Source organism: Rothia sp. HMSC062F03 (assembly GCF_001836905.1).
GTDB lineage: Bacteria > Actinomycetota > Actinomycetes > Actinomycetales > Micrococcaceae > Rothia > Rothia mucilaginosa_A.
In genome coordinates, this window is the sequence record NZ_KV830882.1 from 115,984 (window position 1) to 213,487 (window position 97,504).

The 97,504-nt window shown below is 61.5% G+C and carries 71 protein-coding genes, 1 tRNA gene and 1 pseudogene; 32 read left to right on the forward strand and 41 right to left on the reverse strand.

The window, feature by feature from the left end:
• Positions 1-214 precede the first annotated feature (214 nt).
• The 9 genes from gatB to HMPREF2674_RS04855 form a co-directional block, all read right to left on the reverse strand.
• Positions 215-1,720: an Asp-tRNA(Asn)/Glu-tRNA(Gln) amidotransferase subunit GatB gene (gene gatB, locus HMPREF2674_RS04815; RefSeq protein WP_070824964.1), complete on the reverse strand. Its 1,506-nt coding sequence runs from the start codon at positions 1,718-1,720 to the stop codon at positions 215-217.
• Positions 1,720-3,324: an Asp-tRNA(Asn)/Glu-tRNA(Gln) amidotransferase subunit GatA gene (gene gatA, locus HMPREF2674_RS04820; protein ID WP_070824965.1), complete on the reverse strand. Its 1,605-nt coding sequence runs from the start codon at positions 3,322-3,324 to the stop codon at positions 1,720-1,722. The genes gatB and gatA overlap by 1 nt, the downstream gene beginning before the upstream one ends.
• Before the next feature lie 15 nt (positions 3,325-3,339).
• The gene (gene gatC, locus HMPREF2674_RS04825) at positions 3,340-3,636 is read right to left on the reverse strand and encodes an Asp-tRNA(Asn)/Glu-tRNA(Gln) amidotransferase subunit GatC (RefSeq protein ID WP_049332870.1); all 297 of its coding nucleotides are present in this window, start codon (positions 3,634-3,636) and stop codon (positions 3,340-3,342) included.
• 242 nt (positions 3,637-3,878) lie between these two features.
• Positions 3,879-4,586: a transglycosylase family protein gene (locus tag HMPREF2674_RS04830; RefSeq protein WP_070824966.1), complete on the reverse strand. Its 708-nt coding sequence runs from the start codon at positions 4,584-4,586 to the stop codon at positions 3,879-3,881.
• Between the two features lie 725 nt (positions 4,587-5,311).
• On the reverse strand, positions 5,312-7,564 hold the full coding sequence (ligA, locus tag HMPREF2674_RS04835) for an NAD-dependent DNA ligase LigA (protein WP_070824967.1): 2,253 nt from the start codon (positions 7,562-7,564) through the stop codon (positions 5,312-5,314).
• 154 nt (positions 7,565-7,718) lie between these two features.
• On the reverse strand, positions 7,719-8,612 hold the full coding sequence (locus tag HMPREF2674_RS04840; protein ID WP_005507010.1) for a PP2C family protein-serine/threonine phosphatase: 894 nt from the start codon (positions 8,610-8,612) through the stop codon (positions 7,719-7,721).
• Complete coding sequence (locus HMPREF2674_RS04845) at positions 8,609-9,787, reverse strand: adenylate/guanylate cyclase domain-containing protein (RefSeq protein ID WP_070483068.1); 1,179 nt, start codon at positions 9,785-9,787, stop codon at positions 8,609-8,611. Before HMPREF2674_RS04845 ends, HMPREF2674_RS04840 begins: the two co-directional genes overlap by 4 nt.
• Before the next feature lie 307 nt (positions 9,788-10,094).
• Entirely contained in the window at positions 10,095-10,583 is a 489-nt protein-coding gene (locus tag HMPREF2674_RS04850) for a PH domain-containing protein (protein WP_070680554.1), read from the reverse strand.
• Positions 10,584-10,647: 64 nt separating this feature from the next.
• Complete coding sequence (locus tag HMPREF2674_RS04855) at positions 10,648-11,604, reverse strand: biotin--[acetyl-CoA-carboxylase] ligase (protein ID WP_070824968.1); 957 nt, start codon at positions 11,602-11,604, stop codon at positions 10,648-10,650.
• Between the two features lie 280 nt (positions 11,605-11,884).
• Here HMPREF2674_RS04855 and HMPREF2674_RS04860 point away from each other — a divergent pair, with 280 nt between their 5' ends.
• From HMPREF2674_RS04860 to HMPREF2674_RS04885, 6 genes are all read left to right on the forward strand, one after another.
• Positions 11,885-12,166 (forward strand): YciI family protein, encoded by a 282-nt coding sequence (locus tag HMPREF2674_RS04860; RefSeq protein ID WP_049343066.1) that lies wholly within the window; start codon positions 11,885-11,887, stop codon positions 12,164-12,166.
• Positions 12,167-12,417: 251 nt separating this feature from the next.
• Positions 12,418-14,019: an acyl-CoA carboxylase subunit beta gene (locus HMPREF2674_RS04865; protein WP_070824969.1), complete on the forward strand. Its 1,602-nt coding sequence runs from the start codon at positions 12,418-12,420 to the stop codon at positions 14,017-14,019.
• Positions 14,020-14,149: 130 nt separating this feature from the next.
• Complete coding sequence (locus tag HMPREF2674_RS04870; protein WP_070824970.1) at positions 14,150-14,563, forward strand: acyl-CoA carboxylase subunit epsilon; 414 nt, start codon at positions 14,150-14,152, stop codon at positions 14,561-14,563.
• A 413-nt stretch (positions 14,564-14,976) separates the two neighbouring features.
• The gene (locus HMPREF2674_RS04875; protein WP_246826178.1) at positions 14,977-15,915 is read left to right on the forward strand and encodes a restriction endonuclease; all 939 of its coding nucleotides are present in this window, start codon (positions 14,977-14,979) and stop codon (positions 15,913-15,915) included.
• A gap of 462 nt (positions 15,916-16,377) precedes the next feature.
• Positions 16,378-18,768, forward strand: a complete 2,391-nt coding sequence (locus HMPREF2674_RS04880) for a restriction endonuclease (RefSeq protein ID WP_070824971.1) — start codon at positions 16,378-16,380, stop codon at positions 18,766-18,768.
• Between the two features lie 210 nt (positions 18,769-18,978).
• Positions 18,979-20,730, forward strand: a complete 1,752-nt coding sequence (locus tag HMPREF2674_RS04885) for a DUF885 domain-containing protein (protein ID WP_070824972.1) — start codon at positions 18,979-18,981, stop codon at positions 20,728-20,730.
• Positions 20,731-20,875: 145 nt separating this feature from the next.
• Here HMPREF2674_RS04885 and HMPREF2674_RS04890 read toward each other — a convergent pair whose 3' ends face one another.
• Together HMPREF2674_RS04890 and HMPREF2674_RS04895 are read right to left on the reverse strand one after the other, a co-directional pair.
• Positions 20,876-22,171 (reverse strand): glutathionylspermidine synthase family protein, encoded by a 1,296-nt coding sequence (locus HMPREF2674_RS04890; protein WP_070824973.1) that lies wholly within the window; start codon positions 22,169-22,171, stop codon positions 20,876-20,878.
• Positions 22,172-22,225: 54 nt separating this feature from the next.
• Positions 22,226-23,194, reverse strand: a complete 969-nt coding sequence (locus HMPREF2674_RS04895) for a hypothetical protein (protein ID WP_141761805.1) — start codon at positions 23,192-23,194, stop codon at positions 22,226-22,228.
• 527 nt (positions 23,195-23,721) lie between these two features.
• Between HMPREF2674_RS04895 and HMPREF2674_RS04900 the strand changes: the two genes are divergently transcribed.
• The 4 genes from HMPREF2674_RS04900 to HMPREF2674_RS04915 all read left to right on the forward strand — a co-directional run bounded on the left by HMPREF2674_RS04900 (position 23,722) and on the right by HMPREF2674_RS04915 (position 29,976).
• Positions 23,722-25,125: a dicarboxylate/amino acid:cation symporter gene (locus HMPREF2674_RS04900; RefSeq protein ID WP_070824974.1), complete on the forward strand. Its 1,404-nt coding sequence runs from the start codon at positions 23,722-23,724 to the stop codon at positions 25,123-25,125.
• A gap of 343 nt (positions 25,126-25,468) precedes the next feature.
• The gene (locus HMPREF2674_RS04905) at positions 25,469-26,191 is read left to right on the forward strand and encodes a Maf family protein (protein ID WP_070824975.1); all 723 of its coding nucleotides are present in this window, start codon (positions 25,469-25,471) and stop codon (positions 26,189-26,191) included.
• A gap of 182 nt (positions 26,192-26,373) precedes the next feature.
• Positions 26,374-28,194, forward strand: a complete 1,821-nt coding sequence (locus HMPREF2674_RS04910; RefSeq protein WP_070824976.1) for an acetyl/propionyl/methylcrotonyl-CoA carboxylase subunit alpha — start codon at positions 26,374-26,376, stop codon at positions 28,192-28,194.
• Between the two features lie 381 nt (positions 28,195-28,575).
• Entirely contained in the window at positions 28,576-29,976 is a 1,401-nt protein-coding gene (locus tag HMPREF2674_RS04915; protein WP_070824977.1) for an MFS transporter, read from the forward strand.
• Between the two features lie 99 nt (positions 29,977-30,075).
• Here the strand turns inward: HMPREF2674_RS04915 and HMPREF2674_RS04920 are convergent, their stop codons facing one another.
• Both HMPREF2674_RS04920 and mfd read right to left on the reverse strand, forming a co-directional pair.
• Complete coding sequence (locus tag HMPREF2674_RS04920; RefSeq protein ID WP_049343058.1) at positions 30,076-31,497, reverse strand: NAD(P)H-quinone dehydrogenase; 1,422 nt, start codon at positions 31,495-31,497, stop codon at positions 30,076-30,078.
• A 181-nt stretch (positions 31,498-31,678) separates the two neighbouring features.
• A complete protein-coding gene (mfd, locus tag HMPREF2674_RS04925; protein WP_070824978.1) occupies positions 31,679-35,443 on the reverse strand; it encodes a transcription-repair coupling factor in 3,765 nt (1,254 codons plus the stop codon).
• A 497-nt stretch (positions 35,444-35,940) separates the two neighbouring features.
• Here mfd and HMPREF2674_RS04930 point away from each other — a divergent pair, with 497 nt between their 5' ends.
• The 12 genes from HMPREF2674_RS04930 (at position 35,941) to HMPREF2674_RS04985 (ending at position 55,113) form a co-directional block, all read left to right on the forward strand.
• Positions 35,941-38,301, forward strand: a complete 2,361-nt coding sequence (locus HMPREF2674_RS04930) for a fibrinogen-like YCDxxxxGGGW domain-containing protein (RefSeq protein ID WP_070824979.1) — start codon at positions 35,941-35,943, stop codon at positions 38,299-38,301.
• Between the two features lie 433 nt (positions 38,302-38,734).
• The gene (locus tag HMPREF2674_RS04935; RefSeq protein ID WP_070824980.1) at positions 38,735-41,212 is read left to right on the forward strand and encodes a fibrinogen-like YCDxxxxGGGW domain-containing protein; all 2,478 of its coding nucleotides are present in this window, start codon (positions 38,735-38,737) and stop codon (positions 41,210-41,212) included.
• 347 nt (positions 41,213-41,559) lie between these two features.
• A complete protein-coding gene (locus HMPREF2674_RS04940; RefSeq protein WP_070824981.1) occupies positions 41,560-42,417 on the forward strand; it encodes an IMS domain-containing protein in 858 nt (285 codons plus the stop codon).
• Positions 42,418-42,619: 202 nt separating this feature from the next.
• Positions 42,620-45,991, forward strand: coding sequence for a fibrinogen-like YCDxxxxGGGW domain-containing protein (locus HMPREF2674_RS04945; RefSeq protein WP_246826179.1), 3,372 nt, complete (start codon positions 42,620-42,622; stop codon positions 45,989-45,991).
• A gap of 481 nt (positions 45,992-46,472) precedes the next feature.
• Positions 46,473-47,261, forward strand: coding sequence for a CDP-alcohol phosphatidyltransferase family protein (locus tag HMPREF2674_RS04950; protein WP_070824983.1), 789 nt, complete (start codon positions 46,473-46,475; stop codon positions 47,259-47,261).
• A gap of 12 nt (positions 47,262-47,273) precedes the next feature.
• A complete protein-coding gene (locus tag HMPREF2674_RS04955) occupies positions 47,274-48,224 on the forward strand; it encodes a glycosyltransferase family 2 protein (RefSeq protein ID WP_070824984.1) in 951 nt (316 codons plus the stop codon).
• A gap of 18 nt (positions 48,225-48,242) precedes the next feature.
• The gene (locus HMPREF2674_RS04960; RefSeq protein WP_070824985.1) at positions 48,243-49,589 is read left to right on the forward strand and encodes an O-antigen ligase family protein; all 1,347 of its coding nucleotides are present in this window, start codon (positions 48,243-48,245) and stop codon (positions 49,587-49,589) included.
• Complete coding sequence (locus tag HMPREF2674_RS04965; RefSeq protein ID WP_070824986.1) at positions 49,586-51,460, forward strand: oligosaccharide flippase family protein; 1,875 nt, start codon at positions 49,586-49,588, stop codon at positions 51,458-51,460. Before HMPREF2674_RS04960 ends, HMPREF2674_RS04965 begins: the two co-directional genes overlap by 4 nt.
• A 54-nt stretch (positions 51,461-51,514) precedes the next feature.
• The gene (locus HMPREF2674_RS04970; protein ID WP_070824987.1) at positions 51,515-52,747 is read left to right on the forward strand and encodes a GumC domain-containing protein; all 1,233 of its coding nucleotides are present in this window, start codon (positions 51,515-51,517) and stop codon (positions 52,745-52,747) included.
• A gap of 123 nt (positions 52,748-52,870) precedes the next feature.
• Positions 52,871-53,350 carry a PssD/Cps14F family polysaccharide biosynthesis glycosyltransferase gene (gene pssD / locus HMPREF2674_RS04975; RefSeq protein ID WP_049332927.1) on the forward strand — a complete coding sequence of 160 codons (480 nt, stop codon included), beginning with the start codon at positions 52,871-52,873 and terminating at the stop codon, positions 53,348-53,350.
• Positions 53,351-53,628: 278 nt separating this feature from the next.
• Complete coding sequence (locus HMPREF2674_RS04980; RefSeq protein WP_070483017.1) at positions 53,629-54,339, forward strand: glycosyltransferase; 711 nt, start codon at positions 53,629-53,631, stop codon at positions 54,337-54,339.
• 276 nt (positions 54,340-54,615) lie between these two features.
• On the forward strand, positions 54,616-55,113 hold the full coding sequence (locus HMPREF2674_RS04985) for a DUF2505 domain-containing protein (RefSeq protein ID WP_049332932.1): 498 nt from the start codon (positions 54,616-54,618) through the stop codon (positions 55,111-55,113).
• Between the two features lie 132 nt (positions 55,114-55,245).
• Here HMPREF2674_RS04985 and HMPREF2674_RS04990 read toward each other — a convergent pair whose 3' ends face one another.
• The 7 genes from HMPREF2674_RS04990 to rfbB all read right to left on the reverse strand — a co-directional run bounded on the left by HMPREF2674_RS04990 (position 55,246) and on the right by rfbB (position 62,114).
• On the reverse strand, positions 55,246-55,743 hold the full coding sequence (locus tag HMPREF2674_RS04990; RefSeq protein WP_070824988.1) for an FAD synthase family protein: 498 nt from the start codon (positions 55,741-55,743) through the stop codon (positions 55,246-55,248).
• Between the two features lie 287 nt (positions 55,744-56,030).
• Positions 56,031-56,501 (reverse strand): Fe-S cluster assembly sulfur transfer protein SufU, encoded by a 471-nt coding sequence (gene sufU, locus HMPREF2674_RS04995; RefSeq protein WP_049346769.1) that lies wholly within the window; start codon positions 56,499-56,501, stop codon positions 56,031-56,033.
• Positions 56,502-56,592: 91 nt separating this feature from the next.
• The gene (locus HMPREF2674_RS05000; RefSeq protein WP_070824989.1) at positions 56,593-57,891 is read right to left on the reverse strand and encodes an aminotransferase class V-fold PLP-dependent enzyme; all 1,299 of its coding nucleotides are present in this window, start codon (positions 57,889-57,891) and stop codon (positions 56,593-56,595) included.
• A gap of 155 nt (positions 57,892-58,046) precedes the next feature.
• Positions 58,047-58,640, reverse strand: coding sequence for an aminoacyl-tRNA hydrolase (gene pth / locus HMPREF2674_RS05005; protein ID WP_070824990.1), 594 nt, complete (start codon positions 58,638-58,640; stop codon positions 58,047-58,049).
• Between the two features lie 187 nt (positions 58,641-58,827).
• Entirely contained in the window at positions 58,828-59,448 is a 621-nt protein-coding gene (locus tag HMPREF2674_RS05010) for a 50S ribosomal protein L25/general stress protein Ctc (RefSeq protein WP_005506952.1), read from the reverse strand.
• 243 nt (positions 59,449-59,691) lie between these two features.
• Entirely contained in the window at positions 59,692-61,116 is a 1,425-nt protein-coding gene (rfbD, locus tag HMPREF2674_RS05015) for a dTDP-4-dehydrorhamnose reductase (RefSeq protein ID WP_070824991.1), read from the reverse strand.
• Positions 61,116-62,114, reverse strand: a complete 999-nt coding sequence (gene rfbB / locus HMPREF2674_RS05020; protein ID WP_049332946.1) for a dTDP-glucose 4,6-dehydratase — start codon at positions 62,112-62,114, stop codon at positions 61,116-61,118. Before rfbB ends, rfbD begins: the two co-directional genes overlap by 1 nt.
• A 74-nt stretch (positions 62,115-62,188) precedes the next feature.
• On the opposite strand from rfbB, the gene rfbA reads away from it, so the two are divergent.
• The 4 genes from rfbA to HMPREF2674_RS05040 all read left to right on the forward strand — a co-directional run bounded on the left by rfbA (position 62,189) and on the right by HMPREF2674_RS05040 (position 65,907).
• Positions 62,189-63,049 carry a glucose-1-phosphate thymidylyltransferase RfbA gene (gene rfbA / locus HMPREF2674_RS05025; protein WP_070824992.1) on the forward strand — a complete coding sequence of 287 codons (861 nt, stop codon included), beginning with the start codon at positions 62,189-62,191 and terminating at the stop codon, positions 63,047-63,049.
• A gap of 108 nt (positions 63,050-63,157) precedes the next feature.
• Positions 63,158-64,642 carry a tyrosine-protein kinase domain-containing protein gene (locus tag HMPREF2674_RS05030; protein WP_070824993.1) on the forward strand — a complete coding sequence of 495 codons (1,485 nt, stop codon included), beginning with the start codon at positions 63,158-63,160 and terminating at the stop codon, positions 64,640-64,642.
• A gap of 108 nt (positions 64,643-64,750) precedes the next feature.
• Positions 64,751-65,608 carry a nucleotidyltransferase family protein gene (locus HMPREF2674_RS05035; protein ID WP_080974951.1) on the forward strand — a complete coding sequence of 286 codons (858 nt, stop codon included), beginning with the start codon at positions 64,751-64,753 and terminating at the stop codon, positions 65,606-65,608.
• Positions 65,605-65,907: a PqqD family protein gene (locus HMPREF2674_RS05040; RefSeq protein ID WP_070824994.1), complete on the forward strand. Its 303-nt coding sequence runs from the start codon at positions 65,605-65,607 to the stop codon at positions 65,905-65,907. Before HMPREF2674_RS05035 ends, HMPREF2674_RS05040 begins: the two co-directional genes overlap by 4 nt.
• A 129-nt stretch (positions 65,908-66,036) precedes the next feature.
• On the opposite strand, the gene HMPREF2674_RS05045 is transcribed toward HMPREF2674_RS05040, so the two are convergent.
• The 11 genes from HMPREF2674_RS05045 to HMPREF2674_RS05095 form a co-directional block, all read right to left on the reverse strand.
• Positions 66,037-67,287: a glycosyltransferase gene (locus HMPREF2674_RS05045; protein ID WP_070824995.1), complete on the reverse strand. Its 1,251-nt coding sequence runs from the start codon at positions 67,285-67,287 to the stop codon at positions 66,037-66,039.
• Between the two features lie 13 nt (positions 67,288-67,300).
• Positions 67,301-68,245, reverse strand: a complete 945-nt coding sequence (locus HMPREF2674_RS05050) for a glycosyltransferase family 2 protein (RefSeq protein WP_049343036.1) — start codon at positions 68,243-68,245, stop codon at positions 67,301-67,303.
• Positions 68,246-68,317: 72 nt separating this feature from the next.
• Positions 68,318-69,358 carry a glycosyltransferase family 4 protein gene (locus HMPREF2674_RS05055; protein WP_070824996.1) on the reverse strand — a complete coding sequence of 347 codons (1,041 nt, stop codon included), beginning with the start codon at positions 69,356-69,358 and terminating at the stop codon, positions 68,318-68,320.
• A 2-nt stretch (positions 69,359-69,360) separates the two neighbouring features.
• A complete protein-coding gene (locus HMPREF2674_RS05060; RefSeq protein WP_070824997.1) occupies positions 69,361-70,764 on the reverse strand; it encodes an O-antigen ligase family protein in 1,404 nt (467 codons plus the stop codon).
• A complete protein-coding gene (locus HMPREF2674_RS05065; RefSeq protein WP_049332962.1) occupies positions 70,761-71,876 on the reverse strand; it encodes a glycosyltransferase family 4 protein in 1,116 nt (371 codons plus the stop codon). Before HMPREF2674_RS05065 ends, HMPREF2674_RS05060 begins: the two co-directional genes overlap by 4 nt.
• Positions 71,873-72,958 carry an acyltransferase family protein gene (locus HMPREF2674_RS05070; RefSeq protein ID WP_049332964.1) on the reverse strand — a complete coding sequence of 362 codons (1,086 nt, stop codon included), beginning with the start codon at positions 72,956-72,958 and terminating at the stop codon, positions 71,873-71,875. The genes HMPREF2674_RS05065 and HMPREF2674_RS05070 overlap by 4 nt, the downstream gene beginning before the upstream one ends.
• A gap of 11 nt (positions 72,959-72,969) precedes the next feature.
• The gene (locus tag HMPREF2674_RS05075) at positions 72,970-75,213 is read right to left on the reverse strand and encodes an N-acetylneuraminate synthase family protein (RefSeq protein ID WP_049343032.1); all 2,244 of its coding nucleotides are present in this window, start codon (positions 75,211-75,213) and stop codon (positions 72,970-72,972) included.
• 87 nt (positions 75,214-75,300) lie between these two features.
• The gene (locus HMPREF2674_RS05080; RefSeq protein ID WP_070824998.1) at positions 75,301-76,029 is read right to left on the reverse strand and encodes an acylneuraminate cytidylyltransferase family protein; all 729 of its coding nucleotides are present in this window, start codon (positions 76,027-76,029) and stop codon (positions 75,301-75,303) included.
• Positions 76,029-77,129, reverse strand: a complete 1,101-nt coding sequence (locus tag HMPREF2674_RS05085; protein ID WP_070824999.1) for an RNA-binding protein — start codon at positions 77,127-77,129, stop codon at positions 76,029-76,031. Before HMPREF2674_RS05085 ends, HMPREF2674_RS05080 begins: the two co-directional genes overlap by 1 nt.
• Positions 77,120-78,118: a CgeB family protein gene (locus HMPREF2674_RS05090; RefSeq protein WP_070825000.1), complete on the reverse strand. Its 999-nt coding sequence runs from the start codon at positions 78,116-78,118 to the stop codon at positions 77,120-77,122. The genes HMPREF2674_RS05085 and HMPREF2674_RS05090 overlap by 10 nt, the downstream gene beginning before the upstream one ends.
• A 224-nt stretch (positions 78,119-78,342) precedes the next feature.
• The gene (locus tag HMPREF2674_RS05095) at positions 78,343-79,263 is read right to left on the reverse strand and encodes a glycosyltransferase family 2 protein (RefSeq protein WP_070825001.1); all 921 of its coding nucleotides are present in this window, start codon (positions 79,261-79,263) and stop codon (positions 78,343-78,345) included.
• A 181-nt stretch (positions 79,264-79,444) separates the two neighbouring features.
• Between HMPREF2674_RS05095 and HMPREF2674_RS05100 the strand changes: the two genes are divergently transcribed.
• Together HMPREF2674_RS05100 and HMPREF2674_RS05105 are read left to right on the forward strand one after the other, a co-directional pair.
• Positions 79,445-80,407, forward strand: coding sequence for an alpha-1,2-fucosyltransferase (locus HMPREF2674_RS05100; protein ID WP_070825002.1), 963 nt, complete (start codon positions 79,445-79,447; stop codon positions 80,405-80,407).
• Positions 80,404-81,372 (forward strand): glycosyltransferase family 2 protein, encoded by a 969-nt coding sequence (locus HMPREF2674_RS05105; protein ID WP_070825003.1) that lies wholly within the window; start codon positions 80,404-80,406, stop codon positions 81,370-81,372. Before HMPREF2674_RS05100 ends, HMPREF2674_RS05105 begins: the two co-directional genes overlap by 4 nt.
• A gap of 101 nt (positions 81,373-81,473) precedes the next feature.
• On the opposite strand, the gene HMPREF2674_RS05110 is transcribed toward HMPREF2674_RS05105, so the two are convergent.
• On the reverse strand, positions 81,474-83,282 hold the full coding sequence (locus tag HMPREF2674_RS05110) for an ABC transporter ATP-binding protein (RefSeq protein ID WP_246826183.1): 1,809 nt from the start codon (positions 83,280-83,282) through the stop codon (positions 81,474-81,476).
• Between the two features lie 722 nt (positions 83,283-84,004).
• Between HMPREF2674_RS05110 and HMPREF2674_RS05115 the strand changes: the two genes are divergently transcribed.
• Entirely contained in the window at positions 84,005-85,171 is a 1,167-nt protein-coding gene (locus tag HMPREF2674_RS05115) for an arsenate reductase/protein-tyrosine-phosphatase family protein (protein ID WP_070825005.1), read from the forward strand.
• A 108-nt stretch (positions 85,172-85,279) separates the two neighbouring features.
• Here the strand turns inward: HMPREF2674_RS05115 and HMPREF2674_RS05120 are convergent, their stop codons facing one another.
• The 3 genes from HMPREF2674_RS05120 to HMPREF2674_RS05130 form a co-directional block, all read right to left on the reverse strand.
• The gene (locus HMPREF2674_RS05120; protein WP_012904032.1) at positions 85,280-86,260 is read right to left on the reverse strand and encodes a ribose-phosphate diphosphokinase; all 981 of its coding nucleotides are present in this window, start codon (positions 86,258-86,260) and stop codon (positions 85,280-85,282) included.
• Positions 86,261-86,280: 20 nt separating this feature from the next.
• The gene (gene glmU, locus HMPREF2674_RS05125) at positions 86,281-87,735 is read right to left on the reverse strand and encodes a bifunctional UDP-N-acetylglucosamine diphosphorylase/glucosamine-1-phosphate N-acetyltransferase GlmU (RefSeq protein WP_070825006.1); all 1,455 of its coding nucleotides are present in this window, start codon (positions 87,733-87,735) and stop codon (positions 86,281-86,283) included.
• Positions 87,736-87,823: 88 nt separating this feature from the next.
• Positions 87,824-87,894 (reverse strand) — tRNA-Gln (locus tag HMPREF2674_RS05130).
• A 253-nt stretch (positions 87,895-88,147) separates the two neighbouring features.
• Between HMPREF2674_RS05130 and HMPREF2674_RS05135 the strand changes: the two genes are divergently transcribed.
• The 3 genes from HMPREF2674_RS05135 to HMPREF2674_RS05145 all read left to right on the forward strand — a co-directional run bounded on the left by HMPREF2674_RS05135 (position 88,148) and on the right by HMPREF2674_RS05145 (position 91,571).
• Complete coding sequence (locus tag HMPREF2674_RS05135) at positions 88,148-89,992, forward strand: ABC-F family ATP-binding cassette domain-containing protein (RefSeq protein WP_070825007.1); 1,845 nt, start codon at positions 88,148-88,150, stop codon at positions 89,990-89,992.
• A 150-nt stretch (positions 89,993-90,142) separates the two neighbouring features.
• Positions 90,143-90,625, forward strand: a complete 483-nt coding sequence (locus HMPREF2674_RS05140) for an acyltransferase (RefSeq protein WP_070825008.1) — start codon at positions 90,143-90,145, stop codon at positions 90,623-90,625.
• Position 90,626: 1 nt separating this feature from the next.
• The gene (locus tag HMPREF2674_RS05145) at positions 90,627-91,571 is read left to right on the forward strand and encodes a glycosyltransferase family 2 protein (protein WP_070825009.1); all 945 of its coding nucleotides are present in this window, start codon (positions 90,627-90,629) and stop codon (positions 91,569-91,571) included.
• 82 nt (positions 91,572-91,653) lie between these two features.
• On the opposite strand, the gene HMPREF2674_RS05150 is transcribed toward HMPREF2674_RS05145, so the two are convergent.
• The 6 genes and pseudogenes from HMPREF2674_RS05150 to HMPREF2674_RS05175 all read right to left on the reverse strand — a co-directional run.
• Entirely contained in the window at positions 91,654-92,847 is a 1,194-nt protein-coding gene (locus HMPREF2674_RS05150; protein WP_070825010.1) for a glycosyltransferase, read from the reverse strand.
• Between the two features lie 77 nt (positions 92,848-92,924).
• Entirely contained in the window at positions 92,925-93,926 is a 1,002-nt protein-coding gene (locus HMPREF2674_RS05155; protein WP_070825011.1) for a 4-(cytidine 5'-diphospho)-2-C-methyl-D-erythritol kinase, read from the reverse strand.
• 68 nt (positions 93,927-93,994) lie between these two features.
• The gene (gene rsmA / locus HMPREF2674_RS05160) at positions 93,995-94,867 is read right to left on the reverse strand and encodes a 16S rRNA (adenine(1518)-N(6)/adenine(1519)-N(6))-dimethyltransferase RsmA (protein ID WP_070825012.1); all 873 of its coding nucleotides are present in this window, start codon (positions 94,865-94,867) and stop codon (positions 93,995-93,997) included.
• A 45-nt stretch (positions 94,868-94,912) separates the two neighbouring features.
• The gene (locus HMPREF2674_RS05165; protein WP_070825013.1) at positions 94,913-95,734 is read right to left on the reverse strand and encodes a glycosyltransferase family 25 protein; all 822 of its coding nucleotides are present in this window, start codon (positions 95,732-95,734) and stop codon (positions 94,913-94,915) included.
• A gap of 400 nt (positions 95,735-96,134) precedes the next feature.
• Entirely contained in the window at positions 96,135-96,956 is an 822-nt protein-coding gene (locus tag HMPREF2674_RS05170; RefSeq protein ID WP_070825014.1) for a glycosyltransferase family 25 protein, read from the reverse strand.
• Between the two features lie 331 nt (positions 96,957-97,287).
• Positions 97,288-97,504: pseudogene (locus tag HMPREF2674_RS05175) on the reverse strand (LPS biosynthesis protein); the annotation flags it as partial.

The window sequence follows — 97,504 nt, forward strand, 5'->3', positions numbered from 1 at the left end:
GCGGAGCGCCCGAGAGGGTGGGTTCCCCTGCAGGAGCGGAGGAAGGGTATAGCATACCCACCCGCCCTGTAGGAACGAGGACGATAACCGCCTTTCCAAACGGAACCGTGCATCCCGCGCAGGACCTGGAATGGGACAAGAGAGCACGAAAGAGGCGCCGCCTCCCACACGGGAGACAGCGCCTCTTTCGTTAGAGCCGGGTCAGCGGAAAAGCTTAGCCTTCCACGCCGCACTCAGCCAGGATCAGCTCACGCACGCGAGCGGCGTCAGCCTGACCGCGGGTAGCCTTCATGACCTGACCGACGATAGCGCCCGCAGCCTGAACCTTGCCGGCACGAATCTTGTCGGCAACGTCGGGCATTGCTGCCAGTGCTTCCTGAACGGCTGCGGTAAGCGCGCCGTCGTCGGAGACCACTGCCAGGCCGCGCGCCTCAACGATTTCGGCGGGGGTACCTTCACCAGCGAGGACGAACTCAAGCACCTGGCGGGCGATCTTGTCGTTGATCTTGCCTTCGGAGATGAGCGCTTCGAGGGCGACCACGGTTGCGGGCTCCACGCCGAGGGCGGTGAGCTCAACCTCAGCCTGCTTTGCGCGGCGGGCGATTTCGCCCATCCACCACTTGCGGGCTGCCGCAGCGGTTGCACCCGCGGCGACGGTCTCTTCGATGACGTCGAGTGCGCCTGCGTTCACCACATCGCGGAACTCCTCATCGGAGTAGCCCCATTCGTTCTTGAGGCGGCGGCGGCGCTCTGCCGGCGGTTCGGGCAGTTCGGCGCGCAGACGCTCAATCCATTCGCTGTTGGTGACGACCGGGACCAGATCCGGCTCCGGGAAGTAGCGGTAGTCGTCGGCGTCGGACTTGGGGCGACCCGAGGAGGTCTCGCGGGTGTCTTCGTGCCAGTGGCGGGTCTCCTGGGTGACCTTCTCGCCGCGTTCAAGGATTGCGGCGTGGCGGCGAATTTCGTAGCGGACGGCGCGTTCGACCGAGCGCAGGGAGTTCACGTTCTTGGTCTCGGAGCGGGTGCCGAACTTCTCTGCGCCCTTGGGCATGAGGGAGACGTTGGCGTCGCAGCGGACGTTACCGCGTTCCATGCGGGCGTCGGAGATGCCGAGGGAGCGCACGATGTCGCGGATGGCGGCAACGTAGGCGCGGGCCAGCTCGGGTGCTCGCTCGCCGGCACCGACGATGGGTCGGGTCACGATTTCGATGAGCGGCACGCCGGCACGGTTGTAGTCGACCAGGGAGAAGGTTGCACCCTGGATGCGGCCGTCGGCACCGCCGACGTGGGTGAGCTTACCGGCGTCCTCCTCCATGTGGGCGCGCTCAATCTCGACGGTGAAGATGGTGCCGTCGTCGAGCTCGACGTCCAGGGAGCCGTTTTCGGCGATGGGGCCGTCGGCCTGGGAGGTCTGGAAGTTCTTCGGCGAGTCCGGGTAGAAGTAGTTCTTACGGGCGAAGTAGGACTTATCCGCGATATCGCAGCCCAGCGCCAGGCCGAGCTTGATGGCGGACTCGACGGCGGTCTTGTTCACCACGGGCAGCGCGCCGGGCAGGCCGAGCGAGACGGGGGTGATGTTGGTGTTGGGCGTATCGCCGAACTCGTTGGGTGCGGAGTCGAACATCTTGGTGTTGGTGTTCAGCTCGACGTGCACCTCGAAGCCGAGGACGGGGTCGTACTTTTCGATGGCTTCTTCGAAGCTGAGGACTTCTTCACTCATTACTTGGTTCCCCCAAAGTCAAAGTCGCGGATCAGGGTTTCGGTGTCGGGCAGGCTCTTGTAGAGCGGTGCGCCCCACTTTGCGGTCAGCAGTTCTTCCAGGGCTGCGCCGACGCGGTAGAGGCGGGCATCCTCGCGGGCGGGTGCGGTGAACTGGATGCCGACGGGCAGGTTGTTCTCCTCGGAGAGGCCGCCGGGCAGGGAGAGCGCCGGGACGCCCGCCAGGTTGACGGGCACGGTGGCGACGTCGCCCAGGTACATGGCCATGGGGTCGCCTTCGGTCTTCTCGCCGAGCTTGAACGCGGTGGAGGGTGCGGTCGGGGAGATCAGCACGTCGCACTTTTCGAAGGCGGCGGCGTAGTCGCGCTGGATGAGGGTGCGCACGCGCAGTGCGGCGCCGTAGTAGGCGTCGTAGTTACCTGCGGACAGTGCGTAGGTGCCGAGGATGATACGGCGCTTCACCTCGTGGCCGAAGCCGGCGGCGCGGGTGGCGGCCATGACGCGTTCGATGGTGACGGGGCCGTCCTCGGGCACGACGCGCAGGCCGTAGCGCACGCCGTCGTAGCGTGCCAGGTTGGAGGACACCTCGGAGGACATAATCATGTAGTAGGCGCTGATGGCCTCGGTGACGGAGGGCAGGGAGACCTCAACAATCTCGGCGCCCGCGGCGCGCAGAGCCTCGACGGATTCGCGGAAGCGCGCGAGCACGCCGGCCTCGAAGCCTTCGCCGTCACCGCCGCCGAGCTCCTTGATGACGCCGACGCACAGGCCGGAGAGGTCACCCTTGCGTGCTGCTTCTGCGCCTGCCTTGGCTTCTTCGGCGAAGTCGCCGGGCGTATCGGGCAGAGAGGTGGAGTCGAGCGGGTCGTGACCTGCGATGGCCTCGTGCAGCATGGCGGTGTCGAGCACGGTGCGTGCGACGGGACCAACCTGGTCGAGGGAGGACGCCATGGCGATGACGCCGTAACGGGAGACGGAGCCGTAGGTGGGCTTGACGCCGACGCTACCGGTCAGCGCTGCGGGCTGGCGGATGGAGCCACCGGTGTCGGTGCCGAGCGCCAGGGGCGCCTGGAACGCGGTGACGGCCGCTGCGGAGCCGCCGCCGGAGCCGCCGGGGGCGCGGTCGAGTGCCCAGGGGTTGCGGACCACGCCGAATGCGGAGTGCTCGTTGGAGGAGCCCATGGCGAATTCGTCGAGGTTGGTCTTGCCGAGGATCGGCATGCGTGCTTCGCGAACCTTGCGGGTGACGGTGCCGTCGTAGGGGCTCATCCAGCCTTCAAGCATGCGGGATGCTGCGGTGGTGGGCTGACCCTTGGTGACGATGAGGTCCTTGACGGCGATGGGCACGCCGGCCAGCGGGGGCAGTTCCTTGCCCGCTGCTCGGTCTGCATCCACTGCTGCCGCGGTGGCGAGTGCTTCTTCGGCGTTGACGTGCAGGAAGGCGTTGAGGCCGCTCTTGCCGTCTGCGCGGTTATCGCTCAGGGGTGCGCCATCGGTGGCGGCGATGCGGTCCAGGTGCGCCTGGGTGAGTTCGACGGAGGTAATCTCGCCGGCGGCCAGCTTGGCGGCGGCTTCGGCGGCGGTGAGCTGAATCAGTTCGTTCACTTGGTGTGTCTCCTCTTAGTCTTCGTCGAGGATTGCCGGCACGCGGAACTTGCCGTCCTGTGCGTCGGGGGCGCCGGAGAGCGCCTCTTCCTGGGTGAGGGTCGGGACGGGTACGTCTTCGCGGAAGACGTTCTCGAGGGGGATCGGGTGGCTGGTCGCGGGGATGTCGGCAGTTGCTTTCTGCGACATGGTCTCAACGGATGCGACGATGATGTCGAGTTCAGACGCCATCGCGGTGAGTTCTTCATCGGTCATCTCAATGAGTGCCAGCGATGCCAGGTGCTTGACCTGTTCAAAGGTGATGGCAGACATGGTTCTCCCGTAGTTTTGTTTTTTGTTTCTTCTCTAGTGTAGTGGAGGTTGGGTTTCTCGTCTCTTCGGGAGGCGTTCTGCCTACCTATCGGTCGGGGTACCGCCCGAGGGGGCGTGCGGCGGCGACCTTCACCGGGTACGTTCGGCTCCGCTACCGGAGGTTAACGCACAACGCCCCGCTCCTTCGGTGAAGGGCGGGGCGTTGTGGTACAGCGTCAGAACGACCGCTTCAGGGGTGAACCTTATGCGGGGATGTTCAGGACCTGGCCGGGGAAGATCAGGTCAACGTTGTAGATGATGTCGGTGTTCGCAGCGGCGATTGCCTGGTAGCCACCTGCAACGCCGAGCTTCGAAGCGATCAGCGAGAGGGAGTCACCGGGAACCACGGTGTAGGTGCCTGCGGCAGCCTTGGGAGCTGCAACGGGTGCGGCTGCGGGAGCCTCAACTGCCGGTGCTGCCGGTGCTGCTGCGGGAGCCTCAACTGCTGCGGGTGCAGCCTGAGCTGCCGGAGCTGCGGGTGCAGCCTGTGCCGCGGGAGCGGTGTAGGTCTGCTGGGTCTGCGACTGTGCAGCCACGGTGGTGGTGGGCTCGGTGTAGGTGGGAGCTGCGCCGGTCTTGCCGTAGAGGCCAAGCTTAGCGGAGCATGCGGGCCATGCGCCCCAGCCCTGGATAGCGAGCAGACGCTCGCCTGCCTCGATCTGCTGTGCACGGGTAGCGTTCGCGGGGGAGCCGGACATGCCGACGCCGTTCCAGGACTGCTGGGTGAACTGCAGACCGCCGTAGAAGCCGTTACCGGTGTTGATGGACCAGTTACCACCGGACTCGCACTGTGCCAGTGCGTCCCAGGTAGCACCGTCTACTGCGTTTGCAGCGGGCATCGACATGGTAGCTGCTGCAACGCCACCGATGGCGAGAGCTGCTGCGGTACGACGAATGGAAGTGTTCTTCATAATGCTCCTTGGGGCCGTCCCCGCTCGTTCCGTCCCCGGAACTCTGGCGCGGCGCCGCTCACCCTTTGATAACGAAGTAGGTTACTCATTTTCTGGCTCTACCATGTGAGCGGCTCTCCATCGATTTCATGTCACCGTGAGCGATTCTGCGCTAGTGCGCGGAATCCGGTGGCACTTCCTCGGTGGGGACGTGCGGTAGAACCGGGCATCGTTTCAAGCATTCCAAGCTTGAAACCACATAAGCGATTCCCTGACGAGAATCTTTCTGGTCTCCAAGATAGCCGAGGTTGTGGCGGTTTCCAACCCCGTTTTAGGTTCACAGCGAACGTCCCGACTTCTCCCAGGGTTCTTTAAGGTAAAGAGTGCAGGAAACATTAATCCCTCGATTGAGCCTCTGGGTTTTCGCCCTGTTTCCCCCGGTATTCCAGGGTTTTCTTGGGGGTTTAGCCGGATGCGCTCCCCCGCCCTCCGCCTCCTTTAATGGGTGCCCGCACCGCCCCAATAGGGGATTCGAACAGCGTGTAAAAAAATTTTAAATATTTCTACGCTCTCGGAGTGTTTTAAGCTCTCCAACCCCCAGAAACTGTGGTAATTACAAGTGCCAAATTTTGGTATTCGGGCCCCGAAGAACACTCTTCGAGGCCCGAATGGCGTACATACATACCTCAAATACCCCGCGACCCACAGTACCGCGGCCCGCGGAGACAGGGGAATACCTCGACGGCTTACGCCTCCGACTCTCCGGAGGTGCTTTCGGAGCCGGACTCAAGCGCCTCCGGGCCGCCCTCGAGCAGGGCGGTGAAGCCCTCCTCATCCAGCACCCGCAGGCCCAGAGCCTCGGCCTTATCCAGCTTCGAGCCGGCGTTCGCGCCGGCCACCACAAAGTGGGTCTTCTTCGAGACCGAGCCGGAGGCCTTGCCGCCTCGAGAAATAATCGCTTCCTTTGCCCCGTCGCGGGTGTAGCCGTTCAGGGTGCCGGTCACGACCACGGTCAGACCCTCCAGGGTGCGCTCCACCGATTCGTCGCGACTGTCCTCCATGCGCACGCCGGCGGCGGCCCAGGAGTCCACGATTTCGGCGTGCCAATCCTCAGCGAACCACTCGATAATCGAGTCCGCAATGGTGGGGCCCACGCCGTCCACCGAGGCCAGACGCTCGCGATCTGCCTCGCGGATCGCCTGCATCGAACCGAACTCGGTCGCAAGCGCACGGGCGGCAGTCGGTCCCACGTGGCGAATCGAGAGGGCAACCAGCACGCGCCACAGCGGCTGCTGCTTAGCCTTCTCCAGCTCGGCGAAGAGGTTCAGCGTATTCTTCGTGGGCTTCGGCTCGGGACGTGCCTTGGTCGGCTTGGTGTAGAAGTAGGGCACGCGCTCCATCTTCCCGGTGCCCACGCCCTTGACCTTCTTCTCACGCTCGATGGTCACCTCGCGCAGGTCCTCGGGGGTCAGGTCGAAGAGATGCGCCTCGGTGGTCAGCGGAGGGGTGTCCGGGGTTGCGGGGCTGGTGAGCGCCTTGGCGGCCTCGAAGCCCAGCGCCTCAATGTCGAAGGCACCGCGGCTTGCCGCGTAGTACACGCGCTCGGTCAGCTGCGCCGGGCAGGAGCGGGGGTTCGTGCAGCGCAGGTCCACGTCGCCCTCCTTGCCGGGGGCCAGCGGCGAACCGCAGGAGGGGCACTCGCTGGGCATGACGAACTCACGTTCGGTGCCGTCGCGCAGGGCGACCACGGGGGCGACGATTTCGGGGATCACGTCGCCTGCCTTGCGCAGCACCACGGTGTCGCCGATGAGCACGCCCTTAGCCTTGACCACGTCCTGGTTGTGCAGGGTGGCCCGCTCCACGGTCGAGCCCGAGACGAATACGGGCTCCATGACGCCGTAGGGGGTCACGCGGCCGGTGCGTCCCACGTCCACGCGGATGTCCAGCAGCTTGGTGTTCACCTCTTCGGGCGGGTACTTGTACGCCACGGCCCAGCGCGGCACGCGAGAGGTGTAGCCCAGCTGCGCCTGGGTCGCGAAGTCGTTGACCTTAATGACGATGCCGTCAATCTCGTGCACGAGGGAGTGGCGTTGCTCGCCGTAGCGGTTGATGAAGTCGAAGATGCCCTCGACCGAATCGGTCAGCTCACTGTAGGGGCTCACGGGCAGGCCCCAGGAGGCGAGCAGGTCGTAGGTCTCAAACTGGGTGGCAATCTCCAGGCCGGTACGCGAACCGATACCGTGCACGTACATGCTCAGCGGGCGCGATGCGGTCACCGCCGGGTCCTTCTGGCGCAGCGAACCTGCCGCTGCGTTACGCGGGTTCGCGAAGGGGTTCTTGCCGGCGGCAATCATGGACTCGTTGAGCTTCTCGAAGTCAGCGGAGGAGATGAACACCTCGCCGCGAATCTCGATTTCTTCGGGGTGGCCCTCGCCGCTCAGCCGCTGCGGGATGCTGGCGATGGTGCGCACGTTGTGGGTGACGTCCTCGCCGGTGGTGCCGTCACCGCGGGTTGCCGCGCGCACGAGGGTGCCGTTGCGGTAAAGCAGGTTCACGGCCAGGCCGTCGATCTTCAGCTCGGTGAGCCAGCGCGGGGCGGCGCCGGTAAGGTTGCGGACGCTCTCCTCGGTCTTGGTCAGCCAGGCGCGCAGCTCCTCGAAGGAGAAGACGTCCTCGAGGGAGTACATGCGTTCCAGGTGGGTGACGGGCGCGAAGGCTTCAATGGCTTCGCCGCCGACCTCCTGGGTGGGCGAGTCGTTGGCGATGATGAGCGGGTGCTCGGCCTCGATGATTTCGAGGCGGCGGTAGAGAGCATCGTACTCGGCGTCGGAGAGGAACGGCGCGTCCTCGTTGTAGTAGGCGCGGCGGGCGGCGCGAATCTTATCGGTCAGCTCCGCGTATTCGGCGCGCAGGGCATCCGTAATCTTCTCGGAGTTTTCGGCGGGGCTCTCTGCTCGAGTCTCGGCGGGTGCGGTGGTGGGGGCGTTGTTCTCAGTCACCCGTCCAGTTTAACGTGTTGGGGCGCGCTCCTCCCCCGCCGCCGTCACGGCGGGTCCTGCTCGGCCGGTTTCCCGCGGGTAGAGTTCACCCCCGCATCCTGCCGGCACTCGAGCGAGTACCCGCTGAAAGCGGGGGTGAATCAGAACTATGGGTTTAGGCCTCGACGGCGTCCGCCACGATGACGGTGATGTTATCGCGGCCGCCCGAGCGTAGCGCCTCGTGCTGCAGCACGTCCGCGGCGTCCTGCGGGTGACGAATCGAGGTGAGCACGCGAGCCATGTACTCGTGCGACAGCTCGCCGGAGAGGCCGTCGGAACAGAGCATCAGGCGGTCGCCGGGGCGTGCGGGCAGAACCCAGAAGTCCGGTTCCCAGTAGTTGCCGGTGCCCAGCGCGCGGGTAATCACGTTGCGGCGCGGGTGGGTTAGCGCCTCCATGGGCGTAATCTGGCCCTCGTCGACCAGGTACTGCACCTCGGAGTGGTCCGTCGTAATCTGCTCCAGCGATGCGGCGCCCTCGGAGCCGGGCAGCTTCTCCATGCTGGAGTGGTGGATGCCGTCGTCCTCGCGCATCAGGCGGTAGGTACGGGAATCGCCGATGTTGAAGACGACCCACAGGTTCTGCCGGCCGATGCGGGTCAGCCACGCACCGGTCACGGTGGTGCCGCCGGAACGCGAGAGAGCTTCCTTGATCTCCTCGTTGGTTTCGCCGAGGATGTCGTGCAGACGGTCGAGTGTCTGCACGATTTCCTTGTTCAGCTCGGCGTTGATGCGGCGGCGACGCTTGACCGGGTCGCTCTCGTCGATGGCGGCGATACGTTCGGTGTAGGCCGCCTGCTCGCTTTCGCTGCGGCCGCCGGGCATCGTGAAGAAAGGCGAGTAGGCGAGCTGACGCACGCACAGGCGTGAGGCGACCTCGCCGGCTTCGTGGCCGCCCATGCCGTCCGCGACCACGCAGAGGGAACCGGCGACGACCATCGAATCTTCGTTGTTTTCTCGATGTGCGCCGCGGTGAGTGGCACCGCCGGTACGTAGTTTCAGTTCAGTCATGAGAGGTTGATCTCCATAGTGTAGTGTGCGCGACGGGTCACCGCCACGGGGTCTACGTTACCAAAGCTTCGGACGTTTCGCGTTCCCTGGGATGTGAGGGTGTAATGATTTCCCACCTGTCGGAGCGTGTTTGCCGTCTCATTATCGGTGAGCACGGTTCCCGGTTCAGCCAGGGAAACCAGGCGCGAGGCCAGGTTTACGCTGGAGCCGTACACATCGCCGCGGTTGGCCAGCACCTCGCCCCAGATGAAGGCGACGCGCACATCCGGCAGCTGCGGATCTGCGCCAATCTTTTCGGAGAGCTGCAGGCTAATCTCGGCTATCGCGTCCGGGGTTTCGGTGAGGAAGAACACCTCGTCGCCGAGAGTCTTAATGATGCGCCCGCCCAGAGGTGCGATGACGTCTAGGCAGCTCTGCTCGAAGTGGTTAATGAGTTGCGAGAGGGCGGCCGCGTCCAGGTTGCGCACCAGGGAGGTGTACGAGACCAAATCCACGAAGCCCACGCCGCGCACGAGCGGCAGGTGGGCGATGCCCGAGCTGGTGGCGCTGTTCTCGCGCAGGCCCAGGCGCAGGATTCCGGCGTACATCTGACGGCGGTAGGCGTAGACGGCCAGGTGCTCGAGCGTCTCGAGGTAGCGGGGGAAATCCAGAAGTAGCTTGCGGCGGGCCTCGTTGTCGTCCACGTCCTCGGTGACCATGATGTTGTGCACCAGGGCCTCAATCTGCCAGGCGACCGTACGATCGGTCAGCTGGCCCTCGGCGCGAACCAGGGACACCACGTACTCCATACGAATCGTGCCCTCGTCATCCAGGGCCCGCAGGTCGGCGAGCATGCGCACATCGGTATCGGTGAAGTAGGGAACATTCGGGGCGATATCGGGGAACCCCATGTTGCGCCAGATGCGGCGGGCCGCTTCCAGCGGAATCCCGGCAAGCTCCGAGGCCTGCGAGGGGGTGTAGCGACTGCCTTCGCCGAGCAGGGACTTTTCGAGGGCGCGCACGCCCTCCTTGGAGCGTTCGTCCCGGTAGATGTTGTTTTGGGCGAGGTTCTGCAGAATCTTGAGGTTGAGCATCTGGGTTTCGGGGCCCATGCTCCCGCCGGAGGAACCCGCCGGAGCGGCGTCGCCCGATTCCCGCGGAGAGGGTTCGGGTCGGTAGTGGTTCGCCGTGCTCATAACCGTTACCGGTCCTTTCTTCTCTGCCGGATGAATAGTTCGTTGTTCTGCCCGGGCTTGCGCAATCCGCCGGAGCATTAAATGCCTGCCGCGCGAGCGCTTCCCGCCGGTTAGGGCGCCTTCCGCCGCGGCGAATCGTGCCCTGCACCCCGCCCGGCGTGTGGTTCCGGGCTCACCTCTACCCCCATGAGAGGGCTCGGTAGTGGAGTATTTCACAGTTAAGGATACTCCAGTCAGCGTTTTTCCGGCGGGGTTCAGCCGAGGGTCTGTCCCACGAGTCCGCTTTGGCGCGGCGAAACGGTGAAGTTTAGATGTAGCCGGCGCGCAGGGGGTAATGCTCGCGGTAGGCCGACTCCAGCTCCGCGTCGAAGCGTTCGGGGGCGGGAACGTAGCGCAGACGGTGGTGCACTCCGCGGCACACCACGTAGACCGAACCGTACCCCAGCCAGGACCCCGGAGCGCTCTCACGCACCCAGCGCTGCCCGAGCGAATCCAGGTAGAGAGACTCGTCGCCCGTGCGGGTCACGAGCCCCCGTCGCACCACCAGGCGGTGCGTGGTGATGAGGTACCCGGTGGTCAGCCAGCGCCACCCGATGCGCAGTGCGCCGATGAAGAAAGCGACCGCCGCAATTGTGCCGACCCACCAGAGGATCGCGGAGGAACGGGCCGTGGATGCGAAGGCCGCCGCCGCGATGCCGAGCAGCAGGCAGGTGAGGCTGGGCAGCAGTGCCCCCGGGTGCTGGCGGGTCGCGACGATGACGTATTCGCCGGGGTTGAGTTGTCCGCGCAGGCGCATGGCACTCCTCGATTGGTGGTGGGTCTGGTGTTGGCGAGTCGGTCGCCGGGGTCTTCTCGTACCTCTAGTGTGCCGGTCGGAAGTCCCCGTAGCTACCGTTGGCCGGGCGCAGGTGCTCAATATCGCCCACCGCGTAGGGGGCGAGCGTGCCGTCCTCGCGACGAATCAGGATGCGTCCCTGCGCATCCATGTCCTCGGCCACGCCGCGCACGACGCTGCCGTCGGGCAGGCTCATGGCCACCTCGGCGCCGAGGGTGGAGCACACGGCGCGGGCCGCATCCAGCAGGCTGGGCGCGCCGGTGAGGGGGTCGGCGGCCTCGGGGTCTCCCCCGGCGCGCAGGAAGGCGCGGTAGCGTCGGGCGAAGGCGACCAGCAGGCGCTCGAGCACCTCGGTTGAGTCGACGGTGCGCCCCGTGCACAAAAGCAGGCTCGTGGCGGTGGGGACCGGGAGCTGCTCGGCGGTCATATTGGTGTTCTGGCCGATGCCCACGATAATGCTGCGCAGCCCCTCGTTGGCTCCGCTTTCGGGTACGAGCTGGGCGAGCACGCCGCAGCCCTTCGCCCCGTTGGCGATAACGTCGTTGGGCCATTTGAGATGGGCCTCGGCGCCGTAGTGCCGCCAGATGTCCACGACGCTCAGCCCGGCCACGAGGGTGAGCCAGTGGTAGCTGTCTTCGGGCAGTTCGCGGGTACCGGGTTCGGTCGAGGCGTGCGGGCGCACCACGATGCTCGTTGCCAGACACGCGCCGGGCGGTGCGGTCCAGGGGCGAGCCAGTCGGCCTCGGCCGTCGCTTTGGTAGAGGGTTGAGAAGACGGAGAGTTCGCCGAGGCTTTCGCGGTCGGCGTCGGTTCCGTTCATGAGCAGTTCGCGGGCCCGGGTGGTGGTGGAGTCCACGCTGTCGAAGAGGTGCACGCTCGCGTAGCCGGCATCCAGGGCGGCGGTGCGGGCGCGGGGTGCATCCAGCACGGTGGTATCCAGCACGGTGGCCGGAGTCCGTTCGCTCTCGTTGCTTTCGGTCATGTTCTCCCCCGGTTTGTTCTGGTTTTTGGTTTGTTCTGGTTTTCGTGCTTCGCGCGGCACCCGTCGGCACGTTGCGGCCCGTTCGGTTCTGCCCAAACGGTGCGGGTTCTCACGATATCATCAAGCGGCCGTCCACCGCGCCCCTTCCCTCGCTTTCTTTGCGCGCCCGCTGTTCCCGGCGGCGACGAGACGGTACATTAGACAGTGCGGGTGTGTAATGCACCGAAGCAGATGCGGGTCCACCCCGCTCACCCCGAGTTTTAGCCCGAAGGAAGTCCCCATGGCTCACTACGCAATTACCTACGTTTACGCCGCACCCGAGGAGCAGGCCAAGTACCGTCCGGCTCACCGCGAGTACCTGGCCTCTCAGATTGAGGCCGGCAACCTGATCGTTTCCGGCCCCCTGCTCGACGGCGAGGTCGCGACCGGCGCCCTGCTGATTGCGAAGGTCGATTCCGTTGAGGACGCCGAGAAGATTGTGGCTAACGACCCCATGAACGTCGGCGGCGCCGTGGTTTCGCACACCGTGACCGCCTGGAACCCCGTGTTGGGCACCATCTAGTCGTTTTCCGTCGTCGATACGGACGCTTCCCCTCCCGCGGCTCATAAGGGCCCGTGCGGAGGGGATTTCTGCGTGCACGCGAGTGTATCTAACGATGGGATGTGCGCTCTTCGTCTGGCATGTGTGCCCCAGTTCGCACTATAGTTTAAGGATATGCACTGTTATGTCCGTCCCGTCGTCGGGGAGGGCAAACATCCATCACCGCAACCACTGGCTCCCGTCGCGTCGGGTAGGAGCAGGAACGAGGAATAATGTCCGAGAACCTCCAGCAGGAATACGATCTGAGCACCACCGCCGGTAAGCTCGCCGATTTTTACGCGCGCCGCGAGCGTAGCTACGTGCCCAGCGGTGAGGCAGCCATCGAAAAGCAGCATGCCCGTGGTAAGAACACCGCCCGCGAGCGCATCGAAATGCTCCTGGACGAGGGCTCTTTCGTTGAGTTCGACGCCCTGGCGCGCCACCGCACCACGGCCTTCGGCATGGAGTCGAAGAAGCCTCTCGGCGACGGCCTGGTCTCCGGCTACGGCACGGTGGATGGCCGCCTGGTCGCCGTGTACTCTCAGGATTTCACCGTGTACGGCGGTTCCCTCTCGCAGGTCAACGGCGAGAAGATCGTGAAGGTGCAGAAGTTTGCGCTGAAGAACGGCTGCCCCGTCATCGGCATTAACGACGGTGGCGGCGCCCGCATCCAGGAGGGTGTGGCATCGCTGGCGATGTTCGCCGATATCTTCCGTATGAACGTGCGCGCCTCCGGCGTGATCCCGCAGATTTCGGTCATTATGGGCCCGTGCGCCGGCGGTGCGGCGTACTCCCCCGCCCTGACCGACTACATCGTCATGGTGGATAAGACCTCCCACATGTTCATCACCGGCCCGGACGTCATCAAGACCGTGACCGGCGAGGACGTGGACATGGAGACCCTGGGTGGCGCGCGTCAGCACAATTCCGTGACCGGCACCAGCACCTACCTGGCCGAGGATGAGGACGACGCCTTCGACTTCGTGCGCGAGCTGCTGGAGTTCCTGCCCTCGAATAACCTCACGGAGTCCCTGCCGCTTGAGCACGATCAGGATCCCGAGGTGACCGTGGACGACCTGGATCTGGATACCCTGATTCCGGATTCGGCCAACCAGCCCTACGATATGCGCGAGGTTATCGAGTCGGTCGTGGACGACGGCCACTTCCTCGAGATGCAGGCGCTGTACGCCCCGAACGTGATGATTGGTTACGCCCGCGTTGAGGGCCGCACGGTCGGTATCGTCGCCAACCAGCCGATGCAGTTCGCCGGCTGCCTGGACATTTCGGCTTCCGAGAAGGCCGCCCGCTTCGTGCGCAATTGCGATGCCTTCAACATTCCGATTCTGACCTTCGTGGATGTGCCCGGCTTCCTGCCCGGCACCGATCAGGAGTTCAACGGCATTATTCGCCGCGGCGCGAAGCTGCTCTACGCCTACGCGGAGGCGACCGTTCCGCTGGTCACCGTCATTACCCGCAAGGCCTACGGTGGCGCGTACATCGTGATGGGTTCGAAGAAGCTGGGCGCCGACATCAACCTGGCCTGGCCCACCGCCCAGATTGGTGTGATGGGTGCGCAGGGCGCCGTTAACATCCTGTACCGCCGCGAGCTGGCTGCGCTGGCCGCCGAGGGCGGTGACATTGAGGCACGCCGCGCCGAGCTGATCGCCAAGTACGAGGAGGAGCTGCTGAACCCTTACCAGGCGGCTGAGCTCGGTTACATCGACGAGGTGATCGCCCCGAGCGAGACTCGCGTGCGCATCATCTCCTCGCTGCGCGCCCTGCACGATAAGCGTGCGGCCACCCCCGCGAAGAAGCACGGCAACATCCCGCTGTAAACCTCGCGACAATAGCGTTTCTACTCCCATGTATTGGGGTGCCGCCCGCGCCCCGTACCGCACGGTTCGCTCCCTCCGAAACCAGGAGGGTCGAACCGTGCGGGTTCTTAGGTTCTAAGGAGGCGTGCCGATGGCAGGCTACAATCCGCTGAGTTACTTCTCGTTCGGCAAGAAGAAGGATGCGACGAGCACCTCGGCGACCCCCGCCCTGTCGGGTCGAGGCCGCGAGGGCGCGCACGCTTCCTCGCGCGGCGCGTCCCGGGCACATTCCGAGGCGGTCGCCCCTTCGCCCCGCGGTCGGGCTGAGGCGCATCACGAGGAGGCCGAGGAGCACGAGCCGTTCCTGAAGGTCACGAAGGGCAACCCGACCGAGGAGGAGCTCGCGGCTCTGACCGCCGTGGTGGCCGCGATGCAGGCGAACGCCGCGCACCAGGAGCAGAACACGCTGGTGGGTGCGGCTTCGCGCATCTTGAACCGTCGTCAGCGTCTGGGCGCCTCGTTGCGTCCGGGCCCCGGTTCGTGGAGGCGCGCGCGCCCCATGTAGGCTCTCTCTCCGATTTAGATTGGTTCCCGCCGATTGTCGAAAGACACAGCGGGAATCATTTATTTTCGGGCTTCTTTATCGAAGTAGCACCGTATTCACCGCAAAATACAGATAACCGAACGGTTCCGTCATAATTCACCCGGATAGGGCATAATGATGCGCTTTAGTGATACAATATACGCACAATCATAATAGTGTTGATATACGACAGGGAACGTGTCTAAAAAATGACTAAAAATCACAAGCCCCCTCCGGATGTCTACATCACACTTCTCCTGCCGACGCTCCGGCGCCTGTCGAAAACCTCACCTCGCACAGCCGCCTATATTTGTGAACAGCTACGACAGCAGACAAAGGCCCTCGGCTCGCGGAAGGATCTTCCGGACCTCGAATCCACCGATTTTGCGGCTGCGGTGCATACCACCCTTAAGATCTTGGTGGCGTTGCGTTACGCCCAGCTCATGCCCCGGCTTACCCCGTGGGAGAAGCGCAAGTACCTCCTCACTCCCCTGGGTGCGGAGCTCACCTGCACCCCGCATCTGCGCGGCACCGTGCCGCCGCGCGTGGTCAAGCAGGTTCAGTCGCTGTGCGCGCAAAACCTGACCGCCAAGAGCGCCAAAAAGCTTAAGAAACAGGCCAATGCCCTCCTTCAGGAGGCGCAGACGCGGCGCTCGCTCTTCTCTCATTCCTCCGAGGATTCGGGGCTGGATGCGTTCCTCCCGGCAGAGGCTGAAAGCGTGCAGGAGCAACTCGCCGCGGCCGGCACCCCCGGAGAGGCGGGCTTCGGTGACGGGGCACCGCAGGGCACTCCCCTCGACGTGATACTCAAGGCCAGCGAATCGCCGATTATGCACGCCCAGGCTGAATTTGCCGAGCATTTTACGCGGGATTTAATTCAGCATATTTACGCCGTTACCCCGGAATATTTTGAGCATATTGTGGCCGATATTTTCACGGCCCTCGGCTTTATCACCGAGGTGACCGGCGGCGTGGATGATAAGGGCGTCGACGTTATTGCCCGCTATTCCGACGGTCTCGATTTCGCTCCCATTTACATTCAGGTTAAGCACTATTGCGGAACCATGAAGGTCACCCCCAATGAGATTCAGAAGCTGGCCGGGGCGGTTCTTCTGCACGACGGTCTGCAGGGGGTGCTCGTGACCTGCGGTTCGTTCGCCCAGCCGGTTCCCGAGTACCTGCAGGGTCTTCCGGGCGCGCGCAATATTGCGCTGGTCGATCAGCACAAGCTGGTGGAGCTCATGATTCGCCATCGCGTGGGTGTGCGCGAGGGCGAGGGCGAATGTGGCTACACAATTGACGAAGAGTACTTCGAGAAGGGCATAGAGCCCTAACCTACCCCGTGCTGGTGGCGCAGCTACCGCGGCCGCTCGCACGGGGATTTACGCCTGCGACACGAGCCTGCGATATACGTATGTATATTCGCCGGATATTTGCCGGCCACGATATGCGCTGCGGCAAATTCTTTCGGCCCCCATTTCCCCGCGGCGCCCGTTGATGTCTCGGTAGATTTCCAGGTATTTCTCGTCATTAATTCCGGCACCTATCTTCCGCATATTTTCTTCCGCGTATTTCTCGGCCTACCCCGAAATGGGGAGCGCCGCCTTGTACGGCTAGAATAAAGAATGTTATGCGACGCATATTCCTCGCGTTCTCAGAGCAGAGGACAGCTCCGGGTTAGAGAGATGAGCCCTGCATATTCACTCGGGGGCCGCCCTTACTCGGCCCGAGCGTCGTTCGCGGCGCGTCGCACCACCATAAATTCATACATTTAAATCACGATAAGGAATCCCCCAGTGGCTTTTGTGAATAAAACGATGCTTCACCTCGACCACTCCGACCTGCGACAGCTGCAGGAACAGACTTCCTGGGAGGCGCTGCCCGAGCAGGCTCACGCCCTCAGCCTCGCGGCCGTCTTCTCGCTTCTGCACCACTTCGAGCGCGCATCCGAGCGGGGCGAGAAGGTTTTCTTCCCCGATACGTACACCCCGGTCGGCGTGGATCTGGGCTTCACCATGACTCAGCGTTTTATCGCCGTCGATGACACTGTGCTCTTCCGCGAGGCCGTCAATAAACTCATCACCGCCCTCGTCAACAGCGACTACCTGGAGGTTTCCCTCAGCCAGCTGCACCCCGGCAACCTGAACTACGCGCTCAGCGAGGCCGGGCGCGAGCTACTCGCCGCCCCCAAGGAGAGCCAGGCCCGCGACCTCGCGAAGATTCTGCCCCTGCAGACCGGCGTCTACCTGTACTACCTGCAGCGCTTCTACCCCGAGCTGCTCTCACACCTGACGGTCCGCGAGCTGCTGCCGATCGTGCTGAGCGTCACCCCCTCCTACCCCGCGGCCGCCCCCGTTAAGATTCGCGAACTGGTGCTGCGCGAGTGCGGTTTCGTGCAGGGCTGGTACGGCCTGTCCTACCTGGAGCAGCGCATCGTCGAGCCCGCCATCGCCCGGGCGCTGAGCCTGCTGACCCGCGCCGGATACCTGCGCACGAAGACCATCCACGAGCACACCGATTCGCCGGTGACCCTGTACTCGCTCTCGCCCGAGGCGAAGGAACTCGTGGCACGCTACCCCGAGCAGGCGGTACCCGCCGCCGAGCTGTCCTCGGTGCTGAAGGAGGTTCCCGAGGACGATGCCGCCGCCGTAACCGCAGAGGATATTCTCGCGACCGAGAAGCTGCTGGTGCACATGGGCGCCCTGCTCTTCGGCGTGCTCAACGATGGCGGCGCGGACGTCGAGCTGAGCCTGCCCAGCCTGGAGCAGGTCTTTGAGCGGGACGAACGTCTCAAGGCCGCCGCGGAGAACCCCTACTTCCAGCGGATTGAGGCGCAGGACTACCTCTACGACGTGCTGACCGCGCACCGTTACCTCTCCGAGCGCGACACCGTGTACTCGCTGGGACCGGATTTTGCCCCCGCGCTCGCGCAGGCTCAGGAGCCGAAGGTTGAACGTCTGGTAACCGCGGCCCTGCTTGACCCCGCCGCGGTGGACGCGCTGCCCTACCCGCACCAGTTGCTCTACCCGATCCTGAAGATTGTGAGCGAGAGCCCGCGCATCTCGTACTACGACGTGTACGACGAGCTGAAGGCTTCCCTCAACATCCCCTACCTGCAGGGGGAAATCGCGCCGCACCGCTACAAGCTGACCCCGCGCCTGCGCAACCGCTTCTCGGTGGCCATGCACGTGCTCAAGGGTGAGCGGCTCTTGAACGCCCTGCGCGAGGGCACGGGCCGCACCTCCCGCAAGAACCCGGAACGCTACGAGCTGAGCGAGTCGGGTCGCGAGCTGCTGGAGCGCTTCCCCGAGGGCGCCCCGGAGGCGGTGACCGCCCGCATGGCGCCCCTGCCGCCGCAATCGCTCAAGCACAAGCTGCCGCAGGATATTGCCGAGGAGCTTGCCGCCCGCGAGCAGGCGGTGCAGGCAGCCAAGGAGGCGCGCGCCGCCGAGCGTCAGGCCCGCCTGGCCGCTCGTGAGCAGTCGCATCGTGCCGAGCCGGTGCCGGGCGCATCCCCCGCGATGCTGGCCCGCCCGGGTGCCGCCGCGCCCGCTACCCCCTCGGCCTCGGAGACCCCCGCGGTACCCGCCTCGGTTCCGGCCCCCGCACAAGCAACGGCCCCCGCCGTTTCCGAGGCACCCGCCGCGACCGTGAGCGTCGAGCCCTCCGCAGCCCTTGAGGTCGCCGCATCCCAGGTGCGTGAGGCTCTCAAGCGCTACCGCGCGGTCTTCCGCCGCGAGGCCCTGGTCCCGGCGCTGGCGGGCGTGAGCGACGAGCGGTTCCGCCGCATCGGGTTCGATCTGTTCCTCATGCGCGGCTACAGCGTTGAGCCGTTGGATGCTCAGGGCGTGGACGGCGTGGCGACCCCCGCCAGCGGCGATGCAGAACGCGCGTTCTACATTCGGGCCCTACGTCTGGATTCCGGAACAGTTTCCCCGCGGGAGGTCACCCAATTCTTCCTGGCCGTACACGCCCGAGGCGGTCAGCTCGGCACCTTCATCACGAACACCGCGTTCAGCGATGAGGCCTACGACGAGTTCATCCGCTGCTCGACCAAGTACCCGCAGATTCTGGTGGATCTGGTTTCGGGTAATGAGCTTCAGGATCGCCTGATCGCGCACCGCCTGGGCGTGGCCGAAGGAACCGGCGGCCTGCTCGAGCTGAAGGGCGAGTACTTCACGAGCTAACGGCTCGCGGGGGCCGGGCGGGGCCGGGAGGTCCGCAGCCGACGCACGAGCCGCTGTCGAGGGGCCCGTGCACACGAGAATCATCCGTGTGCGCGGGCCCCGTGCTCTCCCGGTGCCCTCACCCGGTCTGCCCCGTGGCGATGTGTAATAATACCGCCACAAGAGGGGCATATCGTGGCAGAAGGCACACTGCTGGGTTAGGATATGAACATGAGCACCTACCAGGAACTTCCGAGCATTTACCGCGTGAAGCGCCAGTTGAGCGACGTCGATCAGCTGGCCAACGATTACTTCGAAAAGGTCCTCGACCTTAACCCCGTGCTGGCTACAGAGCTGGGCCGCAAGGGCGTCGAACCCCTCTCCCCCGATTACTCCCCCGCCGGTGAGAAGGCGCTACACCGCCTGGCCAAGAAAACCCTCAAGAAGATTGACAGCGTTCTGCCCATCGACGACGTCGACCTGGTCACCTTGGACGCCCTTCAGGAGCGCTTGAGCCTGTACCGTGCCCAGCGCAAGGCGGGCTTCGGCTATTGGCAGCTCAACAACATCACCTCTGTTCCGCAGGAGGTGCGCTCCGTCTTCGACCTCATGAAGCGCAACTCCCGCGAGGACTGGGAGCACATTATCGGCCGCATGCACCGCGTACCCGAGGCGCTGGACGGGCTCGTGCTGAGCCTCGAGACGGCCCGTGCGGACGGCAAAATTTCCCCGCGCCGCCAGGTGGACATCGTCATCGAGCAGACCGCCGCGTACTACGCGCCCGGCGGTTTCTTTGACGAGCTGGCCGCCGAGGTTGCCGCCGCCGAGCCCGAGCTGGCCGAGGCCGCCGCAGAGGGTGCCGAGCGCGCCAAGGACGGCTACCGCCACCTCAATGACTACCTCGTGACGGTTCTGCAGCCCGCCGCACCCGCCCGCGATGCGGTGGGCCGCGAGGCGTACAGTCTGCACTCGCGCTCCTTCCTGGGCACCACCGTCGACCTGGACGAAACCTACGTCTGGGGCGTGAAGGAGCTGGAGAGCATCATCGCCCGTCAGCGCGAAGTGGCCGAAGAGATTGAACCCGGCGCCAGCATCGAGCGCGCCAAGCAGCTGCTCGACGAAGACCCGAACCGACAGCTGAACGGCACCGATGAGCTGAAGGCGTGGATGCAGAAGCTCGCCGATGCGGCGGTGGAGGACCTCTCCGCCGAGCACTTCGCGATTGGCGGCCCCATGCGCCGCATCGAGTGCTGCATCGCGCCCACCCACGAGGGCGGCATCTACTACACCGGCCCCTCCCCCGACTTCTCGCGTCCCGGCCGCATGTGGTGGTCCGTGCCCGAGGGCGAGGACCGGTTCACGACCTGGCGCGAAACCTCCACCGTGTACCACGAGGGCGTTCCGGGGCACCACCTGCAGATTTCCATCGCCACGGCGTTGGCCGGCACCATGAACTCCTGGCGTACCAATATGCTGTGGGTTTCGGGTCACGGCGAGGGCTGGGCCCTGTACGCCGAGCGACTCATGGAGGAGCTGGGCTACCTGAAGGATCCGGGCGACCGCATGGGCATGCTGAACGCCCAGCGGATGCGCGCGGCCCGCGTGGTCTTCGACATCGGCGTTCACTGCGAGCTGCCGGTGCCCGATGAGTGGACCGAGCGCCTCGGCGTTGAGCCCGGCACGATCTGGACCTCCGAGCTGGGCTACGAATTCCTGAAGCAGAACCTGGACGATTCCGAGGGTCAGGTGCGCTTCGAGTTCCTGCGCTACCTGGGCTGGCCGGGCCAGGCCCCCAGCTACAAGATTGGTGAGCGCCTGTGGCTGCAGCTGCGCGAGCAGGCCCTGGCCCGCGGCGAGGATATGCGCCAGTTCCACACTCGAGCCCTGATGCTCGGCTCGGTGGGTCTGGACACCCTGCGTCGTGCGCTCACCGACGAGATGATGCTTCCGCTCGAGGCCGAAGACGACGATGACGACGACTAGGCCGTAGCGCCGCGTCGGTTTTTCGTCACGGTCCCGCCGCAACGGCTGGCTTAACGCCGAAGGCCCCCGCCTCAGCTAGTGAGGTGGGGGCCTTCGGCGTTAGCGGGCTCGGCGGTTCAGCCTAGGCCGAGCCCGGCGTGCGTGCCTAGTAGCCGAAGTTTGCCGTGCCGGGATCCTGCGTGGCGGAGCCTAGCGAGCCGGGGGCGTTCAGGTCAACCAGGTGCGGCGCGAAGCGGCACCAGTAGTCGGTCAGCGCGCCGTTGGATTCGCGGATGCCCACGCCCACGCAGCGTCCGCCGACGACCCACACACCCAGAACGGGGTGGCTCACCGGCTGGATGATGCCCTCGTAGCGGGGTGCCGGGATGTACTCCTGGTAGACGAACTCGCTCTCGGGGGCGGTGGAGAAGAAGTCGTCCTCCTCCGGCTTGACGAAGACGTTGTAGTCGGGGGCGTAAATCTCCACGCCGTCGCCCTCGCGCCCGAAGATGGGCTTGCGAACCCAGTTGCGCAGGTCGCCGCGATGCCCGGCGTAGGTGGGTACCAGGTTCGGGTGGCCCGGGTACTTATCCCAGAGAGCGGCCAGCAGCAGCTTATTGGACAGGAACATCTTCCAGGCGGGCTCGATCCAGCGCTGCACCGCGCCGTGGTAGGCGAAGAGCAGCTGGTCGTAGCCCGAGTCGCTGTCGGTGGCCAGGTCCTCCCAGGGGTAGAGCTTGAAGAGGTTGCTGATGGGCCGGCCCTCGGCGTCCTTCCAGCTCTTGGTCGGCTCGTCAAAGATAATCTCGTCGATGGGCACGAGGATGGTTTCGATGCCGGCCTGCTGGGCGGCGTAGGCGATGAGCCACAGGTTGTTGTAGTCTTCCCGGTTCTCGTCGATGTCCTCGGGCACGTGGGCCAGGTGCAGGACGGGGCGCTGGCCGCTCGTGAGCTCGGGCGCAAAAATCTGTCGCCAGCGGTCCACGAAGGCCTCGCCGATTTCGCCCCAGTGCGCGTAGCCCTGCATGTCGAGGCGCTGATCCTTGGCCCAGGTCTTCTGGCAGACGGCCGCCTCCACAATACCGGTGGGGGTGTCGGCGTTGTACTCCAGCAGCTTGAGGGGTTCGCCGGGCACGCCGGAGTAGATGAAGTCGAAGCGTCCGTAGAAGTCGGGGTCGCGGCGGTTCCAGGACTCGACGGCCAGGTTGAACGCGCCGTGCGGCAGGCCCAGGGTACCAAAGGCTCCGGAGGCCAGGTAGTCCACGGCGCTCAGGCACATGCGGTGCATTTCTTCGGCCTGGGCGCGGACGGAATTCATCTCCTCCGGGCTGAAGATGTAGGCTGCGTACTCGTTCCAGTAGTGGTCGGGGTCGTCGGGGCCGTCCACGCTGTAGGTGAGGCCTTCTTCGACGATGACCTTCTCCCACTCGGGGCGGCCCAGGGGGAATTCTTCACGGCGCATAGTGGTTTCCTTGCCGGTAGCGGGGGTGATGTACGGGTGCGGATGCGGGAGGGCTTAGCCGCCGGAGCGGCCGCCGCCGGACTTGGAGCCGCCGCCGAAGCCGCCCTTGCTGCCGCTGGACTTGCTACCCGACTTGTTCGAGCTGGACGAACCCGACTTGCTACCCGACTTGTTGCTGGAGCTGGTGCCCGACTTAGAGGAGTTGGAGGAGCCGGAGGAGCCAGAATTGCTACCGCTACTGCCGTTGCGGCGGGAGTTCGAGACGGTGCCGGTCGTGTTATCGCGCACCGAGGAGGTCTTGCCGGTGTTCTTGGTCGAGGTTTCCTTACCCGACGAAATCGTCGAGGACTTCTTGGCGCTGCGGTAGGAGTCCTCGAATCCGCCGCCGCTCGAGGGCACGCCGCTGTACACCGTGCCGTTCGAGGGACGGGTCGTGGAGCCGCCCGAGAGCTTCTCGCCCACGCGCGGAATGTAGTTGCTCGACGCTCCGTTCGAGTTGGCGGCGCTCTGACGGCCCAGGTAGTACCACAGGAAGGCGTTGGAGCCGCTGTGGTGGGTCGTGGTGGAGGAGTTCGAGGTGCCCGAAGAACCGGAAGAACCGGAAGAGCCCGAGGAACCCGAAGAGCTCGAGGAGTTCGAGGAATCCGAGCTGGCCGACTCCGAGGGGCTGGCGGTCGTTTCTTGCGCACCTGCCTTCTCACATTCGGAGTCGTCCACGCGCTGACCGGTCGTGGCGTCCTGGCAGACGCGGGCGTACTCATCGCCGGTGGCGAGGAAGGCGTTCTCTTCCTGATGCATGCTGTTGTAGGCGAAGATGCCGCCACCGATGAGCAGCACGCCGGCGCCGGCCACCGCGATCATCTTGGTCACGCCGGGGCGGGTGGCGCCCAGATTCACGGCGTTCTGCGAGGTGGAGCGGGCGGCGCGGCTCGCGAAATTGGCAATGGAGTTAAGGGGGCCTCGCGAGGTCTTGGGCTGATCAACCCGGTGGGTTCCGCCCGGGCGTTGGGGTGCAGAACTCATGCATCTCTCCTTGAAGGTGTCGTGCGGGGGCGTTCTCGCCGGATGCGCGGCCGGCCGGTGAGTACCTGCCGAGGACGGCCTCGGAGGGGGACCACCGGGCCGTTGCACGGGCCGGAAGAGCGAAAACGGCGCTGGTCCGGGGCCTATCCCGGACGCACATCCAGCATAGCAAGGGAGTCTGGGAGTCACCTTAGTTCGGGGAGCCGTCTCACGAGGTTTCACGCGTTGTGCCGGTCTCGTTATGCCCGCGTTCCATTCGAGTTTGCCTGTTGTTTGCTTTTCGGCGTTCCGAAGGCTTCGCAGCCTCGTTCGCGTGGCTTACTCTCGCACCGCCGCACGCCCCGAGCCGCCTCGGGGTTCCGCGCCCGGCGCCGCTGCGGCGGCCCACAATCCGCTGCGTAGAAAACCGCCATACAGAAATCCGCATCAAGTCACGCTTCGTCACGAACGGCCCTTGTGGGGCTCGAATGAAACACTTCTTCATAAGAATTTGCCTCCCGCCGCACCTCGGGGGCAAAGTATCCCTCATGTCCACATCTCATGCATCATCGTCGTCCCGCCGCCTGCCGGCGTGGGCTACCTCATTCGGTAACCAGATTATTGCTTCGCTCATCCTCGGCGTGCTGCTGGGAGCGCTTGCACTCGCCCTCGGCGGCGACGCCAAGAGCAACCCCAACTGGCTCATGACCACGCTGGATACCATCGGTTCCTCCTACGTGACCCTGCTGAAGGCCGCCGTGATTCCGCTGGTCTTTACCGCAGTCGTCGCCTCCATCTCTAACCTCGCGCAGGTGACCAACGCGGCCCGTCTGGCGGTCAACACCCTCATTTGGTTCGCCATCACCGCGTTCTTCGCGGTGTCCATCGGCATCATCCTCGGCCTGGTGGTGCAGCCCGGCGTGGGTGCGCAGGTGCAGGGTAAACCCTACACCGGTTCCACCGGTTCGTGGACCGCGTTCCTGACCGGCCTGATTCCGGTGAACTTCCTGGGCCTGGGCGTGAGCGCTAAGGCCGGCGACTCCGGCATCACCGCCTCCGCTTCCTTTAACGTGCTGCAGATTCTCGTGATTTCTGGTGCGGTCGGCATCGCCGCCCTGAAGGTGGGCGAAGCCGCCAAGCCCTTCATCGACGTGGTGAAGAGCGCCCTGGCCATCATCCAGAAGATTCTGTGGTGGATTATTCGCCTGGCCCCGCTGGGCACCGTGGGCCTGATTGCGAAGGCCGTCTTCGCCTACGGCTGGGGCTCGATGGGCTCGCTGGCCAAGTTCATCATTGCGCTGTACGTGGGTCTGCTTCTGGTGTTCCTCGTGGTCTACCCGCTAATTGCTCGCGCCAACGGCCTGTCGGTGCGACAGTACTTCTCCGGCGTGTGGCCCGCGGTTCAGATGGGCTTCGTCTCGCGCTCCTCGATGGGTACCATGCCCGTCACCCAGACCGTGGCGGAGCGTAACCTGGGCGTGCCCCGCGCCTACGCCTCCTTCGCGGTGCCGCTGGGTGCGACCACCAAGATGGACGGATGCGCCTCGGTCTACCCGGCCCTGGCCGCCATCTTCGTGGCTCAGTTCTACGGCATCCACCTGGACTTCACCCAGTACCTGCTGATTGTGCTGGTCTCGGTGCTGGGATCCGCCGCAACCGCGGGCACCACCGGCGCGATTGTGATGCTGACCCTGACCCTGTCGACCCTGGGTCTGCCCCTGGACGGTGTGGGGCTGCTCATGGCTATCGACCCGATCATCGACATGGGCCGTACCGCCCTGAACGTCGCCGGTCAGGCTCTGGTTCCGGCGGTGGTGGCGCGCCGCGAGGGAATCCTGGACGAGACCCTCTACAACGCTCCCCGCTCCGAGGGTGGCTTCGTGCCGGAGGCGCTGTACGAGGAGCAGGTGGCCGACGAGCCGAAGCGCCTGCAGGTGGCCGAGACTCGCTAGGCCCGCTAGGTCGGCCAAGTCGGGTGCTCCCGCAGCTCCGCGCGGACGGTTTTGAGGCCGCCGGCACGCTAAGCGACCGTCACCATGTTTACGGCGTCATGTTTACGGCGTATCTCGCTCCCCGCGGTTGCGGGGATTGGGATACGCCGTTTGCGTACCCGCCGGGGGTGCCGCACGAATCGCAGGCCTAGACAGCAAGCCCATAATTGCAAACCTAGCCCGCGGCCTGTACTCGGCCTATCGCGGTCCGTTCGCGCGCTACCTGTACGCCCATCGCGAGCGCGGCGAGCTTCAAGGTGCACGTGAGGGTAAACTTCCCGCTCCCGGCCTTAAAATAGAGAGCATGACTGCAGTAGACCCCTCCCCCGTCTCTTCCGCCGAGGCTGCGCCGGCACGATTGGTGCTCGCCTCTGCATCCCCCGCGCGCCGCAAGCTCCTGGAGGATTCCCGCATCGCCTTTACGGTGCGCATCTCCTCGGTTGATGAGGACGCCGCGCTCGCCGCCGCCAACGAGCGGGCACGAGCCGAAGGACGCGAGGGGCTCAGCCCGGCCGAGACCGCTTCCCTCCTGGCGAGTCTCAAGGCCCGCGCGGTTGCCGCTCAGCTGGCCGCCGAGGGCGTGCGCGATGCCCTGGTGCTGGGCTGCGATTCCGTCTTCGAGTTCGAGGGTCGGGCCTACGGCAAGCCGCACACCGCAGAGAACGCCCGCGAACGCATCACCGCCATGAGCGGGCACCACGGCACGCTCCACACGGGTCACGCGCTCGTGGATCTGCGGGAGTTCGACCCCGAGAAGCATGCGGAGGCGCCCGCCGTTGCCGAGCTGCGTAGCGCCGTCGTGCACTTCGATGAGCTGAGCCCCGCCGAGGTCGAAGCGTACATCGCCACGGGCGAGCCGCTGTGGGTGGCGGGCTCCTTCACCCTGGACGGCTACGGTTCGGCGTTTATCCGCGGTATCGAGGGCGAGTTCCACACGGTGGTTGGTCTGTCCATCCACGCCCTGCGCGAGCTGCTGCGCCGCCGCGACGTGGCCGTCACGGACCTGTGGCTACCGCCCGAGGACTAACCCAGCGGACCAGTCCCGAGGACAAAACACCCGCGCGGACGCGCACGCCGGACCGCGCCCCGCACCTCCAACACACGTATTTGAACACTAATCGATATCATGGAACAGTACGATGCGCGATACATTCGCCATTCTTGCCGTTTCTCGATATGCTTTCGGCAGGAGATAAAGGAGAGCTTTAAGTGACTCAGAACCAGGCAGAAGCCGCCAAAAAATTTACCGCGGTCCCCGGCCGACACACCGGCCCGGTCAGCAAGATTCTCATTGCCAACCGCGGCGAAATCGCCGTCCGCGTGATTCGCGCGGCCCGCGACGAGGGCCTGCAGACCGTCGCCGTCTACGCTGATCCCGACCGCGACTCCCTGCACGTGAAGCTGGCCGATGAGGCGTACGCCCTGGGCGGTTCCACCGCGGCGCAGTCCTACCTGGTGATGGATAAGCTCATCGAGGTGGCCGTCCGTTCCGGTGCTGACGCCGTGCACCCCGGCTACGGCTTCCTCTCCGAAAACGCGCAGTTCGCGCAGAAGTGCATCGACGCCGGCCTGACCTGGATCGGTCCCTCCCCCCAGTCCATTACCCGGCTGGGCGATAAGGTGGCCGCCCGCCACATCGCCCAGAAGGTGGGCGCTCCCCTGGTTCCGGGTACCAAGGATCCGGTCAAGTCCGCCGACGAGGTTGTTGCCTTCGCCGACGAGCACGGCCTGCCGATTGCCGTGAAGGCCGCCTTCGGTGGCGGTGGCCGCGGCATCAAGGTGGCCCGCGACCGCGAGAGCATCGTCGAGATGTACGAGTCCGCCGTACGCGAGGCAACCGCGGCGTTCGGTCGCGGCGAGTGCTTCATCGAGCGCTTCCTGGATTCCCCGCGTCACGTTGAGACCCAGTGCCTGGCCGATGCGCACGGCAACGTCGTGGTGGTCTCCACCCGCGACTGCTCCCTGCAGCGCCGCAACCAGAAGCTCGTCGAGGAGGCACCCGCCCCCTACCTGAGCGAGGAGCAGACCAAACGCCTCTACGAGGCCTCCCGCGCGATTCTGCGCGAGGCCGGCTACCAGGGCGCAGGTACCTGCGAGTTCCTGGTCGGCACTGACGGCACCATCTCCTTTCTCGAGGTCAACACCCGCCTGCAGGTGGAGCACCCCGTCTCCGAGGAAATTTCGGGTCTCGACCTGGTGCGCGAGCAGTTCCGCATCGCCCGCGGCGAGAAGATTGAGGAGAAGGACCCCGTGCTGCGCGGCCACTCCTTCGAGTTCCGCATCAACGGCGAGGACCCGGGCCGTTCCTTCATGCCGGCCCCCGGCACCATCGAGAAGCTGAACGTCCCCACCGGCCCCGGCGTGCGATGGGATTCCGGTTTCGTGGCCGGCGACGTCATCGGTGGCAACTTCGACTCCATGCTGGCCAAGCTGATTGTGACCGGCGCGGATCGCGAGCAGGCCCTGCAGCGTGCCCGCCGTGCCCTGTCCGAGCTGAGCATCGAGGGTATGCCCACCGTCGTCCCGTTCCACCGCGTAGTTCTGGAGGACCCGGCGTTCGTGCCGGCCGAGGGTGAAGACTTCAAGGTGCACACCCGCTGGATTGAGACCGAGTTCAACAACACGATTCCCATGTACGATGGCGCCCCCGGTAGCGTGGATTCCGATGAGGATGAGCGCACCACCGTGGTGGTTGAGGTCAACGGCAAGCGCATGGAGGTGTCCCTGCCCGAGATGGGTGGCGCCGCCAAGCCCGCCGCCAAGCCGGCTTCGAAGAGCCGCAAGTCCCGCTCCTCCCGCACATCGGCGAAGGCCGGCGGCGACGAGCTGACCAGCCCCATGCAGGGCACCATCGTGAAGGTGGCCGTCTCCGACGGAGATACCGTGGCCGAGGGTGACCTCGTTCTGGTCCTGGAGGCCATGAAGATGGAGCAGCCCATTACCGCGCACAAGGCCGGTAAGGTTTCGGGTCTGTCGGCTAAGCCGGGCGACACCGTCACCTCCGGTGCGGTCCTGGCGACCATCAAGTAGCGACCATCAAGTAGCGTTTGCGAAGCATCCCCGTAGCGAGTTCCTCTCGCGGCGGGGATGCTTGCGTATTGGCTCATCACGCGCGCGGTGCGGCGGCCCCCGTTCCTCCACCGAGGATTATCCGGGGATGCGCCGCCCCTAAAAATTACCGTTCGGAGGGCCGCCGTCCAGATAGTGACGGGGCCTGCGCTAACTTTTCTGAACGGTTTATAATAATGCATTTTAGGGGAACCTTTCGTTCCGAACCCGCACACCCGGTTCAATTCCTCCGGCCACACGCCGCGGCACTATCCCCGCCGCCTAGCACGCCGAGAGCTGCGTCACCGACGCCACCGGTTCCCTTTTGTACGCACAGTCAGTCCATCCTCGGGAGCATCTCTCATGAGCACCACCGTATCCGGCACCAGGGCCTCCGCCGCGCCGGTCGAGAATACGACGCCTCGCAGCCGCGTGATTCTCGCATCGCTCATTGGTACCACCATTGAGTTCTACGATTTCTATATCTACGCCACCGCCGCCGTGGCCGTCTTCCCCGTGCTGTTCTTCCCCGCGAAGGACGCCACGACCGAGCTGCTGGCCTCCTTCGCAACCTTCGGTGTCGCCTTCGTCGCGCGTCCCCTCGGTTCCATTATTTTTGGCCACTTCGGCGACAAGATTGGTCGTAAGGCAACCCTCGTCGGTGCGCTGCTCACCATGGGTATAGCGACCTTCATCATCGGCCTGCTGCCCACCTACCACCAGATTGGTCTCTGGGCACCGACCATGCTGACCATCATGCGCTTCTGCCAGGGCCTGGGCCTGGGCGGCGAATGGTCCGGCGCGGCACTGCTCGCCAGCGAGTACGCGAAGGACGGCAAGCGCGCCCGCGCCGCCATGTGGCCCCAGCTGGGTGCCCCCATCGGCTTCGTTCTCGCCAACGGCTTCATGCTGATTCTGACCAGCTTCATCGCTTTTAACTCCACCACCGACGCGAAGAACCTCGAGCACCCCTTCCTCGTCTGGGGTTGGCGTATCCCGTTCCTGCTCTCCATCGTGATGGTCGCCGTCGGCCTCTACGTGCGTTTCCGCTTGGAGGAGACCCCCGTCTTCGCCAAGGCTGCCGCTAACAACGAGAAGGTTAAGACCCCGCTCGTCGAGGCGTTCAAGGTTGCCTGGTGGCCCATGATTCAGGGTACCTTCATCATGGTTGCCTGCTACGTGCTGTTCTACCTGATGACCGCGTGGGTTCTCTCCTACGGTATCGCCAAGGCAGAGAAGGGTGGCCTGGCCATTCCGTACCACGAGTTCCTCATCATTCAGCTGATCTCCATTATCGGCTTCGCCATCTTCATCCCGATCTCGGGTTGGCTGGCGGATAAGTACGGCCGCCGCACCCAGCAGCTGTGGACCACCATCGCCATGGCTGCCTTCGGCCTGTGCTTCGGCCCGCTCATCTCCCCCGCCGTCGTCGGTACCGGTGCGAACGTGGACACCGTCGCCGTGACCGTCTTCATCTTCATCGGTATGTGCCTGATGGGTCTGTCCTTCGGTTCTATGTCGGCCTACCTGCCGGAGCTGTACCCCACCAACGTGCGCTACACCGCCAGCGGTATCGCCTACAATGTGGCTTCCATCCTCGGTGCGGCCCTGACCCCGTTCGTGGCGGTTTGGCTGAACTCCTCCTTCGGTGTGGCCGCCGTGGGTGGCTACCTGGCCTTCGCCTCGATTCTGAGCGTCGTCTTCATCCTGCTCACTCACGAAACCCGTGACGTGGACATGAACACCGTCGGCTCCAAGAAGTAAAGTTCTACAAGGTAGCCGAAAGCAACAAGCGGTGGGGGCCGCCTTCCATGAGATATGGAAGGCGGCCCCCACCGCTTTTGTGTCTGTTCCCGGATGCGGCTAGAACTTACCGCGGGTGTGCAGCTTGCGCGCCGCCTCGGCAATCGAGCCGGACAGCGAGGGGTACACCGTGAAGGTCTCGGCCAGATCGTCCACCGTGAGCTTCTTCTCCACGGCCAGGGCGATCGGGTAAATCAGCTCGGAGGCGCGCTGGCCCACGACCACGCCGCCGATGACGGTACCCGAGTGGCGGCGGGCGAAAACCTTCACGAAGCCGTCACGCATCGCCATCATCTTGGCGCGGGGGTTGGTGCTCAGCTGCAGGGTCACGGCCTCGCCGCGGTAGGAGCCCTCGTGCAGGTCGTTCTCGCTGATGCCGACGGTCGCGATTTCGGGCGAGGTGAAGATGTTCGCCGCAACCTTGTCGGTGCGCAGGGGACGCACGGCGTCACCCAGGATATGCGCCATCGCGATGCGGCCCTGCATGGCGGCCACGGAGGCCAGCGGGTACACGCCCGTGCAGTCGCCTGCCGCGTAGATATTGTTCACGCTCGTTCGGGACACGCCGTCCACCGTAATGTGGCCGCTCGGGGCGTGCTCCACGCCCGCCGCGTCCAGGCCCAAATCTTCGGTGTTGGGAATCGAACCGATAGCCACGAGGCAGTGCGTACCCGAGACCTTGCGGCCGTCCGAGAGGGTCACGATCACGCCGGAGCCGTCCTCGGTGCGCTCCACTGCGGAGGCGCGGGAGCGGGGCATAACTCGCACACCACGACGCTCGAAGACGTCTTCCAGCACGCGGGCGGCGTCCTCGTCCTCGCCGGGAAGCACACGGTCGCGGGAGGATACCAGGGTCACCTTCGAGCCCAGACCGTTATAGGCCGAGGCGAACTCGGCGCCGGTCACGCCCGAACCGATCACGATGAGCTCCTCGGGCACCTCGCTGAGGTTGTACAGCTGGGTCCAGGTCAGGATGCGCTCGCCGTCGGGCATGCCCGTGGGCATCTCGCGCGGATGCGTGCCCACCGAAAGCAGCACGAAGTCGGCGTGTAGCGGGTAGACGAGGCCGGCCTCGTCGGTCACCTGCACCGTGTGGCGGTCCAGGAGCTTGCCGGTGCCGTGAATAATCTTCACGCCCGCCGAGGCCAGGGCGCGCTTGATGTCTGCAGACTGCTGCTGGGCCAGGTCGCGCACTCGGCGGTTCACGCGGTCCATGTCTACCCGAAGCTGCGGGGCCTTACCCTTGGTATTCTCAATGCCCAGGCTTCCGGCTTCGGAAAAGCGGGTCATCATATCCGCCGTGGCGATAAGCGTCTTGGAGGGCACGACGTCCGTTAGCACGGCCGAGCCGCCGATGGCCTTGCGCTCGATAAGCGTCACGTCTGCCTGCGAGGATGCGGCCACCATCGCGGCCTCGTAGCCGCCGGGTCCACCGCCAATAATTACAATGCGCTGGGATGCGTAGTTCACCGTTGAAGTCATGCCTTAATTGTGAGCTATGCCGCCCGTGCGGGGCAAACGCACTCGCCGTGCAGATGTGCCATATTATGACACCCCGCACGGCAAGCTTCATCCACGGCGTGCTTCCCCCGAGGGCGCGGGTCGTGCGGGCCGGGTGCTCCCCCGGCCCGCTGCTTCCCTACCTCGCTATTCCTCAGTCCCGTTACTCCTTGAGGGCCTGCGGCTTCTCCGCGTAAATCGAGTTGATGAACTTCTCGGCCCACTCCAGCATGGGGCGGTCCACCAGCTCCTTGCCGCCAACCGGCATGGTCTTCGGGCGGGGGACCAGGGTCAGCCAGGTGTCCATGCCCTTCGGCTGGGCGTGCGTGGAGCCGGGGTATACGCGCTTCAGGCGCATCTGGCGTGACTCCGGCAGGGGCTGGGCGCTCACCACGCGCACCTTCGGCCCCAGCACCACCATCTCGTGAATACCGGCGGCGCGGGCGTGCATCCTGAGCGTGGCCACGGCCAGCAGGTTCTCCACGGCCTCGGGCAGCTCACCGTAACGGTCGGCCAGCTCCTCGCGGGCCTCCGCAATCTTCTCTTCGGTATCGGCGGCTGCGATCTGGCGGTAGGCCTGCAGACGCAGGCGCTCCGAGTCAATGTAGGTGTGCGGGATATGCGCGTTGACGGGCAGGTCGATCTTCGTCTCGACCTCGCGCTCCTCCTTCTCGCCGCGGTAGTTCGCCACGGCCTCACCAACCAGGCGCAGGTACAGGTCAAAGCCCACACCCGCGATGTGACCGGACTGCTCGCCGCCGAGCAGGTTGCCGGCACCGCGAATCTCCAGGTCCTTCATGGCCAGCTGCAGGCCCGCGCCGAGCTCGTTGTGGGTCGCCACGGCCTTCAGACGCTCGTGGGCAATCTCGCCGAGAGTCTTGTCCACCGGGTACAGGAAGTACGCGTAGGCGCGCTCGCGGCCACGACCCACGCGGCCGCGCAGCTGGTGCAGCTGGCTCAGGCCGTAGTTCTGGGCGTTGTCCACGATGAGCGTGTTCGCGTTCGAGATGTCCAGGCCGGTCTCCACGATGGTCGTGCACACCAGCACGTCGAAGCGGCGTTCCCAGAAGTCCACGATAATCTGCTCCAGGCGCGACTCACTCATGCGTCCGTGCGCGGTGGCGATGCGCGCCTCCGGCACGAGCTTGCCGATTTCGGCGGCCACGTTGTCGATATCGGCCACGCGGTTGTGCACGAAGAACACCTGGCCCTCGCGCATGAGCTCGCGGCGAATCGCGGCGGTAATCTGGCTGTCGGTGCGCGGGCCGACGAAGGTGAGCACGGGGTGGCGCTCCTCGGGGGCGGTGGCCAGCGTCGAGGTTTCGCGAATACCGGTCAGCGACATTTCGAGGGTGCGCGGGATCGGGGTTGCGCTCATGGCCAGCACGTCCACGTTGGTGCGCATCTGCTTGAGCTTTTCCTTGTGCTCCACGCCGAAGCGCTGCTCCTCGTCAATGATGACCAGGCCCAAATCCTTGAAAACGATGCTCTCGGAGAGAATGCGGTGCGTACCGATGACCACGTCCACCGCGCCGGAGGCGATTTCCTCGGTAATCTGGCGGGTTTCTTTCGCCTTCTGGAAGCGGGAGAGCACACGAATCTTCACGGGGAATCCCGAGAAGCGCTCGGTGAAGGTTTCGTAGTGCTGCTGGGCGAGCAGGGTCGTGGGCACGAGCACGGCGACCTGTTTGCCGTCCTGCACCGCCTTGAACGCGGCGCGCACGGCAACCTCGGTTTTGCCGAAGCCCACGTCGCCCGAGATGAGGCGGTCCATGGGGATTTCCTTCTCCATGTCCTCCTTCACCTCGTGGATGGCGGTGAGCTGGTCGGGGGTCTCGTTGTAGGGGAAGGACTCTTCGAGTTCGCGCTGCCAGGGGGTGTCGGGCGCGAAGGCGTGGCCTCGCGAGGCCTGGCGCGCCGAGTAGAGTTTCACCAGGTCGGCGGCGATTTCCTTGACGGCCTTGCGAGCGCGGGACTTAGTCTTGGCCCAGTCGCTGCCGCCCATCTTCGACAGGGAGGGGTTCTCGCCGCCCACGTAGTTGGAGATGAGGTCCAGCTGGTCCGAGGGCACGAAGAGTCGGTCGGGTGCGCCGCCGCGCTTGGAGGGGGCGTACTCGATGACCAGGTATTCCTTCATGGGCTGCACCCCGTTGACGGGTGCGGCGCCGGCCACGGGGCGGGAGGTCATCTCGACGAAGCGGCCGATGCCGTGGCGCTCGTGCACCACGTAGTCGCCGGGGTTCAGGGCGAGCGGGTCGACGGCGTTGCGGCGGCGGCGCGTCTTAAACTTCTGGCCCGATGCGGAGCGCGGCGCGTAGGTGCCGCGGCGGCCGAGCAGTTCGGCCTCGGTGAAGACGGCGAGCTTGGCGTCCTCGAACAGGAAGCCCGCGGATGCGGGTGCCTCGCACACCTCGACGATGCCGTGCTCGAGGTCCCCGGCGGGGTCCTCCTCGAGGCTTACTCGGCGTGCGGCGGGCACGGAGGCGGCCCCCTCCTCCCCGGAATGGAGCAGAGCGATGAGCCGGTCGGTCGAGCCGCGGCCGTTGGTGAGGGCGAGGACGGTCCACTGCTGCTGGATGAGATCGCCGAGGCTTTCGAGCATCCGGCGCACGGAGCCGTTGAATGCGGTGGCGGGCCGGGCGGTTAGGGTGTAGGTGTCGATGCCCTCCTCGATGGCGTCGGCCAGGGCCCCGTTCTGCAGGTTTTCGACGGATTCGATGGCCTCGGCGGCGTCTTCGAGCAGGCTGTCGTCGGTGGTGAGCTCGGTGATGTCCCACCAGCTCAGGTGGGCGGCGAGGGCCTCGGCGCGGGTGCTGTCGATGGTGCGGAATCCGCTGTCGCTCAGGCGCAGCTGGCCCAGGTCGATGGGAGAGACCGCGTCAGCCTCGGCGGCGGTGTCCCAGGCGGCGGCGAGGAATTCCTCGTTGGTGGCGACGAGGTCTTCGGCGCGGGCGCGCACTCGCTCGGGTTCGACGCTGACCACCAGGGATCCGGCGGGTAGTAGCGCGGTGAGGGTGGTCATGGAGTCGACGAGCAGGGGCGTGAGCGATTCCATGCCCTCAACGTAGATGCCGCCGGCAATCTTTTCGAGCATGGATGCGGCGGCCGGGTAGTCGGCCTTCAGGCGCGCGGCGCGGCTCATAACCTCGGGGGTGATGAGTAGCTCGCGGCAGGGCAGCAGGGTGAGTTCGGTGAGCTCCTCTCCCCCGCTGAGGGTGCGCTGGTCGGCCACGGAGAAGTGGCGCATCTCGTCGAGCTCATCGCCAAAGAATTCGAGGCGCACGGGGGTGGTGGCGGTGGGCGGGAAGACGTCGATGATGCCGCCGCGCACCGCGTACTCGCCGCGCTTGGCGACCAGATCCACGCGGGAGTAGGCGGCGTCGTTCAGGCCGCGCACCACGTCCTTGAAGGGGTATTCCTCGCCGCGGACCAGGTGCACGGGTTCGAGCTTTTCGATGCCGGAGACGATGGGCTGGATGACGGCGCGCACGGGGGCGACCACGATGCGGGGGCGGCTCGCGGCGGGCCCGGTGATGGCTCGTAGCACCTGCAGGCGGCGGCCGATGGTGTCGGATCGGGGCGAGAGGCGCTCGTGCGGCAGGGTTTCCCAGGCCGGCATCATGGCAATGTCTTCTGCGGGCAGGTAGGAGCGCAGGGCGTGGGCCAGGTCTTCGGCCTGGCGGTCGGTGGGGGCGATGACGAGGCTGAGCGCCTCCGGGGTGCCTTCGCGCACCGCGGTGGAGAGGTCGGCCAGCAGGGCCGCGTGGGTTCCGGCGACGGCCCCGATGAGGGTGCGGGCGCTACGCTCGGCGGCGGGTACGGCGGCCGCGGCGCGGATGGCAGCCCAGCGTTCCTGCCGGTTGAGCAGCTTCAGGAGGGGGTACAGCGGTGCGGCGGGGCTCTTCTGTGTCGCGCGGGTGGGGCTCAAGGCTTCTCCTGAATCATGGTGTGTACGGTACGAGCTGAGTGAGTGGGACGAGTCGAACGGGAGGTATTCCCGCTCTTCCCGCCGCTCGTGTGAACAGCTTTTTTATTCTAGAGCGGCTCCACCCTGCGCGGGTATTTCGCTTTCTTCGTTTCGCAGGGCGGCGAATATTTCTTAAATATTCTGCGTGCCAGTTTCTTATATTTCGAGGGTGCCCGGTCTGCGTGATTTTCGGAGTCTTTCTCTCTCCTCAACATTTAGGGCACAAATCACATTTTTCCGGTATGCGCGCAGAGCCTCCGGGCCCCGAATTCTCAGCTTCATCCTGTACGCTAGTCAATACACCGATGAGAGCACTCTCACGCATTCTTCCGAAACGAAGTGTTTTAAAGAATTACCACCTTTTATATGCATTTCGTGATGCGCTGTGCTTCTTTGAGGTCTCAATATCACCGTTTCTTTCGATGTTTCTTCCGGAACGTCGCATCAGAAAGACACATATGACAACCACATACACACAGCGTCCCGACGCCGCGCCCCGCAAGCGGGCGGCGAAAAAGTGGGCCGCATTCGCACTCGCTATGGGTACCGCGTTTGCCGCGGCACCTTTGATTCCCTCTACGCCCGCCTCCGCCGCGATCGGAACCCACGATGGCTCCAGCAGCGATAAGGCGGCTGCTTCATGTTACGAGGTCAAGCAGGTCAACCCCTCGGCCTCTTCTGGCACCTACTGGCTGTACACCCCGGCCATGAGCGGTCCCGCGCAGTTCTACTGCGATCAGGAGACCGACGGCGGCGGCTGGGTCATGGTTGGCCGCGGCCGAGAGGGCTGGACCGAGTCCTACAACGGCACGGGCGACCCGAATCAGCTGCACCAGAACCCGACCGGACCGGCCGCGTTCACCCCGGTCCAGCTCTCGGGCACCACCGTGGATGCCCTGCTGAACGGTATTAAGCCGCAGGACCTCCCCGACGGCATGCGCCTGCACCGTGCGCACAACGCGAAGGGCACCCAGTGGCAGGATGTGTACGTTCAGCGCCCCCAGACGGATCAGTGGACCTGGGCCATGAGCTACGCCCAGCGCTGGGGTACCGTGCGCTTCTCGGGCGCGGGTATTAACCGCACCGCCCACATGGGTCTTTTCGCCTCGCAGATGGCGCCGGGCATCACGACCAGCTCCGTGAAGTTCTTCGCGAACCCGAACCAGGGTTACCAGATTGGTTTTGCGTACGGTGCGCTGGTGAACTTCGGTAGCGAAAACCCGGATTCGTACATCTACCAGAAGCGCGGCTCGGCCGGTTACTCCATCCCCTTCACCCAGGTGTTCTTGCGCCCGAAGCTGACGCAGAACGACCTGCACTTCTCCTCGATCGGTTCGGGTTCCGCGGCAAGCAACCGTCGCGCCCTGCCCAATAGCTACACGATGCCCGTGCGTTGGCGTACGAGCGAGCAGACCGGTACCGGCAAGAAGAACGAGATGAACACCTACGTTCAGGCCATCACCCAGGTGGGCGATACGGTCTTCACCGGCGGCGACTTCAAGTACGTCGAGTCGGCCGGTGGCGAGCGCGTGAACCAGTCCTTCCTGGCCGGTTACAACGTGGATTCGGGCGAGCTGGTTCGTTCCTTCCGCCCGACCTTCAACGGTCAGATTAAGGCGCTTGAGGCCCTGCCGAATAACCGCCTGGCGGTTGGTGGCGAGTTCACCGAGGTCAACGGCGAGAAGGTCAACCACTTCGTGATTCTGGATGCGACCACCGGCCAGATTGACCGTACCTGGGATGTTCAGGTGCAGCGCCGTAACGGCGATGCGGCTCAGGTGAAGACCCTGCTGGTGCAGGACGGTTACCTCTACATCGGCGGTAACTTCACCCACGTGAAGGGCAATACGTCTAAGGCGTACGCTTACTCGCGTGGTGCGGCCCGCATCAAGCTCTCCAACGGTGCGGTGGACTGGAATTGGCGCCCGAACTTCAACGGCACGGTCAACGGTATTACCGCTGCTTCCGATAATTCGACGGTTCACGCCGCCGGTTACTTTACCGAGCTGAACAATCAGCGCGCTTTCCGTCTGGCCGCGTTGAAGGGCTCCGACGCTTCGAACATTAAGTGGGAGTGGGAACCCTCGCTGAAGCTGAACATTACTGACCGCATTGTGTACGCGTTCCAGTTCGATGTTCAGGATGCCGGCTCGACCGTGTGGACCGGCGGTGCCGACCACCTGATCGCTAACTACTCGAAGAACGGTTACGGCCGTATTTCTTCGTCCATCTCTAAGTACGGCGGCGACTGGCAGGACCTGCACCTGAGCGGTAACACGATTTACGGTGCTTGCCACTGCGGCGACGTTCTCTTCGAGGGCTCGACCGGCTACCACACGTACTGGAAGGAATCGAAGGCCGTTCACCGCATGCGTCTGGTGGCCGCTTTCGATAAGGACAGCGGCGAGGTCATCGGCGAGTTCAGCCCGGTGCTCAAGGGCGCCAGCGGCTACGGCGTGTGGGAGTCCTTCGTGGATTCGCGCGGCAACCTGTGGGTGGGCGGCGACATTAACCGCTCGCTGGGTGCTAACGGTGAGCAGCGTACCGTGGGCTTTGCCCGCTTCGCGGCTCGCGACGTGACTCCCCCGGCTACTCCCTCGAACCTTTCGGCCCGTCGAGATGGTTCGACCGATAAGCTCTCGTGGTCCGGCGTTCGTGAGGGCGGCGTGCGCTACCAGGTGCTGCGCGATGACCGCGTGATTGCCACTGTGAGCGGCACCAGCTACGAGGTGGAGCACACCGACGGCGCCCGCTACTACGTGCGCGCAATCGATGGTTCCGAGAATTACTCGGCCTCTACGGGTGCGGTTCAGGCCTAGCACCCCCGTCGCGGGCTGAATGAGCCCGCGTCTTTCCCGGCTGTCGCCTGCGAGAGGTTCCCCGCGGAACTCTCGCAGGCGGCGGCGCACCCGGGGTATCGCTACCCCCCCCTGGTTTTGGTTCTTTCCGAGCTTGACGCGGCCCGCAGGGTTCGCATCGGCGGTCAGATCCGTTCCGCATCTTCTTAGCGGCCGCTCCGGCGACGTCAGGTGATGCGGTTGAACGCGTTCAGGGGCAGCCGGCGGGTCACCCGCCGACAGGTTCTGAACGTATTCATTCAATTTCCGATAACTACACTCACTGATTCCGATGGTGGACACGCTGTTAGCTCGGGTTGAGCGGCTTTCTTTAAGGCGCTCGCAGCACCGATGCGCAAGAGAGCCGAGCATGAGAAACGCGCCCGCTACCGGTTGAGGTCTCTGAGGAGAGACAATGAATTTTCTTCCGTTGATGCGTCGGGGGCGTTCTCGTTCCCTGACCTCCGGCGGCGACGCCGTTCCCCCCAGTTCTGACGTAGCGTCCCGTTCGAGGTCCCGGGCTTGGGGCGCCGCGGTGGCTTCCGCCGCGATGGTGGTTGCTTCGCTGGGCCCGATTGCTTCGGGTGCGCAGGCCGCCGATGCCGGCTACTATGATGGTTCCTCGAGCGAGCGAGCCGCGGCCAGCTGCTGGGAGGTTAAGCAAAACAAGTCGAACGCCAAGAGCGGCGCATACTGGCTGTACACCCCGCAGATGAGTGCCCCGGAGCAGTTCTACTGCGATCAGGAGACCGACGGCGGCGGCTGGGTCATGATTGGTCGAGGCCGTGAGAGCTGGACCGAGAACTACAACGGTCGTGGCGATACCAAACAGCTGTACCAGAACCCCACCGGTTTTGACGCGGTGCAGTTGCCGGGTCAGACGGTGAACGCGCTGCTGAACGGTACCCGTCCGCAGGATCTGCCCGACGGCGTACGCTTCCACCGCGCCATGAACGTGAACGGTACCGCGTGGCAGGATTTCAAGGCGACGCGTGCCGCAAGCACCGAGTGGTCCTGGACCTTCCGCGCAACGATGTACTGGTCGAACATTTCGATTACTCATCCGCGACAGTACCGTGGCTACAACTACTACAGTCAGGATAAGACTGAGGGCAATATCTTCCGTTACGGCTATTCGGACGATTACCGTTCCCTGTACTTCGCGGAGAAGCCCTCGCAGGGTTACAAGCTGGGCTTTACCTACGGCCCGAACGCTAGGATTACGGGTTGGTTCCAGAATTACCTGCTGAACAGGACTTCTTCGTATATCTACCGTCCGGCGAACGACCATTCCACGCCCCTGGTCTTTACCCAGATTTTCCTGCGCCCGAAGCTGACGCAGAACGATCTGGCGGCTAAGGGTCTGCACGACTACGGCCAGCAGGGTGCCGAGGCAAGCAACCGCCGCGCACTACCCAATAGCTACTCCGAGAAGTGGAAGTGGCGTACGAGTAAGACGACCGGTACCGGCAAGAACGGTGAGATGAACACCCAGGTGGAGGCCATTACCGAGGTGGGCGGCGCGGTCTTCACCGGCGGCGACTTTGCCTACGTCGAATCGGCTAGCGGCGAGAAGGTCGACCAGGCTTTCCTCGCGGCTTACGAGGTGGGTACCGGCGAGTTGCGCCGTTCCTTCCGCCCGAGCATCAACGGTCAGGTGAAGTCGGTTGAGGCGCTTCCGAATGGCCTGTTGGCTGTGGGCGGCACCTTCGACACGGTGAACGGTGAGAACCACAACGGCTTCGTGCTGCTGGATCCGAAGACCGGTCAGGTGGCGAAGCAGTGGGATATTCACGTTCAGAGCCGCATCTCTTCCCTGCCGGTGCAGGTGAAGACCCTGCACGTCCGCGACGGGTACCTGTACCTCGGTGGCTCCTTCACGCACCTGAAGGGTAACACCTCCCCCACGTACGCCTACTCCAGGAACCTGGCCCGCATCAAGCTGAGCAACGGCGAGGTGGACTGGAACTGGCGTCCGGTCTTCAACGGCACGGTGAACGGTGTGAGCGCTTCCGAGGGCAACAGCCACGTGTACGTGGCCGGCTACTTCACGCAGCTTAACGGCGGTGAGGCTTTCCGCATCGCCAACATCACCAATCCCCGCCAGAGCGGCGGCGACTGGACCCACGAGCCCTCGTACGTTCCTTCCAGCGCCCGGACCTGGGACCTGAAGAACGAGCGTAAGATGTGGGGCTTCCAGTTCGACGTTCAGGACGCCGGCTCCTCCGTCTGGCTGGGCGGTACCGAGCACATGATTAGCCGCTACGATAAGTCGAGCATGCAGCGTACCTACAGCGCGATTACTCGCGAGGGTGGCGACTTCCAGGATCTGCATCTGAGCGGTAAGACTATCTACGGTGCCTGCCACTGCGGTGACTTCATCTACCAGGGCGCAACCAAGATCGATGCGGAGTGGAAGAACGCCACGGATGCCCAGACGATTCGTCTGGTCGCGGCCTTCGATAAGGATACCGGCCAGGTGCTGCCGGAGTGGGCCCCGATTATGAACGGCGCGCACGGCTACGGCGTGTGGGAGTCCTTCGTGGATTCGACCGGTACCCTGTGGGTCGGCGGCGACATCAGCAAGTCTCTGGGTGCTAACGGCGTGCAGGACACCGTGGGCTTCGCTCGCTACGCTGCTCGCGACGTGACTCCCCCGGAGACCCCGCAGAACCTGCAGGTGAAGCATAACGGTGCGAAGGATCAGCTGAGCTGGTCCGCTGTGCCGGAGAAGCGAGTGACCTACCAGGTGTTGCGCGATGACCGTCCGATTGCGACGGTGACGGACACGCACTACTCGGTTGATCATCGCGATGGCGCCAAGTATTACGTGCGTGCGGTGGATACCTCGGGCAATTATTCCGCGAGTACCCAGGCCGTGCGGGCAACATAACCCCTTTTCAGAGCGGATATCGAGTAATATAACGTTTAATTCAACGTGATATTCGCCCTAATGCCCCGGGTTAGTTGTACAACTCACCCGGGGCATTTTGCACATAGTGTATGCATTTCCCTCGGATGCGTCATAGTTTTCTCACCTAAAGATATACATTTCCTTCATATGCAGGTTTATACCCAGCAATACCTGTTCTTTATTCTCAAATGTTATGAAAATGCAATCTTTAAAGTCCGGGTATTTTCCCAGCTTGGCGTGATAGCCTTTAGGGGCCGAGCCTCCGGGCGCGGTATTATCCTTCCGGAATATTGACCGTCTCACTCCAACCACCTAAGAGGCTTCCCATGTCCAACCTTTTCTCTGCGGGTTCTTCAAAAGCCCGTCGCCTCGGCGCTCTGAGCACCCTCGCGGTGTCTGCGCTTCTGCTCAGCGCCTGCGCTTCCGAGAACTCCACCGCGCAGAGCTCTTCGTCGGCCACGCCCTCGGCGAGCGCTTCCACCAGCGCCTCCGCAGCTTCGTCTTCCTCGGCTACCGACGCGCAGGCTTCGGCCTCGTCCAGCCGCATCCCCGATCAGGGCTCCTCGGAGGCTAACCCCTCCGCAAGCACTGAGGCTACCTCCTCTGACGGCCAGAAGCTGGAGGAGATTTACACCGGCTCTGAAGACATGAAGAAGGCCTCTCCGGTGCCCACCGATAATGCCGAGGTCAAGAAGACCACCGAGCTCGTAAACTCCTACGAGGACATCCTCTCCAAGGTTAAGCCGGCTCCCTCCGCCGCGGCTTCGCCGGAGGCAACCAGCGAGCCCACCAGCGATGAGGACGCTCAGGCGCAGAATACGGAGAAGGCTCGCGCGGTCCTCGATGAGGACACGATTCGTGCCATCGAAAACATTGCCGTGGATTCCGCCGCCTCCGAGTTTGCGGTGCAGGCCTCCGAATACGCTTTGGCTGGTTGGCACTATGAGGGTTCCTCCACCGTGGTGGGCACGCCCCGCATGGCCGATACCGAGTACAAGGGTCAGCCCGCACGCCTGCTGGAAGTGTGCATGGACTCCTCCTCGGTCAAGATTTACGATGAGAACAATCAGCCCGTCAAGGATGATAGTTCTCCCAAGCGTTCACTCAATATCTATACCCTCGTTCAGGTTAACGGTCAGTGGAAGATTGCAACCCACGATTTCCCGAATAACCCTGATTGCTAGGGACTAATTAAGGTGCCGGTCTGCGCGGTTTAGTTCGGGCCGGTATCGTACACAACGCATTAATGATGCTGCGTTTTCATACAATTTTTGGCATTCACCTGGAGATATTATGAAAGCCCTTTTTGAGATAACGGGGTCCGGCTTTTCTCGTTCCGCAATAACTCGTTCGACTCTGTGCCTCAGCATTGCAACCGCGTTGGCAATGCCCGCCGCTCTTCCCACACTGACACCGGGTGCCGCGGTCGAGAAGACCGCCGAGCAGACGAACGTTCAGAAAGATTCGTCCTTCTACAACGGCACCACCTCCGAGCGTGCCGCTGCCAGCTGTTGGGAGGCTAAGCAGGCCAACCCCGAGGCGAAGAGCGGCGCCTACTGGCTGTACACCCCGGCTATGAGCGCACCGACCCAGTTCTACTGCGATCAGGAGACCGACGGTGGCGGCTGGGTCAAGATTGCTGAGGGCCGCGACGGCTGGACCGAAGGCTACGAGGGTCAGGGCGACCCCGCTCAACTGTATAGCTCCGCGGCGCCCGCATCCTCCGGCCTGACGCTCAACCAGGACCAGGTTCGTCCCTACTCTTCACTGCCCGCGGCCACGACCCCGGTGCAGCTTTCGGGCACCACCATTAGCGAGTTGCTCAACGGCACCTCTCCGCAGGATCTCACCGATGGTTACCGCTTCCGCCGCGTGCTGAACACCTCCGGCACCAAGTGGCAGGAGGTAACCGTGCAGCGCCGCCAGACCTCCGAGTGGACCTGGGCCCTGCGTGCCGACGCTATCTGGTCCAACACCGTAATCCAGAACCCCGACGAGTTCTCCGCGTACAACGAGAACGGTCGCCGGGATTGGGCCAACGGCACCTGGCAGGATCACCTGTTGCGTGGCCAGGATAACGGTTTCAAGGCTCTGCTCTTTGAGGAGATGCCCAAGCAGGATTACCGCATTGGCTTCCGCTACGGTAAGAATTCCCCCATCTCTCAGGACGGTTCCGAACCCTCCATGAGCGATTCGCGCAACTCCTACATCTACACCAAAGAGGGTACGACCCAGAGCGCTTTGGGCTACACCCAGATGTTCCTGCGCCCCAAGCTGACCCAGAGCGACCTGAAGCTGACCCAAATTGGCGTGAAGGGCACCGAGGCCAGCCAGCGTCGCCAGCTGCCCAATAGCCGTTCGGCTACCTGGCGCTGGCGCACGAGTTCCGCGACTTCCAGCGGCAAGACCGACGAGATGCACACCTACGTTGAGGCCATCACCGAGGTCAAGCACGACGAGAACTCCTCTACCGTGTTCATCGGCGGTGATTTCAAGTACCTGGAGTCTTCCACGGGCGAGGTCGTGAACCAGTCCAACATCGCGGGCTTCGATCCGAAGACCGGCGAGCTGCGCCGTGACTTCCACCTGACGCTCAACGGCCAGGTCAAGGCGGTTGAGGCCCTGCCGAATAACCGTCTGGCAATCGGCGGCTACTTCACCACGGTAAACGGCCGTCCCTTCTCGGGTTTCGTGGTCGTGGACGCCTCCACCGGTGAGGTTGCCCCCGAGTGGGAAAACGTGAGCATCTCCAACCGCATTAAGGGCAATGAGCTCGTGGTGAAGACCATTCACCGCCAAGGCGACTACGTGTACATCGGTGGCTCCTTCACCCACGTCAAGGAGAGCGAGAACTCGGGCGTCGCATACTCCCGCAATATCGCGCGCTTCAAGCTGGGCGCCCCCTCCAATGGTGTGCCCGGTATCGTGAGCATCGACCGCGACTGGCGCCAGGTGTTTAACGGCACCGTGAACGGCATCAGTGCTTCCAAAGATAACTCGCACGTGTACGTGGCCGGTTACTTTACCTGGCTGAACGGCGCCCTGGCGTACCGCGTGGCAGATATTACCGAGAACCTCCAGAAGGGCGGTAACTGGTCTTACCAGAACTCCGAGATTCCCGCCGGTGCGAACGTGAACGACCTGATGCACGAAACGAAGGTCTGGGGCTTCCAGTTCGACGTTCAAGACACCGGATCCGGAGTCTGGGTTGGCGGTACGGAGCACCTCATCTCTCGCTACGACAAGAGCGATATGCGTCCTACCTACACCGCGATTACCCGTGAAGGTGGCGACTTCCAGGATCTGCACCTGGATAAGGAACGTAATACTCTCTACGGTGCTTGCCACTGCGGCGATTTCCTGTACCAGAATTCGCACACCAAGCGTGCGCCGCTCACCGAATCCACCGTGATTCATTCGGTGAAGCTTGTGGCTGCCTTCGACCCGGAGACCGGTAAGATGCTGCCCGAATTCGCCCCCGCCATTAAGGGCGATCACGGCTTCGGCATCTGGGAGTCCTTCGTGGACTCCACCGGCACCCTGTGGGTCGGTGGCGATATTCACCGCACCCTGGGCGTCAACGGTGTCCAGAACACCGTTGGTTTTGCGCGTTTCGAGCAGCGTGACGTGACTCCGCCGGCTACGCCTCAGAACCTGAAGGTGGAGCTCAAGGACGATAAGGACGCTCTGACCTGGGATTCCGTGACCGATAGCGGCACCGTGCGCTACCAGGTTCTGCGCGACGACCGTCCGATTGCTACCGTCTCGGGCACCTCCTACGAGGTGGAGCACCGCGATGGCGCGCACTACTTTGTGCGTGCCGTGGATGCCTCGAACAACTTCTCGGCTTCGACCGGAGTCCAGATTTCGCCCGTCCGCCCGACCCCCGAGGCCACCGCCTCGGAGAGCCCCATCGAGACTCCCACCGCCAGCCCTTCGGAGAGCCCGGCCGAGAGCCCCAGTGCTGAGGCCACCGCTTCGGAGAGCCCCGCGGAGACTCCCACGGCAAGCCCCACGGTTGAGAACACGAAGACCGAGGAACCGCAGCCTGACCCGGCACCCAAGGAGCAGGTTGTTCTGCCCTACGGCTCCACCTGGAATTACGTTGTATCCGATAGGACACCGAACCGCGCGAAGGCGTGGAAGTACGACTTCCACTTCTCTCTCGAGGATCTGGCCAACACCAGCTGGAACAAGGGCCGCGCCCCCATCGGCCTGGGCGCGGGTAACTTCAACACCCGTGTTCCGATTCGTTACAGCCGCGTGTACAACAACATCTACGCCTACACCACGATTAACCTCACCCGCGATCAGGCAAGCCGCGACCTGAAGCTGACCACCTACGCGGACGATGCCGTTGCGGTGGCGGTCAACGGTCAGGAAGTGGGTCGCGCAGGTTTCGGTACCAAGCTGCCCCTCTGGAACACCGCCGTTGCGACGCGCAGCGTGTCTGCCGAGCAGGCCCAGAAGACCCCGGTGACCTTCACGGTTCCGGCTTCTCAGCTGAAGGCGGGTACGAACCTCATCGCCGTTGAGGTGCACGGCGCTCGAGGCGGTTGGTTCACCCGCACGGGTGTCAGCTTCGATCTGCAGGCCATCGTCACCGCGGCCGCGCAGAACCAGGAAAAGCCTGCCGCCCAGAACAATGAGAACGGTGAGCGAGCCGCCACCGCTGAGAATGCTCAGCAGGGCCGTAGCGTCCGCACCGTGCGTGAGGGTGTGGGCACCCGCGTTCCTCTTTCCGCACGCCGAGGCTAAGCACTCCGTCTAGCGCGGGGCACATTCTGCGGATTCCGCCATGGGGTTTGATTTTCCGAATGATTTCGGAAAATCAAACCCCATTTGTGCGAATAAAATACTTTTTCGTGTTCGTGAGAGTGAATTATTCTCAAATGATTAGAGGCATCTAATTATTTGAGCCCCAGCGATATACCGGGGGTGTTAGTCGCACTTCAGAAGGGGATTCGTACCGCTCAAATAGACCGGCGCATATCCCTCTTCACACAAGGGAAAATACACCAAAGGGCTTAGTCAGTGAGTTTTAAGACATATTGCTAGACACCTATCCCGCGAGAAGGTTTCCGCTTTATCTCGTTGTAAAATATCGATATAGTGGTGTACTGAGAAAAGGAGCTAACCACTCATTTCTTAGGCGAGACTTCCGGACTTTCTCGCGCCCATCCCGAAAGGGAGTAATTCGCTCTCCTTCACTCCTCTCACCGATTCAAAGGAATTGTGCATGTCCACCTCCGAGGCACCTCACACCCCGAATTCAACCCCCTCATCGGGATTTGCCGCCACCTTCTCCAGCACCCTGCGTTCCCTGGAGGCCGCTCAAAAGCCCGGTATTGGCGTGCCCGCCTACACCCGCTGGGTCAACCGTCGCGTCGCCCGCTACTTTGCCGCTGCCGCCGTGGCCCTGGGCATCACTCCCAACGGAGTCACCGCCATCTCCGCCGCCTGCTCCGCAGCCGGTCTTATCGTGCTCATCGCCTGCCCGCCCTCCGTGGGTGTGGGCATCTGCGTAGCCCTGCTCTTCGCACTCGGTTACGGCCTGGACTCCGCCGACGGCCAGGTAGCCCGCGTGACCGGCGCATCCTCCCCCGCCGGCGAATGGCTCGACCACGTGGTTGACTCGATTCGAGTGCCCTCCGTGCACATGGCCACCCTGCTCTCCTTCTTCCTGTACCCCGCGCACTACTCCTTCAGCGGGTCCCACGCCTTCAACGGCTGGCTCATCGCCATGCCCATGATTTTCACCGCTCTCACCGCGGGCCACTTCATGAGCCAGATTCTTGCCGAGCAGCTGCGCAATAACCGCAAGACCGCCGCTCCCCCGACCGGCGGCCCCCTGCGTTCCTTCGTCAACCTGCACATGGACGCCGGAACCCTCTGCTGGATTTACATCTTCCTCGGCTTTGGTCCGTTCTTTGTGGTCGTGTACGCCCTGCTGCTGCTCGCCAACGCCGCCACGATTCTGGTGTCTATGCGCCGCAAGTACGTCAGCCTGTCCACCCCCGCCGAGTAAGGAGAAAGACCAATGATGCACTTCACCTCTCGCAACCCCGCCGTCTCCGCAGTCATCGCGACCAACGGCAAGCGCCCCGAGCTGCTGCGCGTGGCCGTGCGCTCCATCCTGGACCAGAGCTACCGCGGCTTCGTCGAGGTCATCGTCGTGTTCGACCGCGTTGAGCCCGACCGCCTCGAAGACATCGAGGTCGGCGAAAACCGTGCCCTGAAGATCGGCTCCAACACCCGCACCGGCGGCCTGGCCGGCGGCCGCAACAGCGGTATCCTCGCCTCGACCGGCGCCATGATTGGCTTCTGCGACGACGACGATTACTGGGTGCCTTCCAAGCTCACCCAGCAGGTTGCCCTCTGGCGCGAAAACCCCGAGGCTGCGGGTATCTCCTCGGGCATCACCGTGCGCTCCGGCGGCCAGGACATCGTGCGCCTGGCACCCGAGCGCGCAACCTTCGCGGATTTCCTGCGCTCGCGCATCACCGAGATTCACCCCTCCGCCATGCTGTACTCCCGCGAGGATCTGCTCGGTGTCGACGGTGCGCCCGCCCGCATCGGCCTGGTCGATGAGGAACTGCCCGCCGCCTACGGCGAGGACTACGACCTGCTGCTGCGCGCGACCCGCACCGGCGATATCCTGAGCGTGCCCGAGCCGCTGATTCTGGTGCTCTGGGATCGTCCCTCCTTCTTCTCGGGCAAGTGGCAGTCCATGGTGGACGGGCTGACCTACATCCTGCGTAAGTTCCCCGAGTTCGAGCAGGATCCCAAGGGCCTTGCCCGCATTGCCGGTCAGGTCGCGTACGCTCAGGCATCCCTGGGCAACAACAAGGAGGCGCGCGCCTACGCACGCGCCGCGTTGCGCCGCGACCCCAAGCAGCTGCGTGCCTGGGCCGCCTACGTGGTCTCCACCGGCATTATTAAGCCCGCGACCCTGCTCGAGCTCGTCCAGAAGACTGGCCGAGGCCTCTAACCCGGATACCGCACAGACATGGTTACTTCATCCGTTCCCTCCTATCCGGGTACCTCGCCACTCGCGCTGAAGGACTCCTCGACGGGGCTTCCCAACGCGATTGCGCGCGCCCGGGTGCGGCTGCGTCCCGAGCCGGTCGCGCAGAAGAAGCTGCCGGCTTGGCCGCTCATGACGCTGCTCTACGGCTTCCCCGCGCTGTGGGCGCTGGGCGTCCTGCAGATCGCTCCGATTGTGCTGGCCGCCGTCATGCTCTTTTACCTCATCATCCGAGGTAATGTGCGGGTGCCCGGCCCGATGTGGGTGTGGGCCGCATTTAGCCTGTGGGTCGTGGTTGCGGCGCTCGCACTGACCCGTTCCACCGACATTATCGGCTGGGGTCTGCGCTTCGTGAACATCCTCAGCGCCGGAGTCTACGCCCTCTACTACTACAACGCTCGGTCTTCCATCAGCCTCAACAAGCTGCTGGGCGGCCTGGCGACCCTGTGGGGCACGCTCATTGTGCTCGGTTACGGCGGCGTGCTCTTCCCCGAGTTCCGTCTGCGCACCCCCATGAGCTTCATCATGCCCTCGGGCTTCATGCAGAACCCGCTCGTGCGCGACTACATGCTGCCTCCCCTGGCGGAGGTGCAGCGCCCCTGGGGTGCCCCCGAAGCGTATGTGCGCCCCTCCGCGCCTTTCCCCTACGCCAATAGTTGGGGTCTGGCCTACACGCTACTCACCCCGGTGATGCTCGCTTGCCTGTTGCGTCTGCGCTCCATCTGGACGCGTATCGCGCTGCTCATCGCGATGGCCCTCTCCACGGTCCCCGCGATTGCTACCAGTAACCGAGGCATGTTCATTGGCCTGGGCATCAGCGCCGCCTACGTGCTGCTACGTCAATTCCTGGCCGCCAATTGGCGCGCCGTGGGTATCGGTGTTGCGGCGATTATGGCTGTGGTGGTGGCTCTCTTCGCCTCCGGTACTGTGGACCACATTCTGGGTCGACAGGATTACTCCGATTCGACGGGTGGACGTGCTGCCCTATACCGGGCTACGTGGAAGGCTACGCTCGAGTCCCCCATCATTGGGTATGGGACTCCGCGTATGGAGCCGAGCATCGGCGTGTCGATGGGTACTCAGGGCTACCTGTGGACCCTCATGTTCTGCTTCGGTTTTGTGGGTCTGGCACTGTTCCTGTTCTTCATTCTGAGCACTATAGTGGCAGGGGCCCGAGTGAGGACCGCGGCGGGGTACTGGTTGCACAGTCTGCCGGTGGCTAGTTGCGTCGTCTTCATCTTCTACAGCTTCGATATCGCGCAGCTGAGTATTCTGTTGCTCGCCTCGATGGCTTGCCTCCGCTCGGTTCAGGAGGGTGAGGGCCTGTGACGAATCCCGCTGAGATAACCTCGGGAGGCGAGCACCCCCGCCGCCGGGCCCGCCTGCGTGAGGAGGCGGAAACCCTGGCCGAGGAGGTCGCGCTAGCCGAAGAGTACGGGTACGATTTCGCCCCCACCGTGGACGACATCCGTTCGGGTCGTTTCCCGGCCACTACGGCCCTGTCGATTGTGCCTCCCGCTCAGGGCTTCGCGCCCGCCGGGGACGATTCGGTTCTCCTCGGATCCTCCCCCGCCGTTGCTTCGGCCGCATCCGCAGATGCGGGCCCGGGTGGTGCACATCGCGGCGGGCCTCGCCGCATGGTGCAGGAGGGAACCACAAGCGAGGCTACCCCCGCGAGCGCGGTTCAGACGGCAAAGCCGGCGCAGGGCAAGAAGCAGCCCAGCCTCGCCAAGAGCGGTTCGCTGGCTTCGCTGTGCGTAATCTACGGTGCCGGCATCGCGTTCGTGACCACGATGGTGGTTTCCAACGGTATTGGCGCGGCAGGTTCGGGTGAGTTCTTCCGCCTTATGGCTCTCTTCGCCATCGCGATTTCGCTCGTAACCTTCGGTGCGGATACCGGTCTGGTGCGCACCATCTCGGCGCAGCGTGCCCTGGGGCGCTACGGGCTGCTCCCGCAGCTCATCCGCTACGGCCTCGTGCCCTCGCTGGTGACGTCGGTTTTCCTCGTTGTGGGCGTGTACGTGTACTCGTCCCTGGTGCCGATGGCTCCCGAGTATCAAGCGGCCATGCGCGTCAGTTCGGCCTTTGTGCTGGTTGCGGCGCTCATGACGGTTTTCTTCGGGGCGTTGCGCGGTCTGCACCGCGTGGTGACCTTTACGATGCTCCAGAACGTGTTGCTGCCGACGCTTCGCTTTGGCGCGGTGGGACTGGTGGTGCTGTTCTCGGGTCAGCTGATGGACCTGGTGTATGCCTGGACCGTTCCGGTGGCGATTACCGCTATTGTGGCGTTGTGGCTGTTGGAGCGTGCCTTCCCGAATGAGGAACACGTGGAGGTCTTGCCTTCCGAGGATTCCCCGGAGGAGACTTTCCGTTCTTTCTGGAGCTTCAGCTCAGCCCGAGGCGTGGCCACCGTGGTCGAAACAATCCTGGAGTGGATTGACGTGCTGGTGGTGACGGCCTTCCTGGGTGCGGCCGCCGGCGGCGTCTACGGCGCGGTCAACCGTTGCGTCCGCGTGGGCACCATGATTGAGCACACCGGTCGCGTGGTGACCGGTCCGTCGATTAGCGCGGCGCTGGCGACCCGCCAGCTGGATCGAGCTCGGGATATCTTCCTGTCCACCACTCGTGTGCTGACGGCTCTGTCGTGGCCCTTCTACCTGTCCCTGGCGTTCTTCGGACCCGTGCTCTTGCATTTCTTCGGTAAGGGCTTCGAGTCCGGCGCGGGCATCCTCTGGGTAATTTGCCCGGCGGCGATGCTCTCGATGAGTGCCGGTGGCGTGCAGTCGGTGCTGCTAATGAGCGGTAAGAGCCGCTGGCAGCTGCTGAATAAGCTGTCCTCGCTGGTTGTGGCCGTGGTCCTGAACTTCACCCTGGTTCCCGTGTGGGGGCTGTACGGTGCGGTAACGGCCTGGTCTTCGGCTCTGCTCATCGATACGTTCCTGGCCAGCTATCAGGTGTTCCGCCTGGTGGGTATCCGCGCCTCGTGGCGTGAGATGGCTCCCTCGCTGTTCCTGGGGGCCGCGGTACCCACGGCGTGTGCGCTGGTGGCGCTGCTTCTGCTGGGGCAGAGCGTGCTGGGCGTGATTGTGTACGTGGTGCTTCTGGTGCCGGTGTACGGCGGTGTGCTCTTCCGCTTCCGCAAGGCGCTGGGCATCGAGCGATTCCTGTCGGCCCGCCGCGCGAAGTCCGCCGCCTCCTAATCTTCCAAACTTTCTCCGATATTAGTGTCCGTTTTCTCTTCCAAGGATGTCCTCATGGATAACACCTCTCACACTTCCTCGGTGACGCTGGGTAGCCAGGTTCGCCGTATTCTTCGTCATCCCGTGCTGATCCTGGTATCGGTCGTGGTGTTCGCCCTGGCCGGTGCGGCCTACGGCTACATGACCAACGGCAAGTACACCGCCAAGGCTTCCCTGGTGGTCTACCCGATGGTGGTGGACCCGGCCGGTACCGGTAGCGCCAACTCCTCCAAGGTCGACATTGCCACCGAGTCTCGCGTGGCTTCCTCTCGTGAGGTGGCTACCCAGGCTGCTAAGACCCTGATTAGCGAGGGCGATACTCTCTCCGAGGCGCAGCTGACCAGCCGCCTCATGAACTCCGTGAAGGTGACCGGCACCTCCCAGACCTCGGTGCTGGATATCGAGGTCACCCGCTCCAACCCGGACGACGCCGCACGTTACGCGAACGCGATGGCGAACTCCTACCTGCAGGTCCGTTCCGATGCGCTCAAGAGCAGCGTGGACTCGGCAACCAAGCAGCTGGACGAGCAGATTGCCGCCGCGGAGGGGGACGCGAACCGTAACGCTCTGGTATCCCAGCTGCAGGAGCGTCGCGCTCAGATTCAGCTGACTTCTACTACCGGTGGCCGCGTGATGAGCCAGGCTCAAGTTCCTTCTTCTTCCTCGGCTCTTGGCCCGGTGAAGCTGGGTATTGTCGGCGCCGTGGCGGGTCTGCTGATTGGCCTGGTTCTGGCGTACGGCCGCGACCGCATGATGCGCAACGTCGGCTACGCTGACCGCCTGCAGGATGCCGGTATCCCCTTGCACGAGCTGGGTTCGACCTCGGAGGCGAACGATGCCTTCATGCTGTTGCGCACTGTGGGTGCTCCCGATGGTGATATCAAGAGCGCCGGCGCCTCCGGCGTGGTGCTTCTGCCGGGCACCGACCGCGGCGTGGAGCACCTGTACCAGATGCTGAAGCGCGTCCTGCCCAGCGAGTACGCACGCTTCACCGATTACGCTTCGGTACGCGAGGACCTGACCCGTTACACTCCCGAATCGATGGTGGCCAAGAGCGAGGCTCCGCTGGTCATCAGCCTGAGCACCGCCACTCCCCTGTCCACCCAGCTGCGTTTCGTGCAGGCTGCCGGCCTGGCCCTGGTTCCGGTCACCGCAGCTACTTCGCTGAAGTCGGTGCGTGAGCTGTTCCAGCAGCTGGAGCAGTTGGAGGGCGTCACCTCCCTGGCGGTCTTCCTGGACCGCGAGTAGCGTCGGGGCGCACCCGCGCGGGTATTCACTCTATGGTGCGGGGCTCGGCGATTCCGGTTTGTCGAGCCCCGACCGCTCATCACATTTTTGTTTCTCCCTTTGTGGGGTATTAGGAGAATACTTATGACTGAGGCAACCTCCGCCCAGGCCCGGCCCAAGCTCCTGTTGGTTTCCAGCAGCGGTGGCCATTTGAAGCACCTGACGGCTACCGCCGCCGCCTGGCAGGATTACGATCGCGTGTGGGTTAGCTTTAAGCAGCCCGACGTGGAGTCCTCGCTGGCCGATGAGAAGACTTATTGGGCGTACTATCCGACGACGCGCAATATTAAGAATGCTATTCGCAACCTTTTCTTGGCGTTTCGAATTTTTCCGAAGGAACGTCCGGATGCGGTGGTTTCCGCCGGTGCGGGTGTCGCGGTCCCGTTCTTTATTGCGGCGAAGCTTTTCCGGGTAAAGACCCTGTACATCGAGTGTTTTGACCGCCCGACTCTGCCGACGATGACGGGTAAAATGCTGTACACCATTGCTGATCGCATCATTGTTCAGAGCGATGAACAGCAGAAGAATTTCCCCGATTCTCGCGTAATTCACCCCATTTTTTAAGAGTGATGAACCTATCCCGAAAATAATACCTTCCAGTGCATAGAGGGTATTATTTTCGGGGTATAGTATTTATTAAACATACAGATACATAAAGGTCGTGCGCTCCGCTGAGGACTCACCATCCACACGAACTAACCACTCGTCAGAGAAGCGTATGCGGGGATTACTCACCATTCTCTCCGGCACGACACCACCACGTATATCCATACGATGCCCTCCGGATTTTTGCATCGGGTATGCGGGGTTACTACCGATAAATACATAGAGAGGAATAGGCGATGTCTATTCAGAACTTCCCCCAGGTCAGTGTCGATACCGCCAAGTTCGATCTGCCCGTATTTACCCCCGCTGTCGCACCGGTTCGCATCCCGACGAAGACGTACGATCTGGTGGTTTCTCTTGGCACCGACGTTCACACTTTTGACCGTCTTCTGCGCTGGGTCGAGGCCTACCTTGAGGCTCACCCGCAGGTCACCTGCCTCGTGCAGCATGGCCACACCGCGCCCATTAAGCACGCGGATAATCTGAAGCTTCTTCCCGCGGCCGAGCTGCTGGACTACTACGCCAACGCAAGCGTTGTGCTGGTTCAGGGCGGCCCCGGTTCCATCCAGGATGCGCGCCGCACCGGTGCTCTGCCCCTGGCCGTTCCGCGCCGCGCGGAGTTTGACGAGGTTGTCGATAACCATCAGGTCCCCTTCACCGCTCTGATGGAGAAGCGCGGCCACGCCGTTGTGGTGGAGAGCCGCGAGGACCTCTTCCACAAGCTGGATCTGGCGCTGTCGAACCCCTCTCTCTTCCGCACCGCCGAGCCCTACGTCTCCACTCCGGAAATCTCCGCGGCCCAGCTGGGTGAGGAGCTGCACGACCTGCTGGCCGGTAAGATTCACCGCCGCGATTCCTTCTGGGGCCGTTGCAAGCAGGCCGTCCGCGCGCACCGTGCAGGTAAGGCCGAGATGGCACGCATCGACGCCATGGCTCCCAGCGCCTAGTAAGCGCCCAGTACCGGCGCCTAGCAGCACGGGCTGAATATTTCGGTCCGCTCCCCTATTCGTGCAAGACGCCCCTGAGTCTTGCATCTTAGACCGGCACGCGAACCTCCGACCGAGAACGCGGTGACCTGCGGGTATAGGCCCGTTGCCGCTATCCGCCCACGGCGTATTCTCGGCAGAATTCGCATCGTATTATTAGGTTGCGAAACCCCGCGCACCGTATCCTAGAGAGGAATGATGCGCGGGGTTTATCGCGCACTACGAAAGGAAAATTTCATGGCAGTTCAGGAATCGACCGTCATCAATGCTAGCGTCGACCAGGTCGTCGAGGCTTTCTCCAGCGAGGATTTCGCACGCTTCGTCTGCTCCGAGGTGGGCGTTGAGTTCGGTAGCTTCTCGGTCTCCGGTGACACCTCCGCCGAGTTCACCGCAACCACCGAGCGCACCATCCCGGCCGACCGCGTTCCGGATATCGCCCGCAAGTTCGTGGGCAACGGCGTCTCCATGACCCAGGTGGACAACGTGAGCGCCCCCGCGGCTGACGGTGCGCGCACCGTCGCAACCGAGGTGAAGGTCAACGGTATCCCCGTTTCGGCCAGCGCCACCCAGCACCTGATTCCCGAGGGCGACAAGACCCGTCTGGACGTCAACGGCGAGGTTTCCTGCTCCATCCCGCTGGTGGGCAAGAAGATTGCCGCCGCTGCCGAGCCGCAGGTTGGCCGCGTGCTGAAGGTTCTGGGTACCTCCGCCGAGAAGTGGATTGCTCAGCGCTAATCGTTTCAGCGCTAATCGTCCCCGCCCAGTAGGCCGGCGTACCGCTAGTCCTCACGAGGGTTAAAGAATCCCCGCCACCCGATTGGGTGGCGGGGATTTATGCATCTTGGGGGTCACGAGAGCGGCAGGGTTTTAGGAGGCGATAATCGCCTCGGAGTACTCGCGGTCCCCCAGCAGCTCAGCGAAGCGGTGCATCTCCGCGCGCAGGTCGTGCTCGGCCTCGAGCAGGTCGACGACCTTGCGCAGCTTGGTGCTGGAGGTGTGCTCGGTGTAGGGGAAGTAGTGCACCTCCACGCCCACCTCGGCGAAGCGTTCCTCGAGGGCGCGGCCCTTCTCGGTGCCCTTCCAGTCGTCGCCTTTGAAGAAGATGTTGAAGGGCTTCTGCTTCCAGGTTTCGAGCTTGTCGGGGGTGGTTTCGATGTGCACTTCGTCCACGTAATCGATGTGGCTGACGATGGCGGCGCGCTCCTCGATAGGGATGACGGGGCGGCGGCCCTTGGTGACTTCGAGGACGTCGTCGTGCACGACGCCTGCGATCAGGTAGTCGCAGTTCTCCTTGGCCTTGCGGAGAATCTCGAGGTGACCGTAGTGGAAGAGGTCGTAGGCACCTGCGGCGTAGCCAATAATCATGAGGGGTTCCTTGTGGTTGGTAGCGGCGATGGTCGCTCCGGCGCCCCGAAGGGGTCGGAGGGTGAGGAACGCATCCGCCCCGTTCATGCGGGCGGGGCTGGTCCGAAAAAGGTTCCTCGCGGGGCGCTGGTTAGGCGAACCGCACCTATTATTTTACCAGTCATCTTTTCCCGCGGGGCTCGGATAAAACGCGGAATGAGGCGGACGCGCTGTAGCGTCCGCCTCATTCCGTCGCGATCATCTTTGGGCCGCCCAGCAAGGAGCTGGTGGGAGCCGCGCGGGCTGTGCTAGTCCTCCAGAGCGGCTTCCTTGGCGGCCTCCTCGACGGCTACCCAGGAGAGCATCGCGCACTTCACGCGAGCCACAAACTTCGAAACGCCCGCGAAGGCAGCCATATCGCCGTACTCCTCCTCGTCCAGGGTCACCTGGCCGCGGGAACGCAGCATCTCGCGGAATGCATCCACGTGGCGCTGCAGCTCAGAAAGGGTCATGCCCGAAGCCATATCCGAGAGCACGGAAGCAGCCGCCATCGAGATGGAGCAGCCGTCGCCCTCCCAGGAGACCGACTCAATGGTCTTCTCCCCGTCCTTCAGCTCGTCAGAGAGCACCACGCGCAGGTTGATCTCGTCGCCGCAGGTGGGGTTGTACTGGTGGTTATCAGCGCTCGCATGGCCGGCGGGAACCTCCACGAGGTGCTCGCCGATGCGCTCCTTAGAATGCTCCAGGATGATGTCCTGGTAGAGAGCTTCGAGAGACATTTTGGTCTTCTTCCGTGTGTTGAATCGTCTAGTGAGGATAACGCGGCCGCGCACGGCAGCCCGGGTATGCCCGCCGTGCGCGCCGTAGAGGTTAGAGGCCGAAGTAGGGGCGCACCTCGGCGAGAGCCTTCAGGAACGCGTCCACGTCCTCGGTCGTGTTGTAGATGTAGGTGGAGGCGCGGGTCGAGGCGGTCACGCCGGCGCAGCGGTGCAGCGGCTGCGCGCAGTGGTGACCCACGCGCACGGCGATACCCTGCGTATCGAGCAGCTGGCCCACGTCGTGCGGGTGCACACCGTCAATGGCGAGGGCCACCAGGCCCGCGCGCTGGGCGGGATCGGTCGGGCCCAGCAGGCGCACGCCCTCGATCTTCTGAACGCCCTCAACCAGGCGAGCGCCCAGCTCGTGTTCCCACGCTTCAACGTTCTCCATGCCCAGGTGCTGCAGGTAGCGCACGGCGGCGGCGAAGGCGACCGCCTGCGAGACGCGCTGGGTACCGGCCTCGAACTTGATGGGGGCGGGCATGTACTCGGCGTCCTGCAGACCCACGCGGGTGATCATGGAGCCGCCGGTCAGGAAGGGCGGCAGGGCGTTCAGCAGCTCTGCACGACCGTAGAGGGCCCCGATGCCGGTGGGAGCCAGCATCTTGTGACCGGAGAAGGCGGCAAAGTCGACGTCCAGGGCGTGGAAGTCCACGGGCATGTGCGGTACGGACTGGCAGGCGTCCAGCACGACGAGTGCGCCGTGCTTGCGGGCCAGAGACACCAGGCGCGGCACGTCGGTAATCGCGCCGGTCACGTTGGAGACGTGAGTGAAGGCCAGGATGCGGGTCTTCTCATTGACGATGCCCTCGGCGGCCTCGTAGTCGATGCGGCCGTCCTCGGTGGCGGGGATGTGGCGCAGGGTTGCGCCGGTGCGCTGGGCAAGAATCTGCCAGGGAATCAGGTTCGCGTGGTGCTCAATCTCGGTGGTGACGATTTCGTCGCCGGGGCCCAGCGCAAAACGCTCGGCAGGCTTGCCGCCGATGCCCTGGGAGGCGTTACCGATGCTGTAGGCGATGAGGTTCAGCGCCTCGGTGGCGTTGGAGGTCCACACCAGCTCCTCCTCCGTGGCACCCACGAAGCCGGCCACGGTGCGGCGAGCGTCCTCGAAGAGGTCGGTCGCCTCGACGGCAAGGGTGTGCGCGCCGCGGTGTACGGCGGAGTTGGCGCGCAGGTAGAAGTCGCGTTCTGCGTCGAGAACCTGCAGGGGTTTCTGGCTCGTAGCCCCGGAATCCAGGTAGACCAGGGGGTGCCCGTTGACCTCGGTGTTGAGGATCGGGAAGTCCTGGCGGAGCTGACGCACAACGTCGTCGCTCAGGGGGATGTTGGCGGGGGTGGAGTATTCAGCCACGGGTACCTTCTTCTCTCGCTCATACGCTCCACGGGGCGGGTATTTTCCCGTCGTGGAGCGTATAACGTCATTCTTTTCTAGCTTATTCCCTTGAGTGGCTCTTGCATAGTTAGGTAGAGCCTAGTTCGCGGGGCGCACAGCGGCGAGGCAATCGGCTAGGATGCGGATGCGGCCCCGTGGTAGCGCTGCTGGGTAGCCTGTAGGCCCTCCTTGATGAGCATGACGGTTGCATCCGCGGCGTTCGAGATGAGGAACGGCAGAGCCTTCGCCTCGGTACTGCTGAAGGGTTTGAGCACGAAGTCCGCGGTGTCCATGCGTCCGGGCGGACGACCGATGCCGGTACGCACGCGGTAGTAGTCCTTGGTGCCCAGTGCCTTGGTGATATCGCGCAGACCGTTATGGCCGCCCTCTCCCCCACCAATCTTAAGCTTGATGGTGTCGAAGGGGATGTCGAGCTCGTCGTGGACGACGATGATATGCTCGGGGTCGATGCCGTAGAACTTGGCGACGGCGCTGACCGGGCCGCCGGAGGTGTTCATGTAGCCGAGAGACTTCATGAGGATGACCTTGGGGCCACCAAAACCGAGGCGCCCCTCCACCACAACCGCGGAGGCCTTGGAATGCTTCTTGAAGCTGCCGCCAACTTCCTTGGCGAGCTCGTCTAGAACCATCTGACCAATATTGTGGCGGGTTTTCTCGTACTCCGGGCCCGGGTTCCCCAGACCAACAATGAGCCACGCATCAGACATATCTTCGCCCTTTCCACGGCGCTGTAAAAGGTTTTTTAGAAAATTCATGGACTACACCATTCTATGAGTATGGCCCGCTACCACCTCAGAAGAGAGGTAGCGGCGGGCCATCCACAGATCACTGTTGCGCTAGGCGCAGGGCGCGGTCTTAGTGCTTTGAGTTATCTGAGTCGTGAGCTTCGCCAGCCTAATCTGATTCCTCGGAAGCTTCAACGATGTCACCCTCGGGTGCGTTTTCGCCTTCTTCACCGGGCTCGGGAACGTCGAGTTCCTCGGGCTCAGAAACGTTAACGATCAGCAGTTCAGCGTCTGCAACCAGGGTTACGCCTGAGGGCAGTTCAACATCTGATGCCAGAACGTGAGCGCCAGCTTCGCGGCCTTCGATGCTCACGGTCAAAGCTTCGGGTGCCTTCAGTGCGTCAGCTTCAACCAGAAGAACGGTTTCTTCCTGGTTAGCAACGGCGCCAACAGCGGGCTCGCCTTCAACGTGTACAGGAACCTCGATCTCAACGCGCTCGCCGCGCTTAACGGTCAGCAGGTCGATGTGCTGCAGTTCGGGGCGGATTGCGTGACGCTGGATGTCCTTGATCATTGCGAGGTGTGATTCACCTTCGATGTCGAGGTCGAGGATAGCGTTGGGGACGCGGGCAGCCAGGGTGGTTGCGTGGCCGGGGAGTACTACGTGCTTGGGCTCTTCGCCGTGGCCGTAGATGACGGCGGGGATGTCGCCTGCCATGCGGATGCGGCGCGCGTAGCCCTTGCCGAAGTCGCTACGTACGGTAGCTGAAATTTTGATGGTATCTGACATGAGTCGTCCACCCTTTCTTGGTTAGAAGTGATGCGCCAAGTGGAATAGGGACTGGCGCCAGAAATCTCTTTCCAACCAGCCACCGTCAGTTACGGACCTACACGTTTCGTGTATTCCACCGCCTTGGCCAAGACAATATTGTACAGGTTCCCGGCTCTTCTTCAAGAGCCGGGAACCTGTGATATGGCGATTTTCACGCCTTTTATGCTGTTGTCAGCGGTATGAGTCCGAATCCTTAAGGGATTAGGAACCCATTTCTGCCAGGTATGCGGCCAGCGCCTCGCGGTGATCGCGCGGGGTGAATCCCGCGGCAATCAGCTTGGACAGGTCCATCGCCGAGTTCGTCGGACGGTGAGCGAAGAGCTCAGCGTTGGCGAAGTATGCCTCGGTGGTGGTGTCGCTGACGCGTGCCGGGTCGTGGCCGGTACCCTCGTACACCGCGCGGGCGAACTGGGCCCAGTTGATGACCTCGCCGGTGTTCGACACGTTGTAGGTGCCGTATTCCGCGCCCGAGAAGAGCAGGTGCAGAGCAGCAGCTGCCAGGTCCTGGGTGAAGGTCGGGCGACCCCACTGGTCGGCAACCACGGACGGGTCGATGCCGCGCTCTGCCAGGGAGGCCATGGTGCCCACGAAGTTCTTACCGGCACCAACAACCCAGCTGGTGCGCAGGGTGTAGTGCTTACGCCACGCGGCGGCGGCAACCTCACCGGCTGCCTTGGACGCGCCGTAAACACTCAGCGGTGCCAGGGGGTAATCCTCCGGGTACTCCTCGCCCAGGGGCAGGGAGCCATCGAAGACGTAGTCGGTGGATACGTGAACCAGCGGCAGGTTGGCTTCCTCGCAGATGGAGGCGAGCGCGCTCACGCCCAGGGCGTTGGCTGCCCAGGCTTCGCGACGACCCTCGGGGGTCTCGGCCTGATCCACTGCAGTGTAGGCCGCGGCGTTGATGACCGCGCGGAAGGAGCGCCAGCGGAAGGCGTCGCGCCACTGCTCGGGCTTGCCCAGGTCCAGGCGGTCACGGTCGACGGCCACGAAGGGTACGTTCTGCTCGGTGAGCTGGCGAACCAGCTCGGTGCCGAGCTGACCGCCCGCGCCAATAATCAGAATCGGGTCGGCTTCGAGGGGCTTAATCTCGTTCAGGCGCGGGTGGTTGCGGTCCTTCTCGGAGAGCTCAGCCTTTGCCAGGTCGATGGGCCAGTCGATGGCGACAGTTTCATCGGCCAGGTTCAGGAAGCTGTAGCCGGATACCGCATCCGCCGACCAGTGGTCGTTGACCAGGTAGGTGTAGGCGGTGTTCTCTTCCAGGGTCTGGAAGGAGTTGCCCACGCCGCGGGGCACGAAGATGGCGGTGTCCGGGCCCAGCTCAACGGTGACGACCTTGCCGAAGGACTCGCCGGCACGCAGGTCAACCCATGCGCCGAAGATGCGGCCGGTCGCAACCGACACGTACTTGTCCCAGGGCTCGGCGTGGATACCGCGGGTGGTACCCACCGAAGCGTTGAACGAAATGTTGTTCTGCACCGGGTTGAAGTCGGGCAGGCCGGCGGCGACCATCTTTTCGCGCTGCCAGTTCTCCTTAAACCAGCCGCGGTTATCGCCGTGCACCGGCAGGTCGATGATGAGCAGGCCGGGAATCTCGGTCTCGGTAACCTTCAGCTCCTTGGTCATTACTGACCAGCCTTCGCGTACTTAGCCTCGACCTCAGCCTTCAGGGGCTCCCACCAGCCGCGGTTGTCGGTGTACCACTTGATGGTGTCTGCCAGGCCGGACTCGAAGTCGGTGAACTTCGGCTCCCAGCCGAGCTCTGCACGCAGGCGGCTACCGTCGATGGCGTAGCGCAGGTCGTGACCGGGGCGGTCGACAACGTGCTCGAAGTCGTTCTCGTCCTTGCCCATCAGGCGCAGGATGGTGCGCAGAACGGTGATGTTGTTCTCTTCGCCGTCCGCACCGATGAGGTAGGTTTCGCCAATCTTACCCTGCTCCAGGATGCGCAGCACGGCCGAGGAGTGGTCGGATGCGTGAATCCAGTCACGAACGTTCAGGCCCTCGCCGTACAGCTTCGGGGTCAGGCCCGAGAGGATGTTGGTGATCTGGCGAGGAATGAACTTCTCGATGTGCTGGTAGGGGCCGTAGTTGTTCGAGCAGTTCGAGATGGTGGCCTCGATGCCGAAGGAACGAACCCAGGCGCGTACGAGCAGGTCGGAGCCTGCCTTGGTGGAGGAGTACGGGGAGGAGGGGTTGTAGGGGGTGGTTTCGGTGAATTTGGCGGGATCGTCCAGCTCAAGGTCGCCGAAGACCTCGTCGGTGGAGATGTGGTGGTAGCGGGTGCCGTGCTTACGGACCGCCTCCAGCAGGCTGAAGGTACCCACCAGGTTGGTGTGAATAAAGGGTTCGGGGTTGGCCAGCGAGTTGTCGTTGTGAGACTCCGCCGCGTAATGGACAACAGCGTCAGCCTTGCCGACCAGTTCGTCTGCCAGCTCGCGATCCGCGATGTCGCCGACGACGAGCTTGAAACGCGATTCGGGAAGACCTTCCAAAGACGCAGCATTTGCGGCGTAGGTCATCTTATCCAGCACGGTAATCGTGTGATCAGTGTTATCGATGAGGTGGTGAACAAAGTTCGAACCAATAAAACCGGCACCGCCGGTAACAAGAATGTGAGCCATACGGTAGATTTTACCCGGCTAAAGAGCGATTTTTACGCCTCAACAAAGAGATAAACATGACACAATAAGAAGTTATGAAGGGAATTATTCTTGCCGGCGGTACCGGAAGCCGTTTGCACCCCATCACTCAGGGTATTAGCAAGCAGCTCACTCCGGTCTATGACAAGCCGATGATTTACTACCCGCTGTCCACTCTCATGCTGGCGGGTATCCGCGATATTTTGATTATTACCACTCCTGCCGATCAGGAGCAGTTCCAGCGACTGCTCGGTGACGGTTCCCGTTTCGGTATTAATCTCGAATATAAAGTTCAGCCTTCCCCGGACGGCCTGGCTCAGGCATTTATTCTGGGTGCTGATTTTATTGGTAATGACCCCGTAGCCCTCGTGCTCGGTGACAATATCTTCTACGGTCCCGGCCTGGGTACTCAGCTTGCCACCTACGAGCAGAAGGATGGCGCGACCGTCTTCGCTTATCGGGTTGCTGATCCTCGCGCTTACGGTGTGGTGGAATTTGATGAGGACTTCAACGCCCTCTCTATTGAGGAGAAGCCCGAGAACCCCAAGAGCGACTACGCTATTCCGGGTCTGTATTTCTACGACTCGAAGGTTGTAGAGTATGCACGTCAGATTAAGCCTTCTCCGCGCGGTGAGTTGGAAATCACTGACCTTAACCGCGTCTACCTGGAACAGGGTAAACTGAAGGTTGAGGTTTTGCCGCGCGGCACCGCATGGCTCGATACCGGAACCTTTGATTCACTCGCTGATGCCACTAACTTCATCCGCACTGTTCAGAGCCGTCAGGGTCTGTCCGTCGGTTGCCCGGAGGAAATTGCGTGGCGTCACGGTTGGCTTTCCGACGAGCAGCTCCGCGAGATTGCTACCCCGCTTACCAAGAGCGGTTACGGTAGCTACCTGCTCGGATTGCTCCGCTAAGCTTCACACCGCAACCCAGGGGATATACCGTATCCCTTCACCGCCCGCGGCAGTACTCCACGTCACGGGCACACACTAACTCAAACTTTCTGGAGTATTCTCACTACTATGACCATTTTGGAATTCTTCCGCACCACGAGGGCTAACCTCTGGTTGCTGATTATTGGCATCATCATTGGTGCCGCGGTGGGCTTCGGCTATGCATCCCTGCAGCCGAAGGTGTACGCCGCCTCGTCCTCGGGCTACGTGACCGTGGGCGAGTCCGGTACGGTGGATGTTCTCTCGGGCTCTACAGCCGCTAAGGAGCGTGCTCGCTCCTACGCAGCTATCGTCTCCTCCGAGGCCGTGGCACAGAAGATTAAGCAGAACACCCCTGAGCTCTCCCTAACCACCGGTCAGATTCGTTCTAGCCTCACCGCAACCGCAGGTGACAATGCTGCGCTGATTACCGTGAGCGCCCAGGCTTCTTCCCCGAAGAACGCACAGCTGCTCGCCAACAGCGCTCTGCAGGCTACCGCTGACTACATCAAGGAAATTGAGCAGAACCCCGGTAACGCTCAGGCCCTGGTTAACGGCGATAGCAACGCTGCGGCAACCCCCTCTGCAAGCAGCAATACCGTCCGCGTGATTCCGCTGAACAACGCAAGCGTCAACCCGCCGCTGGTTTCCCCGAACTACCAGCAGAACACTCTGATTGGCGCCGTTATCGGCCTGGTCGTGGTGTACACCGCCATCTTCCTGCGCCGCGCACTGGATCAGCGCATCCGCACCCGTGACGACGCCACCAAGGCAACCGGCGCAAGCATCCTGGGTGTGCTGCCCGTCAGTGAGGACCTGAACGAAGAGAACATCGTGAACGGTGACACCGACGACCACATCGCTCAGGAATCGATTCGTCAGCTGCGTACCAACCTGCGCTTCGTGAATGTTGATACTCCCCCGCGCTCCTTTATCGTCACCTCCGCTGTGCCCGGTGAAGGTAAGTCGACCGTGTCGCTCTCGCTGGCTCGTTCCCTGGCCGACGCCGGTTCACCCGTCATCCTCATTGACGCCGACCTCCGCCGCCCGACCGTGGCTAAGAAGCTGAAGCTCGACGCCAAGGTCGGTCTGACCCAGGTTCTGGCCGGTCAGGTGGAGATTGCAAACGCCGTGCACCAGCTGGGCGATTCGAACCTTTTCGTGCTTCCCGCGGGCCGCATCCCCCCGAACCCCTCTGAGCTTCTGGGCTCGGACAAGATGCGCCAGCTCATCAAGGAACTCTCCGAAGAGTTCATCGTGGTGGTCGACGTTCCGCCGCTGCTGCCCGTGACCGATGCATCGTTGCTCTCCCACTCTGTGGACGGCGTGATTCTGGTCGGTTCGATTGGCCGCAGCCACCGCGAGCAGATGACCGAGGCTTCCAGCATCCTGAAGAAGGTCAACGCGAACCTCTTCGGTCTTGTTCTGAACCGTGCACCCCGTAAGGGCCTGGGTAACTCCTACTACGGCTTCGGTTACGCAAGCACCTACGTGGGCTACGCAACCTACTACGGCTACGGTAAGGACGGCGATAAGAAGTCCTCGAAGTCGAAGTCCTCAGCCCCCAAGGCATAACCTTTCGACCCTCTCCCCACGGGGAGCAACATACGGCGGGAAGGGCAGTGTTTCTGTCCCTCCCGCCGTATACTTATTTGGTATAGACCGGTGCACCGAAAGGTTATTGTGACCACTCACTCCACCAATACCCCGGAGCCGCTCACCACTCCGCTCGCGGCACGGATTCGGCTTGCGCACGCCTACTTCCAGCACATAGCCGATAAGCATTCCATCGACGTTCTGCATATCAAAGGCTATGCGTTCTCGCAGGAAATTTACCGCAAGGGTAGGTACAGCTCCGACGCTGACCTGTTGGTCCGTCCATCGCAGGTGGACCGCTTTGTGCAGATTCTCCTGGCGGATGGCTGGCGTATCCAGGCCCACTTTGAGACGGGCTCAGTGTTCGAGCACGCCATGACCCTCTACCATGCCTCCTGGGGCCTGACCGATATTCATCGATTCTTCCCCGGCCTCGGCCGCCACGGTGACTACGAGAAGACCTTTGACCGTATTTGGGCAGCCCGCCGTACCCGATTCATCGCTCACCGGCCCTGTACGGTCCCCTCAGACCTGGATGCGCGCCTTATCGTGGTGCTACACCGTGCCCGCGCCGCGTCCCGTTACAGCGCGGATATCAACTATCTGGTGAACCGCATGTCCTACGCAGACTGGCAGCGGCTTAAGGAACGTGCCAACGAGCTCGATTCAAACCTGGCCTACAGCGCGGCCATGGGCGGGCTTGAACAGTACCGAGGCGATCGCGACTATCTGCTGTGGCTTTCCGTTTCGCAGGATGTCCCCCACTACGTTCAGTGGATTGGTCGGCTTCGGTCGGCAACCACCCTGCGCGATAAGCTACGCACCCTGAAGAATATCTTCTTCGTCAATAAGGACCACCTGGCCATGCAGCTTGGCCGTACCCCCACGCGTGCCGAGGTGCGTGCCAAGTTCTTTGAACGCTTCGGAATCGAGGTGAAAAAATGACCGTGGAATCCCCTCAGCCCGTGTATGGTATCCCCGAAAATATCGCCTACGTACATTCCGAGGAGTTCGCCAAGTACTCCCCCACCGCCACGTATATCGCGAATCTAGACACCGGGGAGCACTCTATCCTGCAGGGCTCGGCCTCCATCATCTGGGGTCTTTTCGAGGAACCCACGAGCGAGGAGGAAGCGATTGAGACCATCTGTGAGCTCTACGAACAGCCCGCAGAGGTTATCGCGCCGCAGATTGAGGATTTCATTCCCGAGCTGCTCGCCAAGAACCTCTTGGAGACTCTCTAGGGCCTCTCTGTAGCTTGAAAAGCGGGTATAACGTAAAGAAGGCGGGGCGGTCAGACTTTTAGTCTGACCGCCCCGCCTTCTTTATCTCCATGAACGCTCGAAGAGCACGAACAAGCGAGAGAAGCGCCTTTACTGGTCTTCGGGAAGCGCCTGGATGTAGGACTTCAGTCGGCTGATAAAACGAGCCTCCGAGAAACCGTCAACGTGCTCACGGATGTAGTCGGCGTCCCAGTCCTTCGGGTTGAAGACCTCCAGAGCTGCCTGTAGCTGCTCCACCGTGGGCTGCTCGATGAACACGCCCGTCTTACCTTCCTGAATCGTATCCAGGAAGCCACCCGCGCGGTACGCGATGACCGCCTTGCCGCTCGCTCCGGCCTCCAACGGAGTGATGCCGAAGTCCTCGTAGGAAATTGCCAGCAGCGCCAGGCAGTGGCGGTAGGCGTAGCGCAGCTGCGCATCCGTCACACCCGAGGCAATCCGAATCGTGTCACCCGCAATCTGCTGCAAGTGTTCCTTCTCGGGACCGTGACCAATCACCAGCAGTTTCTTGCCCAGGTTATTGCAGGCTTCCACGGCCTTGTCCACGTTCTTGTAGGGCAGCAGACGCGAAACAATCAGGAAGTAATCCTCCCCGCTCATGAACTCTTCAAGACCCGGAATCGGCTCCGTCGGAGCTTTAGGGTCCACCGAGTGCGGGGGGAAGAAGATCGGAACGTCCTTCTTGCCGTACACGTTCTCGATGCGCTTCTTAATGACGCTGGCGTTCCCCACGTAAATCGCTGAGCGGTGCGCAGCCCAGTGATCCCACAGCATCAGCGCCGGACGTAGCGTCTTCAGCAGCAGCGGCACGGGACCGGTGCTCTTCTCGCCCAGGTACTGATCGCTCAGGTAGAGCCAGCGAGCCGGCGAGTGGCAGTAGATAAACTTGCGACCCGCGTAGTTGAAGCCGTGCGCCCAACCCGTCGTCGATACCACGGCACGCTCCGCGGGAACCTTCAGAAGGGAGGAAGCCAGCGGAAGAATCGGCAGGGCCATGCGGTGGTTACGGCGCAGGTAGCCAATCTTGTTCAGAGGACTCGTGATGATTTTCGCGTCCTTGAACTCGGGGAACGTTCCCTCCGGGTCGTACAGGGTCGTGTAAATCGGGGCGTCCGGGAACGCGCGATGCATAGCCAAGACCACGCGCTCGGCGCCTCCACGCTGAGTCAGGTAGTCGTGAGCAATTGCGATTTCCTCTGTTGCCTCCGGCTTCACAAAGGGTACGTAGCGACGCACCAGGTGCGCCACCTTCTTCAAGCCCTTCGGAATATCTGCCAGCACCGCGTCGGGATTCTTCGGCCCGGTAAACGGAGCGGAGGTCAAGAGCTGAGCGAGTGACATTTTCTTTTCCCTCCTAGAAAACTTTCTGTGCGCGTTCGGGATAATGAATACCTGCGTAGGATGCAGCCTCAACCTGCAGAGCCACCAGCTTCTCGGCCAGCTTCGCCGGCAGTTTGAGCAGAATCTTATCGCTCGCATCGCCCAGGGTCTTGATGGTCTTCTCGGTCGTGAACCGGGCCAGGGTCTTGACCAAGAAACCCCACGGGCCGCTCGGGTTCGGGGCCGGATGTGCGGCATCTCCGTGCTTACGGACGAAAATCGTGCGGGCAGATCCCGAGTGCAGGGCGCGCAGGGCACGCACCGCGGTGGTGGTGGCCTCAGCATAGTGCTTGACCTCAACCTCGTCAGAAATAATGATGCGGCCACCGGCATCGTGCACCATCTTGCCCATGTCTACGTCTTCCCAACCGTAGAGGCGGTAAGCCGGATCATAGCCTCCGGTACGCTCGTAGAACTCAGCGGAAATCGACGAGTTTCCGTTCCAGTACAGCCAGCGTCCCTCTTCGGCCACGCTCAGGGCACCTTGCTTAAAGCGCGCATCGCGGAAGTTACCGTACACACGGGAGTACGGGGTGTCCGGGTACACGTTCTTGAGGGTACCAATCACGCCGTCGTAGTCGCGGTGCAGACGAATCTGGTTAGCGACGTAATCGGGAGCCGGCTGCAGGTCGTCATCGCAACGGATGAGGATATCGGCATCAGCCGCGCGGTGGCCGGCGTTCAGCGCCGCCACTCGGCCGCGGTTCTCCTCAAAGACAATCTTGGTCAGGTTCAGCTTGCCCTCGGCGATGTAGCGATCAACCACGGCCTCGCTGTTATCGATATCGCCATCGAGGACCACGATGACCTGGAAGTCCTTCTCCGTCTGCTCGGCAAGCGCATCCAGCGGGTAGTGCAGAATCTCCGCGCCACCGCGAGAGGGGATAATGACCGCAGCCTTGTAACGGTGAGTCGTCATGCTTTTCCTTCGGGTTGAGGTGAGATGAGAGTTTGAGTGAAATATCCCGTGGGGAGGGATCAGACGTAGGGATTAGCGAGCGAAGCGTTCCAGAACCTCGCCCACGCGAACCTTGCCCGCCTCGGGAGAGTAGTTCTCCTGCCAACGCCAGAACAGTTCGGAGGTGCGTTCCGCCAGGTCGGAGGAGTTCTCGCGCAGTTCCTCCCCTAGGCTCTTGATGGCGGCGGCCAAATCCAGAGGCTGACCGGCCGAGACGATATAGGGGTAGGATTCGCCGCCCACGACCTCGGCTAGGGCGCCGGCATCACTCACAATGACGGGAATGCGGGCGCTCATCGCTTCAGCAACCACAAGGCCGAAGGACTCGGGCGCGATGGAGGGAACCACCAGCATATCGATGGAACCAAAAAGCTGGTCCGGGGTGGTCCAGCCGAGTCGGGTGCTGAAAGACGACACCTGCTTCAGCGCTTCCTCCACCTCGGTGCGCTCCTCATCCGAGGCAAACACGGGTTCACCGCCGATGACCAGGTCGTAGGCGACCTCGTCAGCATTCAAAACGCTCATGGCCGAGCAGAGGGTCGCGATACCCTTCGAGGGGGTCAGACGGCCCAGGTACCCCACGCGCAGGCGGCGGTCGCCCACGCTGTGGTCCAGGGCGGTGGACACGCCGCTCACCCAGTTTGCAAAGACTTCGCTGCCGGGGCAGGAGTGCTCCACATAGCGGCTGGGAACCAGAGTCACGGAAGCCTTGCGACGGGCGAAAGGCACCAGCTTGGCGTTCAATCCGGCCGGTAGCTGGTGCAGGTGCACAATGCGGTTCTTACGACCGCCAGTGGCCGCTGCAGGAACCAGGCCGTTGCACCAGAGCAGAACGTCCTTGTGGCGGGTATGCCAGCTACGCAGAGCCACCATGTACTGTGCGCGGTTCTTAGCCGGCAGTACCACACGTGCAAAGCCTTCATCCGCAGCAGCTTCCACGAGCTGATTGGGCTCGGAGGGGCCGACGATGGTGACCTTATAGCCAAGGCTCCGGGCCGCGCGGGCCACGTTCAGGAGCATGACCTCACCGCCGCCCATATCACCGTTATTGGTAGCGATGTAGAGTTCTTTCATCGTTATACTTTCCTCGCCCGCTGACGGATAGAACTGACGTCAAACGATTTAGAAGTAGTCGACTTCTTGGGCGTTTCTTGATGGGTTACAGGGGCAGGAGCTTCATTCTCAATAAGCTCGCCGTTCTGCAGCGCAGGTTTTTCGTCGCTGCTCTGCGCCTTCTGCATAGCACCTGGTTCATGATGTCCGCTATCCGAAGCGTCCAGATCCTTATCCGGGTTCAGGTACAGCAATGCAAGACCCACCACGATAGCCCAAGGCACAGTCAGAATCACCTCACCAAGACGCTGAGAGGTAATAATGATAATCACCATTGCGGCTTCGGCGATAACAATGCGCTGAGCACGCGGCTGCTTCCACATGAATGCGGCAGAAATCATCAGGCCTACAATCACAATCATATAGAGCCATCCGGCCTCCTGGACCAGCGTCATATATGAATTGTGGAAATAGAAGTAACGATTCTGAAGTGGCACCTGAGCGGTACCCAGACCGCCACCATACCAAGGAACCATATCAATCATGCGGTACATGGTCTCATCGATTCGTTCACGCAGAAGGTCACTACCGAGTCGATCCGCGAAGGCACCGGCACGCGCAAAATTATCTTCCAGGTAGTTCACAGCCTGGTAAAACAACAACGCAAGAACTGCTTTACCGAACAAATTCAGGCGATGAGAGAAGTACAACCACAGGACAGCAAAAGCATATGCGGCAAGAGAGGTACGGGAACCGGTCAGCCACAGCATGCCGGAGGTAACAACAAAAGCAACGATACGGTGACTTGTCTTTCGGACCATAGCCACGAAAAGGAAGCCAAAAATTGCGTAATACAGACCAGACTGATTCTTATCGTTCAGCCAGCCGGTCAGCGTACCGCCGTAGTTATCGGGCGCAATACCTGCATAAAATCCAATGAGGTTGAAAATAAGGCCCGCAGCCACGCCAAAGATGAGGGAACGAATGTCAATCCTCTTTTGAGCAATCTGCAACGCCAGAAGAAGGACCACAGCCATGCGGATTGCACGGCGAATCGCTTCATCAACAGAAATGCCGTTAAAAGCTAGACTTTCAAACAAAGCCCAGCCAACAGCAAACAAGATGATTGAGAAGAACAAGGAGTTATACCGTGTCTCCAAGGTGGCAGGTTTTGTCAGCTTGTACAAGACAAACAACATCACAACAACGGTACCCACAGGCATGGTCACAATGGGCGTAGGGACGCCGATGAAGATCAGACCAAAACCAGCCCAAAAATCAAGCATTGACAGTCTTGAGACGCTACCGACAAGGTACTTTACTTCACCCGCGGTGGCCTGCCCAATGCGATATGCCTGGAGAGAATTAGGATTTTTATCCTGCTGAGAAGCTGCGGTCTCTGTACTTTGCGAGAAAGACACGGTCATTTCTTCTCCAATGTGCGAGTGTAAATATCAACCGTCTGAGCAGCCATCTGCTCATTCGAAATCCAGGTGAAAGGCTCAGCCTCACTCTTCTGCAGCTGCGCACGCATAGCCTGCAGAACATCCTGAGTCAAGGTTGCACTTTGACGGTCTACCAGCTCGTCGGCGCCCAAAATCTCCGGGTTGCCGCCCACAGCGGTAGCGACCGTCTTCAGACCAGCTGCCTTAGCGTCCAGCAGAGTGTAGGAGCAGTTCTCCCACACCGACAGCTGAACAATCATGTCGCTACGGCCCATCGCCTCAATCGGGTTAACGAAGCCGCTGAAGGTCACCGAATCACCCAGGTTCAGACGCTGAGCCTGAGACTGCAACTCGGACGCCAAATCACCAGAGCCCGCAATCTCAAGATGCGCCTGCGGGTAATCAACACGAAGCTGCGCAAAAGCAGCCAGCAGCACGTCAATACCCTTCTCAGGGGACAGACGGGACAGCGAGAGAATACGCGGACCTCCCTCTGCGGGAACACGCTGTTGCTCAACAGCCGCGTGCACCTCGGGGATATCCACGCCGTTGTACACCAGCTCCACGCCACGAGCGCCCCACTTGGCACGCATCTGATCAGCGGTAGAACGAGAAACAGCAATCGCCTGATCGGTGCCCCACAGGCGCACACGATGCACGGTCTCCATGAGCTTAGAACGCCAGGAGCTACCGTGGTACACCGAGTCATTACCGGCAATACCGTGCTCAGTGGTCAGAAGCTTCGGTACGCAGGTACCGCGCTTGATGACGCTACGGATGCGTAGTGCGTTGACCACAGCGGTCGCTACAACGTCCGCATACGCCAGGTGGCTGTGCACAATATCCGGGCGGAGCTGCTCAACAGCCTTCTGCAAAGAAACAAAGGAAGTCTTAAAACCGTAGTCGGGGCCGAACTCAGCCTTGATGACGGTGACGCCCAGTTCCTCGAGGCGGCTCGTGAGCTTACCCTCGGGCGCGAGAACCACCAGGTTAAAGCCGGGGAGCCCGGCACGTGCCATATCGACAACGTGCCGAGCTACTCCACCAAAATCGGGAACCGGAACGACCCATAGAGCCGTTGGTGTAGAGGTCATGCCTTAGTCAACTTTCGAGTGAGGAAAGAACGGAAGGATGCAGAAACCTTAGTTTCAATGGAAATATGCACCAGGTAAGCGAAGCAGATCACCAAAACCAATGCAATAATACGTGCCCCCCAGGGACCAGCCACCGGGTAGAACATATCAACAAGCATATAACCGACCATAGCGTGGCCCAAGTAAAGGGGATAGGAAATGCGTCCCAAGAAATTCAGCGGACCCCTCGAAAGTACCGGAACATTCTTCAGGTATACAACGATGAAGAACACCAGACTAATCAATGCCACACCGATTCCATGAGCAAGATCATGCATCAGCGCCGCGTTGAGGGAAGCCAGAATCGCAAAGTACGGAATATGCCAGGTGAACTTTCGATCATGGCTGTACATGAAGAACACCATGCCCAAGCTAAAGAGTGAAGAATGTTCCGCAACCGCGGCCCACACAATCATCTTCGGTGCTCCACCGAGAGAAGCCTCCGGGTGGAAAAGCAGACACAGAGCCGTACCGATAACCGACCAGGTGAGCAGAATCGTAGTCAGCTCCCCACGGTAAATCTTTCCCTTCCGGATAATCAGGTACAGGGCAACCATCACGTAGAACTGCAGTTCCACTGCCAGCGTCCAGTACACCTGATCCACGTTATCCACACGCAGGAAGCGTTGCAGCATCGTCGTGTTAATCAGGGTCTGCGGAATCGTAATATGGCGTCCGGGGTTTCCGTAGATGAAATACACCAGAGCCGATACCGCCAGCGCAAACCAATAGGTCGGGTAGATACGAGAAAAACGCGAAACCGCGAACTTCAGTGCCGACCCACTCTTGATAGCGCTGAGCAGAATCACGAAACCGGAAATGATGAAGAAGAGCTGAACACCCAACTCGCCCAGAGGAATGTCATAGGGCGAAGGAGCAGTCCGCGGATAGTTCTCCGTAGCGGGAACACCCAGGTGATAAATCACCACGGTAATAGCAGCCAGGCCGCGGAACCCGTCCAGCTCCCGGAAACGCCCGGGAGTGATGAAGTCCTGATCAAGGACGTCACCCTCCCGAGCTTTTACGGTCTGAGACTTGGCCATAGATGCCGGTCCTACAGCCACTTCTCGAGGCGGTCCAGGGCGGTGAAGAAGCCTTCACCGTTGTTGATGTGACCCTGCCAAATCTCAGGGATGAAGGATGCCTTCGGGGCCAGCTCACGCAGCTGCTTGCCCAGTGCGGCCCAGTCCACGTCGCCTTCGCCAACCTGAACGCCCTCACCGTCAACACCAACGCCGTCCACCAGGTGCAGGTGAATCGACAGCGGTGCCAGCTGCTCAACAGCCTCCGACAGCGGAATGTTCAGGAAGTTAGAAGCCAGCATGGTGTGGGAGATATCCAGGCAGAGCGCGGTGTCGTAGGCACGCGAGAACTCCGCGGTGTCCTTCGGATCCAGGAACAGGTTGTGGTACTGCTGACCACCCATCAGCCAGGGGTACGGGGGCAGGGTCTGAGCGGCCAGGCGCACGCCGGATGCGTCCAGGTGCTTCAGGGCCTCACCAATACGCTCGTACTTTTCGGCACGCTCGGAGACGGGGATGTGCTTGTCCTTGGTGAAGCCACCCATGGTCACAACCATGATCGGGTCCTCGTCCACGGTGAAGTAGCGGGTCAGGTCACGGGTGATGTCGATGGTGCGCTGCACCTCGGCGATGGAGCGTTCCCACACCTCGGGGTCCTTCGAGGCGAGGTCCACGAGGAAGTCGCCAGCGAAGAGGTCGGGCAGGTGGGTGGTGAAGCCCATGTCCAGCTTGGAGTCGAAGACATCGTCGATGTTGATGTCCAGGTCCTTGTAGGAGAAGTGGAACTCCAGGAAGTCCGGCTTAGCCTCTTCAATCAGCGGCTTGTAGTCGTGGTAGCGGACGGGCAGACCCCAGGGGCGATCGAACTTGAAGTCGCGGCGGGTGACCAGGTCATCCTTCAGGTCGCCCTCGAAGAAGAACGAGCCTTCTTCAACGTCGCGCTGCATGGTACGGCCGACCAGCTGCGGCAGGTGGTTCGGCTGCAGGCCGCGGCCGGGGGACTTCACGGCCACGTCAGCCTCGGTCACGACCTCGCCCTTAGCAATGTGGCGGGTAGCGACCAGGGACTTGGCCAGGTTCACGCGGTTCATCAGCTCACCGGTGGACACCTCGCGGGGAGCGGCAGAACCGATAGCTGCCTCAACCTCGCGAATCTGCTGGACCATGGCCTTGAATTCCTCGGGCAGCAGAGAGACGGTGTGGTCGTTACCCTCGAGGGTCTTGTCGGTGGTGAAGTGCTTCTCGATGATCTTTGCACCGCGAGCAACGGCGGCAATCGGCACGTGGTAGCCACGCTCGTGGCCCGAGTAACCGACCAGGCACTGGCCAATCTCGGCCAGGCGGTCCATGTAGGCCAGGTTCACGTCCTTGAAGGGTGCGGGGTAGGCCGACTGGCACTGCAGCAGGGCGTAGGATGCGCCGGCGTTACGCAGCAGGGCCACGGACTCGCGAATCTCTTCCTCGCGGCTCATACCGGTGGAAACCAGCATGGGCAGACCGCGGGATGCGACGTCGCGCAGCAGCTCGTGGTTGGTCAGGTCGGCAGAAGCAATCTTCATGCCCTGAATACCGTAGTCGACCAGTGCCTGCACCGAGGGGGCATCCCAGGGGGTGCACATGATATCCATGTTGTGCTGCTTGACGTGGTCGAAGACCTCGTACATCTGGTCCACGCTCAGGGAGAAGCGGGAGAGCAGGTCCAGGGTGTACTGCACGCCCAGGTCCTCGCCCGCGGTGGCGGCACCGCGCTGACGGTAGAGGGCGTCCATGTCACGCAGCTGGAACTTCACGGCGTCGGCACCGGACTCAACGGCCAGGTCCACCAGTTCCTTAGCGAAATCAACGCTACCCTGGTGGTTGTTGCCGATCTCGGCGATGATGAAGGCCGGGGAGTCCTCGCTGATGGTGTGCTTACCGATGCGCAGGACGTCCTGCTCGTCCATGGCGAGCGCCACGAGGTGGCCGCGCTCGTCGGTCAGCGGAACATGGTTGATGCCCTTGGCAAAGTATGCGCGCAGGGTCTCGGGGTCGGCATCTGCCGGAGCGGTCTGCGGGTTGGTGTTAGCGGCATCCAGGGCGCTGGTCTCCAGGGACGCGGTCGGGTTGGCAATCAGCCAGCGGCGGAAATCGCCATCGGAGAGAGAACCGCGCAGAATACCGGACTCGTTGACCAGGAAGATGATGCGCTGGCCGTTGGCAGAAATCTTCTGCAGTGCGGTAAGAATCGGGTCTTCAGCGAAGACCACATACGGGGCGATATTACGTTCAATAATCATAGGTTTGAACCTTTTCGTGAGTGTTCTATTGAATGACTGAGTGCCGGTCAATCCGGGACGGCGACGAGAATGTCGCCGGGACGAGGGTTACTTGCTCTCGTTCAGAATCTGAGTGAGCTGATGTTCCGCCACGGAGAAGTCAATCGGCGCGTCGATGTCGACGCCCTCAACCTCGTTGAGCATGAACAAGTCAATGGTACCGCCAGGGTAGCCAGCCAGGCGGTTGTGGTGCTCCGTGTACACGGGGGTCTTCGTGATGTACATGGAGCCGTTCTCGCGGTAGCGGAAGGTTTCCTTGGTCAGCTCCTGGCGGCGCGGACGGTGCATAATCTCGAACGCCGCGGTGGGTTCCCCATCGGCGTGCCAGGTCCAAATGAACGGGCCAATCGGGACCACGCCGACCATGGAGTCCTTGTCGTTCTCGACGAACTGGCGGACCGCGCGTGCCAGGGTTCCGGGCAGACGCACGGGGCTGGTTGCCTGCAGCAGCATGACGGATTCGGGTGCCCAGCCGTTCTCGGTGTAGAACTCGATGGCGTGCTCGACGACCGGCTCGGTTGCGGTGGTGTCCTCCGCCAGGTGGGCCGGGCGAATGAACGGCACCTCGGCACCGTACTCACGGGCGATATCGGCCAGCTCGGCATCATCGGTGGAGACGACAACGCGCAGCTCGTGCTCACCGGCAAGCTCTTCCTTCGCGGCCAGGGCCTGCTCGATGGTCCACGCGACCAGCGGCTTACCCGCGATGGGGCGCAGGTTCTTACGCGGAATGCCCTTCGAGCCACCGCGTACGGGAATGACGCAGAGAATACGCATTATGCCTCCAAAGTTTCGATGATGAGTTCAGCGATGCGGCGTGCCGGTTCCTTCTCGGGCTGAACCGGGGCGGGGGTGGGTTCGCTCCCCCACCGGTTCATGCCGTAGCGGTCCCAGAATTCCACAAGCCATGCGGGCGGTGCCGGGTGGTACACCCTGGCCGGGATGCCGCGGATAGCCGCCTCCAGCACACCGGTGGAGAAAATCGACACGACGGGGTTCGGTACCTCGTTCAGAGGGGTTCCGGAACGATCGATGCGGATGCCTTCCTTCTCCCACAGCTTGTGGGTCAGCACCGACAGCTTGTCCTTCTCGCTCGGGTGCGGGCGGTAGATACCGCCGTACTTCTTCAGGAAGGAGTGTGCGGCGAAAGCAAAGGATGCTCGCGGCAGCTCGGCGCCGTGCATCTGGCCCAGGAAGATGGGTTCCAGATCGTTCTGCTTCTGCGCCTCGGCACCGGCGGCTTTCTGAGCGGCCAAGTAGAGCAGCTGGGAACCCACCGCGTGGGTGGTCACGTCGCGGCGACCCGACGCCCAGAACTCTGCGTCGGCTTCGCTGAACGCCAACAGAGTTGCGCCAACCGGCAGGGGCGGTGCCTGCGGCACGAGCAGACCGTGCTGTACGACCCAGTACTCAGCACCAATCGCGCGAGAGTACTCGTAGGCGGCCGCGCCGCGGGCCAGGTAGTGGCCGAGGGAAAGGACCACGCGCACACCGGGCAGGAGCCCCTGCAACTGGTCGCCCGTCACTTCCTGTTCGGTCCAGGCATCACGGCCGTAACGCTCGGTGGCGTACTGGCCGTTGAGGTACTCCGAGGCATCCTCGGGGACCCACAGGGCCACGCCCACGTTCTCGAGGTACTTGAGCGGCTCCAGCAGGGAGTTACGGCTCGTCGGAGAGAAAGAATCGAGCACGATGAGCACGCGGGGTACGGCGCCGCGGGTGTAGAGAACACCGCCAACAGGGGCTTCCTGTTCCGCCGCGTCCCCGCGCAGACGTCCGATAAGGCTGCGGGCCTCGCCCTTAGCCCAACGCAGGGTGTTCTGGCGCTTCTGCCAGGCGGCCCATGCATCAATGTCGAGGGGGTAGGTTAGGCCCATAGCTGCTCCAAAATCTTGACGCGCTGGTCGAAGGTGTGCTCGGCCAGGGTTCGCTTCTGACCGGCTTCACGAATCTTTCGCGCCCACTTCGGGTCACGGAAAATGCGGGTACAAATCTCGATGAGCTCATCGATGCTCTCGTACACCAGGACTTCTTCACCCGGAATGTAGTAGCGGTCCACGTCGGGGCGGTCAATCACCTGCAGGGCGCCCACGCCGGGGGCCTCGAAGGTGCGCATGGTGAAGCCGTCCTGGTTGTTGTGGATGTTCAGGGTGGCCGGGGAGGACGCCATGATGCCGTACGCCTCAGAGCGGTCAATATCGCGGCCTGCGGGCACTCCGGAATCCTTGAACTGCTTAGTGCGCAGAATATCGTAGGGGTGGCGCGACCAGGCACGACCGTAGGCACGCACCGGCAAACCGGCGGCGACCAGCGCCTGCAGGGTCTCCTCGCGGTTGGGGTACTTGGCGCCCACGAAGTTGATGGAGTCCTCGCGCACGGGAACAACCGGGCAGTGGGTGTCGTAGGCGTTAGGCATGTCGAGCACCTCGAAGCCCTGCTCACGCAGGTGCTGCGCGTCCAGCGGGCTGTAGCTTGCCAGCGAGCCCAGGTGGTGTAGGTCCTCTTCGGTGTAGCTCATGCGGCGCATCTCGTCGTAGAGCCAGGTGCCGTAGCGAACGCCGGAGGTTTCCAGCAGGTCCCACCATTCGCGGGAGAGCATATCGCCCTTAATGACCAGCACAATATCGGGGTGGAACTCGTTGAAAGCATCGATAGCCTTTCGAGTTGCCTGAGCCGCGAAGCTTTCGGGGCGGTACTTCTCGGGTAATTCGTGGGCGAGCTTGTTGAGGATGCGCTCGGACAGAGTACCGGGGGCATCGTAGATGTGGGTGTGCACATCGTATCCGTGCACTTCCAGGGACGCTTGAATCGCCTTCCAGTACCCGTGGAATGCGGGTGAGAGTAGTAGAAGTTTGGGCTGAGTCATATGAGGATTGGATCCTGTCGGCGTTTGCTATAAGAACCCGCAGGGCAAAACCGTGCGGTGCTATGTGTTGGAGTGAAGCAGAGAGGCACGTTTCAAGCAGAGCTTGCGCTCAAACATACCTACTAAAATTTTACAACGAAAGCAGAAGATGACACATGCTTACGCAGTGTGTCACCTCCAACGTTTAGTTATGGGGCGCTCCGCACCGGGTGCGGACACTAGAGCTAGTTTTCGCGGCGCTCGGCCTTGGCAATGCGCTCCAGGTCGGCGGCGAGGAACCCACGAGCGTCTACATCCTTATTGCGCAGCGCACGCACAGAGTTCACGAGGAAGTTCGCGTAGCTGGTCGCACGCAGGGCTACGGCCAGCTTCTTTTCCCAGCCCCACTTGTCGGCGTAGATGAAGCGTGCGGTGGTCAGCCACTGTACACGGCGCTCGGAGGGCGAAGATCCGCCTCCCTCGTGGGTGACAGTCACCGAAGGAATCAGGTAGCGGTCCACCCCAGCGTTCGAGAGGCGGTACTGGAAATCCACCTCTTCGCTGTTCATGTAGAAACGCTCATCCATGCCACCGATGCGGTTGAAGGTCGCGCGAGGAACGACCATGCACGCACCCATAACCCAGTCGACCTTCGCGTCCGAGGTGCCGGTGCATGCCTCAACGTCGTGGCCAACGCCGCGGTGCCACCAGTTAGTCGGCTTGAAACGAGCCAGCGGAGTGAACCATTCCCACGCCACATGCGCTGCGGTGGGGAACTTACGTGCCACCCACTGCTGCTGGCCGTCGTGGCCGATGACCTGCGGGCTGGCCAGAACCTGGCCGTGTGCCTCGGTCGCGGCGAGCATGCGGGAGATGAAGGTGTCATCCAGCTCCAGGTCGCTGTTGAGGATGAACACCCATTCGCCGGTCGCAGCAGCGACGCCAGAGTTCACGGCCTTACCGAAGCCGCCGTTGACGGCACGGCGCACGACGGTCACGCCCTCAACCTCGGGGAAGGGAACGGGCGAGACGTCGTCCGAAACGACGATCTCGATATCGGAGGGGTCAATCCCCTTCTGCGCGCGGAGGGTATCAATGATGGCGAGAACCGGTTCCGGCTCGCCGTAAAACGGGATAACCGCAGATACGCGGAGATGGAAGGTCATGTATTACAATCTTTCTTGAGTGAGAGGGATGATAGAAACCACCGTAAATGTGGGCGCTATCGTCTCTAGGATTATACAACTTCACTACTTTTTCAGCTGCACTTTTCAATTACCTATGTAGTCGATAAATACTCACCCACTGTCAACTCGCTGTCTTACACATCCGAAAGGGGACTTTCTCGTGGATTCTGATACCCAAGCCATCAATGATTCAGAAAGGGTCGCCGTATACACTGTTCAGCAGCCCGCTTTCAAACGTGCGGTCAATACGGCTTACAACTCTATTCGCCATAAGTATCTGGCGAAATATATTAACCTTCTACGCCGCGGCGAAAAATTTATTCTCCTTTCCTACCCTATCTCCCGGGGAGGTAATTGGCTGTATCTATGGGCCCGCGCGGCTACTCTGCGCCATCACGGTACTGACAAAGCATCTTTGCTTTATAGTCCCGGAATGGAGGCATGGACCGAGGAGTTCCCGAAGCTTGCCTCCATTACGGCTCCTGCGTCAGAGTATACGTTCTTTACCCGCCGTAGCGGCTACTTCCCGACAGATATTGAGAAGGATATCAGCGAAGAAGATTTGCACTTTTTTATTCGCGAGTACCTTCTTTCTTCAGAGGCCTTTAGCGAGCGCCTTGCAAGAATGCAGAACGTAGTGGATGAAAATTCTCTCGTCATCAACATTCGCCGTGGCGATTACTATTCTGTGCCTCAAATTAATGAGGTTTTCGGAATTGATACGGTGACCTATGTAGAGGAAGCGCTGAAGAAGCTTCAGGATACCGTGACTCCTTCAAAGATTATTTTTGTATCAGATGATCTTCAGTGGTGCGAGGAAAATCTCTCACATCTAAACTCGGTTGCGCCTTGCATTTTCAAAAAGCAGGGTTCCGGTATGTTCGACGATCTAGCCCTTGTGGCCAGCGCCCCTTACCTGATTCTGACCAACACGACTTTCGGTTATTGGGGCGCCTATATCGGTGAGTTACTGGCCCAAAAGCTCGTCCTTTCCCCTGATATTCATCAAGTTGTTTCTGAAGATACTCGTATCTATCAGAGCCGCCCAAAGATGCACCGTACTCATTGGGTTACTGTGCATCACCCCGAAGGTAAAAACTGGATTACGGGTGAAATGCTGTGATTGACACTCTTAAATCCCTCAAGCACCAGCTTTTCCTGCTGAAAATTAATCATGATAAAAAACGCGAAGCCATTGCGCTCCGTGAGAGTGCTGAGTTTAAAGAACGTTACGCCTCGCTCGACAAAACATTTACCCACACGGTTCTCCCCTCCGGCCCCTTTATCTGGGGTATAACCATGGTAAAGAACGAATCAGATATCATCGAGCAGACAATCCGACATCTACTCGATCAAGGTGTGGACCATATCTTAGCAGCCGATAATGGCTCTTCAGACGGGACCTATGAGATACTGCTCGAACTCAGCAGGACTCTGCCTGTGCACGTTATTCAGGACCGTGAACTAGCCTACTACCAATCAGAGAAAATGACCTGGCTTGCTGACCGGGTGATGGAAGCGGGCGCTGAATGGGTTATCCCTTTCGACGCTGATGAGTTTTGGTATGGTGTTTCTGCTCCGCTATCGGAAGTCCTACGCTCGCAAAAAGGCCATACTATCGAGCTGACGAAACTGTATAACGTTTTTCCTAGTATTGAAGGACCTGCTCTTAGGATTGATCCAACTCCCTACTGGGACCTGAAAGTGTGTTTCTCACGCTGGGAAAATGCAGTTATCAAAATGGGCAACCATGAGGTCGTTGCACCGGGTAAGCAGAAGCTTCATGAAGTTGCTATCATCCACTACCCCTGGCGTTCAAAGGAACAATTTACACGCAAGCTACGTCAAGGAGCTAAGGCGTTGGAAGCCACCGACCTGCCTGACAATATGGGGTACCACTGGAGACGTAATGGCGACATAACCATTGAAGGTGCTACCCCTCTTTGGGAAGCACTTTTGCGCGGCGAGGTTGACCATGACACCATCACTTGGCGTCCAACCGGCCCTCTTACGCCTATTGGCTCTTTACCTCAAGAGTTTAAAGAAATCGTTCATTTGCTCAATGAGAAGACGAGCACAGGTATTTAACGCGGATCTTTCCGGACAGTAAAAATACAATATAAAACCAAAAGAAGGGACTCTCGTTCATGACGAGAGCCCCTTCTTTTTTAGATATGCAAGCTATGAGACTAATCCGGCAACTGGCCCAGCTTCACCAGGTTAGCGAACTCTGCGTTTGCTCGCTGTACCTCAGCAAAGGTACCTTGATTAGCAATTTGGCCGTTGGAGAGATAAACCAGCTGGTCAACGTTGCGAACCGTCGATAGACGGTGAGCCACGATAATGACCGTAATGTCCTTAGAAATACGTTCGATGGTCTTTGTAATCTTGTGCTCGGTCTCATTATCCAGAGCGCTAGTAGCTTCATCAAGGATCAGGACACTCGGGTTCCGGTAGAGGGCACGGGCTATGCCCATACGCTGCTTCTGGCCGCCCGAAAGACGGGTCGCGTTGTACCCAAGTTTAGTGTCTAAGCCATTTTCCAAAGATTCTACTACCTCAGTCAGCGCAGCAACCTCAAGACAGTACTTAACACGCTCCAGATCGATCTCATGAGGCTCAAGGCCAAAAGCAACTGCTTCAGTTACAGTACAGTCTGCAATAAAAACATCCTGAGGCACATAACCAATGCGCTGATGCCAAGAACGCAAATCCTTCTGGATCGGCTCACCGTTCTTGAGTACTTGCCCATGGGTCGGATCAATAAGACCCAAGATAAGGTCAATTAGAGTCGTCTTACCTGAGCCGGAGCCGCCCACGAAAGCGATTGAAGAGCCCATCGGGATATCCAGCGTAATATCATTAAGAACCGGCTTATCACCATCCGGGTATTGGAAGCTCAAATTGTCAACCTGAATGTTAATCGGTTCAATGGTCTTATTGATGTACTCATAGCCTTCCGGCACGACAGGCTTAGAAGCCAGGATAAACATTCGGGCTTCAGGTGAGAGCTGCTTAATCTCCTTCACGAGTTCATCGCTGGCATGCTCACCAGCACGGATGCCACCAAGGGATGCCACCATACGAGTATAGTTCGGTAGGATTCGGATACAAGCACCCGCGAAAAGGATCAGATATCCAGTACTATCTGCACCCTGAGTTGCGCTCATAAAGGCTAGAAGACCCGCAATACCCAAGATAAAAATAATCTCAAGGGTGTACTTAGGAAATTCCGAAAGGAAAGCACTACGCATAGACGCAGCTACCGAATCCAGACGCTTTTCCTGGTAACGATACATGTAACGGTCGGTCGCATCGTACAGACGAATCTCACGGAAGCTGTCTACCGACTCAATCATCGCAGACCATGCCCCCCTAGTCGCATTCAGGACAATAACACCCTGTTCACGGTTCTTACGCTTAAGAACGCTCTGCAGAGCGAAGGATGTCAGTCCGAAATAAACCATTGCGAGCAACGCTGGAACAGGCATAACAACCAGCAACATGACCATAAGCATTAGAATCGACAGTAATTCACCGATAAATCCTAAGACACCGCCGACATAGGCGCTGTATGCTTGGGAAGTAACATCATTCACCGCGTTATAAATTGGGGCTGCTCCACGCTTACGGTGATCAAGATAAGGCTCACGAGTATACCGGTTCAAGAGGGCTACCGACACCGCGCTCTGCTGGGTTGCAAGAAAGCTAAGGCTCCAGCGACGGACGACCAGCGAAAAAACGCCTTTAAGTACAAACGCAGCAACAAGAGTCAAGCCGAAGATAATAATCAAGGTCGGAGTATCTGGATTGCCAAAGAAATTAGAAACTTTCAAGATGAAACCCTCACGTGGAGCTCCCGTAGCAAGGTTCACCAGAGGAAGCACCAGCGCAACACCAAGCATCTCGAACAGCGATACAAGGAAAAGGCCAATGATATTGACGATGAGGAGCCTAAATTTCTTACCCGGGAAGAAAAGTCGGATCTTAGAGTACATAGTCTTCACGATAAAACCTGCACCTTCTGCAGACAATAATCCGCAATAGAACAAATAACTTGAGTGCGAGAAGAAGCCTTACAGTATCTGCAATAAATTCAGAGTTTTAATCCAAATTTTACTATTAGATACAAAGCCATGCCTTCAACAATAAACAAGTTTGAAATAGATATTCCAAAATTCAACATTCTGCACCATAAACATCGCTTCTGGTGCCATGAGCCTGTTTAACTTCTACTACCCACCATAGAGGGATACGATTTCCGAGCCTCCCTTGATACCGTCGCATAGAGAAGAGAAATGTAACAAGCTGTAAAGAACCCCGTTAAATCTCAGCATCTTTTACCAAAAGACGAATCTAGCGTTTGCGGATAGAACTGAGGTTTCGTTGCGAGAAGGTTCATGATACCTTTCTTGACCCGTCACAAAATATAGACAAGACCATGAGTGTGAGGAGTGATGAGTAGAGTCTAGGCATAATTCTAGCATGCAGGCTTTCTTTAGCTTTGGAGAGCTTTCTGTACTTTAGGCCATTTTTATGTTGGAAGTTTCTACGAGGGCTGCGGCTCTTCTACTGACCTGTAGGGTTATTCGCCACACACAGGAAAAGGAACCGCTGAAGGTGCAAGCAACTCGGTATGATAGATACTATTCGTTCAACTTCACCCGACACTTCCGGCTTCCCTGTTCACCGTTGGGTACGTCAAGAGAAAAGGCTTTTGATGGGCATCTTCAACATCAAGTCCTTGAAGGACAAGTACACCCGGGGCTCCGCAGAGGAGATCACCGACTCCTCCAAGGCCCCCGAAATCACCGCGACCACTGCGCCGGCATCCGCCTCCTCCATTGCGGAAGGGGTCCGCTCGCTGATCCAGAACAACCCCGACCTGGCAGGCAAGAACCGCCGCGGGGCCGCCCAGCGCTCCATGGTCCCTTCGGGTTCGCTCCGCGAAGTCATGGGCGAGTATGAGGCTCACTCCCCCGCCGAGGTCGCCGCCCAGACGCCCCTTCCCAAAGCATCCGAGCCTTCCCGCGCCGAAGAAATCTCTGAGGACGGCACCGTCACCATTGATGCGCAGCCGCTGAACCTCACCGAAACCTCGGGTACCGCCGCCGATATCCTCCCCCTGGACGAACCGTCTGCAGAGGGCTCCTCCTCACGCTCCGTTCACGTCGAGGAACACCACGCACCCACCGTCGCCTCGGGTGTTCTGGCCGACACCGCAGAAGAACCCGCTCCGACAGCCCCCGCGGCACGTGAGGAGACCGCAAGCGCCCCGCAGGGGGAACGCGAACGCACCCCGCTGTTCAAGCTCTCCCCCGGCACCTTCACCCGTAGCGGCGCCCACGACACCGACGGCCCCTTCCAGGCGCTCTTCGTGTGCACCGGCAACATTGCCCGCAGCGCCTCCGGCGAGGTTATTTCCAAGCACCTGGCCGCAGAGTACGGGCTGGAGGACAAGTGGACCTTCGCCAGCGCCGGTACCGGCGCGCTGGTCGGTCAGGGCGTGTACGAGCTCATCGCCAACGAGCTCATCGAGCGTGGCTACAACCCCGAGGGTTTCGCCTCCCGTCAGCTGACCGAGGAGATCATTAAGAACGCGACCATCATCCTGGTCGCGGAGAAGGTGCACGCCGACTGGATCGTGCGCGAGTGGCCCCAGTACCACTCCAAGATCGTGCTGCTCAAGCAGGCTGCTCGCCTTCGTGAGGAAGCGCGCCGCGCCGAGCCGCTCTCCTACCTCTACTCCTACGGTGGCACTCCCCTCGCGAGGGATAAGCTCGAGGACCCCTACCGTCGAGGCCCGGCCGCCGCGAAGAAGGCCGTAGACGAGGTTGAAGAGTCGCTACGCGTGATTCTGCCGTGGCTGGCGCGAGCCCACCGCTAAATCTCCGCAATACAGAATCTGCAGGGGCCTGCCCCCCCTCAGAAACGTAGAAAATCCCCCGCTACCACAACCGTGGTAGCGGGGGATTTTCTACAGCCTATTCAAGCCCTAGTGATCGAAAATCTCGGTCACGGAGCCCTCGTCAAAGACCTCGCGAATAGCGCGAGCGATGAGGGGCGCGATGGAGAGAACGGTCAGGTTCTCGAAGCGCTTTTCCTCTGGGACGGGCAGGGTGTTGGTCACCACGACCTCGACCGCGCCGCACTCGGACAGACGCTCAACGGCGGGATCGGAGAGAACCGGGTGGGTTGCCGCGATGATAACTTCCTTCGCGCCCTTATCCATGAGGACCTTCACGGCGCCGGCGATGGTTCCGCCGGTGTCAATCATGTCGTCAATCAGCACGCAGGTGCGGCCCTCAACGTTACCCACAACAGTCTTGGAGACCGCGTGGTTCGGAACGTTGATGTCTCGGGTCTTATGCACGAAGGCCAGGGGTGCGCCGTTCAGCAGGGTGGCCCAGTGCTCGGCCACGCGCACACGACCGGTGTCCGGGGACACCACGGTCACGTTCGACAGGTCCTCAACGCGCTCGCGGATGTGCTTAGCCAGCACCGGAATTGCGAAGAGGTGGTCCAGCGGGCCGTCGAAGAAGCCCTGAATCTGCGAGGTGTGCAGATCGACGCACATCAGGCGATCCGCGCCGGCGGTCTTGTACAGGTCAGAAATCAGGCGAGCCGAGATCGGTTCGCGGCCCTTGTGCTTCTTGTCCTGACGAGCGTAGGGGTAGAACGGGGACACCACGGTAATGGAGCGAGCGGAGGCACGCTTGAGCGCATCAATCATGATGAGCTGCTCCATGAGCCACTCGTTAATCGGTGCCGGGTGCGACTGAATCACGAATGCGTCCGCACCGCGCACAGACTCCTCAAAACGGACGTAGGTCTCGCCGTTGGCGAAGGTGTATGCGGAGGTGGGCAACAGGTCGTGGTCAAGGGCCTGCGCAATCTCCTCGGCGAGCTTGGGGTGTGCTCGACCGGAGACCACTACAAGCTTGCGCTCACCGGGGTTGGTAATCTCGCTACTCATGGTGTTGTTCTTTCCTCGGATTAGGATTCTGCCGGTTCCTGTGCGCCCGCGGCCTTTGCAGCCTCAGCGGGTTCGGTACCGGCACGGTTCTTCAGAACCCAGCCCTCGATGGTGCGCTGGGAAGTCTCAGAGTAGGCGAGGGCGCCCGCAGGAACATCCTTGCGGATCAGCGCGCCCGCGCCGGAGTAGGCACCGTCACCCACGGTGACCGGTGCAACGTAGATGCCCGCGGATCCCATGCGGGCATGTGCGCCAATAACGGAACGGTTCTTCACCAGACCGTTGTAGTTGGCGAAAATGGAACCCGCACCAATGTTGGCGCCCTCACCGATGGTGGCGTCGCCAACGTAGGACAGGTGCGGAACCTTCGCGCCGTCACCAATCTGCGAGTTCTTGGCCTCGCAGAAGGTGCCGAGCTTCGACCCCTTACCCAGGGTCGTACCGGGGCGCAGGTAGGCGAAGGGACCGACGGTTGCGCCCTCGCCAATCACGGCGCCAAAGCCGTGGGCGCGGATGACGGTAGCGTCTGCCTCAACGGTCATATCGGTCAGGGTGGTGTCGGGGCCAATGGTTGCGCCGGTGGCAACGGTGGTGGAGCCGTGCAGCTGCACGCCGGGCAGGAGGGTCACGTCATTCTCGATGCGCACGGTCACGTCAATCCAGGTGTTCTGCGGGTCGACAATGGTCACGCCGTTACGCATGTGAACCTCGAGGATGCGGTTGTTGAGCATGCGGCCCAGCTGAGCCAGCTGCACACGGTCGTTAGCGCCCTCAACCTCCCAACGGTCCTCAATGGCCAGGGCGGAGGTACGGTGACCCTTCGAACGGGCGATGGACAGCACGTCGGTAATGTACTTCTCACCCTGAGCGTTATCGGTGGTCACCTCAAGCAGGGCTTCGCGCAGCACGTCAGCGTCAAAGGCGTAGATACCGGAGTTAATCTCGGTAATCTCGAGCTCTTCGGGGGAGGCGTCCTTCGCCTCGACGATGGCGGTCACCTCGCCAGCCTGGTTACGCACGATACGGCCGTAGGAGCCGGGCTCGTCCACGTGGGTGGTCAGCACGGTGACGGAGTTCTTGTCCTGCTCGTGGAAAGCGATAAGCTCGCGCAGAGTCTCAGGACGCAGCAGGGGCACATCGCCATAGGTCACCAGCACGGTACCCGAGACGGGGGCCTGCGCATCCAGGGCGTTCAGGCCGACCTCAACGGCGCGGCCGGTGCCGGGGATTTCGTCCTGGTCAACGATGGTCACGTCGGGGTCGAAAGCAAGCACGTGCTCGGCGACCTTGTCGCGCTGGTGACGCACCACTACAGCGAGGCGTTCGGGGTTCAGGTCACGGGCCGCGGCAACGGCGTGCTCCACCATGGAGCGGCCACCAATACCGTGCATGACCTTGGGGGTTGCGGACTTCATGCGCGTGCCAGCGCCGGCGGCGAGAACAATCACCGCGGAGGGTGCCAGTTCAGTGTTCACTGAGAAGACTCCTTATACGAGGTTGTAAGAGTGAGGAGTGAGCGCGGAACCGCCGACTCTCATTCAACGATTCCGTTGAGTGCTTACGCTCCGCCACTAGGACTCGAACCTAGACAAACGGCTCCAAAGGCCGCTGTGCTGCCATTACACCATGGCGGATTATTCCCGTGCCGGTGCGGGTACCGCCTCTGGTGGCAGTCGCCATTCGCTACCCTAATTTTGGGCAGAGAACAGCGCCGTGCAGGAAATGCTTCCCTCAGTTTATCAAATATCCGCCGTGGGCTCGCCCCACGCACGGCGCAAACGCGGGCTTTCGACGGGTACTTCAGCTATCTTTTCCAACCTTTAACCGTTCCCCCATCGATTACCTCACCGGCACCTGAAAATACCCTCACCCTGTACCCTAGAAGGCGTGGCACATTTACTAGGCGGCGAATCGCTGCATCTTGAGTTCCCTACCCGAACCATTTTCGAGGGCATCACGGTCGGCCTGAACGAGGGCGACCGCATCGGCATTGTCGGTCGCAACGGCGACGGCAAATCCACCCTCATGAAGATCCTTGCCGGCCGGCTCGAACCGGACTCCGGCCGCGTTACCGTGCGCGGCGGCACCCGCATCGGCTACCTGGATCAGTCCGATGTTCTCGACGACGACCACACCGTCGGCTACGCGATTGTGGGCGACACCCCCGAATACGAGTGGGCCTCGCAGGCTCGCATCCGCGACGTCATCTCGGGCCTGGTCTCCGACCTGCCCTGGGATGCGCCGGTCTCGTCCCTCTCCGGCGGCCAGCGCCGCCGCGTGGCCCTGGCCTCCCTGCTCGCGCAGGAGTGGGACGTGCTCATGCTCGACGAGCCCACCAACCACCTGGACGTCGAGGCCATCACCTGGCTCGCCGGCCACCTGAAGTCCCGCTGGTCGAAGAACGCCGGAGGCCTCATGGTCGTTACCCACGACCGCTGGTTCCTCGATGAAATCTGCACCGACACCTGGGAGGTGCACGACCGCATCGTCGAGCCCTTCGAGGGCGGCTACGCTGCGTACATCCTGCAGCGCGTTGAGCGTGACCGTCAGGCAGCCGCGGCTGAGGCTAAGCGTCAGAACCTGATGCGCAAGGAGCTCGCGTGGCTGCGCCGTGGCGCCCCCGCGCGTACCTCCAAGCCGAAGTTCCGCATCGATGCGGCCAACGCCCTGATTGCGGACGTTCCGCCCGTGCGCGACACCGTGGAGCTGAAGAAGATGGCGGTCTCCCGCCTCGGCAAGGACGTGGTGGACCTCGAGAACGTCTCGGTCACCTACGACGACCCCTCCCTACCCGGCGGCAAGCGCCCCGTTCTGAAGAAGGTCACCTGGCGTATTGCCCCCGGTGAGCGCACCGGTATCCTGGGCGTGAACGGTGCGGGCAAGTCCACCCTGCTTTCGCTGGTGACCGGCGACCTGAAACCGACCGAGGGACGCGTCAAGCACGGCAAGACCGTGAAGATTGCGACCCTCACCCAGCAGCTGAACGAGCTGAAGGAGGTCGAGAACGACCGCGTCTCCGATGTGATCGGCCGTAAGAAGCGCAGCTACATTGCCGACGGCAAGGAGCTCTCCCCCTCGCAGATGCTCGAGCGTCTAGGCTTCACCAGCGCTCAGCTCTCCACCCCCGTCAAGGACCTTTCGGGTGGTCAGAAGCGTCGCCTGCAGCTCATGCTGATTCTGCTGGACGAGCCGAACGTGCTGATTCTCGACGAGCCCTCCAACGACCTGGATACCGATATGCTCGCGGCTATGGAGGATCTGCTGGATACCTGGCCGGGCACCCTGCTGGTGGTCAGCCACGACCGCTACCTCATGGAGCGCGTGACCGATCAGCAGTACGCCGTGATTGACGGTTCGTTCCGCCACCTACCCGGCGGCGTGGACGAGTACCTGGCACTCTCGGCGGCCGGTGCTGGCGGCTCTGCGGCAGGTAGCGCGCAGGCCCGTTCCACCGCCCCGACCCAGAAGGCTTCGACGCAGGAGGCTGAGGCACCCGCCAAGCCGAAGGTTTCCGGCGCCGATCAGCGCGCGGCGCAGAAGGAATCGGGAGCGATTGAGCGTCGCCTCGCCAAGCTGGCGGCGGAACAGGAGAAGCTCTCCGAGCAGATGAGCGCGCACGACCCGAGCGATTACGCCGGCCTGGCGGCTCTCGGCGAGCAGCAGCAGACTCTTCAGGACGAGATCGACGAGCTAGAAATGCGTTGGCTCGAGCTCTCCGAATTACTGGGCTAACGCCAACTTCATGTGCCATATATAACAGTAAGTTTCTTATCTACTTCTGCGGGATATCGCCTCGTCGGGGCGATATCCCGCTACCATTAGATAGTAACCTTTAATACTTATAGGGAGCATTTTTCCCTGTACACCCTTATGAAGGTATTCATGCTCAACTCTCTCAAGCAGCTCAAGCACCAGCATTTTCTGAAGCAGAAAACCAAGCGCCGCGCGGCACGCATCGAAAAACTCCGCGCCGCTGGCGTCTCCATTGGTAATGGCACCTACGTATGTCCTACTGCCGAGATTCTTCCCGGCGCCCAAATTGGCTCCGGTTGCTGGATTAACCGCGATATCTTTATCGACCGTGCCGCACAGGTCGGCGACCGCGTCTACCTGGGGCCACGCGTCACCCTATGCACCGCAAGCCACGAAATGGGTCCCTCCCGTCAGCGTGCAGGCGAGAATATTGAGGCCCCCATCGTGATTGGTGACGGTTCCTGGCTTGGACAGAATGTATCCGTCATTGCCGGCGTGACCATTGGCTCCGGATGCATGATTGCAGCGGGTGCCGTAGTGGTCTCCGACTGCGAGCCGAACGGCCTCTACGCCGGTGTTCCCGCCCGACGAATTAAGGATCTGGGTGAATAGCATGAGCGAAAAGTACGAGTACGAGGCTTCTGTCGTCATCCCCGCGTACAACGCAGCCCGCTTCATCACAACGCAGCTGGAGGCCCTGGCTAAGCAAACCGCCACCCGCTCTTTTGAGGTGGTCGTTAGCGATAACGGCAGTACCGATAACACCATCGCTCTGGTTGAGGCCTTCGACGCCCCCTACCCTCTCCGCTGGGTGGATTCTAGCGATATCAAGGGCCCCGCAAACGCCCGTAATGTCGGCGCACGTGAGGCTCGCGGCAAGATTCTCGTCTACTGCGATGCAGATGATTTTGTGGAACCAGAATGGGTTGAGGGACACCTTCACCTGCAGGATTTGCACGGCCCCGCCATCGGTGCGGGCGCTAACCTGCACGGATCCAACCCTCCTGAGGTGCTGGAAGCCTACGGCATTCCCGCCGATGCGGATAAGGAGATTCTGGAGAACCGCGGGCTGATTGAGAGTATCGACAAACTCACACCCTTCGCGGGCTTCCTCCCCTCGCTCACTGGATGTAACTTCTCGGTACCTCGCGAGGTTTACCTGGAGCACGGCGGAATGGACTGTAGCTACATCGCGGGCTCTGAGGAGACGGACTTCTCCTGGCGTTTGACGCTTGCGGGGGTCCCCTTCTACAAGACCCAGGAATCCCTCGTCAACTACCGCCTTCGCGCAACCCTTCGGGGTTTGTTCCACCAGCAGCGACGCTATCAGATTTACCGTGTGCTCCTCTGGCAGCGTTTCAAGGATCGGGGCATGCGTGGCCCCAGCCTCAAGTTCTCGGTGCTTGCCGTTCTGAAGGCTCTCCCCATGGTCTGTTTCTCCCAGTCGCAGCGCGCTAAAGGACTCGCTCAGCTCGGCGGTAACCTTGGAGCGCTTGAGGGTATCTTCAAGTATCGTTTCCGCGGTGTCCCTAAGCGTCAGCTCATGAACAACCGCTAATCACGCATCAAAGAATGCCGGTTCTAGATTCAATCTAGAACCGGCATTTGCGCATATATTCAGTTCTCCGTTACACCGGCTACTAACGGTGAATAGACTCAAAAACTTTCTCCCAACACCGAACAATATATTCAGGAGAGAAAATAGAGGACTTCTCAACACACAAAGCAGATTTTTTAGCTCGCAATTCATCATCACCTATAGCCAGGCGTAGCTGCTTCGTCAGTGCCTCAACACTACGTTCTTCAGCAAGGTAGCCGAATTCAGGCAAATAGTCCAACAATAGATAGCTGGAGGGGTAAGAAACCAAAGGCGTACCAACGCGCATGCCCTCTTGCAAAGACATGGGGCCACCCTCAAAATCAGAGGCGCCAATGGTCAACGATGCTTCAGCATAGGCTTCAAGCACCTGCTGAGAGTTCAGGGGTCCACCCACCACGATACGCTCGGCGAGGGCAGGTTCAAGGGTCTCGAGAAGTTCATGCATCTGACGCTCAGTCTCGTCATTTCCGCTGCCATTGAGCTTCAGAGTCCATTCAGGGAACTCCGGTGCGCACGCAATGAAGCTCTCCAGAATGCGCATGAGACCCTTCTCAGCCCCATAGCGGCCAACATACTGAATAACTGGCTTCTTCTGTTGAGCTACCTCCAGGACCCTCTTCTGAACTTCAGGGTCGATGAAAGCGTTAGGGTTATAGACAGCGTCAACCGGACGCTTCAGCCACTCGGCAAAGCGCTCCGCATCTCCTTCAGAAAGCGCGATGAAGGAGTCGTAGTAGCGCCCAATATCCTTAAGGGTCTTTTCACGAGTTGTGCGGTGAAAGCTGTCGAAAGCACTATGGAATTCGTAGAGATACCCAATTCCCTGTTTCCGGTCTTTTCGTGCATATTCCACCAGATACTCAGCAATGTCGGTCATCGAGGTTAAAATAACGGTATCTTTACCCAGTGAGCGCAGGTAGCGGCTGGTGCGCACCGCGTTGTAACGGTCCCACAGTGCAGTAAACCCCTTTTTAGCCATTAGCACGACGCCCAGCGGCCCGGGATTGTTGTACACCAGTTTATTATGGGTGGTCTTCGAGACAAGCGAGCCAGAGCGGATAACAAAATCAGGAGTTACTGTGTCAGGGTTATCTCCCATATTGTCGTAGAGAGCCAGGTAGCTAACGTTATACCCTGCTTCTTCGAAAGCCCTACCCAAAATCCTGTTAACGGTCGTAATACCGCCAAGAAGGCTAAATCGGTCCTGGGCGATAACAATATTTTTAACCTTCATCGTATTCTCCCTTTCAATCAGAGAACGGTAGAAGTCAGTGAGTGATAAATCGTTATCTAGTGTGACAGATAAAAAAGCTATGCACTAGTAACTTCGGCAGCTACGGCGTGGTGGCCCTCAACACGAAGAGAGGTAGCGAGAGCCTCTGCTCGTGCTTGAGAAGAGGCCAGTAGCAGCACGGTCGGACCGGATCCAGACACCAGGGAGGCATACACGCCCTCGCTCTCGCGCAGGTTCAGGGTCGGCTCCAGCTGCGGTGCGCACGAAAGAGCGGGTGCCTGCAGGTCGTTACGCAACAGCGACGCCAAGGAGGCGAGCGCCGCCTCCGAACCGTCGTAAGAGTTCAGTGCTTCCAGAAGCTCTGCGGGTTCTAGCAGCTCACCGGAGGCGGGGTACTCACCTGCGGCGCGACCGGCATCCAGCTGCTTGAACACGCTGGGGGTTGAGAGGCCAAACTGTGCGGCAACAATCACCAGGTGCAGGGGCTCCCGAGGCGCAGCAACGTTCTGAAGCTCAGTGCCTGTCCCCTGTCCCAGGGCGAGGGTCTGCCCCAGCGCGGCACGCACGCTGAAGGGAATATCTGCGCCCAGCTGCGCGGCAAGACGTTCATATTCCGTCTGGGTCAGTAGCGCGCCGGTGCGGCCGGTTGCGTGCAGGTAGCGGTCCGTGGCGATGAGAGCCGCCGCCGCATCCGCTGAGCCGCCCGCCATGCCGCCGGCCACGGGCACAGCCTTCGCAATATGCAGGTGCAGTGCCAGGGCAGAATCAATACCGTGCTCCGCAAGGATTAGCTCCGCGGCACGATACACGAGGTTCCGCTCATCCATCGGCACATCGGCTGGGTCGAACTGCCCCGCCTGCATCTGCTGATTTACCAGGGAGCCGGGCACAATGTCCATGCTCAGGCTCAGCCCGGGTGTAGCCCCTTCAGAGACCGTGATGGTCTCCGTCAGAGAGACCGCCGCAAAAAGCGTAGTCAGCGGGTGGTAGCCGTCCGGGCGGACGTCCCCCACAGCAAGGTACAGATTGACCTTGCCGGGAGCATCAACCGAAATAGCGGTCTGGGAGGCGGTACTCATCAGCGCATACACCTTTCGCGCGGAAACTCGCGTGAGAACGTCAGTGAAAAATTTAGAGCGGGAAGAAGCTACTCCGTTACAGGCTCAGCCGGAATAGTCAGCGAAGCCTCCGCAATGCGGATAAAACCGTGAATATCCAGCTTCTCACCGCGCTCCGTCGGAGCGATACCGGCAGCCACCAGAATCTGCTCCGCACGCGCACCCGAGCCCGCCCAGGCGCTCAACGCAGCGCGCAGAGTCTTACGGCGCTGAGCGAAAGCGGCGTCCACAATCGTGAACACCAGGTCGCGGTCAACGGTCGAGAGAGGCTCCTCGCGCATACGGAAACCCACCAGGCCCGAGTTAATCTTCGGTGCAGGCCAGAACACGTTCTTGCCAATCACGCCCGCTTTATACACCTCGGTATACCAATTAGCCTTCACCGAGGGCACACCGTAGATCTTCGAGCCCGGGGTCGCCGAAAGACGGTCGGCGACCTCGTCCTGAACCATCACCAGGGCGTGACGGATGCTCGGGAACTGCGCAAACAGGTGCAGAAGCACCGGAACCGCAACGTTATACGGCAGGTTCGCCACCAGAGCATCCGGAGTGCGAGGCAGCTCGGTGACCTTCAGTGCATCCATGAGCACCACGTCAATATCGCCCGCCTTCTCGGGGCGGAACTTCTCAATCGTGTGCGGAAGCTGCTGCGCCAGCGGCGGGTCAATCTCGACCGCCACCATGTCCTTCGCAGCATCCAGGATCCCGAGGGTCAGCGAGCCCAGGCCCGGGCCGACCTCCAGCACCGTCTCCTCCGGTGAAATCTCTGCCGCGTTGACAATACGACGAATCGTATTGGGGTCAATCACAAAGTTCTGCCCAAGAGTCTTCGTCGGACGAATACCGAGCATCTCGGCAAGCTCGCGAATCTCAGCCGGGCCGAGCAGGGGCAGATCGTTCACAGCGTTCCTTCACATAGGTGGATGGTGGGGAGGTTACAGTTTAGATTACCGCGAGAAACGCTGCTTTACCTCATCAAGAGTGGCTTCCAGAGCGTTCTTAGCGTTCGTAATACGCTTCTTCGGAGCCAAAGCAATACGCACTCGATCCAGAGGACCAGTACCGTGATGGAGGCTATTCACCTTATCCAGATGACGCTTACCGGACTCCAGGATGACGCTACTGCCCTCCCAGCCGCACAGGCCCGGCTGCACAAAACGCACATCCACACCCCACTGCTGGTACAGCTTGTAATCATCAGCCACGGTACCCGGCACCTTGTCCTCAAACTGCTTGAGCAGCAGCTCAGCACCCGAACGGGAAATCAAATACAAGCCGGTGCAAATTAGGGGCCAGCCACCGTAGGGCTTACCCATACGGTACTTACCGTGCACAAAAGGAGACAGCAGGGACAGGCGGATGTATTCCACCTGCGGGTTCAGCTTGCCGGCTTCATTCGCAAAAGAATCGCTGAGGTTTACCAGGTGCACCTGCGGGTACTTCGTGATAATCGCGTTCACGACCGCCTCAGCATCCGGAGAAAGAAGGATGTCGTCTTCGGCAATCAGCGCCCAATCGGCGTCACTTGCAACAAAGTCACGCCACATCTTCACATGACTGAGCATGCAACCCTTCTCCGCGGGGCTAGGGTCACGATGCCAACGGCTACGGAAAAACTCAACGTCAAATTCTTCATCAGCGACGTGATTATCGCGGTTATCCACCGCAGAATAACGGATAAAACCCTGCGCCGGCGCACCCACAGAATAGAACGAGTCGAAACGGTTCGCGCCATCCAGGCCCAGAACATACTTCAGAATCTTTGCCATCTTTTCCCTTCAATAGCTCATCCAGAAAACCTCAGCGACACAAGATTGCGTCGGCTAATGGCGAGCTTTCAGAACAACAGACCACCCGCACAACAGAAAAGTTCATCCATCTTAAAAATCGGTGCGTTAATGGCATGAAGTCTGAAATATTAAGCGTGTGATAAATACACGCACTACTGTGCAATGTAGAAAGAATTCTATCATTCACCGGGTGCCAATCTCAGGTGTCCGCAGGTTAAAACGCGGTACGGCACGCGTCGTACCGGTGCACAGCAAAAACAATCCCCTCCCTACCGCATACACACGATAGGGAGGGGATAAACGACAGGGCAGAAGACCCACATATACATTTTTATGTGATGACAGTACCCCAATCTATCGCTGGGTTACCGTCTCTGGATTATCGTCCTAGACGCTGCTTCACATCTTCGAGAGTGGCATCCAGAATGTTCTTCGCGTTCGCAATACGCTTCTTCGGCGCCAGAGCGATGCGCAACCGGTCGAGAAAACCGGTGCCATGCTGCGTGCTCTTGAGACTCTCCAAGTGACGAACGCCAGAAGTTTGAATGAGGCTGCTGCCTTCCCAACCGCACAGGCCGGGCTGCACCAAATATACGTCCACTCCCCATTCTCGGTAGAGGGAATAATCATCAGCAACAACGCCGGGAACTGTCTCGCCAAAACATTCTACGAGTCGTTCAGCCCCAGAACGCGAAAGAAGATACAAGGCAGCACCATACAGAGGCTTTGAACCATAGGCACTACCCATACGGTACTTGCCGTACACAAAAGGAGAAAGCAACGAAAGACGGGGGTAATCAACCCGCGGGTTGAGCTTGCCAGCTTCAGAAGCGTAGATATCACCCAGGTTAACCATCTGCACGTGAGGATACTTTTCGATAATCCTCTCCACTACAGGCTGCAGGTCAGGGGAAATGAGGACATCGTCCTCTGCCAGCAAAGCCCAGTCGGCATCTGAAGCGAGGAAGTCCTTCCACATGTGGTAGTGGCTCAAAGCGCAACCCTTCTCGGCAGGCCTCGGCTCTTTACCGTAACGAGTCAAGAACAGCTTGCTATCGAATTGTGCATCAGTGACGTGATCATCACGGTTATCCACCGCAGAATAACGCTGAAAATCTTGAGCGGGTGCCCCCATCGAGAAGAAAGAATCAAACCGGTTAGCGCCATCCAGTCCCAGAACGTATTTCAGAATTTTTGCCATGAATTTCCCTTTGCTGTGGCACACCCATACAGTCCTTATCTGAAGCGACAGAAGCCATGTATGAGTGCCGAGTATTGATTTGGCCCCGACAAGCACAAAGCACGCCGAAAATATGCGCACACAATAACAAATTGCCTAGTCAGTGAGTGATGAATTATATGTATAAAAATACCCTATCACTCATGTGAAGATAGTACCCAGCAATTGGTGTACAGCCCCCTGTTATGTATCGCATGTTACATGATACCTCACGTACTAAAGCTGAAAATAACTACGAAAAAGCCCCTCCCCACCATGCATATATGGCAAAGAAAGGCTTTCTCAAAGAAGCTTACTTATTTCGCCTGCCCAGGCGCTGCTTCACCTCATCAAGAGTAGTATCCAGGGCGTTCTTAGCATTCACCAAACGCATCTTCGGAGCCGACGCAATACGCAGGCGATCCAAAGCGCTCGAACCCTTCTGATTCTCGGCCAGCATTTCCAGGTGGCTCTTACCGGACTCCAGGATGACGCTACTACCCTCCCAGCCGCACAGGCCCGGCTGCACA

What these genes read in the sequence shown, in the direction of transcription:
- gatB (WP_070824964.1), bottom strand. Translation starts at nt 1,720, where the DNA reads ATGAGTGAAGAAGTCCTCAGCTTCGAAGAAGCCATCGAAAAGTACGAC.
- gatC (WP_049332870.1), bottom strand. Translation starts at nt 3,636, where the DNA reads ATGTCTGCCATCACCTTTGAACAGGTCAAGCACCTGGCATCGCTGGCA.
- HMPREF2674_RS04830 (WP_070824966.1), bottom strand. Translation starts at nt 4,586, where the DNA reads ATGAAGAACACTTCCATTCGTCGTACCGCAGCAGCTCTCGCCATCGGT.
- HMPREF2674_RS04840 (WP_005507010.1), bottom strand. Translation starts at nt 8,612, where the DNA reads ATGACTGAACTGAAACTACGTACCGGCGGTGCCACTCACCGCGGCGCA.
- HMPREF2674_RS04845 (WP_070483068.1), bottom strand. Translation starts at nt 9,787, where the DNA reads ATGAGCACGGCGAACCACTACCGACCCGAACCCTCTCCGCGGGAATCG.
- HMPREF2674_RS04850 (WP_070680554.1), bottom strand. Translation starts at nt 10,583, where the DNA reads ATGCGCCTGCGCGGACAACTCAACCCCGGCGAATACGTCATCGTCGCG.
- HMPREF2674_RS04855 (WP_070824968.1), bottom strand. Translation starts at nt 11,604, where the DNA reads ATGACCGAAAGCAACGAGAGCGAACGGACTCCGGCCACCGTGCTGGAT.
- HMPREF2674_RS04860 (WP_049343066.1), top strand. Translation starts at nt 11,885, where the DNA reads ATGGCTCACTACGCAATTACCTACGTTTACGCCGCACCCGAGGAGCAG.
- HMPREF2674_RS04865 (WP_070824969.1), top strand. Translation starts at nt 12,418, where the DNA reads ATGTCCGAGAACCTCCAGCAGGAATACGATCTGAGCACCACCGCCGGT.
- HMPREF2674_RS04870 (WP_070824970.1), top strand. Translation starts at nt 14,150, where the DNA reads ATGGCAGGCTACAATCCGCTGAGTTACTTCTCGTTCGGCAAGAAGAAG.
- HMPREF2674_RS04885 (WP_070824972.1), top strand. Translation starts at nt 18,979, where the DNA reads ATGAGCACCTACCAGGAACTTCCGAGCATTTACCGCGTGAAGCGCCAG.
- HMPREF2674_RS04890 (WP_070824973.1), bottom strand. Translation starts at nt 22,171, where the DNA reads ATGCGCCGTGAAGAATTCCCCCTGGGCCGCCCCGAGTGGGAGAAGGTC.
- HMPREF2674_RS04895 (WP_141761805.1), bottom strand. Translation starts at nt 23,194, where the DNA reads ATGAGTTCTGCACCCCAACGCCCGGGCGGAACCCACCGGGTTGATCAG.
- HMPREF2674_RS04900 (WP_070824974.1), top strand. Translation starts at nt 23,722, where the DNA reads ATGTCCACATCTCATGCATCATCGTCGTCCCGCCGCCTGCCGGCGTGG.
- HMPREF2674_RS04905 (WP_070824975.1), top strand. Translation starts at nt 25,469, where the DNA reads ATGACTGCAGTAGACCCCTCCCCCGTCTCTTCCGCCGAGGCTGCGCCG.
- HMPREF2674_RS04915 (WP_070824977.1), top strand. Translation starts at nt 28,576, where the DNA reads ATGAGCACCACCGTATCCGGCACCAGGGCCTCCGCCGCGCCGGTCGAG.
- HMPREF2674_RS04920 (WP_049343058.1), bottom strand. Translation starts at nt 31,497, where the DNA reads ATGACTTCAACGGTGAACTACGCATCCCAGCGCATTGTAATTATTGGC.
- HMPREF2674_RS04930 (WP_070824979.1), top strand. Translation starts at nt 35,941, where the DNA reads ATGACAACCACATACACACAGCGTCCCGACGCCGCGCCCCGCAAGCGG.
- HMPREF2674_RS04935 (WP_070824980.1), top strand. Translation starts at nt 38,735, where the DNA reads ATGAATTTTCTTCCGTTGATGCGTCGGGGGCGTTCTCGTTCCCTGACC.
- HMPREF2674_RS04940 (WP_070824981.1), top strand. Translation starts at nt 41,560, where the DNA reads ATGTCCAACCTTTTCTCTGCGGGTTCTTCAAAAGCCCGTCGCCTCGGC.
- HMPREF2674_RS04945 (WP_246826179.1), top strand. Translation starts at nt 42,620, where the DNA reads ATGCCCGCCGCTCTTCCCACACTGACACCGGGTGCCGCGGTCGAGAAG.
- HMPREF2674_RS04950 (WP_070824983.1), top strand. Translation starts at nt 46,473, where the DNA reads ATGTCCACCTCCGAGGCACCTCACACCCCGAATTCAACCCCCTCATCG.
- HMPREF2674_RS04955 (WP_070824984.1), top strand. Translation starts at nt 47,274, where the DNA reads ATGATGCACTTCACCTCTCGCAACCCCGCCGTCTCCGCAGTCATCGCG.
- HMPREF2674_RS04960 (WP_070824985.1), top strand. Translation starts at nt 48,243, where the DNA reads ATGGTTACTTCATCCGTTCCCTCCTATCCGGGTACCTCGCCACTCGCG.
- HMPREF2674_RS04970 (WP_070824987.1), top strand. Translation starts at nt 51,515, where the DNA reads ATGGATAACACCTCTCACACTTCCTCGGTGACGCTGGGTAGCCAGGTT.
- pssD (WP_049332927.1), top strand. Translation starts at nt 52,871, where the DNA reads ATGACTGAGGCAACCTCCGCCCAGGCCCGGCCCAAGCTCCTGTTGGTT.
- HMPREF2674_RS04980 (WP_070483017.1), top strand. Translation starts at nt 53,629, where the DNA reads ATGTCTATTCAGAACTTCCCCCAGGTCAGTGTCGATACCGCCAAGTTC.
- HMPREF2674_RS04985 (WP_049332932.1), top strand. Translation starts at nt 54,616, where the DNA reads ATGGCAGTTCAGGAATCGACCGTCATCAATGCTAGCGTCGACCAGGTC.
- HMPREF2674_RS04990 (WP_070824988.1), bottom strand. Translation starts at nt 55,743, where the DNA reads ATGATTATTGGCTACGCCGCAGGTGCCTACGACCTCTTCCACTACGGT.
- sufU (WP_049346769.1), bottom strand. Translation starts at nt 56,501, where the DNA reads ATGTCTCTCGAAGCTCTCTACCAGGACATCATCCTGGAGCATTCTAAG.
- pth (WP_070824990.1), bottom strand. Translation starts at nt 58,640, where the DNA reads ATGTCTGATGCGTGGCTCATTGTTGGTCTGGGGAACCCGGGCCCGGAG.
- HMPREF2674_RS05010 (WP_005506952.1), bottom strand. Translation starts at nt 59,448, where the DNA reads ATGTCAGATACCATCAAAATTTCAGCTACCGTACGTAGCGACTTCGGC.
- rfbD (WP_070824991.1), bottom strand. Translation starts at nt 61,116, where the DNA reads ATGACCAAGGAGCTGAAGGTTACCGAGACCGAGATTCCCGGCCTGCTC.
- rfbB (WP_049332946.1), bottom strand. Translation starts at nt 62,114, where the DNA reads ATGGCTCACATTCTTGTTACCGGCGGTGCCGGTTTTATTGGTTCGAAC.
- rfbA (WP_070824992.1), top strand. Translation starts at nt 62,189, where the DNA reads ATGAAGGGAATTATTCTTGCCGGCGGTACCGGAAGCCGTTTGCACCCC.
- HMPREF2674_RS05030 (WP_070824993.1), top strand. Translation starts at nt 63,158, where the DNA reads ATGACCATTTTGGAATTCTTCCGCACCACGAGGGCTAACCTCTGGTTG.
- HMPREF2674_RS05040 (WP_070824994.1), top strand. Translation starts at nt 65,605, where the DNA reads ATGACCGTGGAATCCCCTCAGCCCGTGTATGGTATCCCCGAAAATATC.
- HMPREF2674_RS05045 (WP_070824995.1), bottom strand. Translation starts at nt 67,287, where the DNA reads ATGTCACTCGCTCAGCTCTTGACCTCCGCTCCGTTTACCGGGCCGAAG.
- HMPREF2674_RS05050 (WP_049343036.1), bottom strand. Translation starts at nt 68,245, where the DNA reads ATGACGACTCACCGTTACAAGGCTGCGGTCATTATCCCCTCTCGCGGT.
- HMPREF2674_RS05055 (WP_070824996.1), bottom strand. Translation starts at nt 69,358, where the DNA reads ATGAAAGAACTCTACATCGCTACCAATAACGGTGATATGGGCGGCGGT.
- HMPREF2674_RS05060 (WP_070824997.1), bottom strand. Translation starts at nt 70,764, where the DNA reads ATGACCGTGTCTTTCTCGCAAAGTACAGAGACCGCAGCTTCTCAGCAG.
- HMPREF2674_RS05065 (WP_049332962.1), bottom strand. Translation starts at nt 71,876, where the DNA reads ATGACCTCTACACCAACGGCTCTATGGGTCGTTCCGGTTCCCGATTTT.
- HMPREF2674_RS05070 (WP_049332964.1), bottom strand. Translation starts at nt 72,958, where the DNA reads ATGGCCAAGTCTCAGACCGTAAAAGCTCGGGAGGGTGACGTCCTTGAT.
- HMPREF2674_RS05075 (WP_049343032.1), bottom strand. Translation starts at nt 75,213, where the DNA reads ATGATTATTGAACGTAATATCGCCCCGTATGTGGTCTTCGCTGAAGAC.
- HMPREF2674_RS05080 (WP_070824998.1), bottom strand. Translation starts at nt 76,029, where the DNA reads ATGCGTATTCTCTGCGTCATTCCCGTACGCGGTGGCTCGAAGGGCATT.
- HMPREF2674_RS05085 (WP_070824999.1), bottom strand. Translation starts at nt 77,129, where the DNA reads ATGGGCCTAACCTACCCCCTCGACATTGATGCATGGGCCGCCTGGCAG.
- HMPREF2674_RS05090 (WP_070825000.1), bottom strand. Translation starts at nt 78,118, where the DNA reads ATGACTCAGCCCAAACTTCTACTACTCTCACCCGCATTCCACGGGTAC.
- HMPREF2674_RS05095 (WP_070825001.1), bottom strand. Translation starts at nt 79,263, where the DNA reads ATGACCTTCCATCTCCGCGTATCTGCGGTTATCCCGTTTTACGGCGAG.
- HMPREF2674_RS05110 (WP_246826183.1), bottom strand. Translation starts at nt 83,282, where the DNA reads ATGTACTCTAAGATCCGACTTTTCTTCCCGGGTAAGAAATTTAGGCTC.
- HMPREF2674_RS05115 (WP_070825005.1), top strand. Translation starts at nt 84,005, where the DNA reads ATGGGCATCTTCAACATCAAGTCCTTGAAGGACAAGTACACCCGGGGC.
- HMPREF2674_RS05120 (WP_012904032.1), bottom strand. Translation starts at nt 86,260, where the DNA reads ATGAGTAGCGAGATTACCAACCCCGGTGAGCGCAAGCTTGTAGTGGTC.
- HMPREF2674_RS05140 (WP_070825008.1), top strand. Translation starts at nt 90,143, where the DNA reads ATGCTCAACTCTCTCAAGCAGCTCAAGCACCAGCATTTTCTGAAGCAG.
- HMPREF2674_RS05145 (WP_070825009.1), top strand. Translation starts at nt 90,627, where the DNA reads ATGAGCGAAAAGTACGAGTACGAGGCTTCTGTCGTCATCCCCGCGTAC.
- HMPREF2674_RS05150 (WP_070825010.1), bottom strand. Translation starts at nt 92,847, where the DNA reads ATGAAGGTTAAAAATATTGTTATCGCCCAGGACCGATTTAGCCTTCTT.
- HMPREF2674_RS05155 (WP_070825011.1), bottom strand. Translation starts at nt 93,926, where the DNA reads ATGAGTACCGCCTCCCAGACCGCTATTTCGGTTGATGCTCCCGGCAAG.
- HMPREF2674_RS05165 (WP_070825013.1), bottom strand. Translation starts at nt 95,734, where the DNA reads ATGGCAAAGATTCTGAAGTATGTTCTGGGCCTGGATGGCGCGAACCGT.
- HMPREF2674_RS05170 (WP_070825014.1), bottom strand. Translation starts at nt 96,956, where the DNA reads ATGGCAAAAATTCTGAAATACGTTCTGGGACTGGATGGCGCTAACCGG.